Annotated in this window: 104 protein-coding genes, 2 tRNA genes, 2 pseudogenes and 1 riboswitch (1 of these 109 only partly in view); of the genes and pseudogenes, 62 read left to right on the top strand and 46 right to left on the bottom strand. The window is 72.8% G+C overall.

From position 1 onward, the window contains the following. Both galK and ACIP5O_RS19580 read left to right on the top strand, forming a co-directional pair. Positions 1-1,120, top strand: partial view of a galactokinase gene (gene galK, locus ACIP5O_RS19585; RefSeq protein ID WP_401294886.1) — the 3' portion only. Its footprint begins 20 nt before the window's first position; 1,120 of the gene's 1,140 nt are visible here — the last part of the coding sequence; the start codon falls outside the window, past its left edge; the stop codon is at positions 1,118-1,120. A gap of 258 nt (positions 1,121-1,378) precedes the next feature. Beyond that, positions 1,379-2,167: a LuxR C-terminal-related transcriptional regulator gene (locus tag ACIP5O_RS19580; protein ID WP_401294884.1), complete on the top strand. Its 789-nt coding sequence runs from the start codon at positions 1,379-1,381 to the stop codon at positions 2,165-2,167. Here the strand turns inward: ACIP5O_RS19580 and ACIP5O_RS19575 are convergent. Continuing rightward, positions 2,126-2,623 carry a MarR family transcriptional regulator gene (locus ACIP5O_RS19575; protein WP_356544035.1) on the bottom strand — a complete coding sequence of 166 codons (498 nt, stop codon included), beginning with the start codon at positions 2,621-2,623 and terminating at the stop codon, positions 2,126-2,128. The genes ACIP5O_RS19580 and ACIP5O_RS19575 overlap by 42 nt on opposite strands. Before the next feature lie 163 nt (positions 2,624-2,786). On the opposite strand from ACIP5O_RS19575, the gene ACIP5O_RS19570 reads away from it, so the two are divergent. After that, a complete protein-coding gene (locus ACIP5O_RS19570) occupies positions 2,787-3,638 on the top strand; it encodes a trans-aconitate 2-methyltransferase (RefSeq protein ID WP_401294882.1) in 852 nt (283 codons plus the stop codon). 57 nt (positions 3,639-3,695) lie between these two features. Here the strand turns inward: ACIP5O_RS19570 and ACIP5O_RS19565 are convergent, their stop codons facing one another. From ACIP5O_RS19565 to ACIP5O_RS19555, 3 genes are all read right to left on the bottom strand, one after another. Continuing rightward, positions 3,696-5,399: an FG-GAP repeat domain-containing protein gene (locus ACIP5O_RS19565; protein WP_401294880.1), complete on the bottom strand. Its 1,704-nt coding sequence runs from the start codon at positions 5,397-5,399 to the stop codon at positions 3,696-3,698. Positions 5,400-5,787: 388 nt separating this feature from the next. Then, a complete protein-coding gene (locus ACIP5O_RS19560) occupies positions 5,788-6,477 on the bottom strand; it encodes a TetR/AcrR family transcriptional regulator (RefSeq protein ID WP_366377239.1) in 690 nt (229 codons plus the stop codon). After that, positions 6,477-7,469: an acyl-CoA desaturase gene (locus ACIP5O_RS19555; RefSeq protein WP_401294878.1), complete on the bottom strand. Its 993-nt coding sequence runs from the start codon at positions 7,467-7,469 to the stop codon at positions 6,477-6,479. The genes ACIP5O_RS19560 and ACIP5O_RS19555 overlap by 1 nt, the downstream gene beginning before the upstream one ends. A 253-nt stretch (positions 7,470-7,722) precedes the next feature. On the opposite strand from ACIP5O_RS19555, the gene ppc reads away from it, so the two are divergent. Beyond that, the gene (gene ppc, locus ACIP5O_RS19550; RefSeq protein ID WP_401294876.1) at positions 7,723-10,452 is read left to right on the top strand and encodes a phosphoenolpyruvate carboxylase; all 2,730 of its coding nucleotides are present in this window, start codon (positions 7,723-7,725) and stop codon (positions 10,450-10,452) included. A 71-nt stretch (positions 10,453-10,523) separates the two neighbouring features. Here the strand turns inward: ppc and ACIP5O_RS19545 are convergent, their stop codons facing one another. The 7 genes from ACIP5O_RS19545 to ACIP5O_RS19515 form a co-directional block, all read right to left on the bottom strand. Beyond that, positions 10,524-10,967: a hypothetical protein gene (locus tag ACIP5O_RS19545; protein ID WP_401294874.1), complete on the bottom strand. Its 444-nt coding sequence runs from the start codon at positions 10,965-10,967 to the stop codon at positions 10,524-10,526. A 59-nt stretch (positions 10,968-11,026) separates the two neighbouring features. Continuing rightward, positions 11,027-11,623 carry an aminoacyl-tRNA hydrolase gene (gene pth / locus ACIP5O_RS19540; RefSeq protein ID WP_401294873.1) on the bottom strand — a complete coding sequence of 199 codons (597 nt, stop codon included), beginning with the start codon at positions 11,621-11,623 and terminating at the stop codon, positions 11,027-11,029. Positions 11,624-11,734: 111 nt separating this feature from the next. Further along, on the bottom strand, positions 11,735-12,355 hold the full coding sequence (locus ACIP5O_RS19535; RefSeq protein ID WP_401294871.1) for a 50S ribosomal protein L25/general stress protein Ctc: 621 nt from the start codon (positions 12,353-12,355) through the stop codon (positions 11,735-11,737). A gap of 244 nt (positions 12,356-12,599) precedes the next feature. Then, positions 12,600-13,574: a ribose-phosphate diphosphokinase gene (locus tag ACIP5O_RS19530; protein WP_365545013.1), complete on the bottom strand. Its 975-nt coding sequence runs from the start codon at positions 13,572-13,574 to the stop codon at positions 12,600-12,602. Positions 13,575-13,695: 121 nt separating this feature from the next. Continuing rightward, positions 13,696-15,144, bottom strand: a complete 1,449-nt coding sequence (gene glmU, locus ACIP5O_RS19525) for a bifunctional UDP-N-acetylglucosamine diphosphorylase/glucosamine-1-phosphate N-acetyltransferase GlmU (protein ID WP_401294869.1) — start codon at positions 15,142-15,144, stop codon at positions 13,696-13,698. A gap of 109 nt (positions 15,145-15,253) precedes the next feature. Then, positions 15,254-15,324, bottom strand: a tRNA-Gln gene (locus ACIP5O_RS19520). A 6-nt stretch (positions 15,325-15,330) separates the two neighbouring features. Beyond that, a complete protein-coding gene (locus ACIP5O_RS19515; RefSeq protein ID WP_401294867.1) occupies positions 15,331-16,203 on the bottom strand; it encodes a hypothetical protein in 873 nt (290 codons plus the stop codon). A 129-nt stretch (positions 16,204-16,332) separates the two neighbouring features. On the opposite strand from ACIP5O_RS19515, the gene ACIP5O_RS19510 reads away from it, so the two are divergent. Further along, entirely contained in the window at positions 16,333-17,652 is a 1,320-nt protein-coding gene (locus tag ACIP5O_RS19510; RefSeq protein WP_401294865.1) for a sensor histidine kinase, read from the top strand. 15 nt (positions 17,653-17,667) lie between these two features. On the opposite strand, the gene ACIP5O_RS19505 is transcribed toward ACIP5O_RS19510, so the two are convergent. Both ACIP5O_RS19505 and ACIP5O_RS19500 read right to left on the bottom strand, forming a co-directional pair. Beyond that, positions 17,668-18,156 (bottom strand): SUKH-3 domain-containing protein, encoded by a 489-nt coding sequence (locus tag ACIP5O_RS19505; protein WP_401294863.1) that lies wholly within the window; start codon positions 18,154-18,156, stop codon positions 17,668-17,670. Positions 18,157-18,165: 9 nt separating this feature from the next. After that, positions 18,166-18,678, bottom strand: coding sequence for a YwqJ-related putative deaminase (locus ACIP5O_RS19500; RefSeq protein ID WP_401294861.1), 513 nt, complete (start codon positions 18,676-18,678; stop codon positions 18,166-18,168). Between the two features lie 272 nt (positions 18,679-18,950). On the opposite strand from ACIP5O_RS19500, the gene ACIP5O_RS19495 reads away from it, so the two are divergent. From ACIP5O_RS19495 to ACIP5O_RS19475, 5 genes are all read left to right on the top strand, one after another. Beyond that, positions 18,951-19,949, top strand: coding sequence for an SMI1/KNR4 family protein (locus tag ACIP5O_RS19495; RefSeq protein WP_401294859.1), 999 nt, complete (start codon positions 18,951-18,953; stop codon positions 19,947-19,949). Between the two features lie 7 nt (positions 19,950-19,956). After that, on the top strand, positions 19,957-22,521 hold the full coding sequence (locus ACIP5O_RS19490; protein ID WP_401294857.1) for an SUKH-4 family immunity protein: 2,565 nt from the start codon (positions 19,957-19,959) through the stop codon (positions 22,519-22,521). A 126-nt stretch (positions 22,522-22,647) separates the two neighbouring features. After that, a complete protein-coding gene (locus tag ACIP5O_RS19485; protein WP_401294855.1) occupies positions 22,648-23,670 on the top strand; it encodes a cellulose-binding protein in 1,023 nt (340 codons plus the stop codon). Positions 23,671-23,872: 202 nt separating this feature from the next. Then, positions 23,873-24,244 carry a VOC family protein gene (locus ACIP5O_RS19480; RefSeq protein ID WP_401295237.1) on the top strand — a complete coding sequence of 124 codons (372 nt, stop codon included), beginning with the start codon at positions 23,873-23,875 and terminating at the stop codon, positions 24,242-24,244. Between the two features lie 43 nt (positions 24,245-24,287). Further along, a complete protein-coding gene (locus tag ACIP5O_RS19475) occupies positions 24,288-24,839 on the top strand; it encodes a hypothetical protein (RefSeq protein ID WP_401294853.1) in 552 nt (183 codons plus the stop codon). Between the two features lie 14 nt (positions 24,840-24,853). Here the strand turns inward: ACIP5O_RS19475 and ACIP5O_RS19470 are convergent, their stop codons facing one another. Continuing rightward, positions 24,854-26,383 (bottom strand): MFS transporter, encoded by a 1,530-nt coding sequence (locus ACIP5O_RS19470; protein WP_401294851.1) that lies wholly within the window; start codon positions 26,381-26,383, stop codon positions 24,854-24,856. 193 nt (positions 26,384-26,576) lie between these two features. Between ACIP5O_RS19470 and ACIP5O_RS19465 the strand changes: the two genes are divergently transcribed. Together ACIP5O_RS19465 and ACIP5O_RS19460 are read left to right on the top strand one after the other, a co-directional pair. After that, positions 26,577-27,365, top strand: coding sequence for an ABC transporter ATP-binding protein (locus ACIP5O_RS19465; protein ID WP_401294849.1), 789 nt, complete (start codon positions 26,577-26,579; stop codon positions 27,363-27,365). Then, positions 27,362-29,935 (top strand): ABC transporter permease, encoded by a 2,574-nt coding sequence (locus ACIP5O_RS19460; RefSeq protein ID WP_401294847.1) that lies wholly within the window; start codon positions 27,362-27,364, stop codon positions 29,933-29,935. Before ACIP5O_RS19465 ends, ACIP5O_RS19460 begins: the two co-directional genes overlap by 4 nt. A gap of 61 nt (positions 29,936-29,996) precedes the next feature. Here the strand turns inward: ACIP5O_RS19460 and ACIP5O_RS19455 are convergent, their stop codons facing one another. Together ACIP5O_RS19455 and ACIP5O_RS19450 are read right to left on the bottom strand one after the other, a co-directional pair. Next, entirely contained in the window at positions 29,997-30,371 is a 375-nt protein-coding gene (locus tag ACIP5O_RS19455; protein WP_401294845.1) for a type II toxin-antitoxin system VapC family toxin, read from the bottom strand. Continuing rightward, positions 30,368-30,634 (bottom strand): type II toxin-antitoxin system Phd/YefM family antitoxin, encoded by a 267-nt coding sequence (locus ACIP5O_RS19450; RefSeq protein WP_401294844.1) that lies wholly within the window; start codon positions 30,632-30,634, stop codon positions 30,368-30,370. The genes ACIP5O_RS19455 and ACIP5O_RS19450 overlap by 4 nt, the downstream gene beginning before the upstream one ends. 243 nt (positions 30,635-30,877) lie before the next feature. Here ACIP5O_RS19450 and mfd point away from each other — a divergent pair, with 243 nt between their 5' ends. Continuing rightward, entirely contained in the window at positions 30,878-34,411 is a 3,534-nt protein-coding gene (gene mfd, locus ACIP5O_RS19445) for a transcription-repair coupling factor (RefSeq protein ID WP_401294842.1), read from the top strand. A 32-nt stretch (positions 34,412-34,443) separates the two neighbouring features. Here the strand turns inward: mfd and ACIP5O_RS19440 are convergent, their stop codons facing one another. Then, positions 34,444-35,034 carry a TetR/AcrR family transcriptional regulator gene (locus tag ACIP5O_RS19440; RefSeq protein WP_401294840.1) on the bottom strand — a complete coding sequence of 197 codons (591 nt, stop codon included), beginning with the start codon at positions 35,032-35,034 and terminating at the stop codon, positions 34,444-34,446. A 121-nt stretch (positions 35,035-35,155) separates the two neighbouring features. Between ACIP5O_RS19440 and ACIP5O_RS19435 the strand changes: the two genes are divergently transcribed. Both ACIP5O_RS19435 and ACIP5O_RS19430 read left to right on the top strand, forming a co-directional pair. Next, a complete protein-coding gene (locus ACIP5O_RS19435) occupies positions 35,156-36,031 on the top strand; it encodes a hypothetical protein (RefSeq protein WP_401295235.1) in 876 nt (291 codons plus the stop codon). A 38-nt stretch (positions 36,032-36,069) separates the two neighbouring features. Continuing rightward, positions 36,070-36,750: an HNH endonuclease family protein gene (locus tag ACIP5O_RS19430; protein WP_401294838.1), complete on the top strand. Its 681-nt coding sequence runs from the start codon at positions 36,070-36,072 to the stop codon at positions 36,748-36,750. A 226-nt stretch (positions 36,751-36,976) separates the two neighbouring features. Here the strand turns inward: ACIP5O_RS19430 and ACIP5O_RS19425 are convergent, their stop codons facing one another. Beyond that, positions 36,977-37,738, bottom strand: a complete 762-nt coding sequence (locus tag ACIP5O_RS19425; protein ID WP_401294836.1) for a hypothetical protein — start codon at positions 37,736-37,738, stop codon at positions 36,977-36,979. Between the two features lie 163 nt (positions 37,739-37,901). Continuing rightward, positions 37,902-38,651, bottom strand: a complete 750-nt coding sequence (locus ACIP5O_RS19420) for a DUF4352 domain-containing protein (protein ID WP_356543987.1) — start codon at positions 38,649-38,651, stop codon at positions 37,902-37,904. Positions 38,652-39,008: 357 nt separating this feature from the next. Here ACIP5O_RS19420 and ACIP5O_RS19415 point away from each other — a divergent pair, with 357 nt between their 5' ends. From ACIP5O_RS19415 to ACIP5O_RS19395, 5 genes are all read left to right on the top strand, one after another. Further along, complete coding sequence (locus tag ACIP5O_RS19415; protein WP_401295233.1) at positions 39,009-41,060, top strand: N-6 DNA methylase; 2,052 nt, start codon at positions 39,009-39,011, stop codon at positions 41,058-41,060. Positions 41,061-41,183: 123 nt separating this feature from the next. After that, positions 41,184-41,798, top strand: coding sequence for a hypothetical protein (locus ACIP5O_RS19410; RefSeq protein WP_401294834.1), 615 nt, complete (start codon positions 41,184-41,186; stop codon positions 41,796-41,798). Continuing rightward, positions 41,795-43,402, top strand: coding sequence for a protein kinase (locus ACIP5O_RS19405; RefSeq protein WP_401294832.1), 1,608 nt, complete (start codon positions 41,795-41,797; stop codon positions 43,400-43,402). The genes ACIP5O_RS19410 and ACIP5O_RS19405 overlap by 4 nt, the downstream gene beginning before the upstream one ends. Positions 43,403-43,523: 121 nt before the next feature. Further along, positions 43,524-43,922, top strand: a complete 399-nt coding sequence (locus ACIP5O_RS19400) for a hypothetical protein (protein ID WP_401294830.1) — start codon at positions 43,524-43,526, stop codon at positions 43,920-43,922. A 170-nt stretch (positions 43,923-44,092) separates the two neighbouring features. Further along, the gene (locus tag ACIP5O_RS19395) at positions 44,093-44,494 is read left to right on the top strand and encodes an FKBP-type peptidyl-prolyl cis-trans isomerase (RefSeq protein WP_401294828.1); all 402 of its coding nucleotides are present in this window, start codon (positions 44,093-44,095) and stop codon (positions 44,492-44,494) included. A 31-nt stretch (positions 44,495-44,525) separates the two neighbouring features. Here the strand turns inward: ACIP5O_RS19395 and ACIP5O_RS19390 are convergent, their stop codons facing one another. The 3 genes from ACIP5O_RS19390 to ACIP5O_RS19380 form a co-directional block, all read right to left on the bottom strand. Next, a complete protein-coding gene (locus ACIP5O_RS19390; RefSeq protein ID WP_401294826.1) occupies positions 44,526-45,467 on the bottom strand; it encodes a hypothetical protein in 942 nt (313 codons plus the stop codon). A gap of 93 nt (positions 45,468-45,560) precedes the next feature. Next, entirely contained in the window at positions 45,561-45,758 is a 198-nt protein-coding gene (locus tag ACIP5O_RS19385; protein WP_401294824.1) for a DUF397 domain-containing protein, read from the bottom strand. Continuing rightward, positions 45,740-46,582: a helix-turn-helix domain-containing protein gene (locus ACIP5O_RS19380; protein WP_401294822.1), complete on the bottom strand. Its 843-nt coding sequence runs from the start codon at positions 46,580-46,582 to the stop codon at positions 45,740-45,742. Before ACIP5O_RS19380 ends, ACIP5O_RS19385 begins: the two co-directional genes overlap by 19 nt. A gap of 175 nt (positions 46,583-46,757) precedes the next feature. On the opposite strand from ACIP5O_RS19380, the gene ACIP5O_RS19375 reads away from it, so the two are divergent. Together ACIP5O_RS19375 and ACIP5O_RS19370 are read left to right on the top strand one after the other, a co-directional pair. After that, positions 46,758-47,150, top strand: a complete 393-nt coding sequence (locus tag ACIP5O_RS19375; RefSeq protein WP_401294820.1) for a hypothetical protein — start codon at positions 46,758-46,760, stop codon at positions 47,148-47,150. 71 nt (positions 47,151-47,221) lie between these two features. Further along, complete coding sequence (locus ACIP5O_RS19370) at positions 47,222-47,839, top strand: hypothetical protein (protein WP_401294818.1); 618 nt, start codon at positions 47,222-47,224, stop codon at positions 47,837-47,839. Positions 47,840-47,851: 12 nt separating this feature from the next. On the opposite strand, the gene ACIP5O_RS19365 is transcribed toward ACIP5O_RS19370, so the two are convergent. The 3 genes from ACIP5O_RS19365 to ACIP5O_RS19355 are packed head-to-tail and all read right to left on the bottom strand — an operon-like array spanning position 47,852 to position 49,443. Then, positions 47,852-48,457 (bottom strand): GNAT family N-acetyltransferase, encoded by a 606-nt coding sequence (locus ACIP5O_RS19365; protein WP_401294817.1) that lies wholly within the window; start codon positions 48,455-48,457, stop codon positions 47,852-47,854. Positions 48,458-48,496: 39 nt separating this feature from the next. Continuing rightward, positions 48,497-49,075 carry an HAAS signaling domain-containing protein gene (locus ACIP5O_RS19360; protein WP_401294815.1) on the bottom strand — a complete coding sequence of 193 codons (579 nt, stop codon included), beginning with the start codon at positions 49,073-49,075 and terminating at the stop codon, positions 48,497-48,499. Beyond that, a complete protein-coding gene (locus ACIP5O_RS19355) occupies positions 49,072-49,443 on the bottom strand; it encodes a PadR family transcriptional regulator (RefSeq protein WP_401294814.1) in 372 nt (123 codons plus the stop codon). The genes ACIP5O_RS19360 and ACIP5O_RS19355 overlap by 4 nt, the downstream gene beginning before the upstream one ends. Positions 49,444-49,504: 61 nt before the next feature. Here ACIP5O_RS19355 and ACIP5O_RS19350 point away from each other — a divergent pair, with 61 nt between their 5' ends. Both ACIP5O_RS19350 and ACIP5O_RS19345 read left to right on the top strand, forming a co-directional pair. After that, positions 49,505-50,056 (top strand): GNAT family N-acetyltransferase, encoded by a 552-nt coding sequence (locus ACIP5O_RS19350; RefSeq protein WP_401294812.1) that lies wholly within the window; start codon positions 49,505-49,507, stop codon positions 50,054-50,056. A gap of 72 nt (positions 50,057-50,128) precedes the next feature. Then, positions 50,129-50,797, top strand: a complete 669-nt coding sequence (locus ACIP5O_RS19345) for a VanZ family protein (RefSeq protein WP_401294810.1) — start codon at positions 50,129-50,131, stop codon at positions 50,795-50,797. Here the strand turns inward: ACIP5O_RS19345 and ACIP5O_RS19340 are convergent. After that, entirely contained in the window at positions 50,715-53,261 is a 2,547-nt protein-coding gene (locus ACIP5O_RS19340; protein ID WP_401294808.1) for a YfhO family protein, read from the bottom strand. The genes ACIP5O_RS19345 and ACIP5O_RS19340 overlap by 83 nt on opposite strands. A gap of 126 nt (positions 53,262-53,387) precedes the next feature. Between ACIP5O_RS19340 and ACIP5O_RS19335 the strand changes: the two genes are divergently transcribed. From ACIP5O_RS19335 to ACIP5O_RS19280, 12 genes are all read left to right on the top strand, one after another. After that, entirely contained in the window at positions 53,388-54,383 is a 996-nt protein-coding gene (locus ACIP5O_RS19335; protein ID WP_401295231.1) for a glycosyltransferase family 2 protein, read from the top strand. Positions 54,384-54,463: 80 nt separating this feature from the next. Next, on the top strand, positions 54,464-55,147 hold the full coding sequence (locus ACIP5O_RS19330) for a SurA N-terminal domain-containing protein (RefSeq protein WP_401294806.1): 684 nt from the start codon (positions 54,464-54,466) through the stop codon (positions 55,145-55,147). A gap of 19 nt (positions 55,148-55,166) precedes the next feature. After that, positions 55,167-56,126, top strand: coding sequence for a nucleoside triphosphate pyrophosphohydrolase (locus ACIP5O_RS19325; protein WP_401294804.1), 960 nt, complete (start codon positions 55,167-55,169; stop codon positions 56,124-56,126). 62 nt (positions 56,127-56,188) lie between these two features. Further along, complete coding sequence (locus tag ACIP5O_RS19320) at positions 56,189-57,508, top strand: cytochrome P450 (RefSeq protein WP_401294803.1); 1,320 nt, start codon at positions 56,189-56,191, stop codon at positions 57,506-57,508. Positions 57,509-57,602: 94 nt separating this feature from the next. After that, on the top strand, positions 57,603-58,721 hold the full coding sequence (locus tag ACIP5O_RS19315; RefSeq protein ID WP_401294801.1) for a transglycosylase family protein: 1,119 nt from the start codon (positions 57,603-57,605) through the stop codon (positions 58,719-58,721). 258 nt (positions 58,722-58,979) lie between these two features. Beyond that, a riboswitch (cyclic di-AMP (ydaO/yuaA leader) is annotated at positions 58,980-59,155 on the top strand. A gap of 3 nt (positions 59,156-59,158) precedes the next feature. After that, positions 59,159-59,878, top strand: a complete 720-nt coding sequence (locus ACIP5O_RS19310; protein WP_401294799.1) for a transglycosylase family protein — start codon at positions 59,159-59,161, stop codon at positions 59,876-59,878. Between the two features lie 392 nt (positions 59,879-60,270). After that, positions 60,271-61,563 carry a phosphopyruvate hydratase gene (eno, locus tag ACIP5O_RS19305; protein ID WP_401294797.1) on the top strand — a complete coding sequence of 431 codons (1,293 nt, stop codon included), beginning with the start codon at positions 60,271-60,273 and terminating at the stop codon, positions 61,561-61,563. A gap of 120 nt (positions 61,564-61,683) precedes the next feature. Continuing rightward, positions 61,684-62,154, top strand: coding sequence for a septum formation initiator family protein (locus ACIP5O_RS19300; protein WP_401294795.1), 471 nt, complete (start codon positions 61,684-61,686; stop codon positions 62,152-62,154). A 46-nt stretch (positions 62,155-62,200) separates the two neighbouring features. Further along, positions 62,201-62,815 (top strand): DUF501 domain-containing protein, encoded by a 615-nt coding sequence (locus ACIP5O_RS19295; RefSeq protein ID WP_401294793.1) that lies wholly within the window; start codon positions 62,201-62,203, stop codon positions 62,813-62,815. After that, positions 62,812-63,726, top strand: coding sequence for a Ppx/GppA phosphatase family protein (locus ACIP5O_RS19290; protein WP_356543947.1), 915 nt, complete (start codon positions 62,812-62,814; stop codon positions 63,724-63,726). Before ACIP5O_RS19295 ends, ACIP5O_RS19290 begins: the two co-directional genes overlap by 4 nt. A gap of 369 nt (positions 63,727-64,095) precedes the next feature. Continuing rightward, positions 64,096-65,475: an NAD(P)/FAD-dependent oxidoreductase gene (locus tag ACIP5O_RS19285; protein ID WP_356543945.1), complete on the top strand. Its 1,380-nt coding sequence runs from the start codon at positions 64,096-64,098 to the stop codon at positions 65,473-65,475. A gap of 187 nt (positions 65,476-65,662) precedes the next feature. Beyond that, positions 65,663-66,964 (top strand): class I SAM-dependent methyltransferase, encoded by a 1,302-nt coding sequence (locus tag ACIP5O_RS19280; protein WP_401294790.1) that lies wholly within the window; start codon positions 65,663-65,665, stop codon positions 66,962-66,964. 108 nt (positions 66,965-67,072) lie between these two features. Here the strand turns inward: ACIP5O_RS19280 and ACIP5O_RS19275 are convergent, their stop codons facing one another. Together ACIP5O_RS19275 and ACIP5O_RS19270 are read right to left on the bottom strand one after the other, a co-directional pair. Further along, positions 67,073-69,604 carry an ABC transporter permease gene (locus ACIP5O_RS19275; RefSeq protein WP_401294788.1) on the bottom strand — a complete coding sequence of 844 codons (2,532 nt, stop codon included), beginning with the start codon at positions 69,602-69,604 and terminating at the stop codon, positions 67,073-67,075. 82 nt (positions 69,605-69,686) lie between these two features. Continuing rightward, positions 69,687-70,457: an ABC transporter ATP-binding protein gene (locus ACIP5O_RS19270; RefSeq protein WP_062754977.1), complete on the bottom strand. Its 771-nt coding sequence runs from the start codon at positions 70,455-70,457 to the stop codon at positions 69,687-69,689. A 387-nt stretch (positions 70,458-70,844) separates the two neighbouring features. Between ACIP5O_RS19270 and ACIP5O_RS19265 the strand changes: the two genes are divergently transcribed. The 4 genes from ACIP5O_RS19265 to ACIP5O_RS19250 all read left to right on the top strand — a co-directional run bounded on the left by ACIP5O_RS19265 (position 70,845) and on the right by ACIP5O_RS19250 (position 74,156). Continuing rightward, a tRNA-Leu gene (locus ACIP5O_RS19265) sits at positions 70,845-70,929 on the top strand. Positions 70,930-71,180: 251 nt separating this feature from the next. Next, a complete protein-coding gene (locus ACIP5O_RS19260) occupies positions 71,181-72,629 on the top strand; it encodes a DUF2079 domain-containing protein (protein ID WP_401294786.1) in 1,449 nt (482 codons plus the stop codon). 182 nt (positions 72,630-72,811) lie between these two features. After that, complete coding sequence (locus ACIP5O_RS19255; RefSeq protein WP_383441996.1) at positions 72,812-73,714, top strand: Bax inhibitor-1/YccA family protein; 903 nt, start codon at positions 72,812-72,814, stop codon at positions 73,712-73,714. Between the two features lie 112 nt (positions 73,715-73,826). Further along, complete coding sequence (locus tag ACIP5O_RS19250; protein ID WP_356543935.1) at positions 73,827-74,156, top strand: hypothetical protein; 330 nt, start codon at positions 73,827-73,829, stop codon at positions 74,154-74,156. Between the two features lie 14 nt (positions 74,157-74,170). Here ACIP5O_RS19250 and ACIP5O_RS19245 read toward each other — a convergent pair whose 3' ends face one another. The 3 genes from ACIP5O_RS19245 to ACIP5O_RS19235 all read right to left on the bottom strand — a co-directional run bounded on the left by ACIP5O_RS19245 (position 74,171) and on the right by ACIP5O_RS19235 (position 77,738). After that, entirely contained in the window at positions 74,171-74,989 is an 819-nt protein-coding gene (locus ACIP5O_RS19245) for a hypothetical protein (protein ID WP_356543933.1), read from the bottom strand. Between the two features lie 263 nt (positions 74,990-75,252). Continuing rightward, positions 75,253-76,473, bottom strand: coding sequence for an acetyl-CoA C-acetyltransferase (locus tag ACIP5O_RS19240; protein ID WP_401294783.1), 1,221 nt, complete (start codon positions 76,471-76,473; stop codon positions 75,253-75,255). 227 nt (positions 76,474-76,700) lie between these two features. Further along, a complete protein-coding gene (locus ACIP5O_RS19235; protein WP_401294781.1) occupies positions 76,701-77,738 on the bottom strand; it encodes an SGNH/GDSL hydrolase family protein in 1,038 nt (345 codons plus the stop codon). A 103-nt stretch (positions 77,739-77,841) separates the two neighbouring features. Here ACIP5O_RS19235 and ACIP5O_RS19230 point away from each other — a divergent pair, with 103 nt between their 5' ends. Both ACIP5O_RS19230 and ACIP5O_RS19225 read left to right on the top strand, forming a co-directional pair. Next, positions 77,842-79,230 carry a cystathionine beta-synthase gene (locus ACIP5O_RS19230; protein ID WP_401294779.1) on the top strand — a complete coding sequence of 463 codons (1,389 nt, stop codon included), beginning with the start codon at positions 77,842-77,844 and terminating at the stop codon, positions 79,228-79,230. A 430-nt stretch (positions 79,231-79,660) separates the two neighbouring features. Further along, positions 79,661-80,521, top strand: coding sequence for a MurR/RpiR family transcriptional regulator (locus tag ACIP5O_RS19225; protein WP_401294777.1), 861 nt, complete (start codon positions 79,661-79,663; stop codon positions 80,519-80,521). A gap of 67 nt (positions 80,522-80,588) precedes the next feature. Here ACIP5O_RS19225 and ACIP5O_RS19220 read toward each other — a convergent pair whose 3' ends face one another. The 6 genes from ACIP5O_RS19220 to ACIP5O_RS19195 form a co-directional block, all read right to left on the bottom strand. After that, entirely contained in the window at positions 80,589-80,960 is a 372-nt protein-coding gene (locus ACIP5O_RS19220; protein WP_125667118.1) for a hypothetical protein, read from the bottom strand. Between the two features lie 57 nt (positions 80,961-81,017). Beyond that, a complete protein-coding gene (locus ACIP5O_RS19215; protein ID WP_401294775.1) occupies positions 81,018-81,560 on the bottom strand; it encodes a roadblock/LC7 domain-containing protein in 543 nt (180 codons plus the stop codon). After that, the gene (locus tag ACIP5O_RS19210; RefSeq protein ID WP_401294773.1) at positions 81,560-82,354 is read right to left on the bottom strand and encodes a transcriptional regulator; all 795 of its coding nucleotides are present in this window, start codon (positions 82,352-82,354) and stop codon (positions 81,560-81,562) included. The genes ACIP5O_RS19215 and ACIP5O_RS19210 overlap by 1 nt, the downstream gene beginning before the upstream one ends. Continuing rightward, positions 82,351-82,776: a hypothetical protein gene (locus ACIP5O_RS19205; RefSeq protein WP_401294771.1), complete on the bottom strand. Its 426-nt coding sequence runs from the start codon at positions 82,774-82,776 to the stop codon at positions 82,351-82,353. Before ACIP5O_RS19205 ends, ACIP5O_RS19210 begins: the two co-directional genes overlap by 4 nt. 161 nt (positions 82,777-82,937) lie before the next feature. Beyond that, on the bottom strand, positions 82,938-83,480 hold the full coding sequence (locus ACIP5O_RS19200; protein WP_401294769.1) for an SRPBCC family protein: 543 nt from the start codon (positions 83,478-83,480) through the stop codon (positions 82,938-82,940). A gap of 47 nt (positions 83,481-83,527) precedes the next feature. Beyond that, a complete protein-coding gene (locus tag ACIP5O_RS19195) occupies positions 83,528-84,910 on the bottom strand; it encodes a diaminopimelate decarboxylase (protein ID WP_401294767.1) in 1,383 nt (460 codons plus the stop codon). A gap of 136 nt (positions 84,911-85,046) precedes the next feature. On the opposite strand from ACIP5O_RS19195, the gene hutU reads away from it, so the two are divergent. The 5 genes from hutU to ACIP5O_RS19170 all read left to right on the top strand — a co-directional run bounded on the left by hutU (position 85,047) and on the right by ACIP5O_RS19170 (position 91,415). Then, entirely contained in the window at positions 85,047-86,726 is a 1,680-nt protein-coding gene (gene hutU, locus ACIP5O_RS19190; protein ID WP_401294765.1) for a urocanate hydratase, read from the top strand. Between the two features lie 17 nt (positions 86,727-86,743). Continuing rightward, entirely contained in the window at positions 86,744-87,973 is a 1,230-nt protein-coding gene (locus ACIP5O_RS19185; protein WP_401295229.1) for an allantoate amidohydrolase, read from the top strand. Then, positions 87,964-89,304 (top strand): formimidoylglutamate deiminase, encoded by a 1,341-nt coding sequence (locus ACIP5O_RS19180; protein WP_401294763.1) that lies wholly within the window; start codon positions 87,964-87,966, stop codon positions 89,302-89,304. The genes ACIP5O_RS19185 and ACIP5O_RS19180 overlap by 10 nt, the downstream gene beginning before the upstream one ends. Before the next feature lie 17 nt (positions 89,305-89,321). Next, complete coding sequence (gene hutI, locus ACIP5O_RS19175) at positions 89,322-90,569, top strand: imidazolonepropionase (protein ID WP_401294761.1); 1,248 nt, start codon at positions 89,322-89,324, stop codon at positions 90,567-90,569. 108 nt (positions 90,570-90,677) lie between these two features. Further along, the gene (locus tag ACIP5O_RS19170; RefSeq protein ID WP_401294759.1) at positions 90,678-91,415 is read left to right on the top strand and encodes a hypothetical protein; all 738 of its coding nucleotides are present in this window, start codon (positions 90,678-90,680) and stop codon (positions 91,413-91,415) included. Between the two features lie 3 nt (positions 91,416-91,418). Here ACIP5O_RS19170 and ACIP5O_RS19165 read toward each other — a convergent pair. The 3 genes and pseudogenes from ACIP5O_RS19165 to ACIP5O_RS19155 all read right to left on the bottom strand — a co-directional run. Next, positions 91,419-91,687, bottom strand: a pseudogene (locus ACIP5O_RS19165) (NUDIX hydrolase); the annotation flags it as partial. Beyond that, the gene (locus ACIP5O_RS19160) at positions 91,684-92,034 is read right to left on the bottom strand and encodes a VOC family protein (protein ID WP_401294758.1); all 351 of its coding nucleotides are present in this window, start codon (positions 92,032-92,034) and stop codon (positions 91,684-91,686) included. The pseudogene ACIP5O_RS19165 and the gene ACIP5O_RS19160, both read right to left, overlap by 4 nt. Before the next feature lie 59 nt (positions 92,035-92,093). Continuing rightward, positions 92,094-92,447, bottom strand: coding sequence for a hypothetical protein (locus tag ACIP5O_RS19155; protein ID WP_401294756.1), 354 nt, complete (start codon positions 92,445-92,447; stop codon positions 92,094-92,096). A 98-nt stretch (positions 92,448-92,545) separates the two neighbouring features. Between ACIP5O_RS19155 and ACIP5O_RS19150 the strand changes: the two are divergent. Next, positions 92,546-93,645, top strand: a pseudogene (locus tag ACIP5O_RS19150) (GNAT family N-acetyltransferase). On the opposite strand, the gene ACIP5O_RS19145 reads toward ACIP5O_RS19150, so the two are convergent. Then, positions 93,629-94,558 (bottom strand): RNA polymerase sigma factor SigF, encoded by a 930-nt coding sequence (locus ACIP5O_RS19145; RefSeq protein WP_401294754.1) that lies wholly within the window; start codon positions 94,556-94,558, stop codon positions 93,629-93,631. The pseudogene ACIP5O_RS19150 and the gene ACIP5O_RS19145 sit on opposite strands and share 17 nt — an antisense overlap. Before the next feature lie 219 nt (positions 94,559-94,777). Between ACIP5O_RS19145 and ACIP5O_RS19140 the strand changes: the two genes are divergently transcribed. Beyond that, positions 94,778-95,146, top strand: a complete 369-nt coding sequence (locus tag ACIP5O_RS19140) for an STAS domain-containing protein (protein ID WP_125664189.1) — start codon at positions 94,778-94,780, stop codon at positions 95,144-95,146. Between the two features lie 109 nt (positions 95,147-95,255). Next, the gene (locus tag ACIP5O_RS19135) at positions 95,256-95,678 is read left to right on the top strand and encodes an ATP-binding protein (protein WP_125664191.1); all 423 of its coding nucleotides are present in this window, start codon (positions 95,256-95,258) and stop codon (positions 95,676-95,678) included. An 84-nt stretch (positions 95,679-95,762) separates the two neighbouring features. Here the strand turns inward: ACIP5O_RS19135 and ACIP5O_RS19130 are convergent, their stop codons facing one another. After that, the gene (locus ACIP5O_RS19130; protein WP_401294751.1) at positions 95,763-97,283 is read right to left on the bottom strand and encodes a peptide MFS transporter; all 1,521 of its coding nucleotides are present in this window, start codon (positions 97,281-97,283) and stop codon (positions 95,763-95,765) included. A 428-nt stretch (positions 97,284-97,711) separates the two neighbouring features. Between ACIP5O_RS19130 and ACIP5O_RS19125 the strand changes: the two genes are divergently transcribed. Together ACIP5O_RS19125 and ACIP5O_RS19120 are read left to right on the top strand one after the other, a co-directional pair. After that, positions 97,712-98,389: a response regulator transcription factor gene (locus ACIP5O_RS19125; RefSeq protein WP_401294749.1), complete on the top strand. Its 678-nt coding sequence runs from the start codon at positions 97,712-97,714 to the stop codon at positions 98,387-98,389. Positions 98,390-98,412: 23 nt separating this feature from the next. Further along, a complete protein-coding gene (locus ACIP5O_RS19120) occupies positions 98,413-99,684 on the top strand; it encodes an ATP-binding protein (protein WP_401294747.1) in 1,272 nt (423 codons plus the stop codon). A gap of 9 nt (positions 99,685-99,693) precedes the next feature. Here ACIP5O_RS19120 and ACIP5O_RS19115 read toward each other — a convergent pair whose 3' ends face one another. Then, positions 99,694-100,209: a GtrA family protein gene (locus ACIP5O_RS19115; protein ID WP_401294745.1), complete on the bottom strand. Its 516-nt coding sequence runs from the start codon at positions 100,207-100,209 to the stop codon at positions 99,694-99,696. Positions 100,210-100,420: 211 nt separating this feature from the next. Here ACIP5O_RS19115 and ACIP5O_RS19110 point away from each other — a divergent pair, with 211 nt between their 5' ends. Genes ACIP5O_RS19110 through ACIP5O_RS19100 form a run of 3 tightly spaced genes read left to right on the top strand, consistent with a single transcriptional unit; the run spans position 100,421 to position 103,283 of the window. Further along, positions 100,421-101,560 carry a 5-(carboxyamino)imidazole ribonucleotide synthase gene (locus tag ACIP5O_RS19110; RefSeq protein WP_401294743.1) on the top strand — a complete coding sequence of 380 codons (1,140 nt, stop codon included), beginning with the start codon at positions 100,421-100,423 and terminating at the stop codon, positions 101,558-101,560. Beyond that, positions 101,557-102,084, top strand: a complete 528-nt coding sequence (gene purE, locus ACIP5O_RS19105) for a 5-(carboxyamino)imidazole ribonucleotide mutase (protein ID WP_401294742.1) — start codon at positions 101,557-101,559, stop codon at positions 102,082-102,084. The genes ACIP5O_RS19110 and purE overlap by 4 nt, the downstream gene beginning before the upstream one ends. After that, positions 102,081-103,283 carry a dipeptidase gene (locus ACIP5O_RS19100; protein ID WP_401294740.1) on the top strand — a complete coding sequence of 401 codons (1,203 nt, stop codon included), beginning with the start codon at positions 102,081-102,083 and terminating at the stop codon, positions 103,281-103,283. The genes purE and ACIP5O_RS19100 overlap by 4 nt, the downstream gene beginning before the upstream one ends. A gap of 81 nt (positions 103,284-103,364) precedes the next feature. Here ACIP5O_RS19100 and ACIP5O_RS19095 read toward each other — a convergent pair whose 3' ends face one another. Then, positions 103,365-104,039, bottom strand: a complete 675-nt coding sequence (locus ACIP5O_RS19095; protein WP_401294739.1) for a tellurium resistance protein — start codon at positions 104,037-104,039, stop codon at positions 103,365-103,367. Positions 104,040-104,188: 149 nt separating this feature from the next. Between ACIP5O_RS19095 and ACIP5O_RS19090 the strand changes: the two genes are divergently transcribed. From ACIP5O_RS19090 to ACIP5O_RS19070, 5 genes are read left to right on the top strand one after another with little or no spacing between them, the layout of a single operon-like run. After that, a complete protein-coding gene (locus ACIP5O_RS19090) occupies positions 104,189-105,454 on the top strand; it encodes a hypothetical protein (RefSeq protein ID WP_401294737.1) in 1,266 nt (421 codons plus the stop codon). Further along, a complete protein-coding gene (locus ACIP5O_RS19085; RefSeq protein WP_401294735.1) occupies positions 105,451-105,936 on the top strand; it encodes a hypothetical protein in 486 nt (161 codons plus the stop codon). The genes ACIP5O_RS19090 and ACIP5O_RS19085 overlap by 4 nt, the downstream gene beginning before the upstream one ends. A 35-nt stretch (positions 105,937-105,971) precedes the next feature. Further along, a complete protein-coding gene (locus ACIP5O_RS19080) occupies positions 105,972-106,637 on the top strand; it encodes a VWA domain-containing protein (RefSeq protein ID WP_401294733.1) in 666 nt (221 codons plus the stop codon). 14 nt (positions 106,638-106,651) lie between these two features. Further along, on the top strand, positions 106,652-107,731 hold the full coding sequence (locus ACIP5O_RS19075; protein ID WP_401294731.1) for a protein phosphatase 2C domain-containing protein: 1,080 nt from the start codon (positions 106,652-106,654) through the stop codon (positions 107,729-107,731). After that, positions 107,728-108,687: a hypothetical protein gene (locus tag ACIP5O_RS19070; protein ID WP_401294729.1), complete on the top strand. Its 960-nt coding sequence runs from the start codon at positions 107,728-107,730 to the stop codon at positions 108,685-108,687. The genes ACIP5O_RS19075 and ACIP5O_RS19070 overlap by 4 nt, the downstream gene beginning before the upstream one ends. A gap of 100 nt (positions 108,688-108,787) precedes the next feature. On the opposite strand, the gene ACIP5O_RS19065 is transcribed toward ACIP5O_RS19070, so the two are convergent. Continuing rightward, complete coding sequence (locus ACIP5O_RS19065; protein WP_401294727.1) at positions 108,788-109,168, bottom strand: VOC family protein; 381 nt, start codon at positions 109,166-109,168, stop codon at positions 108,788-108,790. A 288-nt stretch (positions 109,169-109,456) separates the two neighbouring features. Here ACIP5O_RS19065 and ACIP5O_RS19060 point away from each other — a divergent pair, with 288 nt between their 5' ends. After that, positions 109,457-109,975 (top strand): cupin domain-containing protein, encoded by a 519-nt coding sequence (locus ACIP5O_RS19060; RefSeq protein ID WP_401294725.1) that lies wholly within the window; start codon positions 109,457-109,459, stop codon positions 109,973-109,975. Between the two features lie 22 nt (positions 109,976-109,997). Here ACIP5O_RS19060 and ACIP5O_RS19055 read toward each other — a convergent pair whose 3' ends face one another. Next, positions 109,998-111,323 carry a UDP-glucose dehydrogenase family protein gene (locus tag ACIP5O_RS19055; RefSeq protein WP_401295227.1) on the bottom strand — a complete coding sequence of 442 codons (1,326 nt, stop codon included), beginning with the start codon at positions 111,321-111,323 and terminating at the stop codon, positions 109,998-110,000. A gap of 125 nt (positions 111,324-111,448) precedes the next feature. Between ACIP5O_RS19055 and ACIP5O_RS19050 the strand changes: the two genes are divergently transcribed. Continuing rightward, the coding region (locus ACIP5O_RS19050) for an acyl-CoA dehydrogenase family protein (RefSeq protein ID WP_401294723.1) at positions 111,449-111,747 on the top strand (299 nt) is incomplete at its 3' end.

The raw sequence follows: 111,747 nt of genomic DNA, 5'->3' as shown, positions 1-111,747 counted from the left end.
CGAGAGCCTCTACGGGACGACCCCCGACGGGGTCTGGGCGGCCCCCGGGCGGGTCAACCTCATCGGGGAGTACACCGACTTCAACGGCGGCTTCGTGCTGCCGCTCGCCCTGCCGCACACCGCCGTCGCCGCCGTCGCCCGCCGCGACGACGGCGTCCTGCGGCTGCACTCGTCCGACGTCGACGGCGGGGTCGTCCAACTCGGCGCGGAGACCCTGGAGCCGCTCTCCGGCGGCGGCTGGGCGGCCTACCCCGCCGGGGTCGTCTGGGCGCTGCGGGAGGCCGGGCACCCGGTGACCGGGGCCGACGTGCACCTCGCCTCGACCGTGCCGACCGGCGCCGGGCTCTCCTCCTCGGCCGCCCTGGAGGTCGTCACCGCGCTCGCCCTGAACGACCTGTTCGGGCTCGGCCTCTCCCGGCCGGAGCTGGCCCGGATCGCCCAGCGCGCCGAGAACGCCTTCGTCGGCGTGCCCTGCGGGATCATGGACCAGATGGCCTCCGCCTGCGCCGAGGAGGGCCACGCCCTCCACCTGGACACCCGGGACCTGTCGTACCGCCAGGTCCCCTTCGACCCGGCCGCCGACGGACTGACGCTGCTCGTCGTCGACACCCGCGTGAAGCACGCGCTCGGGGACGGCGCGTACGCCGAGCGGCGCGCCGGGTGCGAGGCGGGCGCGCGGGCGCTCGGCGTGCGCGCCCTGCGCGAGGTCGACGCGGCGCACCTGCCCGAAGTCCTCGCCCGGCTGGACGACGAGAAGGTCCGGCGGTACGTGCGCCACGTCGTCTCGGACAACGCGCGCGTGGAGCGGACGATCGCGCTGCTCGACGCCGGGGACCCCCGGGCGATCGGCCCGGTCCTCACCGAGGGCCACGCCTCCCTCCGGGACGACCTGCGGGTCTCCTGCCCCGAACTGGACCTGGTGGTCGGGGCGGCGAACGCGGCCGGGGCGCTCGGCGCCCGGATGACCGGCGGCGGCTTCGGCGGCTCGGCCGTCGTCCTGGTGGAGGCCGACCGGGCGGAGAAGGTCACCGCCGCCGTCGAGGAGGCCTTCACCGCCGCCGGCCACACGGCGCCGGGCGTCTTCCCGGCCCTCCCCTCGGCGGGCGCCCGCCGCCTCTGAGGAACCCTTCCGGGCACGGAGGAACCCTTTCCGGCCGCCCGCTCGCGGCAGTTCCGCGATTCGGCCCCCGCCGGGGCGCCCCGCCCCTACCCTGAGGGGCAGCGCCGGTGGGGGCCGGCGCCGTTCAGGGGGCGAGGCCCGCCGGGTACGGCGCCGTGAGCGGGGTATCCATCCACGCACGGCGGCGGCCGTGCCCACGACGGACCCGCCTCCGGCGCCGTCCCGCGCCGGTCCGTTCCTCGACGCATGGGGGTGTCCGTGGCCCGTATCCGGGTCCTGGTGGTGGACGACCACCGGATCTTCGCCGAGTCGCTGGCCGCCGCCCTCGCGGCCGAGCCGGACGTCGACGTCGCCGCGGCGGGCAGCGGCCCGGCGGCCCTGCGCTGTCTGGAGCGCGGCGCGGCGGAGGGGCGCAGGTTCGACGTGCTGCTCGTCGACGCCGAGCTGGGCGCGGGCCCGCCCGGGGCGGCCCCGGCCCGCGCGGTGCCCGACGACGGCGCGGTCGACGGGATCTCCCTGGTGGCGGGGGTGCGCCGGGTCCAGCCCGCCGTCCGCACCGTCGTCCTCGCGGAGAAGGACGATCCGCACCGGGCCGCGCTCGCCCTCCAGGCCGGGGCGTCGGGCTGGGTCGCGAAGGACTGTTCGCTCCAGCGGCTGCTGGCGGTGGTGCGGGGGGTCCTGCGGGACGAGACGCACCTGCCGCCCGCCCTGCTCACGGGCGTCCTGCGGGAGCTGACGGCGGCCCGCAGGCACCGCACGGACAGCGAGCGGCTGGTGGAGTCGCTGACCCCGCGCGAGCGGGAGGTGCTGCGCTGCATGGTCGCGGGCCTGGGCCGCAAGGCGGTCGCCGAGCGCCTCTTCCTGTCCCCGCACACCGTCCGCACCCACATGCAGAACGTGCTGGGGAAGCTGGGCGTGCACTCGACCCTGGCGGCGGTGGCCCTGGCCCGCCGCGCGGGCGTGGGACCCGCGGAACCGCTGCCCGCGGCCGCCGCCTCGGTCGTGCTAGCCGGGGATGTTGTCGAACGGGGCGGTCAACCGGCGTAGCAGGGCGGCCAGTTCGGCGCGCTGGCCGCCGGAGAGCCGGGCCAGGATGGCGCGCTCCTGGGCGAGGAGCCCGGCGAGCGCCTCGTCGGCGCGGTCGCGGCCCTCGGGGGTGAGCCGGACGAGGACCCCGCGCCGGTCGCTGGGGTCGGGGAGCCGCTCGACGAGGCCCTTCTTGGTGAGCCGGTCGATGCGGTTGGTCATGGTCCCGGAGGTGACCAGGGTCTGGGTGAGGAGCTGGCCGGGGGAGAGCTGGTAGGGCGCTCCGGCGCGGCGCAGCGAGGTGAGGACGTCGAACTCCCAGGGCTCCAGCTGGTGCTCGGAGAAGGCGAGCCGACGGGCGCGGTCGAGGTGCCGGGCGAGCCGCGAGACGCGGCTGAGCACCTCGAGCGGTTCCACGTCGAGGTCGGGGCGCTCGCGGCGCCATGCTGCGACCAGTCGGTCGACCTCGTCCTCCATGACGATCAGTGTAGAGGGTCTGTTGACATAAAGTCTCTTCGGGTCAAGTTTCTTTACCTAAAGATTCTTGTCCTCAAGATATATTTCCCCGTGCGGTGGGGAAGGGACCCGGCCGGAACACCGTTCCGTTTCGGCCATTCGTTCCAGCAAGGGGGCTTCGAACATGCATTCCGTGGAATCCGCCGCGCCAACCTGGGATCCGCAGCAGTACCTCCGCCACTCCGGACACCGCGCCCGGCCCTTCCTCGACCTGCTCGCCCGAATACCGCACCTGCCGGCCCAGGACCGGCCCGCCCGCGTCGCCGACCTCGGCTGCGGCCCCGGCAATGTGACGGTCCTCCTCGCCGACCGGTGGACCGACGCGCACATCACCGGGTTCGACCTCTCGCCCGAAATGCTGGAACGGGCCGAAAAGGACTGGGCGGGGACCACCCGGGGAGGCGGCTGGATCGACTTCCGGCGCGCCGACGCGGCCCACTGGGTCCCGGACGAACCCTACGACCTGATCGTCTCCAACGCCGCCCTGCAATGGGTCCCCGATCACCCCGAGTCCTTCGCCTCCTGGATCGACGGGCTCCGCCCCGGCGGCACCCTCGCCTTCCAGGTCCCCGGCAACTTCGTCTCGCCCAGCCACGCCCTGCTCGGCGAACTCTGCGACACCCCCGAGTGGCGCGCCCGCCTCGGCGACCAGGGCCGCCGCTTCGTCCACGTCCTCGACACCGCCGACTACCTCACCCGCCTCACCGACCTCGGCTGCGAGGCGGACGTCTGGGAGACCACGTACTGCCAGCTCCTCCAGGGCGAGGACCCCGTCCTCGACTGGGTCAAGGGCACCGCCCTCCGCCCCGTCCTCACCACCCTCGGCGACGACCGGGAGGCGGTCGACGCCTTCCTCGGCCAGTACCGCGCCCTCCTGCGCGAGGCCTACCCGCCCGGCCCGCACGGGACCGTCTTCCCGTTCCGCCGCATTTTCGCCGTCGCCCGCAAGCCGGCCCGGACGCACGGGGAGGGCTGAACGCGCGGCGCCCCGCACCGGTGTTCCGGTGCGGGGCGCCCGTGGGCAGCGGGCCGCTTACGAGGCGGTGTTGTAGATGCCGAAGCCGTGGCCGATCCTGACCCGCGGCGAGAACGCGCCCGGCGCGGTGTTCAGGTAGCGGTAGAGGTCGCCGTTGGAGGCGATGCCGAGGAGGTCGCCCTTGCCGTCGGCGTTCAGGTCGCCCGGCGCGATCAGCTGGGTGTAGGTGTTCCAGCCGCTGCCGATCTTGACGCGGCCCTTGAAGGGGGAGCCGGCGTTGCCGGTGCCCGCGTACAGGTACAGGTCGCCGCCCGAGGTACGGGCCACGATGTCCGCGCGGCCGTCGCCCGTGTAGTCGCCCGTACCGACGATCTTGTTGTACGCGCCCCAGCCGGAGCCGACCTTGATCCGGGAGGCGAGCGCGGTGCCCGAGCCGTCGCCCCGGTACAGGTAGAGGACGCCGGACTTGTCCCGGCCCAGCAGGTCGGCCTTGCCGTCGCCGGACAGGTCGCCCGGGCCCACGAGCGCGTTGAACGAGCCCCAGCCGCCGCCGAGGTAGTTGCCCGCGACGTAGAGGCCGCCCTGGAAGATCTGCGCGATGTCGGACGTGCCGTCCGTGTCCAGCGTGTACAGGTGCGTGAAGTTGACCCCCGCCCACTCGCCGGGGTCGCTGGCCGGCGAACGCCCGGTGACGTTGCCGGTGGTCGTGCTGCCGTACCAGAACAGCGTTCCGGCCTTGTCCCGCGCCAGGAAGCCCTCCTTGTCGCCGGTCACCGGGATGTTGCCCGCGCCGCCGAACTGCGGGATCCCGTCCCACCCGCCCGTCTCGCCGATCTGGCGGCGGGCCGCGAAGGTGCCGTTGCCCTTGCCGGTGTAGTACCAGAGGGTGCCCTTCTGGTCGCGCGCGACCAGCTCGCCGTTGCCGTCGTTGTTGTCGTCGCCGACGGGGAAGAGCTGGTTGTACGTGCCCCAGCCGCTGCCGATCCGCACCCGCGTCGCGAACGGGCGGGCCTTGTCGCCCCGGCCGGCGTAGGACCACAGGGTGCCGGCGGTGTCGCGGGCGAGCAGGTCGGCCCAGCCGTCGCCGTTGTTGTCGCCGATGCCGAGGAGCTGGTCGTAGGTGTTCCAGCCGTCGCCGACCTTCACGCGCGCGGAGAACGGCGCGTTGCGGTCGCCGGTGGCGTAGTACAGGTACAGGGCGCCGTTGTGGTCGCGGGCCAGCAGGTCCGCGCGGCCGTCGTCGTTCACGTCGCCGGGCGCGAGGATCTTGTTGTAGATCTGCCAGCCGCGGCCCTGCCAGACGTACGACGCGTCGGTGGGCGAGGCGTCCGCGTACAGGGTGAGCGCACCGTGCGTCGAGAGCGTCAGGACCTCGGGACCGCTGGAGTCCCCGTCCTGGTTGCCGATCGGGACGACGTCCTTGACGGGCTCGTAGGTCTCCCCGAGGAAGGGTCCTTCGCTGTACGGGGTGTTGGTGTAGAGGTTGCCGTTCCAGCCGCGGAAGATCAGGTCGCTGTACCCGTCGCCGTCGAAGTCCGACAGCTGCGGAGAGGCGCCGACGCCGTTGGTGCGCCCGGCGTCCGCGCGGGCCGCGCCGGACGTCGGCCGCTCCAGGACCGGCGGCGGGACGAAGTCGCGCGCCGGCTTCTCGACGGACGGACGGGGCGAGGGCCGGTCGGCCGACGCCGGGGTCGCGAGCAGCATGCCCGCGGAGAGGACGAGAGCGGTGCAGGCCGCGAGGCGCGCACGCGTGGAGGACACAGAACGCAAGAGATCCCCCCCAGGGATCAGAATGACGGTGGACCGGGGCGGGGCTCTGCGACACGTCCGCACGCCGAAAGCGCGTGCGGGAGGCGAACACCCTCCCGGTTGTGGCAGGAGCATATCCCGTGGGAACGACAGGGCATCAACGAATACGCCCGGCAACCAGAGACCCCCTCCGACTGCCGGGCCCACCCCTTCTCCGGCCCTTCCCGGCCTCCGGCCCCCCGGCCCGTCGCTCCCCGGTCGCCGCGGCCTCCGGCCCCCCGGCCCGTCGCTCCCCGGTCGCCGCGGCCTCCGGCCCCCCGGCCTCTCGCTCCCCGGTCGCCGCGGCCTCCGGCCCCCGGCCCGCCGCGGCCTCCGGTCCCTTACAGCCCGCCGCGACCCGTCAGCTCTTCCGGTGCCCTATCAGCCGCGGCTTCTGCTCCAGCCCGTCCAGACCGTGCCACGCCAGGTTCACCAGGTGCGCCGCCACCTCCGCCTTCTTCGGACGGCGCACGTCCAGCCACCACTGGCCCGTCAGGGCCACGCTGCCCACCAGCGCCTGCGCGTACAGCGGCGCCAGCTTCGGATCGAACCCCCGCGCCTTGAACTCCAGGCCCAGGATGTCCTCCACCTGCGTGGCGATGTCACTGATCAACGACGCGAACGTGCCCGTCGACTGCGCCACCGGCGAATCCCGGACCAGGATCCGGAAACCGTCCGTGTAGTTCTCGATGTAGTCGAGCAGCGCGAACGCCGCCTGCTCCAGGAGCTCCCGCGGATGCCCCGCCGTCAGCGCCCCCGTCACCCCGTCCAGGAGCTGGCGCATCTCCCGGTCGACCACCACCGCGTACAGCCCCTCCTTGCCCCCGAAGTGCTCGTACACCACCGGCTTGGAGACCCCGGCCTTCGCCGCGATCTCCTCCACCGACGTGCCCTCGAAGCCCTTCGCGGCGAACAGCGTGCGGCCGATGTCGAGCAACTGCTCCCGGCGCTCCGCGCCCGTCATCCGCACCCGGCGCCCGCGCCGGGGCTTCTGCTCTCCGCCGCTGCCGCCACTGCCGCCCGTCCTGCCCTCGATCGCCACGTCTTCCATCATGCCGCGTCTGCGGACACGCCCCGGCGGCGGGCTTCGACGCGGGACTTCGCCGGCCAGCGCACGTCGTACGCCCAGCCCGCCTTCTCGAACCAGCGGATCAGCCGCGCACTGGAGTCGACCTGCCCGCGCAGCACCCCGTGCCGCGCCGACGTCGGGTCCGCGTGGTGCAGGTTGTGCCACGACTCCCCGCAGGACAGGACCGCCAGCCACCACACGTTCCCCGAACGGTCGCGCGACTTGAACGGACGCTTGCCCACCGCGTGACAGATCGAGTTGATCGACCACGTCACGTGGTGCAGCAGTGCCACCCGCACCAGCGAACCCCAGAAGAACGCCGTGAACGCGCCCCACCACGACCACGTCACCAGACCGCCCACCAGCGGCGGGATCGCGAGCGACACCACCGTCCACAGCACGAACTGGCGCGAGATCGCCCGCAGCGCCGGATCCTTGATCAGATCGGGCGCGTACTTGTGCTGCGGCGTCCGCTCCTCGTCGAACATCCAGCCGATGTGCGCCCACCACAGGCCCTTCATCAGCGCCGGAACCGTCTCCCCGAACCGCCACGGCGAATGCGGGTCGCCCTCCGCGTCCGAGAACCTGTGGTGCTTGCGGTGGTCCGCCACCCAGCGCACCAGCGGCCCCTCCACCGCCAGCGACCCCATGACCGCCAGCGCGATCCGCAGCGGCCGCTTCGCCTTGAACGAACCGTGCGTGAAGTACCGGTGGAAACCGATCGTGATCCCGTGGCAGCCGATGAAGTACATCGCCACCATCAGACCGAGGTCCAGCCAGCTCACCCCCCACCCCCACGCCAGCGGCACCGCCGCGAGCAGCGCCACGAACGGCACCACGATGAACAGCGTCAGGGCGATCTGCTCGGCCGACCCCTTCCGGTCACCGCCCAGCGTGGCGAAGGGCAGCGCCCCGGCGCCGTCCGGTCCGTCCGGCGCCTCGGGCGCCGAGGTCATCTCGGGGCTCATGGTCATGGGTCTCCCTGGGGGATGAGGGCAGAAGGGGTGAAGCGCGCGGAAACGCGCACGTGGACGGTCCCGTGGCTACGGCTCCGTAACCTACGCTTCCGTAAGTATGGCAGCGTCCTGGCGCGCGGCAAGTGGGCACAAGAGGGGCCCGGCCGCCACCGGAGGGACGGCCACCTATCCTTGGTGCGTCGGACAGCGCGGTCCGCAAGCCTCCAGAACACCTCCAGACGTGCTCAAACACTGCAAGGAGCCCGCACCTGTGAGCAGTGCCGACCAGACCCCCACCGCCAGCGCCGAGCTGCGCGCCGACATCCGCCGACTGGGCGATCTCCTGGGCGAGACCCTCGTCCGGCAGGAGGGCCACGAACTCCTCGACCTCGTCGAGCGCGTCCGCGGCCTCACCCGCGAGGACGGAGAGGCCGCCGCCGAGCTGCTCCGCGGCGTCGAACTCGAGACGGCCGCCAAGCTCGTACGCGCCTTCTCCACCTACTTCCACCTCGCGAACGTCACCGAACAGGTCCACCGCGGCCGCGAACTGCGCGAGAGGCGCGCCGCCGAGGGCGGCCTCCTCGCCCGCACCGTCGACATGCTCAAGGACGGCGACCCCGAGCACGTCCGCGAGACCGTCAAGAACCTCAACGTGCGACCCGTCTTCACCGCACACCCCACCGAGGCCGCCCGCCGCTCCGTCCTCAACAAGCTGCGCCGGATCGCCGCCCTCCTGGAGACCCCGGTCAGCCAGACCGACCGGCGCCGCACCGACCTGCGCCTCGCCGAGAACATCGACCTCATCTGGCAGACCGACGAACTCCGGGTGGTCCGCCCCGAGCCCGCCGACGAGGCCCGCAACGCCATCTACTACCTCGACGAGCTGCACGCGGGCGCCGTCGGCGACGTCCTGGAGGACCTCGCCGCCGAACTGGAGCGCGTCGGCGTCGAGCTGCCCCCCGGCACCCGCCCCCTCACCTTCGGCACCTGGATCGGCGGCGACCGCGACGGCAACCCCAACGTCACCCCCCAGGTCACCCGCGACATCCTGATCCTCCAGCACGAGCACGGCATCACCGACGCCCTCGAACTGGTCGACTTCCTCCGCGGACTCCTCTCCAACTCCATCCGCTACACCGGAGCCACCCCGGAACTCCTGGACTCCCTCCGGCGCGACCTCGACCTCCTCCCGGAGATCAGCCCCCGCTACAAGCGCCTCAACGCCGAGGAGCCCTACCGCCTCAAGGCCACCTGCGTCCGGCAGAAGCTCGTCAACACCCGCGAGCGCCTCGCCACCGGCACCGCCCACCAGGAGGGCCGCGACTACCTCGGCACCGCCGAGCTGATCGACGACCTCACCCTCATCCAGACCTCGCTGCGCGAACACCGCGGCGCGCTCTTCGCCGACGGGCGCATGGACCGGGTCATCCGCACCCTCTCCGCCTTCGGCCTCCAGCTCGCCACCATGGACGTCCGCGAGCACGCCGAGGCCCACCACCACGCCCTCGGCCAGCTCTTCGACCGCCTCGGCGAGGAGTCCTGGCGGTACGCCGACATGCCCCGCGACTACCGGCAGAAGCTCCTCGCCAAGGAGCTGCGCTCCCGCCGCCCCCTCGCCCCCACCCCGGCCCCCCTCGACGCCCCCGGACAGAAGACCCTCGGCGTCTTCCACACCGTCAAGGAAGCCTTCGAGCGCTTCGGCCCCGAGGTCATCGAGTCCTACATCATCTCGATGTGCCAGGGCGCCGACGACGTCTTCGCCGCCGCCGTCCTCGCCCGCGAGGCCGGCCTGATCGACCTGCACGCCGGCTGGGCCAAGATCGGCATCGTGCCGCTCCTGGAGACCACCGACGAGCTCAAGGCCGCCGACGTCATCCTCGACGCCATGCTCGCCGACCCCTCCTACCGGCGCCTCGTCTCCCTCCGCGGCGACGTCCAGGAGGTCATGCTCGGCTACTCCGACTCCTCCAAGTTCGGCGGCATCACCACCTCCCAGTGGGAGATCCACCGCGCCCAGCGGCGCCTGCGCGACGTCGCCCACCGCTACGGCGTCCGCCTCCGCCTCTTCCACGGCCGCGGCGGCACCGTCGGCCGCGGCGGCGGCCCCTCCCACGACGCGATCCTCGCCCAGCCCTGGGGCACCCTGGAGGGCGAGATCAAGGTCACCGAACAGGGCGAGGTCATCTCCGACAAGTACCTCATCCCGTCCCTCGCCCGCGAGAACCTCGAACTGACCGTCGCCGCCACCCTGCAGGCCTCCGCCCTGCACACCGCGCCGCGCCAGTCCGACGAGGCCCTCGCCCGCTGGGACGCGGCCATGGACACCGTCTCCGACGCCGCCCACACCGCCTACCGCAAGCTCGTCGAGGACCCCGGCCTGCCGGCGTACTTCCTCGCCTCCACCCCCGTCGACCAGCTCGCCGACCTGCACCTGGGCTCACGGCCCTCCCGCCGCCCCGGCTCCGGCGTCTCCCTCGACGGACTCCGCGCCATCCCCTGGGTCTTCGGCTGGACCCAGTCCCGCCAGATCGTCCCCGGCTGGTTCGGCGTCGGCTCCGGCCTCAAGGCCCTGCGCGAGGCCGGACTCGACCCCGTCCTCGGCGAGATGTACGAGCACTGGCACTTCTTCCGCAACTTCCTCTCCAACGTGGAGATGACGCTCGCGAAGACCGACCTGCGCATCGCCCGCCACTACGTCGACACCCTGGTCCCCGACGACCTCAAGCACGTCTTCGACGCCATCGAGGCCGAGCACGAGCTGACCGTCGCCGAGGTCCTCAAGGTCACCGGCGGCGAGAAGCTCCTGGACTCCAACCCGGTCCTCCAGCAGACCTTCGCCATCCGCGACGCCTACCTGGACCCGATCTCCTACCTCCAGGTCGCCCTCCTCGCCCGCCAGCGCGCCGCCGCCGAACGCGGCGAGGACCCGGACCCGCTCCTCGCCCGGGCCCTGCTCCTCACCGTCAACGGCGTGGCCGCCGGCCTCCGCAACACCGGCTGACCCCACCCGCACGGACACGGCGAAGCCCCCGCCGGGAGAGATCCCGACGGGGGCTTCCCCGTACGTACGGCTCAGAGCGCGAAGAACGTCGCCACCAGCAGCCCCGCGCCGAGCCCCGCGAGCGACCACGCCGTCCGCGGCAGCCGCAGCCCCCCGCCCACCAGCGGCGCCGCGAGCAGCAGCGCCCCGCCCAACGGCAGCCAGGCGTGCAACCCGCCGCCCCAGCCCGTCCGCACGCCCTCGTCCGTACCCGGCTTCACCACCACCGGAATCGTCATCCCCGGCCCCGCCGCCACCGAACGCCCTATCGACAGCGTCCGGCGCTCCGAGCCCGGCACCCCCGGGACGTAACGCCCGCTGCACGCGTCCTCGCCGCAGGCCGTCACCGTCAGCGTCCCGTGCTCGCGCCCCTTGCCCAGCAGCACGTGCTGGGCCGAGGCCCACGAGGCCCACACGCCCGCGACGACGAGGAGCAGGGCGACCAGGACCATGGCGGCGTTACGGACGTGCGTCATGACCCGCGATCGTACAGTCGTACGTCCGTATGGCAGGCCTCAGGAGTCGTACGCCGGCCTCAGGAGTTGTACGCCGACTGCGCCCGCTCCAGACCCTCCGCCACCAGACACTCCACCGCGTCCGCCGCCCGGTCCACGAACCAGTCCAGGTCCTTGCGCTCCGTCGACGAGAAGTCCTTCAGGACGAAGTCCGCCACCTGCATCCGGCCCGGCGGACGCCCGATCCCGCACCGCACCCGGTGGTAGTCGGCCCCCATCGCCTTCGTCATCGACTTCAGACCGTTGTGCCCGTTGTCCCCGCCGCCCAGCTTCAGCCGCAGCACCCCGTAATCGACGTCCAGCTCGTCGTGGACCGCCACCACGCGCGCCGTCGGCACCTTGTAGAAGTCGCGCAGCGCCGTCACCGGACCGCCCGACAGGTTCATGTACGACATCGGCTTCGCCAGGACCACCCGGCGGCTCGCAGGCCCGGGCGGACCCATCCGGCCCTCCACGACCTGCGCCTGCGCCTTCTGCGCCCGCTTGAACGAGCCGCGCATCCGCTCCGCGAGCAGGTCCACGACCATGAAGCCGATGTTGTGGCGGTTGGCCGCGTACTCCGGCCCCGGGTTGCCGAGGCCGACGATCAGCCAGGGGGCGTTGGCGTCGTCCGTCATGTGCGTCAGGTCTCCTCGTATCCGTAACCCGTACATCCGTACCCGTACAGGAGAAACGGGGTGACGGGCCGCACGGCCCGTCACCCCGTCACGTCAGGCAGAGCCTACGGCTCAGGCCTCGTCGCCCTCGGCGGCGGCCTCGACGGCCTCGCCCTCGGCGGCCTCGGTGCCCTCGGCGGCCGGCTCCTCGGCCTGCGCGGCCAGGACCTGCAGGACGACGGCGTCGGCGTCGGTCACCAGGGTGGTGCCCTTCGGCAGCTCGATGTCCTTGGCGAGGACGGAGGCACCGGCCTCCAGGCCCTCGACGGAGACCGAGAAGGACTCGGGCAGGTGGGTGGCCTCGGCCTCGACGGAGAGCGTGTTCAGCACGTGCTCCAGCAGGTTGCCACCGGCGGCCAGCTCGCCCTCGGCCTGGACCGGAACCTCGACGGTGACCTTCTCGCCGCGCTTCACCAGGATCAGGTCGACGTGCTCCAGGAAGCCCTTCAGCGGGTCGCGCTGCACGGCCTTCGGGATCGCCAGCTCCTGGCCCTTGCCGTCGATGTCGAGCGCGAGCAGGACGTTCGGCGTACGCAGGGCGAGCAGCAGCTCGTGGCCCGGGAGGGTCAGGTGGACCGGGTCCGTGCCGTGGCCGTAGAGGACGACGGGAACCTTGTTGTCACGGCGGATCTTGCGGGCGGCGCCCTTGCCGAACTCCGAACGGACGGAGGCGGCGATCTTGACCTCGGACATGTGGCACTCCTCGTAGAAGGTGACGGAAGACGAAGTCACCCGGCCACGACTGGCGATGGCCTGCTACGAAGAGCGCGTCGATAACGGACCGCCGTGACCCTCAACGGGCACGGCCTCCCTCGCCGAGCAACCCCGGCAGTCTACCCGCCGCCCCCGAACCGCCCAAATGGATCAGCGGGAGCACGGGAAAGGGCCGCCTCCCCAAGGGGAAACGGCCCTTCCACCACTTCTGCTTCTCCGAGGCTCAGTGCTCCTCGAAGAGGCTCGTCACCGAACCGTCCTCGAACACCTCGCGCACCGCGCGCGCGATCGTCGGCGCGATCGAAAGCACCGTGATCTTGTCCAGCTCCAGGGCACCCGGAACCGGCAGCGTGTCCGTGAACACGAACTCGCTCACCTTCGAGTTCTTCAGACGATCGGCCGCCGGACCCGACAGGATGCCGTGCGTCGCCGTCACGATCACGTCCTCGGCACCGTGCGCGAACAGGGCGTCCGCCGCCGCGCAGATCGTGCCGCCCGTGTCGACCATGTCGTCCACCAGGACGCACACACGGCCCTTCACGTCACCGACGACCTCGTGCACCGTCACCTGGTTCGCGACGTCCTTGTCGCGCCGCTTGTGCACGATCGCGAGCGGCGCGTCCAGACGGTCGCACCAGCGGTCGGCGACCCGCACGCGGCCCGCGTCCGGGGAGACGATCGTCAGCTTCGAACGGTCCACCTTCGCACCCACGTAGTCCGCGAGCACCGGCAGCGCCGACAGGTGGTCCACCGGACCGTCGAAGAAGCCCTGGATCTGGTCCGTGTGCAGGTCCACGGTCAGGATCCGGTGCGCACCCGCCGTCTTCAGCAGGTCCGCCACCAGACGCGCCGAGATCGGCTCGCGACCGCGGTGCTTCTTGTCCTGACGGGCGTAGCCGTACGACGGGATGATCACGGTGATGCTCCGGGCCGAGGCCCGCTTCAGAGCATCGATCATGATCAACTGCTCCATGATCCACTTGTTGATCGGAGCCGTGTGGCTCTGGATCAGGAAGCAGTCCGCACCACGGGCCGACTCCTGGAAGCGGACGTAGATCTCACCGTTGGCGAAGTCGAACGCCTTGGTGGGAACGAGGCCGACGCCCAACTGGTACGCCACCTCCTCGGCCAGCTCGGGGTGGGCGCGGCCGGAGAAGAGCATCAGCTTCTTCTCGCCGGTCGTCTTGATCCCGGTCACAGCACTGTCTCCTCAGACGTGTTCCCTGGCCGCGATCCCCGCGCTCCCGTGCGCGTGAGCGAACCAGCCGAATTTGTGTGCACGTATCACGGTACGCCGAGTTCGACGCACCTGTTTCCGGTCAGCTTTCGACCGCGGACCCCTCCGAGCCGACCTGAGCGGCCTGCGCGGCAGCGCTGCCGGGCCGCTTCCGGGCGACCCAACCCTCGATATTCCGCTGCTGGCCCCGGGCCACGGCCAGCGCACCGGCCGGCACGTCCTTCGTGATCACGGACCCGGCCGCCGTGTAGGCACCGTCCCCGATCGTGACCGGAGCCACAAACATGTTGTCCGAGCCCGTCTTGCAGTGGGACCCGATCGTGGTGTGGTGCTTCGCCTCGCCGTCGTAGTTCACGAAGACGCTCGCCGCGCCGATGTTCGTGTACTCGCCGATCGTCGCGTCACCCACGTACGACAGGTGGGGCACCTTGGTGCCCTCGCCGATCGTCGCGTTCTTCATCTCGACGTACGTACCCGCCTTGGCCTTCGCGCCCAGGTTCGTCCCCGGACGCAGGTACGCGTACGGGCCCACCGAGGCGCCCGCGCCCACCGTGGCCGAATCCGCCACCGTGTTGTCCACCCGGGCGCCCGCGCCGACGACGGTGTCCTTCAGGCGCGTGTTCGGGCCCACCACGGCGTCCTCGCCGACGTGCGTGGCACCGAGGAGCTGCGTACCCGGCAGGAGTACCGCGTCCGGCTCGAAGGTCACCGTCACGTCCACGAACACCGACGCCGGGTCGACGACCGTCACGCCGGCCAGCATCGCGCGCTCCAGGAGCCGCCGGTTCAGCAGGCCGCGGGCCTCCGCCAGCTGCACCCGGTTGTTGATCCCCAGGATCTCGCGGTGGTCGGCGGCCACGGAGGCGCCCACCCGGTGACCCGCCTCGCGCAGGATCGACAGCACGTCGGTGAGGTACTCCTCGCCCTGGCTGTTGTCCGTCCGCACCTGGCCCAGGGCCTCGGCGAGCAGCTTCCCGTCGAACGCGAAGACGCCGGAGTTGATCTCCCTGATCGCGCGCTGCTCGTCGGAGGCGTCCTTGTGCTCGACGATCTCCGTCACCGCGCCGGTCGCCGCGTCCCGCACGATCCGCCCGTACCCGGTGGAGTCGGGGACCTCGGCGCTCAGCACGGTGACGGCGTTGCCGTCGGCCGCGTGGGTGTCCGCCAGGGCGCGCAGGGTCCCGCCGGAGAGCAGCGGGGTGTCGCCGCAGACGACCACGACGGTCCCCTCGGGCGCCTCGCCCAGCTCCTCCAGGGCCATGCGCACCGCGTGCCCGGTGCCGTTCTGCTCCTCCTGGACGGCGGTGCGGGTGCCGGCGTAGTGCTCCTCCAGGTGCCCCCGCACCTGCTCCCGGGCGTGCCCGACGACCACGACGAGGTGCTCGGGCTCCAGCTCCCGGGCCGCGGACACGACGTGCCCGACGAGCGAACGCCCGGCGATCTCGTGCAGGACCTTGGGGGTCTTCGACTTCATGCGGGTGCCCTCACCCGCTGCGAGGACGACGACGGCTGCCGGGCTGTTGGCGCTCACGGGAATGCCCTTCGGCTTTGGGTGGTGGACGCACGAAGGATACCGGGGGGTCGTGGGGCGGACATGAGCGCGGGTCCTGACCGTGGAGGTCAGGACCCGAACCTGTGGGCTCCCGGGGGAGGACTCGAACCCCCATATGGAGAACCAAAATCTCCCGTCTTGCCCTTAGACGACCCGGGATTACCGCTATGTCCGATTCTTGTGATCGGGTGCGGTAGCCGCCCCTACTATGCCGTACCAGGCGCCTTCGATGCGACGGTACAGATCGACGCTCCCCAGGATTTGGATCACGAGGCAGCCGTGATAGCCGACGTCCACGTTCTTCCGGTTGGTCCGGGGGTTGTGGCGCTTGACGGTCGTCTTGTTGAAGGCGGAGGGGTCGGCGCCGACGAGGTCGCCCCAGTACCGCTCGGCCTCGGCCGCGTCGGCGGTCTCGTGGATCATCACGCAGTACCTCCGGCGCTCGGGCTCGACCCCGAGGAGGTCGAGCCAGGCGGTGAAGACCCGGATCATGCCGGGGTCGCTGTTCACGAACACCACGCGTTCCCGGCGGTCGTACGGCTTGTCCTTCGAGCCCTCCGCCCAGTAGAGCCCCACGCCCAGCAGGAAGAGCTCACGCTCCGACAGGGCTCCGGTCTCCTCGGCGGCCGTGCGCTTGGTGGCCTCCCGTTCCTCCTCGCGCCGCCGCAGGGTCGCCTCCCAGCCCCGCCGGGCGATCGCGGACGCCTCCTCCGGGGACCGTTTCCGTTCCGGCTTCGGCAGGTCCCGGACCCATAGCGAGATCGAGCTCTTCGAGCAGCCCAGTTCGACCTGGATCCGGTCGTACGTCCAGCCCTCCAGGCGCAGCTCGCGGGCGCGGGTGCGCAGGTCGTCCTTGGCGTTCGGGCGCCTGGTCCACTCCGGCGGGGGCTCGCCTTCGAGGAGGCGGTTGAGGAGGTCGTTGTTGTCGACGTGGAGGCGGTCCCGGATCTGGCGGCGGCTGAGGCCCTCGCGGCGGAGGGCGATCGCCTGCTCGCGCAGGTTCTCGAAGTCCGCGTACTTGCTCGTGGCGGATGTCATACGAACACCGTCGTCCGGAATCCGGACGTCCGGGTCGAAAACTCTGACGATTCAACAGTTCGAGGGACTGGTGTGCGCAGCGTTGACGGGAGGCGTGGCGGGGGCGGGGGCGCCCGTAGGGTGGTGGGCATGACCGTAACGGGGGCAGACCGGGACGCCGCGGGCGTCGGGGGCCGGTGGTGGGGGAGACGGCGGAGCGCCGTTCTCGACGTGGGGCTCGGGGTCGTGTCCGCACTGGAGTGCGGGCTCGAAGGGGTCGGGTTCGCGGAGAAGGCCGTGCTGCCCGTGCCGCTGGGCGTGGTGTTCGGACTGCTCGTCGGCTCCGTGCTCGTCGTGCGCCGCCGCTGGCCCATCGCCGTCGTCCTCGTGTCGATCGCCGTCGCGCCCGCCGAGATGGGCTTCCTGATGGGGATCGTCGGTCTCTACACGCTCGCCGCCTCCGACGTGCCGCGCCGGATCACGGTCGTCCTGGCCGGGATGTCGACGACGGCGGTGTTCATCGTGACGGTGGTCTCGTTGCGGCAGGACATCGCCCGGGCCGAGCTGGAGACGAGCACGTGGTACGTGCCGGGCATGGCGCTCCTGCTGACCCTCGGGCTCAACGCGCCGCCGCTGCTCCTCGGCCTCTACATAGGGGCCCGCCGCCGGCTCATGGAGAGCCTGCGGGAGCGGGCCGACAGCCTGGAGCAGGAGCTGTCGCTCCTCGCGGACCGGGCCGAACAGCAGGCCCAGTGGGCGCGGCAGGAGGAGCGGACCCGGATCGCGCGCGAGATGCACGACGTGGTGGCGCACCGGGTGTCGCTGATGGTGGTGCACGCGGCCGCGCTCCAGGCGGTGGCCCTGAAGGACCCGCAGAAGGCCGTGAAGAACGCGGCGCTCGTCGGTGACATGGGCCGGCAGGCGCTGACGGAGCTGCGGGAGATGCTGGGCGTGCTGCGGGAGGGGGCCGTGCCCGCCGCCCCCGCGCCGGTGCCGCTGGCCGCGGTCGGGCGGGCGGCCGCCGCCGCCGCGGAGGCCGCGGCCGAGGACGGGCCGTGTCTGGACGCCCTGGAGGCGCTGTGCGAGCAGTCGCGGCTCGCGGGGACGGTCGTGGAGCTGGTGGTGATGGGGGAGGTGCGCGCGTATCCGCCGGAGGTGGAGCGGACGGCGTACCGGGTGGTGCAGGAGGCCCTGACCAACGTCCACAAGCACGCGGTGGGCGCCGAGGTCGTGGTGCGTCTGGCGCACCGGGGGTCGGAGGTCGCGATGCAGGTGGAGAACGGTCCGTGTCCGTCGGACGCGGGGGCCGCCGACGCGGGTCTGCCGAGCGGGGGCAACGGGCTCGTGGGGATGCGGGAGCGGGTGTCGCGGCTGGGCGGCGCGTTCGTGTCCGGTCCGACGGACGCGGGCGGTTTCAAGGTGTCGGCGGTGCTGCCGGCCGCCTCCGGCCTTGAAGCCGCCGGGGCTTAGGGGCCCTCGTGCGCCCTACCCCGCCGTCAGGCGTGTCGGCTGTGCTCCGGTGATCAGGGTCGAGAGGGCCGCGTCGATGTCCTTGCCGAGGTACCAGTCGCCCGCGTGGTCGAGGCTGTAGACGCGGCCTTCGGCGTCCATGGCGAGGACCGCCTGGTGGTCGCCCTCCTCTCCGAGGGGGGCGAGTTCGGTCTCCAGGGCGCGGCCGAGGTCCGCGAGGGTGCGGGAGAGGTGGAGGCCGGCGAGGGGGTCGAAGCGGACGGCGGCGGGCGCTATCTGCCGGCCGTGGCCGGGCGCGGTGACGCGCAGGCCGCCGAACTCCGCCCAGGCCTCGACGACGGCGGGGAAGACGTTGTGCCGGTGGCCGGCGGGGGAGACGTGGGCGCGCAGGGCGTCGGCCCACTCCTCGGCGCGTTTGATGTCCCAGCGGCCGGGCTGCCAGCCGGCCTCGCGGAGGGCGGCGTCGACGTTGACCGGGAACCGGGTGGTGCTGTGGTCGGGCATGGGGTGCGGTCAGCCGTTCTCGACGGGTGTGGTGGGGTCGACGGCGCGGACGCCGAAGTGGGCGAGCATCGCCGTGCAGGAGCGGCAGGGCGGTGCGTAGCTTCCGTGCAGCGGGTCGCCGTCCTCGCGGATGTGCCGTGCGGTGAGCTTGGCGTGCTTGAGGGAGCGGCGGGCCTCGCCGTGGGTGAGCGGTTTGCGCTGGGCGCGTTTGGAGCGTCCGCCCTCGGTGGCGGCGAGGTGGCGGGAGAGCAGGATGGCCTCGGGACATCGTCCGGTGAACCGTTCCCGCTGGCCGCTGGTGAGGGTGTCCAGGAAGTCCTGGACGAGCGGGTGGAGGGCGGGCGGGCGGTCGCCGCGGCCCGCGGTGCCGGTGAGGGTCTCGCCGCGTACGGAGAGGGCGGCGCCCACGGTGGGGAGGATTCCGTCGCGGCGGTGACGCAGTAAGGGTGCGCGGCCGGCCTCGGCGCTGCTGCTCCAGTTGAGGCGTGGGTCACCCTGTGTGGGCGTCGGTGCTGCGTGCATGGTGCTGGTCTTCCCCTCCTGCAATTCCCCCGAGTTGCGGGGACAGCCTGCCAAATAGGGAGCCATATGGGGAAGCTGGGGCGGCGTAAGGCGTCGTCGGTGTGTCGGAATCATGGTGTGCCTGTCATGGGGTCGTGACGTTTGGTCACCGTCGGATCGGGCCGGTTCGGCCTCTTGTGGCAGCGCATAGGCTGTGCGGCATCAGTCGGCGGCGGTCAGCGGTCCGGCTGTCGGTAGCAGCAGTCAGCGACGCCATGCAGGGGGCAACCGCCATGACGACAGGTCGGCTCGGCCAGGACACCGCGCCACCGAACGCGGCCTACGCCGGGCAGGTCGTGCACTTCCCGGATCCGGTCCGTGCTTCCCGGCATCCCAGGGGGGTGCGGGTGGACGGGCGCGGTTATCCGGATTTCTCGCCGTACGCGCGCGCGGCGGCGGAGATCGCGGATCCGCCGGAGGGCTTCGGCGTCGACGAGCTGCGGCTCACGGACTACGTGTCGGCGAACGCGGCGATGGCCGCGACCGGTCACGAGCTGTGGGACACGATTCCGGCGGTGGCGACGCCGCACGGCTGGACCTGGCACCACGTGGCGCACAGTCGCCGGATGGAGCTGGTGCCGGTCGAGGTGAAGGCGTTGCTGCGGCACCACGGCGGGGTGGCGACGGCGGCCGTGGACCAGGCGAAGCGGGGGACGCGTCCGTTGCAGGAGACGCGGCCGGCGCACTTCGGGTTGCCGAAGGGCCGGGTGTCGGTGTCGGAGCAGCAGCTCCAGGGCGTCGAGGAGGACCTGGGGTACCGGCTTCCGGGGGCGTACCGCTCGTTCCTGAGGGCGGCGGGCGGGTGTGCTCCGGTGGGGGCGGCGCTGGACGCGGAGCTGGGGCTCCTGGTGGACCAGCCGTTCTTCACGGTGCGGGAGGAGGCCGGGATCAACGACCTCGTGTACGTGAACAAGTGCCTGCGGGACCACCTGACGAAGGACTATCTGGGCGTCGCGTTCGTGCAGGGCGGTCTGGTCGCGCTGAAGGTGCGGGGGAGTGCGGTCGGTTCGGTGTGGTTCTGCGCGTACGACGACGCGCGGGACGCCGGTGAGGTGGCGGCGGGCTGGTCGGTGAACGAGCGGGTGGAGCGGTTGCTGCTGCCGTGCGGTGCGGACTTCGACGCGTTCCTCCAGCGTCTGGCGGGCAATCCGCCGGAGCTGGAGACGGTGGCGAACCTGATGGTGGACGGCGGCTTCGCGCGCGCCGTGCCCGTGGTCCCGGTGGGGGAGTGAGCTGGCTGTGGTGACGTTCGCGCAGGCGCAGGAGCGCGCCGAGGAGTGGATCAACGGCGATCTGCCGGGCTATCAGCACCGCGAGGTGCGGGTGCGGGAGTTCGGGCTGGGGTTCGTGGTGTGGGCGGAGGACCGCGAGGGCGGTCCGACGTCGGACGGGGGGCGCCAGCGGCTCGTGATCGCGCGGGACAGCGGTGAGGCGACGCTGTGGCCGGGGCTGCCGGTGGGCGAGGTGATCCGGCGGTACGAGGAGGAGTACGGGTCCGCGGAGGAGGTGCCGGCGCAGGCGGCGGTGCCGGCGGCGCGGATCGATCTGAACCAGACGTCGTTCCTGCTGACTCCGCCGGAGTGGTTGCAGGACGCGGCGGACAAGATCGGGCTGCCGCGGGAGGAGGCGCACGCGTCGCAGGAGAGCGCGAGCGCGTCGGGTCCGGTGGACGACGTGTCGGACGTGGTGGAGGGGGCGGGCGGGACGGGGTCGGTGCCGTCGGTGTCGGAGGCGTCGTCGGAGTCTTCCGTGTCCTCGGCCTCCGGGCCGGTTTCGGGTTCGGCCTCGACAGCGTCCTCGTCCTCGTCTTCGTCCTCGTCTTCGGAGGACTCCTCGGCCGTGTCTTCGTCCTCGCCGGTGTCGGAGGCGTCCGGGGCGTCGGGCTCGTCCCCCGCCCCGGCGGCTCCGGTCCAGGGGACCCCCGCGTCCGGCACCGCCCCGGGCGACGCCTACGAGCCGACCGCGATGGACGGCGTCCCGGCGACTCCGCCCACCCCGTCCACCCCGGCGGCCCCGCCCGCCCCCACCCCCACGGGCAGTCCCTGGGTGGACGCGAACGCGAGTTCCGGTGGTGCGGGCGGGGCGGTGCCGCTGCCCGCCACCGTCTTCGCGCCGCCGCTGTCGGGGACGGACGACGAGGACGCCCCGCCGCCGGTGGTGGGCGCCGACGCGCCGACGGCCCTGATGAAGGGCGGCAGCGCGCTGCCGCCGACCGCCGTCGCACCTCGGCTCGACCCGGTCGCGCCGGCCCCGCCGGGCGTCGCTCCGGCGGGCCCTGCCGGGCCTCCGCCGCCGCCCGTGCCCTCGGGTGCCGCGGACCTCGCGGACGCGGCGACGAGCAAGGCCACGCCGCCGCCGAAGAGCGGGCGCGGTCCGGCCGGTCCGCCGCCCCCGCCGAGCGCCCCGGGGGTGCCGGGGGCGTCGTCGGGCGGCAACGCGTACATCCCGACGCAGTTGGTGTCGCAGCTCGGGCCCGACGGCCCTCAGCCGCCCCGGCCGCCGGCGCAGCCGGGTCCGCCCGGTCCTCCCGGGCCGCCGCCCGCCCCGCCGGGTCCGGTGACGCCGCCGCAGCCCGTGCACCACGCGGCGACGATGCTGGCGCAGCCCGGTCCGGCCGGTCCGGGCGTGCCCCCGCCGCCCCCGCCGCCGCCGGGCGTGCCCGGTACGCCTCCGGGCGGTGTGGCGCACGCGGCGACGATGCTGGCGCACCCGGGCCCCGGCGGTCCGCCGCCCCCGCCCGCTCCGGCGCCGCCGGTGCACGGCGGGCACACGCCGCCGCCCGCGGCCGGTCCCGTACCGCCCGCGTACGGGTATCCGCAGCAGCCGCCGGGGCAGCCGACGGTGGGTCCCGGCTACCAGGCGGTGCTGCGCTACCGGGCGCCGGACGGTTCCGAGGCGCAGATCATCCGGCGTTCGGCGCCCGGCACCCCGCATCCGGAGTGGCAGATCCTGCACGAGCTGCGCGCGATGAACGTGCCGCCGCAGCAGGTGCTCGAACTGCACACGGAGCTGGCGTCGTGTGAGCTGCCGGGCGGCTACTGCGCGCGGATGATCCGGGAGACGTGGCCGCAGGCGCGGATCACCAGCATCGCCCCGTACGGTCGTGATCACGCGGGCCGGCAGCAGGGCATGCGGCAACTGCTCACCCATCAGGGGGAGTTGCACCAGGTCGCGGACGGTCCGGCGCGGCCCGCGCCGGTGCGGGCGCCGCTGCCGCCGGTGCAGCCGGCGCCGCCGGTCCCGCCGGAGGCGATCGCGCAGGAGCTGGCCGGGGCGTTCGGTCCGGGCATCCTCCGCTTCGACCAGCGGGCGGTGTCGCGGCAGGGCGTGCCGGAGCTGGTGGCGCGCACGCTGGTGTGGGCGGGCCTGCCGGCGGACTTCGGTCCGTTCTTCTGGGCGCAGCCGGCGGTGCCGGTGGTGCCGACGCTGGCCGAGCTGGCGGCGCAGCGGCAGGTTCAGGCCGCGCCGGACGCGAGTTCGTACCTGGTGCTCGGCTCGGACTTCGGGCGGGCGATCTGCGTCCAGTACGGGACCGCGCACATCGTGGCGGTGCCGGTGGAGGCCGGTCCGGGCGGGCAGTCGGTGCCGCCGCAGTTCGTGAACGCCGGGCTTCCGGAGTTCACGCGGTCGATGGCGCTGCTCGGCCGGATGTGGCGGCTGCGGTTCGGGCTCAACCCGGAGCAGGCGGGCCGCTGGACGGTGGACTTCCAGGCGCAGCTGGCGATGCTGGACCCGGCGGCCCTCGCGTCGCCGGAGAACTGGTGGTCGGTGCTCCTGGAGCAGATGTGGGACGGCCTGCTCTGAGCCTCCCCGGCCTCCGTTCGGACAGGATGTGACGAAAGGCGCTCGGCGTGTGTACACGTTGGGCGTCTTTTGTCCGTTCTGATGGCGCATCCTGGAAGTTCTGGCCAGAGGGAAGGGACGTCAGGGATGGGTTTCGCTGTCGGGCGGGGACGGAGCTACCGCCCCGAGCAGGTCGACCGCTTCCTCGCCGCGCTCTCCGCCGAGCGCGACGGCGCCCGGGAGCGGGCGGTGCTGCTGACCGCCCTGGTGGCGGAGCGGGAGAAGGAGCTCACGGGGCTCCGCGCGCTCGTCGAGGAGCTGCCGCCGCAGCGGTACGAGTCGCTGGGCGAGCGGGCGCGGAAGATCCTGGAGTTCGCCGAGGCGGAGGACGAGGCGCTGGTGCGCGCCGCCGAGGCCGACGCGCAGGCCCTCGCCGAGGCGACCGACGCGGCGGCCCGGGAGGCGGCGGAGTCGGCGCGGGCGTACGCGGAGGGCGTCCGCGAGTCGGCGGAGGCGAAGGCCCGCGCGACCCTGGAGACGGCGCGGGGGCGGGCCGAGGAGCTGGCGACGGAGGCGGGCCGCGAGGCGGAGGAGCTGCGGACGGCGGCCCGGGAGGCCTTCGAGGAGGCCGAGCGGCGCGCGGCGGAGCTCCTGGCGGAGCAGGAGGCCGGGCGGAAGGCGGTGCGGGAGGAGGCCGAGCGCGAGGAGGAGGCGCGGGCGGCCGAGCTCGACGCGCGCCACGAGGAGCTGTTCGGCCGCGCGGAGGCCCGTCTCGCGGAGGCCGGACGGCTCCTGTCGGAGACCGAGGAGCAGGCCCGGCACGGCCAGGAGGACGCGGAGGCGAAGGCGTCGGAACTGCTCGCGCAGGCCCGCCTGAAGGCCGAACGGACCGAGCGCGCGACGGAACGGGTCCTGCGGGAGCACGAGGAGGCGCGGGACGAGATCCACTCCCACATGGAGCACATCCGCGACTCCCTGGCGGCGCTGACGGGGCGGGGCCCGGCGGAGGAGGCGGAGCGGTCGCCCGCCCGGGGGGCGGGGACGGGGACGGACCTGGGCTCGGCTTCGGGCGCGGACCCGGGCTCGGCTTCGGCACCTGCCCCGGCCCCGTCCCCGGACTCCGGCCAGGACGAGGACCCGGGCCCGGAGACGGCTCCGGGCAACCGGTGACGTACCCGGGCGACCGGTGACGTACCCGGGCGCCGGGCCTGTGACGTGACGGCGCGGGGAGGCCCGGCGACCGGCCCCTCGGAGCCGGAGCCGGAGCCGGAGCCGACAACGGCAACGGCAACGACAACGGCAACACGCCCAGGAAGCCCGGTAATTGGATCGCGTTTCCCCGGTCCGCCCGTCTAGCGTCCCACTCGTGATCATGAAGCTGACGGCCGTCACCCTCGACTGTGCCGACCCCCTCGCCCTGGCCGACTTCTACCACCGGGCCACCGGCCTCCCGCTCCACGAGCGCTCGACCGACGCGTTCGCGGGCCTCTCCCGGGGGCCCGCCGGGTCCGGCCTCTTCCTCGGCTTCCAGCGGGTCGAGGGCTACCGGCCCCCGTCCTGGCCCGGCCAGGAGGTCCCGCAGCAGCTGCACCTGGACTTCGACGTCGACGACTTCGACGAGGCGGAGGCCCGGCTCGTCGCCCTGGGCGCGACCGTCCCCGCCGTCCAGCCCCGCCCCGACCGCTGGCGGGTCCTCCTGGACCCGGCCGGGCACCCCTTCTGCCTGACGGTCCCGGGGGCGTGAGGGCCCTGCCCGGCGGCCCGGTCGTGGCCGCATGAGGGGGATCGTGGAATCTCTTGCCGCGGCGGGCCTGCGGATCGTGGACGGGTGGACCGAGCCCGACGGGCTCGTTCCGCCCGTCGTCACCGGGCAGGCCGCGAGCTGCCCGGCCTCCGACGGACGCGTCGAAGCCATGCTGGACGTTCTCGCACCACGGCTGCGGGAGAGGGCGAACGCCGACTGGTACCGGCTGGCGGTCGAAGGAGGGCTCTTCTCCGAGACCGACCGCAGGTTCCTGCTCGCGTGGGCGCCGGAGGAGAGCGAGTGGGCGCGGTGGATCTGCGTCGAGCTGCAGAGCGAATGGGACATCATGGGCGCGGGGGCCGCCGGGCCCCTCGGCAGCGCCGCTTGTCGCCCCGAGTTCCGCATGCTCTCGCTCGACGGGAACGTGCTGCTCTTCGCGACGACGTGGGAGCACGACATCAGCACCTCGGTGCTGAAACCGCATCGTTCGCGGGTGCTCCGGGAGTGGGCCGAGGTGGTGGCGGACGGATCCATGGACTACCCGGACGAGCCCCCGCTGAGCCCGGCGGCACGCCGCTGGCTCGACACCCACTAGGGGGTGTCCGGCCGTCACCCTTCTCCGGGGTCCTTCAGCACCGGGAAGCGGCGGGGCGCCAGGACGAGCAGGACCAGGAGGGCGAGGGCCGCCGCTCCCGCCGCGCCCAGGTAGACGTAGTCCACCGCCGCGTCGACCGCGCGGCGCAGGAGGTCCGTCGTCGCGGGTGGCAGGGAGCCGGGGGAGTCCAGGGCGCGGGCCAGGGCGTCCAGGTCGCCGTCGCCGCCGAGGCGGGCGGCCAGGACGCCGTTGGCGACGGCGCCGAAGACGGCCGCGCCGACGCTCTGGCCGACCTGGCGGCAGAAGAGGACGGACGCGGTGGTCGTGCCCCGCTCCCCGTAGGGGACGGTCGACTGGACGCCGACGATCAGCGGGAGTTGGAAGAGGCCCAGGGCCGCGCCGAGCAGCAGCATCAGCAGGGCCGGCTGCCAGGGCTCTCCCGGGAACGGCAGCAGCGGGAAGGCGAGCAGGACGAGGAGCGCGCCGGAGATGCCGAGGACGGCGGTGAGCCGGAAGCCGATGCGCGTGTAGACCCGGTTCGAGAGCGCCGCGCTGACGGGCCAGCTCAGGGTCATCACCGACAGGACGAATCCGGCCGCGATCGGGCCGAGGCCCAGGACGGACTGGGCGTACGTGGGGAGGAAGACGGTCGGGGCGACCATGAGCAGGCCGAGGGCCCCGAGCGCGAGGTTGACGGCGGCGATCGTGCGGCGGCGCCAGACCCAGCCGGGGATGATCGGCTCGGCGGCGCGCCGCTCGACCAGGACGGTCGCGGCGCCGAGGGCGGCGGCCCCGCCGAGGAGGCCGAGGGAGGGCGCGGAGAGCCAGGGCCAGGCGACGCCGCCCTGGACGAGGGCGGTGAGGAGCAGGACGCCGGTGGCGAAGACGCAGAGCGCGCCCGCCCAGTCGATCCGTACGCGCGCGCGTGGCGCGGTCCGTTCCGGTTCGACCAGGTGGCGGCAGATCAGCCACAGGGCGACCAGGCCGACCGGCAGGTTGATCAGGAAGATCCAGCGCCAGTCGGCGTAGCCCGCGAGGAGGCCGCCGGCGGCCGGGCCCGCGACGGCGGAGGCGGCCCAGACGGAGGAGAGCTTCGCCTGGATCTTCGGGCGTTCCTTCAGCGGGTACAGGTCGGCGGCGATCGTCTGGATCGTGCCCTGGAGCGCGCCGCCGCCGAGGCCCTGGACGACCCGGAAGGCGATGAGGGACGCCATGTTCCAGGCGGCGGCGCACAGCAGGGAGCCGATCAGGAAGAGGACGACCCCGGCGACGAGGACCGGCTTGCGGCCGAAGGTGTCGCTGAGCTTGCCGTACACGGGGAGGGTGACGGTGACGGCGAGCAGGTAGCCGGAGAACAGCCAGGAGAAGACGGCGAGTCCGCCGAGGTCGCCGACGATCTGCGGGACGGCCGTGGACACGATGGTGCCGTCGATCGCGGCGAGCCCCATCCCGAGCATGAGCGCGGCGACGACGGGTCCCCGGCGCGCCGGTGCGGATGCGGGGGCCGGGCCGGTCCCGGCCCGTGTCGTCGACGGCTCGGCCACCGTACGCCCTTCCTTTCTTCGTACACCTAAATTCCGGGTGACAGCGTGCCACCCCGACCCCGGGCGGAGAAGCCCCTAAGGGTTTCTCCCCCATACGGCCCAGGGGCCGTTCGTACCGGCGGAGGAGGAGAACTCCCGGTCCCGCTCCTTAACTTGAACTTACGAACCCGCCACTGCCTTCGAGGAGAGAAACGTGACTACGGCTGTGACCATCCCCACGCACGGGGGTACGGGAGGGGCTACGGCCGTCGCCGCGCGGGCGCGGCAGGTCGTGAAGGCGTACGGCTCCGGGGAGACCCGGGTCGTCGCCCTCGACTCCGTCGACGTGGACATCGCCCGCGGACGGTTCACCGCGATCATGGGGCCCTCGGGCTCCGGCAAGTCCACCCTGATGCACTGCCTCGCCGGGCTGGACACGGTGACCAGCGGGCAGATCTTCCTGGACGAGACCGAGATCACCGGGCTCAAGGACAAGAAGCTGACGCAGCTGCGCCGGGACCGGATCGGCTTCATCTTCCAGGCGTTCAACCTGCTGCCGACCCTGAGCGCGATCGAGAACATCACGCTCCCGATGGACATCGCGGGCCGCCGGCCGGACGCCGACTGGCTGCGCCGGGTCGTCGACACCGTCGGTCTGTCGGAGCGGCTCAGGCACCGGCCGAACGAGCTGTCCGGCGGTCAGCAGCAGCGCGTGGCCGTGGCCCGCGCGCTCGCCGCCCGCCCCGAGATCATCTTCGGGGACGAGCCGACCGGAAACCTCGACTCGCGGGCCGGCGCCGAGGTCCTCGGCTTCCTGCGCACCTCGGTCGACGAGCTGGGGCAGACGATCGTCATGGTCACCCACGACCCGGTCGCCGCCTCGTACGCCGACCGCGTCCTCTACCTGGCCGACGGGAAGATCGTCGACGAGATGGAGCGGCCCACCGCCGAGGCCGTCCTCGACAGGATGAAGGACTTCGACGCGCGCGGGCGGACCTCATGAGCGTGCTCAAGTCCTCCCTGCGCAACTTCCTCGCGCACAAGGGCCGCATGGCGCTCTCCGCCGTCGCCGTCCTGCTCTCCGTCGCGTTCGTCTCCGGGACCCTGGTCTTCACGGACACGATGAACACGACGTTCGACAAGCTCTTCGCCACCACCGCCTCCGACGTCACCGTCAGCCCGAAGGGCGCGGCGTCCGACGACGAGACCCCGCAGACCGGCCGCCCCGAGACCTTCCCCGCCGCGCTCCTGGAGAAGGTCGCGAAGGCGGAGGGCGCCCGGAACGTGCGGGGCGCGGTCACCTCCCTGAGCGTCACCGTCGTCGACGCGAGGAACGAGAACGTCGGCCCGACCGGCGGCGCCCCGACGATCGCCGTCAACTGGACGCCGAACGAGCTGCGTTCGGTGGAGATCGCCTCCGGCCACGAGCCGCGCGGCCCCACCGACGTCGTCGTGGACGGCGCCACCGCCGAGAAGCACGGCCTGAAGCTCGGCGACGAGCTGCGGACCATCTCCGTCACCGGCGACTTCACCGCGAGGATCTCCGGCATCGCCGACTTCAAGGTCACCAACCCCGGCGCCACCCTCGTCTACTTCGACACCGCCACCGCCCAGCGCGAACTGCTCGGCAAGGAAGGCCTGTTCACCCAGATCACGGCCGACGCCGCGCCCGGCGTGAGCGACGAGGCCCTCAAGGCGAACATCGCCGCCGCCCTCGGCGACGGCTACAAGCTCCAGACGGCCGCCGAGGCCGCCGACGCGGGCCGCGAGGAGCTCGCCAGCTTCCTCGACGTCATGAAGTACGCCATGCTCGGCTTCGCCGGGATCGCCTTCCTCGTCGGCATCTTCCTCATCGTCAACACCTTCTCCATGCTGGTCGCCCAGCGCACCCGCGAGATCGGCCTCATGCGGGCCATCGGATCGAGCCGCAGGCAGGTCAACCGCTCCGTCCTGATCGAGGCGCTGCTCCTCGGCCTGGTCGGCTCGGCCGCCGGCGTCGCGGCGGGCGTCGGCCTCGCCGTCGGCCTGATGAAGCTGATGTCCGCCGTGGGCATGGAGCTCTCCACCGGCGACCTCACCGTGAAGTGGACGACCCCGGTCGTCGGCGTCGTCCTCGGCGTCGTCGTCACCGTCCTCGCCGCCTACGTCCCGGCCCGCCGCGCCGGGAAGATCTCCCCGATGGCCGCCCTGCGCGACGCCGGCACCCCCGCCGACGGCAGGGCGGGCCGGGTCCGGGGCGGGATCGGCCTCGCCCTCACCGCCGCCGGGGCGGCCGCCCTCGTGGCCGCCGCCCGCGCCGAGGAGGCCGCCCCCGGCTCCGCCTGGCTCGGCCTCGGCGTCGTCCTCTCCCTGCTCGGCTTCGTCGTCGTCGGCCCGCTGCTCGCCGGCGGGGTCGTCCGCGTCCTCGGCGTCGTCGTCCTGCGGGTCTTCGGGCCCGTCGGCCGGATGGCCGAGCGCAACGCCCTGCGCAACCCGCGCCGCACCGGCGCCACCGGCGCCGCCCTCATGATCGGCCTGGCGCTCGTCGCCTGCCTGTCGGTGGTCGGCTCCTCCATGGTGGCCTCCGCCACCGAGGAGCTGGACCGCTCCGTCGGCGCCGACTTCATCGTGCAGTCCGGCACCGGCCAGCCGATCGTGCCGCAGGCGCAGGCCGCCCTGGAGAAGGCCCCCGGCATCGACCACGTCACCGAGTACAAGTGGCTCGACGTCACCGTCACCGACCCGCGCGGGAAGAAGGCCGAGCAGGGCCTGGCCGCCGCCGACCCGACGTACGCGCGGGACCTGCGCCGGGAGACCACCGCCGGGCGGCTCGCGGACGCCTACGGGCCGGACGCCATGTCCGTCGGCAGCGACTACGCCACCGCGCACGGCGTGAAGGCCGGCGACGTCCTGACCGTCGCCTTCAAGGGCGGGAAGCCGGCGAGGCTCAAGGTCGCGGCGATCACCTCCGACCAGGGGAACGTCGACAAGGGGGTGATGTACACCAACGTCACCACCGCCGCCCGGTACCTGCCCGCCGACCGGATGCCGCACAGCCTGCTCCTCCTCGCCAGCGCGAAGGACGGCCAGGAGACGCAGGCCTATCAGGCCCTCAAGGACGCGCTCGCGCCCTACCCCCAGTACAAGGTCAGCAACCAGGCGGACTACAAGGAGGAGCTCCGGGACCAGGTCGGGCAGCTGCTCAACATCGTGTACGGGCTCCTCGCCCTCGCGATCGTCGTCGCGGTCCTCGGCGTCGTGAACACCCTGGCCCTGTCGGTCGTCGAGCGGACCCGGGAGATCGGCCTCATGCGGGCCGTCGGCCTCTCCCGCCGCCAGCTGCGCCGCATGATCCGCCTGGAGTCCGTGGTCATCGCCCTCTTCGGCGCGCTCCTCGGCCTCGGCCTGGGCATGGGCTGGGGCACCGCCGCCCAGAAGCTCCTGGCCCTGGAGGGCCTCGGCGTCCTGGACGTCCCCTGGCCGACGATCCTCACCGTCTTCGTCGCCTCCGCCTTCGTGGGCCTCTTCGCGGCGCTGGTCCCGGCCTTCCGGGCGGGGCGGATGAACGTCCTGAACGCGATCGCGAGCGAGTAGCGGTCGTACGGAGGGACACGGGCGGCCCCGGTACGCGCGCGTACCGGGGCCGTACGGCTGCTCAGACCGTGAGCACGGGCACGTCGTAGCGGGGGATGTGCTTGTCCCGGGTGACGAGGGTGAGCCCCTCGGTCTGCGCCTGGGCGATCAGTATCCGGTCGAAGGGGTCGCGGTGGTGGGGCGGGAGCCGTCCCGCGCGGATGCCGTGCTCGGCGGTGACCGAAAGCGGTCTGAGCTGGCAGTCGCGTGCCAGTTCCGGCAGCTCGGCCGGTCCGTCGAGCTTGCCGAGGGCCTGCTTGACGGAGAGCTCCCACGGGGTGACGGCGCTGACGTACGCGTGCTCCTCCGTGTCGAGCAGGTCCTTGACGTCGTCGGAGAGCTGCGGGGAGTCCAGCAGCCACCAGAGGATGACGTGCGTGTCGACGAGCAGCTTCACTCCGCGGTGCCTTCCGCGTCGAGCCCGAAGGCCTCGGCGAAGCCGGGGTCGTCGGAGAGGTCGTCGAAGTCGTCGTGGAGGACGACGGGCGCGGTGAGGGAGCCCCGGGCGGTGCGCCGGACCTTCCCCCGGAGCGGGATCACCTTCGCGACCGGTTCCCCGGACTTGCTGATGATCACCTCCGCGCCGGTCGCGACCGCCTCCAGGATCTTGGAGAAGTGGGTCTTCGCCTCGTGGACGTTGTACTGCCGGGCTGCTTCCATCGCGGCCTCTCACAGCTAGGTGGGGCAAAGGTGGACTAAGTGCTGGACTAATCTTAGTCGTACAAGCCGCCCGCGAACCAGCCGCTTCACCCTCCCGAGTGGCGGGGTTCCTTCGGGCGGGTGACAGTGGCACGTCGTAGGCTGGGGAGACCCGGGCCGGACGCGTCCGGGACCACCCGGCCCGTGCGACGTGTCGGGCCGTTCGCGTTGTCCGCACCTCCAGTTCCGGGATGGAAAAGCCCCATGAGCCTGCACGGTCTGCTCGACGCCGTCGTCAAGGACGCCGCCCTCGCCGAGGCGGTGAAGGCCGCCGCCGACGGCAACCGGCCCCACGTGGACCTGGTCGGCCCCGCCGCCGCGCGCCCGTTCGCCGTGGCCGCGCTCGCCCGGGACTCGGGGCGCCCGGTCCTCGCGGTGACCGCGACCGGCCGGGAGGCCGAGGACCTCGCCGCCGCGCTGCGCTCGCTCCTCGACCCCGACACGGTCGCCGAGTACCCCTCCTGGGAGACCCTGCCGCACGAGCGCCTCTCGCCCCGCTCCGACACCGTCGGCCGTCGCCTCGCCGTGCTGCGCCGCCTCGCGCACCCGAGGGACGACGACCCGGCGGCCGGGCCCGTCAGCGTGGTCGTCGCACCCGTGCGCTCGGTGCTCCAGCCGCAGGTCAAGGGCCTGGGCGACCTGGAGCCGGTGGCGCTGCGATCGGGGCAGACGGCCGATCTGAACGAGGTCGTGGAGGGCCTGGCGGCCGCCGCGTACTCGCGGGTGGAGCTGGTCGAGAAGCGCGGCGAGTTCGCCGTGCGCGGCGGCATCCTGGACGTCTTCCCGCCCACCGAGGAGCACCCGCTCCGGATCGAGTTCTGGGGCGACGACGTCGAGGAGATCCGTTACTTCAAGGTGGCCGACCAGCGGTCCCTGGAGGTCGCCGGGCACGGCCTGTGGGCGCCGCCCTGCCGCGAGCTGCTCCTGACCGACTCCGTACGGCAGCGGGCGGCGGCCCTCGCCGAGGAGCACCCGGAGCTGGGCGAGCTGCTCAACAAGATCGCGGAGGGGATCGCGGTCGAGGGCATGGAGTCCCTCGCGCCGGTCCTCGTCGACGACATGGAGCTGCTGCTCGACGTGCTGCCCGAGGGGTCCATGGCCGTCGTCTGCGACCCCGAGCGGGTGCGGACCCGGGCGGCGGACCTCGTCGCCACCAGCCAGGAGTTCCTCCAGGCGTCCTGGGCGGCCACCGCCGGCGGCGGCGAGGCCCCGATCGACGTCGGCGCGGCCTCCCTGTGGGGGATCGCGGACGTCCGGGACCGGGCCCGCGAGCTGGGCATGCCCTGGTGGTCGGTGTCGCCGTTCGCGGCCGACGAGGCCGACACCGGCGGCGACGTCCTCGCCCTCGGCATGCACGCCCCCGAGTCGTACCGGGGCGACACCGCCCGCGCGCTCGCCGACACCAAGGGCTGGCTCGCCGACGGCTGGCGCACGGTCTACGTGACCGAGGCCCACGGCCCCGCCTCCCGCACGGTCGAGGTACTCGGCGGCGAGGGCATCGCCGCCCGCCTCGACTCCGACCTGACCGAGATCGCCCCCTCGGTCGTCCACGTGGCCTGCGGCTCCATCGACCACGGCTTCGTCGACCCCGGCCTGAAGCTGGCCGTCCTCACCGAGACCGACCTGTCCGGGCAGAAGGCGGCCGGCAAGGACGGGCAGCGGATGCCCGCCAAGCGGCGCAAGACGATCGACCCGCTGACCCTGGAGGTCGGCGACTACATCGTGCACGAGCAGCACGGCGTCGGCCGGTACGTCGAGATGGTCCAGCGGACCGTGCAGGGCGCCACCCGCGAGTACCTGCTCGTGGAGTACGCGCCCGCGAAGCGCGGCCAGCCCGGCGACCGGCTCTACATCCCGACCGACCAGCTCGAACAGGTCACCAAGTACGTGGGCGGCGAGGCGCCGACCCTGCACCGGCTCGGCGGCGCGGACTGGACGAAGACCAAGGCGCGCGCCAAGAAGGCCGTCAAGGAGATCGCCGCCGACCTGATCAAGCTGTACTCGGCGCGGATGGCGGCCCCCGGCCACGCCTTCGCCCCCGACACCCCCTGGCAGCGCGAGCTGGAGGACGCCTTCCCGTACGTGGAGACGCCCGACCAGCTCTCCACCATCGCCGAGGTCAAGGAGGACATGGAGAAGACCGTCCCCATGGACCGCCTGATCTGCGGCGACGTCGGCTACGGCAAGACGGAGATCGCGGTCCGGGCGGCCTTCAAGGCCGTCCAGGACGGCAAGCAGGTCGCGGTCCTCGTGCCGACGACGCTGCTCGTGCAGCAGCACTTCGGGACCTTCTCCGAGCGGTACTCGCAGTTCCCGGTGAAGGTGCGGGCCCTGTCCCGCTTCCAGTCGGAGAGCGAGTCGAAGGCGACCCTGGAGGGGCTGCGGGACGGCTCGGTCGACATCGTGATCGGCACCCACCGCCTCTTCTCCTCCGAGACGAAGTTCAAGGACCTCGGCCTGGTGATCGTGGACGAGGAGCAGCGCTTCGGCGTCGAGCACAAGGAGCAGCTAAAGAAGCTCCGGGCCAACGTCGACGTGCTCACCATGTCCGCCACCCCCATCCCCCGCACCCTGGAGATGGCGGTCACCGGCATCCGCGAGATGTCGACGATCACCACCCCGCCGGAGGAGCGCCACCCGGTCCTCACCTTCGTCGGCCCGTACGAGGAGAAGCAGATCGGCGCCGCGATCCGGCGCGAACTCCTGCGCGAGGGCCAGGCCTTCTACATCCACAACCGGGTCGACTCCATCGACCGGGCGGCGGCCCGGCTGCGCGAGATCGTGCCCGAGGCGCGGATCGCGACGGCCCACGGCCAGATGTCGGAACAGGCCCTGGAGCAGGTCGTGGTCGACTTCTGGGAGAAGAAGTTCGACGTGCTCGTCTCCACGACGATCGTGGAGTCCGGCATCGACATCTCCAACGCCAACACCCTCATCGTCGAGCGCGGCGACAACTTCGGGTTGTCGCAGCTCCACCAGCTGCGCGGCCGGGTCGGCCGTGGCCGCGAGCGGGGCTACGCGTACTTCCTGTACCCGCCGGAGAAGCCGCTGACGGAGACCGCGCACGAGCGGCTCGCGACGATCGCCCAGCACACCGAGATGGGCGCGGGCATGTACGTGGCCATGAAGGACCTGGAGATCCGGGGCGCGGGCAACCTGCTCGGCGGCGAGCAGTCCGGCCACATCGCGGGCGTGGGCTTCGACCTGTACGTGCGGATGGTCGGCGAGGCCGTGGCCGACTACCGGGCGTCGCTCGACGGCGGGGCGGAGGAGGAGCCGCCCCTGGAGGTCAAGATCGAGCTGCCGGTCGACGCGCACGTGCCGCACGACTACGCGCCGGGCGAGCGGCTGCGCCTCCAGGCCTACCGGGCCATCGCCTCGGCGAACTCGGAGGAGGACGTCAGGGCCGTACGGGAGGAGCTGACCGACCGCTACGGCAAGCTGCCCGAGCCGGTGGAGAACCTGCTCCTGGTGGCGGGCCTGCGGATGCTGGCCCGCGCCTGCGGGGTCGGCGAGATCGTCCTCCAGGGCCCGAACATCCGCTTCGCGCCGGTGGAGCTGCGCGAGTCCCAGGAGCTGCGCCTCAAGCGCCTGTACCCGCGCACGGTCATCAAGCCGGCCGTCCACCAGATCCTGGTCCCGCGCCCGACGACGGGCAAGATCGGCGGCAAGCCGGTGGTGGGCCGCGAACTGCTCGTGTGGACGGGGGAGTTCCTGACGACGATCCTCGGGTCGTGAGGCGTGGGGGCCGGTCCTCCGGGACCGGCCCCCTACCCCCGCTGCGTGAAGAGCAGGCCGGTGAGGGAGCGGAAGTACTCCTCCGGGTCCCGGCCGCCCAGCGCGTCCGTCACGTTGCGGGTGAGCAGCAGCGCCGCGAAGCCGTGGGCGAGCGACCAGGCCGCGATGCCGGCCTCGCGCGCGTCGGGGACGGCGTCCAGACCCGCGACGCCCGCGCGGAGTTCGGCAGAGGCGCGCTCCTTGGCGGCGCGCAGGTCCGGGTCGTCGGCGCGCAGCAGCTCCGGCTGGAACATGACCTGGAAGTGGGCGGGGTGCTCGACCGCGAACCGCACGTACCGCACGCCCCGTTCGCGCAGTTCGGGGACGCCGGCCAGGGCCCCGGCGAGGAGCTCGTACCCCTCGGCGGCGACGGCGGTCAGGAGGCCGGTGCGGTCCTTGAAGTGGTGGGCGGGCGCGGCGTGCGAGACGCCCGCGCGGCGGGCGAGGTCCCGCAGGCTCAGCGCCCCCGGACCCTCGGCGGCGATGACGTCGAGGGCGGCGGTGAGGACGGCCCGGCGCAGGTCGCCGTGGTGGTAGGTGCCGTGGCCCGTGGTCGCCCTCTTGTCCGTGTGCTTCGTCGTCATGGCAGCAGCCTAGCCCTCGTCTAGTCATTGACAAGTTCGGAGGGCGGGCGCAATCTTGTCAGTGACAAGACGTGGAGCGGCCGTGAGGGAGAAGACCGTGGAAGCCGGACGCGTACGCCGGATGTGGCACCTGCTCGAACCCCTGCACGCCCTGCTCTACTACGCCCCCGAGGCCTTCGACGAGGCCGCCGCCCTCGGCTACGACACCGACGTGCGCTGGCCCTCCTACTTCGCCTGGCGGGCCGCGCCCCTCGGCGCCGCCGGTCCGGTCCGGGTGGCCTCCGCCTTCTACAGCTTCAGCCCGGACACGGTCGCCCGGTACGTGCCCGTGGCCCGGACGACCGCCGATCCCGCCGATGCCCCCGCCGCTCCGGCGACCGCCGACCCCGCCGACGTGCTCGCCGCCCGGCTCCGGGCCGTCGACCGCACCTGCCGGGCCGTCCTCGGCGAGGACGCGGTCGCGGGGCCCGGCCTGGCGGAGGCCGCCGCGCTCGCCCGCCGGGCGGCGGAGGCGGCCGGGACCGCCGGCCGCCCGCTCGCCGCCGCCAACGCCGAACTCCCCTGGCCCGGGGCCCCGCACCTCGTCCTCTGGCAGGCCGCGACGATCCTGCGCGAGCACCGGGGCGACGGGCACGTCGCCGCCCTCCTGGCCGCCGGGCTCGACCCGGTCGAGGCGCTCGTCTCCTTCGCGGCGGTCGGCGCCGCGCCCGAACCCGTCTTCGCGAGCCGGGGCTGGTCCGCCGCCGCGTGGTCCGCCGCCCGGGAACGGCTCGCCGCCCGGGGGCTCGTGGACGCGGACGGCACGGCCACCGAGGCCGGGCGGGACCTGCGGGCCGGGGTCGAGCGGCGTACGGACGAACTGGCCGCCGCCCCCTGGGCCGCCCTCGGCACCGAGGCCGCCGACCGCCTCGCCGACCTGCTCGGCGGACCCTGGCTCGCCGCGATCGGCTCCGGCCTGCTGCCCGCCGAGAACACCCTCGGCATCGGCAAGGTGTGACACGGAAGTACGAAGCCCGCGCTGCCGTTCGCCCTAGGATGGGCAGGGTGTCGACGTACCGAAGGACCCTCGCCGCCCCGGCCCTTGTGGCCGCCGCCCTCGTCGTCGCCGCCTGCACCCCCCCGATCGACGGCGGTACGGGCGGGAGGAAGGCCGAGCCCGGGACGGCGCTCGCCGCCGTGGACACCCTCGCCGTCAAGGGCCGCGCCCCGAAGAAGGGTTACGACCGGGACGCGTTCGGGCGCGGCTGGGTGGACGTGGACCGCAACGGCTGCGGCACCCGCGAGGACATCCTCAAGCGGGACCTGACCGGCGTCCGGTACACGGACGGCCACTGCAAGGTCGCCTCCGGCACCCTCACCGACGACCCGTACACCGGCACCACCGTCCCGTACGTCCGGGGTCGCAGCAAGGTCGACATCGACCACGTCGTGGCGCTCTCCGACGCCTGGCAGAAGGGGGCGCAGCAGTGGAACGCCGAGACCCGGCGCCGCTTCGCCAACGACCCCCTCAACCTCCTCGCCGTCGACGCCGCCACCAACCGCCGCAAGTCCGACGGCGACGCCGCGACCTGGCTGCCGCCGAACGGCGCGTACCGCTGCACGTACGTGGCCCGGCAGGTCGCGGTGAAGAAGAAGTACGGGGTGTGGGTGACGGAGGGCGAGCGGGACGCGATGAAGCGGGTCCTGAACGACTGCCCCCGGCAGAAGCTCCCGTAGGACCTGCGGCGGGGGCCGGTCCGAGGGGCGACCCCGGTACCGCGTCCGGCGCACCCGCACCACCACGCGCCCGCACCGCCTATCACCCGCGCATCGCGCAGTCGTGCGCGCACGCGCGTGAGGGGGACCGCTCCCCTGCAGCGGTCCCCCTCACGTCTCCCCCCCCTCATCGGGGCCGCCCCCCCGGGCCCGGCCCCGATCGGCCCCTGGATCCGCCCCCCCGGGCTCAGTCCAGGTCCGCGATGTCCTTCGCCGCCGGGGCCTTCGCCGCGACCGGCTTCCCGTACCGGGTGAAGGCGATCGTCCCCGGCTCGTCGCCGCCCTTCGTGACGATCTTCAGGACGTACGGCGTGCCCTCGGTGGCCACGTACACGGTCCTCGTCACGCCGCCGTCGTCCGGCTCCGTCAGCGTGAGCGCCTTCCGGCCGTCGACGGTGGTCTCCCCGCCCCGGACGACGCCGCTCGCGCCCTGCTCGAAGCCGCCGAGGAGCTCCTTCGCGTCGCACATCGCCACGACGTCCTTCGCGTCGGGGTCGGAGGCCGGGAACTCGACCCAACGGCCCTTGAGCGCCTTGAACGTGGCCTCCCGCACCTCCGGGGACTCGCCCTCGACCTGCTCGTCCAGGGAGGCCTCGTCGAAGCGCAGGTACACCTTCTTCCGGTCGGCCCTGATCAGTTCGGTCGTGGCGGCCGTGCCCGTGGTCAGCGTGCCCACGCACTTCCCGGCGGTGTCGAAGGAGACGTAGGCCCTCGTCCGCTCGCCCTCGGACGTCGTGTCGACGTCCACGGTCAGGGACTTCGCCGCCGCCGTCGCCGCGAACGCCTCGTCGACGATCCGCGCCCCGGACAGCCCCGGGAAGGGCCCTGCCGGCTTCGCGTCCTCCGAGAACGGGCCGCAGGCGGCGGCGCCGGCCGCGACGGCGGCGCACAGGAGGGCGGCGACGGCGGTACGACGGGGGCGGGAGGAGGTGGGGGCGGGGGCGCGCATGGGGATTCGTCTCCGGGAGAAGGGTGTGAAGGGTACGAAGGGTGTGAAGGGTTACGGGGGCGGGGCCCCGAAGGGCCCCGGTTCTTCCGAGGGGCGGTGGCAGCCGTGGGGGACGGTGCGGCCGGGGTGACCGGGTCGGCCGGGGTGACCGGGTCCGGCCGGGTCAGCCGAGCTTCAGCTCCCACTGCGAGGCGTTGTAGTCGAAGCCCGGGTTCACCTCGACCGTCAGGTCCTTGGCGTCCTTGGGGACGTCGAAGGCGACGGTGACGGTGGCCTTCTTGCCGGGCAGGACGGTGCCCTGGAAGCCCGCGCCGACCTTCTCGTCGAAGACCTGCTCGGCCGCGACGCCGTTCGTCCCGGCACGGCCGGCCAGCGTGACGAGGGTGGCGTCGAACTTCTTCTTGCCGCCGTTCTCGATGACGACGGTGACCTGGTACGCCTTGTTGCCCTCGGTGTGGCCGGCCGCGAACTCGCTGGGCTTGTACGCCTTCGGGTCCGAGACCGTGACCTTGAGGTCGTCGTCGTAGACCGAGGTGTCGCCGTCCGCCAGGTTCTTGGCCGCCGGGTCCTTGGGCGCGGTGTCCTTGATGGCCTTGTCGATCTCGTCGACCGCGTCGCTGACGGCCGTGAACGTGATGACCGCGCCGACGACCGAGAGGATCAGGGCCGCGAGGCCGAGGAGCGCGCCGGTGAGCGCCACCCCCTTGTTGTTCGCCTCGCCGCGCTTCACACGGCCCTTGCCGACGAGCCCGAGGATCAGGGCGATCAGGCCCAGGATGCCCGCCAGCCAGAAGAGGAGCGGCACGATGCCGGAGAGCGTGCCGATGATGCCGAGGATCAGGGCCGCGGTGCCGAGGCCGTTGCGCATGGCCCGGTGCGGAGCGGCGGGCGGGACCTGGGTGTCGTACGACATGGGTGTGTCCTCCCGGACATCGAAGCTGTCTGGTGCGATGGATCAATCACAGCAGAGCTTGTGAACCGAGTCAACACCGCTCACGGGGAAGGAGTCGACTCACGCTGTGAAGGGTGGGAGTCGTTCCCCGTCGGTAGGATGGGTGTCACACGAGAGTCGTCAGCGGGTCAGCCAGGGGAGACGGGTCAGATGCCGGAGAACGCAGCGGACGCGGGGGCGGCGGAGAAGGACGCGGACGCCCCCACCAGCGGAACCGCCCCCGCCACAGGAACCGCTCCCACCAGCGGAACCGCCCCCACCAGCGGAACCGCCCCCACCAGCGGAACCGCCCCCGCCACAGGAGCCGCCCCCGCCGAGGTGACCGCCGCCGGGATCGCCCGGCTCGCCGGGGTCGGCCGGGCCGCCGTCAGCAACTGGCGCCGCCGGCACGCCGACTTCCCCAAGCCCGTCGGCGGCACGGAGACCAGCCCGTCCTTCGCCCTCGCCGAGGTCGAGGAGTGGCTCCGCGCCCAGGGCAAGCTGGCCGAGGTCCCGCTCCGGGAGCGCGTCTGGCAGCAGGTCGCGGGCCACCCGGCCGGCGCGGTCACCGCCCTCGTCCACGCGGGCTGCGCCCTCCTCCTCGTACGGGACCGGTCGGCGGCCTGGCCCGCCCTCGCCGCGCTCCCCGACGAGCGGCTCACGAAGGTGCTGCCGGTCGCCCTGGAGGAGACGCTGACCGAGCGCCTCGGCCCCGGACGGGCCGTCCTCACCCCCACCTCGGGCGCGCTCGCCGTCTCCCTGCCCCTGCTGCGCGGGGCCGCCGAACTCGCGGCCGACACCGGCGCGCGCCAGGCCTTCGAGTTCCTGCTCGGCCGCCACCTCGACGCCAACCCGCGCCAGTACACGCTCACCCCGCCCGGCCCCGCCGCCCTCATGGCGGCGCTCGCGGCCCCCGCGCCCGCCGGCGAGGGCGCCGCCCCGCTCACCGTCCTCGACCCGGCCTGCGGCACCGGCGGACTGCTCGGCGCGGTCGAGCGCCCCGGCGCCGTCTGCGGCCAGGACGCCGACCCCGACCTCGCCGCGCTCACCGCCCTGCGCCTGGCCCTCGCGGCCGACGCCGACATCCGGGTCAGGTCCGGCGACAGCCTGCGCGCCGACGCCTTCCCGGCGCTCGCCGCCGACGCCGTCCTCTGCCACCCGCCGTTCAACGAGCGCAACTGGGGCCACGACGAACTGGCCTACGACCCGCGCTGGGAGTACGGCTTCCCGGCCCGCACGGAGTCCGAACTGGCCTGGGTGCAGCACGCCCTGGCCCGCCTCCGCCCCGGCGGCACCGCCGTCCTCCTCATGCCGCCCGCCGCCGCCTCCCGCCGCTCGGGCCGCCGCATCCGCGCCGACCTGCTCCGCCGGGGCGCCCTGCGCGCGGTCGTCGCCCTCCCGGCCGGCGCCGCGCCCCCGTACGGCGTCCCGCTCCACCTCTGGGTGCTGCGCAAGCCCGTCCCGGGCGGCCGCCCCGCCGCCGAACTCCTCCTCGTGGACACCGCGTCCGAGCACACCGGACCGGCCAGGGAGGGCCGCGACCGGCTCGACTGGCCGGCCGTCCACGCCGCCGTCCTGGACGCCTGGGCGCCGTTCGACCGGGACGGGACCCTCGCCGGGACCCCGGGCGCGAGCCGCTCCGTCCCCGTGATCGAGCTCCTCGACGACGACGTCGACCTCGCGCCCGCCCGCCACCTGCCGCCCCCGGCCGCCGCCGGGGGCGCGGCCCAGCTCGCCGGGGTGCGCGAGCGCCTGACGGAGACCCTCCGCCGCACCCGCGAGCTGACCCCGCCCCCCGTCGCCGACCCGCCCGCCGCCGGGACCGGCCGGCCCACCACGACCGTCGGCGAACTGGCCCGCGCCGGGGCCCTGGCGCTGCGCTCGGGCGGCGCGGGCACGGCCCCCGCCGCCGCCCCGGTCGCCGTCCTCACCGACCACGACGTCCTGGCCGCCCAGCCGCCCTCGGGCACGCTGCCCGACGGCCCGCCCGAGGAACCGGTCCTGCTGGCCGTCGGGGACGTCGTCGTCCCGGTCCTTGGCGGCGGGGCGGCCGTCCGGGTCGTCGACGCCACCGCCGAGGGCGCCGCCCTCGGGCGCAACCTCCAGCTCCTGCGCCCCGACCCGGCGGCCCTCGACCCCTGGTTCCTGGCCGGTTTCCTCCGCGCCACCGCCAACACCCGGCAGGCCAGCAGCTACGCCTCCACCGCGACCCGCCTCGACGTCCGCCGCCTCCAGCTGCCGCGCCTGCCCCTGGCCGAACAGCGCCGCCTCGGCGAGCGGTTCCGGGCACTCGCCGCCTTCGAGGAGTCCCTGCGCCAGGCCTCCCGCCTCGGCGACCAGCTGGTGCAGGGCCTGTACGACGGCCTGGCGGACGGCTCCGTCGCCCCCTGAGGCCCTCCCGCCCCTCCTCTTTCCTCATCTCTTCGACAACGGTTCCGGGTATCCCGGAACCGTTGTCCGCAGGGGTGTATACGCTCGTGTCCGCACCCCACCCGTCCGAGCAGGAGCAGCAGGATGTACGGCCACCCGCAGGTCCCGCAGGTTCCGCAGCCGCCGAAGAGCCCCCTCTCCGGCGGCCGGATCGCGCTGCTCGTCCTCTTCTGTGTGCTCGCGCTGATGAGCTGCGGCTTCCTGTCCTGGGCGCCGCTGATCCGGCTGGCGTGCGTCACCCGCAGGGCGCGGGACTGGGTGGTGTGCGGCGTGCTGTTCGCGGGGTCGGCCGGCCTGTTCTCGTACGCGGCGGCCACCGGCGACAAGGAGGCCGGCACCGCGGAGTCCTTCGCCGCGGTCGGCGTGATGGTGGCCCTGGTGGCGGGCTCGATCACGTACTACCTGTTCGGGGAGATCCGTCACGCGGAGCGCTCGCGCACCGCGCCCGCGTACGGCCCGGCGGGGTACGCGTACGGGAGCAACGGTGTCGCCGCGACCGTCCCGCGCGCGGACGTGCGGCCGAATCCGTACGTCGGCCCCGTCGCGCACCCGCCCGTGGTCCCGGCGCCCGTCGTCCCGGCGCCCGCCACCCCCGTGCCCCAGCCCTCCGGCCCCCGCATCGACCAGGTCCGCGCCGAGCTCGACGAGCTGAGCGACCTGCTGCGCAGGGAGCCGCGGGAAGGCGAAGGCGGCCGGTGAACGGACGGATCGTCGGCGGGCGTTACGAGCTCGCCACCGTCGTCGGCCAGGGCGGCATGGGCCAGGTCTGGACGGCGTACGACGGGCGCCTCGACCGCCGGGTCGCGGTGAAGCTGCTGCGGCCGGCCGGCATGAACGGGCAGGCCTCCTCCGCCGACGAGCTGCGCCGCCGCTTCGTGCGCGAGTGCCGGGTCACCGCGCGCGTGACCCACCCCGGCCTGGTGACCGTGCACGACGCGGGCAGCGAGGGCGAGGACCTGTACCTCGTCATGCAGTACGTGGAGGGCGCGGACCTCGCCGACCACCTCGCCGAGCACACCCCGTACCCGTGGGAGTGGGCCGTGTCCGTGGCCGCGCAGCTGTGCGCGGTGCTCGCCGCCGTGCACGCGGTGCCGATCGTGCACCGCGACCTCAAGCCGCGGAACGTGATGGTCCGTCCGGACGGGACGCTGACCGTCCTCGACCTCGGCGTGGCCTCCGTCCTGGACACCGACACCACCCGGCTCACGCACACCGGCTCGCCCATCGGCAGCCCGGCGTACATGGCGCCGGAGCAGGCCATGGGCGGCGCCGTCGGCCCGGCCACCGACCTGTACGCGCTCGGCGTCCTGCTCCACGAACTCCTCAGCGGGAACGTGCCGTTCTCCGGCTCGACCGCGCTCGGCGTGCTGCACCGCCACCTGTACGAGCCGCCCGTCCCGCTCCGGCAGCTGCGCCCGGAGGTCCCCGCGCCGCTGGAGGCGCTGGTGCTGCGGCTCCTCGCCAAGGACCCCCGGGACCGCCCGGCCGGCGCGCACGAGGTGTACGAGCACCTGCTGCCGCTGCTGCCCGCGCGCGGAGCCCCGGCGGGCCCGATGGACCCGACCCGGCCGTTCCTGCGCCCGCACGCGCCCTGGCCGGACCGCGCGCAGACGCCGGCGGGCCCGGTGCCCCCCGTCCCGACCCCGCCCGTCCCGATCCCGCCCCTGCCCACGCACGCGCCGACCCCGGTCCCGGGCCGGGCCCCGCAGGCCGATCCCCGGGTGTACGCGCAGCCGGGGCCGTTCGCGCGGCCGGACGTCGCCGCCGCCGTGGACGAGGTCAAGCGGCTGCTCGCGGAGGGCTCGTTGACCCAGGCCGTGGACGTCCTCGGCGGGATCCTGCCCGCGGCCGAGGCCGAGCACGGGGAGCGCTCGCCGGTCGTCCGCATCCTGCGCAAGCAGTACGCGTCGACGCTGATGGACGACGGGCAGTACCGGCGCGCGCTGCCGGAGCTGCGCCGGCTCGCGGCGGACCGCGGGGCGGAGGCGGGCTCGGCGGACCCCCAGACCCTCCAGTTCCGCTACGACGCGGCGCTGTGCCTGGAGCAGCTGGGGGAGACGGCGGCCGCGCTCGCGGAGTTCCGGGCGGTCCTGCCGTACTACGAGCGGGAGCCCGCCCGCGCCTTCGACATCCGGCAGCGGATCGGGCTGCTGCTCCTGGCGGCGGGCGAGCACACGGCCGGCCGGGACCAGCTCCAGCGGCTGCTGTTCGACGCGGAGCGCGCGTACGGCCCGTACCACCCGCTTCCGGGGGAATTGCGCAGGGCGTTGGACCACCAGCGGATGATGGGCCCGCGTCCCTGACGGGGCGACAGGATCACGACTCGACAAATGTTCGGCCAGTGGATCTTCGTGATCCTTTTTGCCGTTTTTGGCACATGTAACGTTCGCGTCTGATCATGTTCATACCTGCAAGGAACTCCTCATGACGACGCCGCCCGCGCCCTTCACCCCTGAGCAGCAGCCCGCCCCCGAGCAGCAGCCGGCCCCCGCGAAGAAGGGTTCCGCGATCTTCAAGAAGATCGGCGGCGTCGTCGTCGCGATCGTCGTCGCGGTCGCCGTGAAGCTGGGCCTCCCGCACCTCACCGGCGACGCCCCGGTGCACGCCGAGGCCGGCGAGTGCGTCACGGTCACCGGCCCGGACAACGACCCGAAGGTCGACACCGTCGACTGCTCCTCCGGCAAGGCCGACCTCTTCAAGGTCGTGAAGGTCATCGACGACACCTTCGACGTGAACAAGTGCGGCGAGGAGCTGTCGGCGCTCGCGCAGCAGCTCGACTCGGACAAGTTCGTCCTCTGCCTGGAGCAGGTCGCCGCGAAGTAAGCGCGCGTACTCCGCGAAAAGGGCCGGAACCCGTGAGGGGTTCCGGCCCTTCGCGCGTCCCGGGACGGGGTGTCAGAGCGCGGCGAGCCGGTCCACCAACAGCTCCGTCCTGCGCTCGGCGTCCTCCGACGGCAGCCGCCCGGCCCGGCCCCACCGGTAGCGTGACCCCGGTGGAGAACGAAGAGACCGCGACGAGCGGACCGACGAAGCCCGAGGTCGTCCTTCCGGAGGGCGAGGCCCCCGTCGAGCTGACGACCCGGGACCTCGTCACCGGCGACGGGGACGAGGCGAAGCCGGGCAGGGTCGTACGGATCCACTACGTCGGCGTCACCCTCGCCACCGGGAAGGAGTTCGACTCCTCCTGGGAGCGCGACGAGCCGTTCAAGTTCGCCGTGGGCGGCGGCCGGGCCATCAAGGGCCTGGACCGGGGGATCAGGGGGATGAGGGTCGGGGGCCGGCGCGAGATCGTCGTCCCCCCGCGCCTCGGCTACGGCAAGCAGTCGCCCTCGTCGCTGATCCCGGCCCACTCGACCCTCGTCTTCGTGGTGGACCTGCTCTCCGTCTCCGCCTGAGCCGGGCCGGGGGCCCGGCCGCTCCGGGCGGTCAGTTGGGGAGCTGGACGTTCCAGGTGCGGTTGCCCGCCGCGTGGTGGTTGACCGCCACCGCCTCCTCCGGGTTCTCCGCGTCGAAGGCGGACGTCACGCGGTGCACCATCTCGTCGCTCTCCCAGTACGGCTCGGCCTTGGTGAAGCGTCCGCCCTGCTTCTTGCGGACCTTCCAGCGGAACCGGACCGTGTAGTCGACCAGGAAGTAGCCCGCCGACATGCGCGTGCTGGTGGAGAAGCCGGGGTTGTCGACGAAGGTGATCCGGTCGGCCGCGTTGATCACGTTGCCGTCCTCGTCGTTGTACGGCGGGCGGAAGGGACCGTCCACGACCCAGGCCCGGCTGGACTTCTTGGGCCGGTAGTTCGTCGACGACGGAACGATCTGCCGGCTCTCGTCGGAGACCTCCTGCCAGAAGTCGTACGCCTCGGCCGCCGGCGTCTCCATCCCGTTCGCGCGGCGCAGCGTCGCGGTCTGGGCGAAGCCGATGTCGTTGCTGCCGTTCAGCGACTGCTGCTCGTCGCCCTCGTACGCGGAGGTGAAGACGAGGGTCGGGTTGCCGATCTCCTCCTCGACCTTCTTCTCCTTGCCCTTCACCGAGGGCGTCGCCCCGGCCTTCCCGCTGCGGGTGGTCCGGGTGACCGCTCCCGCCTCGGTCTTCTGCTGGTTCGTCGGCGGGCTCTCGCCGCGCTCGACGACCTCGTCCTGACCGCGCTTGGTGCGCGTGCTGGGCGCGGCGTGCGGCACCATCGGCCCGCCCCCGCCCCGCGAGATCATCCGCCCGAGCGTGCCGTTGCCCACCGAGCGCTGCATGACCGCGGCCGCCGCCGGGGCGACCGGCTCGAACCCCGCGGAGACCCGCCGGTCCCGGCCGGGGCCCTCCGCGCGCCGCGCCGACTTCCCTGCCGCCTCGGCTTCTTCCTGATGCTTACGTAATGGCAAGGTGCACACTCCCGCGCGTAGACGATCTGCCCCTGCCACACGGTAACCGGGAGCTCCGGGGCACGACAGGGGCCCCGTTTCCCGGCCCGCGCCTCAGCCCCCGGCCTTCACTCCGTCCACGAAGGACGCCCAGGCGCTGGTCGCGAAGACGAGGACGGGGCCGGTCGGGACCTTGCTGTCACGGACGGGGACGTGGGGGAGGTGGTCGGCGACCTCCAGGCACTGGCCGCCGTCCTGGTTGCTGTAGGAGCTCTTGCGCCATGTGACGTTGTTCAGATCGATGGCTCGCATGATGTTTCCTCCAACGTCCACATGATGAACTTCCGTGATTCAGCGGGGGAAAGAGCCAGATCACGGACCCGATCGTAGCGGAGCTGAAGTCCTTCGACGGCTGCCGCTCCCTCCACCAGATCGCCCGAATACCCGGTCTCGACCCAGGCCACGGGGCGCCCGTCCGTGAGGCGCAGGAACATCACGTCGGTGTTGGTCAGGGTGTGCAGACCGACCTCGTGCGGTACGACCTGGATGGTGACGTTCTGCCGCTCGCTCATCGTCAGCAAGTACTCCAGCTGCTCGCGCCACTCGTCGCCGTTGGGCAAACGTGTCCGGAGCACCGTCTCCGACAGAATGGTGCGGAACTGGGCCGCACCGTCGCCCAACAGCAACGTGCGTCGCCCTATACGGGCTTCGACCTGCTTGGTGAGTTCCGCACCCTCCATACCGCTGGTCGACAGCAGGGTTCGCGCGTATCCCGGTGTCTGAAGGAGGCCCGGCAGCGCGCCCACGGCGTAATGCCACATGCTCACCGACTCCGCCTCCAGGCGCATGTACCGCTGGTACCGCTCCTTGAACTGGGTCGGATCGCTCACCGCCAGTTCCCACAGCGTCAGCAGCAACCCCGGCGTCCCGTAGTACTGGTCCAACGCCTGCACCACCTCCGGGCCGCCCAGCGTCTCCCCGTTCTCCATCTTCGAGAACAAGGACCAGTCCCAGCCGACGACCTCGCCCAACTTCCTCAGAGGCAGTTCCCGTTCGGCCCGCAGGGACCGCAACTCCTCCGCGAACCGCTTCCTCGGTTCCTGACTCCGGCCCGTGACCGCCCGTCTCGCCGGCATGGCGCGCCCTCCCCTTGTGGAAGATGTGGAACTACCCGCGCCACCTGCAGAAGTACCGCTCGACCGCGCTCTTCGTCCCCTGGAACCGGGCCATTCTCACCTCGTACCCGGAACACGCACGGTAGTCCACCCATGGCGCTCCGCGCAGGCGGTGGAAGGGAAGAGGAGAGGGCGCATGGAGTCGCACGGACCGGAGCGCGGGGCGCTCGTGTACGACCAAGTGGCTCACGTGGTGGGGGAGTTCCGGGGGAGGGCCGGGCCGTACGCGATGCTGCGACCCGTGGGTGGTGGCCGGGAGTGGCAGGCGGACCCCGCCGACCTGCGCCCGGCCACCCCCGCCGAGCGGCTGAGCGCGGGCGTGCGCGCGGCCAACGACCGTACCCGCGCGGGTACGGAGGCGGCGGCCCCGGTGCCGGACCTGAGCCGCCCGCCCCGCCCCGTACCGCACTGCGTGGCCTGCGCGCTGCTCGTACGGGAACGGCGCGAGGCCCGGGAGCGGTGCGACCGCAGCGCGGAGACGGACGCGAACGTCCTGATGCGCCGCCACCTGGCCCGGGACCATCCCTGACCGCAACCTTTCGCATCCCGCACAGGTCTGGGTGGGAGGCGTCACGAGGACCAGTCAGGGAGCGACCGCGCATGACCGAGAAAACCACCGACCAGGGCCGGAAGGCCCGGTTCTCCCCGCGTGAGATGGTCCTGGCGGCCGGGTGCCTCGTCCTGGCCGGGGCGCTGGGACGGTGGGCCGGCCAGGACGGCGGACTGCTCTGGGTGGCCCGGCTGTTCGACCACCCGCTGCTCTTCGGCCTGCTGGTGGCGGGCCTGCTGGCGGCGGCGCTGATCGTCGCGGTGCGCAGCCTCGTCGTCCGCGTCCTGACCGGAGTGGCCCTCGGGCTCGCCCTCCTGGCGTCCTTCCCCTTCGTTCTCTTCGGGGCCTTCGGCGCCGCCTCCGAGACCTCGGACACGGCCGCCCCCGGCCGCGACGACCGCAGCCTCGTGGTCGAGGAGGGGGCGGACATGATCGACCCGCTGTGGTGGGTCTACGTGGACGAGGGCCGGGGCCCGTTGAAGCAGCGCTGGAAGGTGGGGTACTTCAACGGCGACGCCGCCGAGAACGCCCTCGTCGAGGCGGTGTGGGAGGGCCCCGACCGCGTCCGCCTGGTCACGGGGTACGCCGAGGACGGCACCGAGCAGGTCCACCTCGTCGACCTCGACCACGAGACGGGCCGGCCCCTCCGCACGGTCACGAGGGGCTGACCCGCCACCGGGTCAGGCCCGGGGCTCGCGCCGCATCGCCCACAGGACCGGGCCCCCGCCCGGCAGGCGGAACTCGTCGCGCACGACGAAGCCGAAGTGCTCGTACACCGGCAGGTTGTCCGGCTTGGAGGACTCCAAGTGGACGGGGAGGCCCGCAGCGTCGGCCTTGGCGAGGCCCGAGCGGAGGAGGGCGGAGCCGTGGCCCTGCCCCCGGGCGGCGGGGTCGGCGCCGATGACGGCGAGGTACCAGTGGGGCTCGGTCGGACCGTGCTCGGCGGCGGCCGTGACCGCGTCGCGGAAGACCCCGGCCCGGTCGCCCAGGATCTCCTGGAGCTCCCGGATCGTCTCCGCGTCGGGGACGGCCTTCTCCGCGCCCTCGGGCGACACCCAGAAGGCCGCCGCCGCGTCGGTGCGCTCGCACACGCCGTGCAGGCCGTACTGCCGGGTGAACAGGGTGGTGAAGTACCGGCCGAGGCCCGCCACGCGGGTGGCGTCGTCGGGGAAGAACCAGCGCATCATCGGGTCGTCGCCGAAGGCGGAGGCCAGCGTGCGGCCGACCGCCGGAGCGTCGTCGATCACGGCCGTCTTCGGCGCGTTCGTCAGGGGCATACGGGTCATTCTGCACCCGTATGGATCTTGGTCCGCCGCAGGGGTGCCTCAGGCGCGGGCGGTCCGGCGGGCGGCGCGGACCAGGCGGATCGCCGCCGTGACGGGGAGGGCGATCCCGGCCACGAGGAGGACGAGCAGCTCGATCACGCCGAGGCGTCCCGCCCCGCCGAGCGCGAAGGCGAAGAGGAACGCGAAGGGGGTGAGGGAGACGAGGACGGTCGCGGAGACCTTGGCGCCCCGCTCCCAGGCGTCGGACGTCCACAACAGGACCAGGCCCGCGATCAGGACGATCGGGCCGAGGTAGGAGCCGAGGAGCACGGCGATCCCGCTGACGCCGAGCAGGACGGCCGTGCCGGTCGTCCGGCTCTTCGGCGCGTCCCCGGACCCCGGCCCGGCGGCCGCCTCGGGCTCCTCCGCGCGGGCGGCGGCGACGATCGCGGCGGGGCTGCCGAGGCGGTCGAGGGCGGTGCGGACGGCCTCCGGGTCCCGCTCGTCGCCGACGGCGACGTCGAGGTGTTCGCGCAGGTCCGCGAGGAGCTCCTCGCGGCGCCCGGCCGGCAGGAAGGACGCCTCCCGCTCGACCGTGGCCAGGTAGTCGGTCACGAGGGGGTGCGCGGTGCGGGTCATGCGGAACCTCCGGGAGGTGCGGTCAGGAAGTGGTCGACGCCGTCGCGGAAGCGCGGCCAGTCCTCGGTGAACTCGGCGAGCGCGGCCCGGCCGGACGCGGTGAGCGTGTAGTAGCGGCGGGCCGGGCCGGTGGCCGACTCGCGCAGTTCGGTGTCGACGAGACCGTCGCGGCGGAGCCGGGAGAGCAGGGGGTAGATCGTGCCCTGGCTGGTGGTCATGACGCTGACGGCGGCCAGTTCGTCGAGGATCTCGACGCCGTAGCGGGGGCCGCCCCGGAGGAGCGCCAGGACGCAGTACTCCAGGACGCCCTTGCGGAGCTGCGCGGCGACCTTGCCCGCCGCCTCGGATCTTGCTTCGCCAGGAACCATGCAATGCAAGATACCTCTCGGGAGGGGCGCCGATCAACGGTCCGCGTGCGACGATCCCCCGGTGAGCGAACAGACCGCCGAGCAGACCGCCGGGCAGACCGGCGAACGGGCCGCCGTGCCCGGCGCCGTACGGACCGGACGCCTCGACCTCGTCCCCCTCTCCGTCGCGCACGCCGGGGAGATGGCGGAGGTCCTGGCCGACCCCGCCCTGCACGCCTTCATCGGGGGCGCCCCGCTGTCCCCGCCCGAACTGCGCGCGCGGTACGAGCGGTTGGCCGCCGGCTCCCCGGACCCGGCCGTGACCTGGCTCAACTGGGTGGTGCGGCTCCGCTCCGAGGACCGGCTCACCGGCACCGTCCAGGCGACCGTCACCGACGGCGGCCGGGTCGCGGAGGTCGCGTGGGTCGTCGGAACGGCCTGGCAGGGGCGGGGCGTCGCGCGCGAGGCGGCCGGGAGCCTGGTCGGACTGCTCGCGGCCCGGGGCGTGCGGACCGCCGTCGCCCACGTCCACCCCGACCACACGGCCTCCGCCGCCGTCGCCCGCGCGGCCGGCCTCGCCCCCACCGACCGGATGGAGGACGGCGAGGTGCGCTGGGAGCTGCGGGTGACCTGAGGCCCGCCCGGCGCGGGCTTGGACCCCGGATGACCGGGTACCCGGCGGAGGAGATCGTCCGGGAGGGTTGTGTTGGCCATACATGGAGGAGGGCTCCTCCTCTCCGTCTGCGCGATGGCGTGCGCCGCCGTGATCGGCGTCCGTCAGGCGCGCAGGGAGACGCGGGAGGCGAGGGAGGCACGGGACTCGGCGTGGCGCGCGCCGTTCGCCGGAACCGGGACGGGACCCGGGTCGGCGGGCGGAAGAGCCGTCTTCGGCGCCGTGGCGCTGCTCGCCCTCGTCCCGTTCCTGCTCGTCACGCTCTCGCACGGGTACGGGACGGAGAGCCGGATCTCGGCCGTCCCGTTCCGGGAGATCCTGGACGCGTCGGCCCACGCCGACGTGGACCTCTCGGACGTGCGGGCCGTCAACCTCATCGGCAACGTCCTCCTGCTCGTCCCCTTCGGCGCGGCCGCCGCGTTCCTGTGGTCGGGCCGCCGTCGCGTGCTCAAGACCGCCCTGATCGGGGCGGTGTTCTCCCTCGTCGTCGAGGTGGCGCAGTACGCGCTCTCCCTGGGCCGCGTCTCGTCCGTCGACGACGTCCTCCTCAACACCACCGGCGCCGCCCTGGGCGCCTTCCTGGTCCGGCGCTGGACCCGGAGGACGCGGTCGCGGCGGCTCACCCTGCCGAGGCCCTCGGGCGTCGGAGGAGAGAGCGGGGGCCGGAGCCGGGGCCGGACCGGCGTCGGCGGAAGGACCTGAGCTTGGGGGAGGCCTTGAGCTCGGGGGAGGACCTGAGCCCGGGGGAGGCCTTGAACCCGCGGAAGGACCTGAACCCGCGGAAGGACCTGAGTCCGGGGAAAGACCTGAGCCCGGGGAAGGACCTGAGCCCGGCGCCGAGCAGCAGCGCGGCCGCCGCCACCGCCCCCGCCGCCAGGCCCGCCCGTAGCCCCGGCGGCCGGAAGGAGCAGGCGAGTTCCGTGCGGCCGGCCCCGAGGGGGACCGCCAGGAGACCGCCGTACCCGGTCGGTTCGACGCCCTCGCAGTGCCAGCCCGCTGTGCGCGGGGCCGCCACGACCGCCGTGCCGCCGCCCGGCGGGAGGACGGCCCGTATCCCGGACGGGGTGACCTCCACCGAGGTCGCCGCGCGGGCGCGCAGGGCCGCGACCGCCGTCCGCAGGCGGCCGTGGTCCAGGCACCCGAGCGCGCCGGGGCCCGGCAGCGACGGCCGCAGGCCGGGGGCCCGCTGGAACCCGAGGGACACCATCGCCGCCTGCCGCTTCGGCCGCCCGCCCAGAAGACGCACCTCGCGGTCGCCCAGGCGGGCCGGGCCCGTGGCGTCCGGGGCCCAGAGGAAGACCTCCGTACCGACCCGGCACGCGCCCGCGTGCGGAGCCTCGTACACCCGGGAGCCGAGCAGGAGTTCCTGGTTGCGGAAGGGCGACGGGCCGTAGGCCGGGGGCGGGCCCGGCGGCCGTACCGTCACCAGGGGCAGGCGCGTGTCCGTACGGACCACCCCGCCGTCCCGCCAGCGCGCGCCCACACCGAACAGCGCGTCCGTCACCGGGTTGTCCAGGCCCTGGAGGTTCCGGCCCCGCGAGGTCCAGCCGCCGCCGAGCGCGTCCAGGGTGGCGGTGAGGACCGCCGGGGTGTGGCTGCTGTAGTACGCGGCCCCCTGCCCGCCCAGGAGCAGCGGATCGTTGCCCGCCACCCGGGGCAGGCCCGGGTCCGTGCGGTAGGCGGGCCAGCCGTCCGCCGCCGCGAGCGCCGCCGCCCGCCGCTCCTGCTCCGGGCCGAGCGGCGGGTAGTCGTCGAGCCGTACGAGCCGCTCCCGGTCCGCGTACGCCGTCGTCGCCGACGCCTGGCCGAGCAGCGTGCCCGTGACGAGGAGCGCGGCGAGCACGCCGTACCGGCCCCGGCGGGGGAGGAGCAGGGCCCCCGCCACGGCCGCGAGGCCCGCGCCCGCGAGCACGAGCGCCCAGGGGGTGAGGACCGGACTCGGCAGCGCCGCGAGGGCCAGGACGAGGACGACCGCCGAACCGCCGGCGACGGCCCGGCGGTCCGGGCAGTCCCGGCGGTCCGGGCGGCCATGAGCCGGGGACGGTCCGGGCCCGCCGCTTTCCCAAGCCGCCCCGCCCCCGCGCGTCATCGTCGTCCACGCCGTCAGGACCAGGACCCCGGACAGGACGAACGTCTGCCGGTACGGGCTGCCGTTCGGCGTCGTGAAGGCGTGCCAGAGCAGGTGCGTCGGGCCCCACTGCATCGACGCCGCCACCGCCGCGCACAGGCCCGGCCACAGCCACCGCTCCCGGCCCGGCACGTCCCGGCGGAACGGCAGCGCCGCCGCGAGCAGCAGGACCGCCGTGCAGACGAAGGCCGCCGGGGTCGCGAAGCCGTACGTCACCGGGAGCAGCCGGGCGAGGAAGTCCGTCCCGGCCACCGGGGCGAACTCCCGCACCAGGCCCGGGTGGGCGTGCCGGGAGCCGAGGAGGACCGGCAGGAGGACGGGGGCCGCCAGGCCCACCCCGATCCCCGCCGTCACCGCCGCCCGCACCAGGATCCGTACGCGGAAGGAGTCCGTCACCGCCAGGCGCACCAGGAGGACCAGGGCCGCGCCCAGGGTCGCCATGTACGCCGTGTAGAAGTTCGCGACCCAGCAGACCGCCACCACCAGCGGGCCCAGGAGCGGCCGGCGCCCCTCCCGCACCCACTCGCCCACCAGGCAGAGCAGCGGGAGGGCGATCAGGCCGTCCAGCCACATCGGGTTGTACGTGCCCTCCGCCAGCGACCAGCCGCACAGCGCGTACGAGGCGCCGAGCACCGCCGCCCACCACCACGCGCCCGGTCCGAGCCGGCGCAGCAGGAACGTCATGGCCGCCGCCGCGACCGCCGTCTTCAGGACGGTGACCGCGTACACCGCGTACTCGACGTCCGCGCGCGGGAGGAGCGCCACCAGCGGGGCGAACGGGCTCGACAGGTACGTGCCGTAGTCGGGCAGGAAGGACGTGCCCCAGCCCGCCCGCCAGTCCAGGAGGAGGCCGCCGTCCGCCCGGCCCCGCAGCAGGTCCCACAGGTGCGCGTGGAACGGCACGAACTGGTTGGCGAGGTCGTTGACGGCCCGGTGGCGCGGCCCGAAGGGGAAGACCCGGGCGACGGCGTCCCCGCCGCAGACGGCGACGGCGGAGAGGAGGGCGGACAGCAGGCAGGAGCGCGTGGTGTTCGGCATGACGGATCGAATATGCCAGCGAAAAAGGGCGAAAACCGCTTCCGGGAAGGGCAGTTCACGCGATGGTCGCCCGGAGTCCATCCGTCCGGCCCGGCCGGGTCACCGCACTCCGTTGTCGTGGTCCGCGTGCTGCTCTCGATCGTCGTGCCCTGCTTCAACGAGGAGGACGTCCTCGCCCGCTTCCACGACCGCGTGACCGAAGAACTCGGCCGTCTCGACGGCGGGTTCGAGATCGTCTACGTGGACGACGGCAGCCGGGACGGGACCCTCCCGCTCCTGCGGGACCTCGCCGCGCGCGACCCGCGCCGGGTCCGCTACCTCTCCTTCAGCCGGAACTTCGGCAAGGAGGCCGCGATGCTCGCCGGCCTCCGGCACGCGTCCGGCGACGCCGTCGTGATCATGGACGCCGACCTCCAGCACCCTCCCGAGCTGGTCCACCGCATGGTCGCGCTGCACGCCGAGGGGTACGACCAGGTCGTGGCCCGCCGCACCCGCGAGGGCGACCGGGTCACCCGCACCCTCACCGCCCGCCTCTACTACCGGGCGATCAACCGGCTCGTCGACGTCGAGCTCGTCGACGGCGTCGGGGACTTCCGGCTCCTGTCCCGCCGGACCGCCGACGCGGTCCTCGACCTCGGCGAGTACAACCGCTTCTCCAAGGGCCTCTTCGCCTGGGTCGGCTTCCGCACCACGACCTTCTCCTACGAGAACGCCGTCCGCGAGCAGGGCCGCTCCAAGTGGTCCTTCGGCAAGCTCCTCAACTACGGCCTCGACGGGCTGCTCTCCTTCAACAACAAGCCGCTGCGCGCCGCCGTCCACCTCGGCCTCCTGCTGCTCGTCGTCGCCCTCGGCTACGCGGCCTGGATCGTCGGCGACGCCCTGGCCAACGGCGTCGACACCCCCGGCTACGTCACCCTCCTCGTCACCGTCACCGCCCTCGCCGGCGTCCAGATGGTCATGGTCGGGCTCATCGGGGAGTACGTCGGCCGCATCTACTACGAGGTGAAGCGCCGGCCCCACTACCTGCTGAAGGAGGCCGGGGGCGAAGGAGGGGAACGCGCGGGACGGGCCGACACCCGGGCGACGGGTGAGTCGTTGTGGGAAACAGTCGCTCCGAAGTAGTGGCTCCGGCCCCGGCGACTGCCTACCATCGATCACCGCAAGGTCGTCCAACTGACGCACGACCAGCCCGGGAGGCTCCTTTGCACCGCCGCACGCAGCCCCGCACGCCCCGCCCCACGCAGTCCCGCCGCACCGCGCTCGCCGTCTCCGCCGCGCTCCTCGCCGCGGCCCCGCTGCTCACCGCCTGCGGCGGCGACGCCCACCCGGGAGCCGCGGCCGTCGTCGGCGGCGAGCGCATCGACGTCGCCAGCCTCCAGGCGCAGGTGAAGGACGTCCGGGCCGCGCAGGCCGCCTCCCCGGAGTCCGCGCAGCTCGTCGCCTCCACCGGCGACCTCGGCCGCCGCAAGCTCAACAGCATGATCTTCGACCGGGTCGTCGAGGAGGTCGCCCGAGACAAGGGCGTCACCGCCAGCCGCGCCGAGCTCCAGGAGACCCGCACCGCCTTCGTCCGCCAGAGCGGCGGAGAGGACCGGCTCGCCGCCGCCCTCCTCCAGGAGCAGGGCGTCGCCCCCGGCCAGATCGACGGGGTCGTCCGCCGCAACGTCCTCCTCGGCAAGATCGCGGCGAAGGTGGGCGCCGACGACAGCCCCGAGGGCCAGAAGAAGCTGACGGACGTCTTCACCGCCGCCTCCAAGGACCTCGGCATCGACGTGAACCCGCGCTACGGCGCCTGGGACGACGCCCAGATCCGGCTGGCCTCCACCACCGCGCCCTGGCTGCGGCAGGTCAGCAAGGCCCCGGAGGCCGTCGGGGCCGGTGCCTGAGTCCGGGTAGGTTCGGGGGGTGACTTCCGAAAGCCCCGGCCGCGTCGTCCTGCTCACCGCCAGCCACCGCGTGGCCCCCGGACTCCTGTCCTGGCCCGCGTGGCAGGCGCTCCACGCCGCGGACCGGGTGCTCTGCCCCGACGAGCACCACCCCCAGCTGCCGTACCTGCGGGAGGCGGGCGTCGCCGTCGAGCACGCCCTGCCCACCGCCGAGGAACTGGTCGGGGAGTGCGCCGGGGGCCGCACGGTCCTCCTCGTCGCCTCCGGCGAGGGCGACCGGCGCCTCACCGACGGCCTCGCCCGGCTCGCCGGCTCCGGCCGGGTCGCGATGCCCGAGCTCGAACTGCTCCCCGGCTCGTACGACCTGCCCGGCGCCCGGCTCCTCGACCTCGTCCAGGTCATGGACCGCGTCCGCCGCGCATGCCCCTGGACCTCGGCGCAGACCCACGAGGGGCTCGTGAAGTACGCCATCGAGGAGGCGTACGAGCTCGTGGAGGCGATCGAGGACGGGGACCGGACCGCGCTCCGGGAGGAGCTGGGCGACGTCCTGCTCCAGGTCGTCTTCCACGCCCGCATCGCCGAGGAGGACCCGGAGGGACCGTTCTCCGTGGACGACGTGGCCGGAACCCTCGTCGAGAAGCTGATCCACCGCCACCCGCACGTCTTCGGGGACGCGACCGCCGCGACCCCCGAGGAGGTCCACGCGCACTGGCAGCGGACCAAGGCGGTCGAGAAGCGGCGGGAGTCCGTCACCGACGGCGTGCCGCTCGGACAGCCCGGCCTCGCGCTCGCCGCGAAGCTGGCGGGCCGGGCGCGCGCGGCCGGGCTCGACGTGGCCCTCCCGGCGGACGGGGGCGTCGGATACGAGCTGCTCGCCCTCGCCGCCCGCGCGGAGGCGGAGGGCGTCGACCCGGAGACGGCGCTGCGGGCGGCGGCCCGGACGTACCGGGACGCGATCCGGGCGGCGGAGGGGCTGTAGAAGGGGGAAGGGGAGGGGGAGGCCCGCCGGGGCGTGCGGGGGCGCGGCTGTACCGTCGGGGGGTGAGTGACAGCACCGCCCCGACCCCCGTACCGGACCCCGCGCCGGCCTCCGCCCAGGAGCCCGCGCCCGAGCTCTTCACCTGGGAGTTCGCCACCGATCCGTACCCCGCCTACGCCTGGCTGCGGGAGCACGCGCCCGTGCACCGGACGACGCTGCCCAGCGGGGTCGAGGCCTGGCTCGTGACGCGGTACGCGGACGCCCGGCAGGCCCTCGCGGACCAGCGGCTGTCCAAGAACCCGGCGCACCACGACGAGTCCCCGCACGCCAAGGGCAAGACGGGCATTCCGGGCGAGCGCAAGGCCGAGCTGATGACCCATCTGCTCAACATCGACCCGCCCGACCACACCCGGCTGCGGCGGCTCGTGTCGAAGGCCTTCACCCCGCGCCGGGTCGCCGAGTTCGCCCCGCGCGTCCAGGAGTTGACCGACCGGCTCATCGACGGCTTCGTGGAGAAGGGGAGCGCGGACCTCATCCACGAGTTCGCCTTCCCGCTCCCTATTTACGCCATCTGCGACCTGCTCGGCGTGCCCCGCGAGGACCAGGACGACTTCCGGGACTGGGCCGGGATGATGATCCGGCACGGCGGCGGGCCGCGCGGCGGGGTCGCCCGGTCGGTGAAGAAGATGCGCGGCTACCTCGCCGAGCTGATCCACCGCAAGCGCGAAGAGCCGGGCGACGACCTGATCTCGGGGCTCATCAAGGCTTCCGACCACGGCGAGCACCTCACCGAGAACGAGGCCGCCGCCATGGCCTTCATCCTCCTGTTCGCGGGGTTCGAAACCACCGTGAACCTCATCGGAAACGGGCTTTACGCGCTTCTCCGTAATAACGGACAAAGGGAACTCCTCCAGGCCTCCCTCGCCGCCGGCGGGACCGGGCTCCTGGAGACCGGGATCGAGGAGCTGCTGCGGTACGACGGGCCCGTGGAGATGGCGACCTGGCGGTACGCGACGCGGGCGCTGACCATCGGCGGGCAGGAGATCCCGGCGGGGGACCCGGTGCTCGTGGTCCTCGCCGCCGCCGACCGGGATCCGGAGCGGTTCGACGGGCCGGACGTGCTCGACCTCGCGCGGCGCGACAACCAGCACCTCGGGTACGGCCACGGCATCCACTACTGCCTCGGCGCGCCGCTCGCCCGCCTCGAAGGACAGGCCGCGCTCGCCACCCTGCTGACCCGTCTGCCGGACCTGCGGCTCGCCGCCGATCCGGCCGAACTGCGGTGGCGCGGCGGGCTCATCATGCGCGGTTTGCGCACGCTTCCGGTGGAGTTCTCCCCGTCCGTACCCCTCTCGTACGGTGACGGTCCGTCAGAAATGTGATCTTCATGTGATCGGGTGGCCATCGACTTGTGACGAGCGTTCGAATGCCGCTACGTTTCCCGGCAGTCTCAGCCGTCACGCGAAAGGCGTACCTATGCGTTCCGGGAACGGACGACACCGTCGCCCCCGTCAGGCCCCCGCCATCGTCGTCGCCGCGGGCGTGACCGGATCCGCCATGGCGCTGCCCCTGCTCGCCACCGGATCCGCGTCCGCCGCCGACGCCGCCACCTGGGACCGCGTCGCCGAGTGCGAGTCGGGCGGTCAGTGGAGCGCCAACTCCGGGAACGGGATGTACGGCGGCCTCCAGCTCACCCAGGCGGACTGGGAGCGCCACGGCGGCCTGGCGTACGCGCCCAGCCCCGACCTGGCCAGCCGCGCCCAGCAGATCGCGGTGGCCGAGAAGGTCCTCGTCAAGGGCAGCGACACCTGGGCCACCTGCGCGCCGATCGCCGGCCTGAAGAACGACGGGAAGCCCACCGGGGTGGACCCGGGTCCGGCCGCCGCTCCGGCGACCTCCGTGGCACCCGTCCCCGAGTCGAACTGGAACTCGGGCTCGTCGGGCGCCTCCACGGCCGCGCCGTCCACCAAGGCGCCGAAGCCCTCCGCCCCCGCGACCGCCCCCTCCACGGCACCGGCCGCGCCGACGGCCCCCGCCGGCTCGACGGGCCCGAGCGCGCCGACCGCCCCCTCGACGCCGTCCGCGCCGTCCGCGTCGACCGGGACCACGGACCCGGCGGACCCGACGCTCCCGGCCGATCCGTCCGACCCGACGGTCCCCGTCGCCCCCGGTGAGTCCGTTACGCCCGATACGTCTGTTACGCCCGGTATCCCGGAAGATGAGGGAGCGTCGGCCGCGCCCGGCACGGGCAAGCACCGGGGCGAGGCCGCTCCGGAGGAAACCGGCAAGCCGGACAGCTCCACCGAATCCGGTAGACATGCCTCGGACAAGGGCAATCTTTCCGAAGAGGCCGAATCGACCCCGATCGCTGACGAAGCGAAGGATTCGGGCGCAACGGACAGTCAGGGCTCTTCGGGTGAATACGTCGTGCGACCGGGTGACAGCCTTTCGGACATCGCCCAGGCGAACGAACTGCCCGGAGGGTGGACCGCCCTCTACGACGCCAACAAGCGGACCGTGGGCACCGATCCGGACCTCATCCTCCCTGGTCAGAACCTCGACCTGACGAAGGGTTCGGTCCCGACGGCCGGGTAGTTCGTGGGTGTATGTCCGGTTCCGGGCGAGTGAGACATGGGTCTCTTTGTCCCAACTGGCGTGTCGCGCCCGCAAGCTCCGCTTCCGTCATCCCTCACCTGCGCAAACAGTCCCCTCCGAAGGGCAAGAAGAGGCGAAATTCGTCGTATGAGCCTCTTTGAACTTCGGGGGGGTCTGTGTCTACGGTCGTCATCGCTCGCCACCGCGGGCCCCGTCGACCGAAACGCCGAATCCTGCCGTCGGCCGACGGGAACAGTCGTCGCGCAAGCGCCGAAGGCAGGAGCGGGGGACCCAAGGTAAGTGCCGGGCCCGGCCGTCCAGACACGGACGGCCGACGACCGGCTTGGGGTGAAGCCGCGTGCTAGGACACGCGGCCGGGCAACTCTTCGGCCCGAACCCGACAGCTCACCTCGCAGGCGTCGGTGAGGAGAATCCCCATGCTGTTTTCCGTCAAGGGCAAACACCGCCGTCCCTCCAAGGCCGCCCAGGTCGCCGCGCTCGTCGGCGTCACCGGCGTCGCCGTCGCCGCCCCGCTGATGACCGCGGGCACCGCCTCGGCCGCCACGGCCTCCGAGTGGGACCGCGTCGCCCAGTGCGAGTCCGGCGGCAACTGGTCCATCAACACCGGCAACGGCTTCTACGGCGGCCTGCAGTTCACGAACTCCACCTGGGCCGCCTTCGGTGGCACCGCCTACGCCCCGCGCGCCGACCAGGCGTCGAAGGCGCAGCAGATCGCCGTCGCCGAGAAGGTCCTCGCGGGCCAGGGCAAGGGCGCCTGGCCGAGCTGCGGCGTGGGCCTCTCCGGCGCCTCGTACGACGGCGGCGCCGCCGAGAGCGCGCCGCAGGAGCAGTCGCAGCAGGAGCAGCCGCAGCAGCAGGCGCAGCCGAAGCAGGAGCGGAAGGCCGAGCAGCCGACCACCCGCAGCCAGCCGCGCCAGGCTCCGAAGGCCGCCCCGCAGAAGACCGTCACCACCCCGACCGGCAAGACGGTCAAGAAGGGTGACGGCGAGTACAAGGTCGTGGCCGGCGACACCCTCAGCAAGATCGCCGACGCCCAGGGCGTCAAGGGCGGCTGGGCCCAGCTCTTCGAGCTCAACGACGACGTCGTCGAGAACGCCGACCTGATCTACCCGGGCCAGCAGCTCCACCTGAAGTGAGCCCGGCGGGTCGCGTGAGTCCGGCGGCTCACGCGCCCCCGATGACCCTCCCGCGGTGACCACCCCGGTCCGGCGCGCCACTCCCCCGTGCGCGCCGGGCCGGGGTTCCCCCTTGATGGGGGGACACCTCTCGTACGGGACGACCCCTCGTACGGGACGACCTCTCGTACGAGACGGCCCTCCGTACGGGACGGCCGTCGGTCCCGTCTGACGGTTACCGCCCGGTAGGTCCGGGGTCCTTCGTCCCGTTGTGCATGCCCTCGGGTCCTTTTTCGTCCCAGGGGGCGGGCGCCCGGCCGGTCGGAGCCTCCGGGGCGGTTAGGCTCTTGTCGCAAGGCCAAGCGACCCTGCACCGACCTTGCGTCACATCCCGCGTCACATCCCAGAAGGAGATGCTCGTGCCGTCCATCGACGTCGTCGTAGCCCGGGAAATCCTGGACTCCCGAGGCAACCCCACGGTCGAGGTCGAGGTCGGCCTCGACGACGGCAGCACCGGCCGTGCTGCCGTTCCGTCCGGCGCCTCCACCGGTGCGTTCGAGGCCCTCGAGCTCCGCGACGGTGACCCGAACCGCTACCAGGGCAAGGGCGTCGAGAAGGCCGTCCTCGCCGTCATCGAGCAGATCGGCCCGGAGCTCGTCGGCTACGACGCCACCGAGCAGCGCCTGATCGACCAGGCCATGTTCGACCTGGACGCCACCCCGGACAAGTCCTCGCTCGGCGCCAACGCCATCCTCGGCGTCTCCCTCGCCGTCGCGCACGCCGCCTCCGAGGCCAGCGACCTCCCGCTCTTCCGCTACCTGGGCGGCCCGAACGCGCACCTGCTGCCCGTTCCGATGATGAACATCCTGAACGGCGGGTCGCACGCCGACTCCAACGTGGACATCCAGGAGTTCATGATCGCCCCGATCGGCGCGGAGTCCTTCTCCGAGGCCCTCCGCTGGGGCACCGAGGTCTACCACACCCTCAAGTCCGTCCTGAAGTCCAAGGGCCTCTCCACCGGCCTCGGCGACGAGGGCGGCTTCGCCCCGAACCTCGGCTCCAACCGCGAGGCGCTCGACCTCATCCTGGAGGCGATCAAGCAGGCCGGCTACGTGCCCGGCAAGGACATCGCGCTCGCCCTCGACGTCGCCGCCTCCGAGTTCTACAAGGACGGCAAGTACGAGTTCGAGGGCGAGTCCCGCTCGGCCGCCGAGATGACCGAGTACTACGAGGAGCTCGTCGCCGCCTACCCGCTGGTCTCCATCGAGGACCCGCTGTTCGAGGACGACTGGGCCGGCTGGAACGTCATCACCGAGAAGCTCGGCGAGAAGGTCCAGCTCGTCGGCGACGACCTGTTCGTCACCAACCCGGAGCGCCTGGCCCGGGGCATCGAGGAGAAGTCCGCGAACGCCCTGCTCGTCAAGGTCAACCAGATCGGCTCGCTGACCGAGACCCTCGACGCCGTCGAGCTCGCCCAGCGCAGCGGCTTCAAGTGCATGATGTCCCACCGCTCCGGCGAGACCGAGGACGTCACCATCGCCGACCTGGCCGTCGCCACCAACTGCGGCCAGATCAAGACCGGCGCCCCGGCCCGCTCCGAGCGCGTCGCCAAGTACAACCAGCTGCTGCGCATCGAGGAGATCCTCGACGACGCCGCGGTGTACGCCGGCCGCAGCGCCTTCCCGCGGTTTCGCACCGCGAACTGATTAGGCACGGCAAGGGCTGACACCCGCTGCGCCCTTCCGCAGGGCGGCTTCCGTACGTCCCCGTACTCGGTCCCGTACCGTGTGCGGGGACGTCCGCGTGAACAGGGGAGGCGACACGACATGGCCGTGAAGGACCGGGACCGGTTCTCGACCGCGACCCGGATCAGGCTGCTCGGCGAGCAGACCGCCGCCCGTGTCTACCGCTCCCAGACCCGCCGTCAGGCCCGCCGCTCCCGGCTCACCGGCCGCGCGGCCTTCCTCGCCCTCGTCGTCTGCTCCCTGGTGGTGGCCCTCGCCTATCCCATGCGGAGCTACGTCTCCCAGCAGGGCGAGATCGCCGAGCAGGAGCGCCGGGCCGCCGATGCCGCCCGGCGGGTGCAGGAGCTGAGGGACGAGAAGGCCCGCCTCCAGGACCCGGCCTACGTCCGCCGCCTCGCCCGCGAGCACCTGCACTACGTGCTCCCCGGCGAGACCGGCTTCACCGTGAACGACCCCGGCGCGGAGCAGCGGCCCCGCGCCGAGCAGGGGGCGGCCGACCGCCCCTGGTACGACAACCTCTGGGACGGCGTGGACAAGGCCGACCGCCCCTGACACCCCGTACGACCGACGACCGACGACCTAGGCAACCAAGGCAGACATGCAAACGCCCCCTCCGCAGACCGAACGCACCGAGCCCACCGAGGCGGACGTCGCCGCCTTCGAGCTCCAGCTCGGCCGGCCGCCCCGCGGCCTGCGCGCCATCGCGCACCGCTGCCCCTGCGGGCAGCCGGACGTCGTCGAGACCGCGCCCCGGCTCCCCGACGGCACGCCGTTCCCCACCACGTACTACCTGACCTGCCCCCGGGCGGCCTCGGCCATCGGCACCCTGGAGGCCAACGGGGTCATGAAGGAGATGCAGGCCCGGCTCGCCACCGACCCGGAGCTGGCCGACGCCTACCGGGCCGCGCACGAGGACTACCTCGCCCGCCGGGACGCCATCGAGGTCCTGGAGGGCTTCCCGAGCGCCGGCGGCATGCCGGACCGGGTCAAGTGCCTGCACGTCCTCGTCGGCCACTCGCTGGTCGCGGGCCCGGGCGTGAACCCGTTCGGCGACGAGGCGCTCGCGATGCTGCCGGAGTGGTGGGCCAAGGGCCCGTGCGTCACCCCGTGCGGGGCGCCGGAGGAGGAGGACGGCTGGACGGTCGAGGGCGACCGGGACGGCCACTTCGCCTTCAAGCCGGTCGACGACGCCGACGGGGAGGGACAGAAGTGACCCGGGTCGCCGGAATCGACTGCGGTACGAACTCCATCCGCCTGCTCGTCGCCGACGTGCACCCGGAGACGGGCGAGCTGATCGAGCTGGACCGGCGGATGACGATCGTCCGCCTCGGCCAGGGCGTCGACCGGACCGGCCGGCTCGCCCCCGAGGCCCTGGAGCGGACCTTCGCCGCCTGCCGCGAGTACGCCGCCGTCATCGAGGAGCTGGGCGCCGAGCGGATCCGCTTCGTCGCCACCTCCGCCTCCCGCGACGCCGAGAACCGCGACGACTTCGTGAACGGGGTCGTGGAGATCCTCGGCGTCGAGCCCGAGGTCATCACCGGCGACCAGGAGGCCGCGTTCTCCTTCGCCGGGGCCACCGGCGAGCTGCCCGGCACCGAGACGTACCTCGTCGTGGACATCGGCGGCGGCTCCACCGAGTTCGTCACCGGCACCGACCACGTCCGGGCCGCCCGCTCGGTCGACGTCGGCTGCGTCCGGCTCACGGAGCGGCACGTCCGCCACGACCCGCCGACCGCCGAGGAGGCCGAGGCGATCCGCGCCGACGTCCGGGCCGCGCTCGACCTGGCCGCCGAGGCCGTGCCGATCGACACGGCGGACGTCCTCGTCGGCCTGGCCGGTTCCGTCACCACCGTCGCCGCCATCGCCCTCGGCCTCCCGGAGTACGACTCCGAGAAGGTCCACCACTCCCGGATCTCCGCCGGGCAGGTCGCCGAGGTCACCGACCGGCTCCTCGCCTCCACCCACGACGAGCGGGCCGCGATCCCCGTGATCCACCCCGGCCGGGTGGACGTCATCGTCGCCGGGGCGCTCGTCCTGAGGGAGATCGTCGAGCGCGTCGGAGCCCGCGAGGTGGTCGTCAGCGAGCACGACATCCTCGATGGGATCGCCCTATCCGTCGCATAGGGGGTCGCTATCGAGCCTTCCCGCGCACCTCCGCCGGGAAAGTTCGTGAAGTTCTTCACAAGGAAAAGGGCCCTGAGGGGGTCCGAAGAGGGTCATGAGGCCCTCCGAGGCACCTCTCAGGGCCCTTTCGCAGGTGCGGGGCCCGATCCGCCCGGTGTTTCCATCGCGTGAACGGGGCCTCCGGTTCAGGGTTAAGGAAGGCTCTCCGGGCCAGTTCACGGGGGGTGAACAACGTTCGCCACTGCACCCCGGTTCCTTTGCAGGAACATGACCTGGATCACGCGGGCGGCGGAGTGTAGCAGAGGTGCCTCGGAACCTTGTGAAGGGGCGCACGAACACACCCCCCGAACGGGGTGGATACTCGATGGCATGAGCACCACGGAGCGTCCCAGGATCCTCGTAGTAGGCGGCGGGTACGTAGGCCTGTACGCAGCTCGGCGCATCCTCAAGAAGATGCGCTACGCGGAGGCGACCGTCACGGTCGTCGACCCGCGGTCGTACATGACCTACCAGCCCTTCCTCCCCGAAGCCGCCGCCGGCAGCATCTCGCCGCGCCACGTCGTCGTCCCGCTGCGACGCGTCGTCCGCGGAGCCGAGGTGCTCACCGGCCGGGTCACCACCATCGACCAGGACCGCAAGGTCGCCACGATCGCCCCGCTCGTCGGCGAGGCGTACGAGCTGCCCTTCGACTACCTCGTCATCGCGATGGGCGCGGTCTCCCGCACCTTCCCGATCCCCGGCCTCGCCGAGCAGGGCATCGGCATGAAGGGCATCGAGGAGGCCATCGGCCTGCGCAACCACGTCCTCGAGCAGCTCGACAAGGCCGACTCGACCACCGACGAGGAGGTCCGCCGCAAGGCGCTGACCTTCGTCTTCGTGGGCGGCGGCTTCGCCGGCGCGGAGACCATCGGCGAGGTCGAGGACCTGGCCCGCGACGCCGCGAAGTACTACCAGAACGTGTCGCGCGAGGACATGCGCTTCGTCCTGGTCGACGCGGCCGACAAGATCCTTCCCGAGGTCGGCCCCAAGCTCGGCCAGTACGGCAAGGAGCACCTGGAGAGCCGCGGGATCGAGATCTACCTCGAGACCTCCATGGACTCCTGCGTCGACGGCCACGTCGTGCTGAAGAACGGCCTGGAGGTCGACTCCAACACGATCGTGTGGACCGCCGGCGTGAAGCCGAACCCGGCGCTCTCCCGCTTCGGTCTGCCGCTCGGCCCCCGCGGCCACGTGGACTGCAACGAGAAGCTCCAGATCAACGGTCTCGACTACGCGTGGGCCGCGGGCGACAACGCCCAGGTCCCGGACATGGTCGGCCGTCGCGCGGGCAACCCGAACGCCTGGTGCCCGCCGAACGCCCAGCACGCCCTGCGCCAGGCCAAGGTCCTCGGCGACAACGTGGTGGCCGGCATGCGCGGCTTCCCGCAGAAGGAGTACAGCCACGCCAACAAGGGCGCGGTGGCCGGACTCGGTCTGCACAAGGGCGTCGCCATGATCGTCATGGGCAAGGTGAAGATCAAGCTCAAGGGCCGTCTCGCCTGGTACATGCACCGCGGCTACCACGGCATGGCCATGCCGACCTGGAACCGCAAGATCCGCGTCTTCGCCGACTGGACCCTGGCGATGTTCCTCAAGCGCGAGGTCGTCTCGCTCGGCGCCATCGAGTCGCCGCGCGAGGAGTTCTACGAGGCCGCCAAGCCCGCTCCCGCCCCGGCCGCCCCGGCGCAGGAGAAGGCCAAGGCCTCCTGACGCTCCGGCAGTAGGAGCGGGAGAGCAGTACCGCAGCAACCCGAAAGGGCCGTCCGCCATCCGTGGTGCGGGCGGCCCTTCGCGTGTTTTGCCGACTCGTTGCACCACGGCGGGAGTGCCGGTGCCCACCGACGGTGTTCCCTCGGTGACGGACGTTTCCGGAGCACCGATCACGGAGGTGGGCACCATGGCCGACGCCGCGTCGCGGCTGGCGAGTCTCGCGGAAGAGCTCCTCGGAGGACCGCTCCCGGTCCGGCTGCGGGCCTGGGACGGCAGCGAGGCCGGACCCGCCGGCGCCCCCGTCCTGATCGTCCGCGACCGCCGCGCCCTGCGCCGGATGATCTGGAAGCCCGGCGAACTGGGTGCGGTCCGCGCCTGGGTGGCCGGGGAGCTCGACGTCGAGGGGGACCTGTACGAGGTCCTGGACCGGGTCTCCGGACTCCTCTGGGAGCGCGACGGCGACTCCCCGGGCCTGTTCGCCGCCGCCCGCGACCCCCGGCTGCGCGCCGCCGCCCGCTCCCTGCTGCGGCTCGCCGGACCCGTGCCGCCCCCGGCGCCGCCGGCCGAGGAGGTCCGCGGCCGCAGCGGCGGCCGGCACACCAGACGCCGCGACCGGCAGGCGATCAGCCACCACTACGACGTGGGCAACGACTTCTACGAGCTGGTCCTCGGCCCCTCGATGGTCTACTCGTGCGCCTACTGGACCCCCGGCGGCACCCTGGAGGAGGCCCAGCGCGCCAAGCTCGACCTCGTCGCCCGCAAGCTGGACCTGAAGGAGGGCGACCGGCTCCTCGACGTGGGCTGCGGCTGGGGCTCCATGGCCCTGCACGCCGCCCGCGCGTACGGCGCCCGGGTCGTCGGCGTCACCCTCTCCCGCGAGCAGGCCGCCCACGCCCGCAAGCGGATCGCCGAGGAGGGCCTGACGGACCGGATCGAGATCCGCGTCCAGGACTACCGGGACGTCGCCGACGGCCCGTACGACGCGATCTCCTCGATCGGGATGGCCGAGCACGTCGGCGCCGTGAAGTACCGGGAGTACGCCGACGTCCTGTACGGGCTCCTCAGGCCCGGCGGGCGGCTGCTCAACCACCAGATCTCCCGGCGCCCCGAGCCCGACGAGGCCGCCTACGCGATCGACCCCTTCATCGACGCGTACGTCTTCCCCGACGGCGAACTCGCCCCCATGGGCCGCACCCTGACGACCCTGGAGGACGCCGGCTTCGAGGTCCGGGACGTGGAGGCGCTCCGCGAGCACTACGCCCTGACCCTGCGCCGCTGGGTGGCGAACCTGGAGGCGGACTGGGACCGGGCCGTCCGGCTCGTCTCCCCGGGCCGGGCCCGCGTCTGGCGGCTCTACATGGCCGCCTCCGCCGTCTCCTTCGAGCGCAACCGGATCGGCGTGAACCAGTTCCTCGCCGTGAAGACCCCGGCATCGGGGACGAGCGGGCTGCCGCTGCGGACGCGGGCGTGGACCGAGGGGGCGGACTGACCCGCGTACATACGGGGAAGGGCCGGCCTCCCGGATGGGAGACCGGCCCTTCGCCGGTGGTGCGCGTGCCGTGCCCATTGGGCCCGGACGGCTGCTCGGCCCGGACGGCTACTCGGCCTTGATGGCGGCGAGCATGTTCAGGCGGGCCGCGCTGCGGGCCGGCCACAGCGAGGCGAGGACGCCGACCAGACCGGCCAGGAGCAGGAAGATCCCGATCCGCTCCCAGGGGAGCACCAGCGTGTAGCCCGGCAGGCTCTTCTTGAACGTCTCGCCGATCGCCCAGCCGAGGAACGCGCCGAGACCGATGCCGACGACCGCGCCGAACACCGAGATGACCACGGCCTCCAGACGGACCATCCGCTTCACCCGGCGCCGGTCGAGACCGATCGCGCGGAGCATGCCGATCTCCTGCTGGCGCTCGAAGACGGACATCGCGAGGGTGTTGACCACACCGAGGACGGCGATGATCAGGGCCATGCCGAGCAGCCCGTACACGATGTTCAGGAGCATGTTGATCGGGCCGCCGAAGGCATCGCGGATGTCCTTGTGGTTCATCACGGTGATGCCGGGGTTGTCGCCCATGGCCTTCGACAGCGCCTCGGCGTTGGCGTCGGAGGCGCCGCCGTCCATCGCGACGAAGATCTGCGGGGTGTAGGCCTGCGGGTCGTGGGCCCCGATCACCTTGTGGTCGATCAGGACGGGGGAGACGAACTCGCTCTCCTCGTAGATCGCGCCGACGGTCAGCTTCCCCTTGGCCTTGTCCGCGTACTCGACCGGGACCGTGTCGCCGACCTTCAGGCCGCGCTTCTCGGCGGTCTCGTCGGCCACCGCGATCCGACCCTGCTTCAGGGAGGCCAGCGAGCCGTTCACGACGTGGAGGTTGAGGACCTTCTCGATGTCGCCGGGCGTGACGCCGGAGGCGGAGACGAACTTGCCCTTGATGTCCAGGGCGCCGGCCTGCTGCGGGGAGACGGCCGTGACGCCGGGGGCCTTCGCGAGGGCGGCGAGCGCCTCCTCGCCCAGGCTGTCGCCGCTGGCCATGGTGACCATGTAGTCGGCCTTGATCTGGTCGACCGTCATCCTGTCGATGGCCGAGCCGACGGTCGCGCCGATCACCGAGAGGCCGGTGACCAGGGTCAGGCCGATGGCGAGCGCGGAGGCGGTGGCGCCGGTGCGGCGCGGGTTGCGGACCGCGTTCAGGCCGGCGAGCTTGCCGGAGATCCCGAAGAGGCCGACGAAGAGCGGGCGGATCAGGGCGATCACGGGCCGCGACAGCATCGGGATCAGGACGATCACGCCGATGAGGGTGAGGAACGCGCCGCCGGCGATGAGCATGCGGCCGTCGTCGCCGCCCTTGCCCGCGCCGAGCACGATCAGGACGACGCCGAGCGCGGTGAACGCGGCGCCGACGGAGTTCCGCAGGACGAGCGACTTGGTGCTCGCGGTGGCGTGCACGCTGTTCATGGCGGCGACCGGCGGGATCTTCGCGGCGCGGCGGCCGGGCAGCCAGGCGGCGAGCATGGTGATCAGGACGCCGACGGCGAACGCGGAGACGACGGGGGCGGGGCCGACGACCAGGCCGCCGGCCGGGATCTTCAGGTCGAAGGCGTTCATGGCGGACCGCAGCCCGAGCGCGAGGCCGATGCCCAGGACGAGGCCGACGGCCGAGGCGACCAGGCCGACCAGTCCGGCCTCGGCGAGGACGGAGCGGGTGATCTGCTTGCGCGAGGCGCCGACCGCGCGCATCAGGGCCAGTTCCTTGGTGCGCTGGGCGACCAGCATCGTGAAGGTGTTGGCGATCAGGAAGACGCCGACGAAGAGCGCGATGCCCGCGAAGCCCAGGAGGACCTGGTTGAGCGCGCCGAGCCCGGCCTCGATGTCCTCGGCCTGCCGGTCGGCGAGGGCCTGCCCGGTCTGGGCGGTGGCGGCCTTCGGGACCACCTTCAGGACCTCGTCGAGGAGCTTGTCCGCGTCCGCGCCGGGGGCGGCGGTGACGGTCAGCTCCTGGAAGTACCCGGGCTTCAGGTAGAGCTTCTGGGCGACGGAGGTGTCGAAGAGGACCAGGCTGCCGCCCGCGTTGACGGCGCCGTCCTCGGTGGTGAAGACGCCGGAGAGGACGTACTCCTTCACGGGGCCGTTGGTGGCCACGCGGACGGTGTCGCCGACCTTGTAGCCGCCCTTGCCGGCGGAGGCCTCGTCGAGCGCGATCTGCCCGTCGCGGACCGGCCCGCCGCCCGTCGTGAAGGCGTACGCGCGGTCCTTGCCGTCCTTGCCGGGGGCGAAGTTGGTGCCCTTGTTGGACCAGCCGACGCCGATCAGCTTGCCGTTCTTGTCGGGCACGCCGGCGAAGCCGCCGACGCGGGGGGCGACGGAGGCGACCCCGTCGAGCCCGGCGACCTCGTCGACGTCCTTCTGGGAGAGGCCGGGGGCCTTCCGGGCCTGCTCGGCGTCGGGGTGCATCTCGACGGCGACGGCGACGTCGTCGTAGCTCTTCGCGGACTGGTTGCGGAAGGCCTGGGAGAGGGTGTCGGTGAAGACGAGGGTGCCGGAGACGAAGGCCACGCCGAGCATCACGGCGAGGACGGTCATCAGCAGTCTCGCCTTGTGCGCGAGGACGTTGCGCAGGGCGGTACGGAACATGGGGTGTGTGTCCTGAACGGAGGGTGGGGCGGACGGAGGTCGGGGGCGCGGAGGCCGCGCTACGGAGCCGGCTCTCGCGGCGTCAGCTCGTACGGCCCTTGGCGTCGAAGGCCTTCATGCGGTCGAGCACGCCGTCCGCCGTCGGGCTCAGCATCTCGTCGACGATCCGGCCGTCCGCGAGGAAGATCACGCGGTCCGCGTAGGAGGCGGCGACGGGGTCGTGGGTGACCATGACGACGGTCTGGCCCAGCTCGCGCACCGAGTTGCGCAGGAAGCCGAGGACCTCGGCGCCGGAGCGCGAGTCCAGGTTTCCGGTCGGCTCGTCGCCGAAGATGATCTCGGGGCGCGAGGCGAGCGCGCGGGCCACGGCCACGCGCTGCTGCTGGCCGCCGGAGAGCTCGGTGGGGCGATGGGTGAGCCGGCCGGAGAGGCCGAGCATGTCGATGACCTGCTGGACCCACTGCTTGTCGGCCTTGCGGCCCGCGATGTCCATCGGCAGCGTGATGTTCTCCATGGCCGTCAGCGTCGGCAGCAGGTTGAAGGCCTGGAAGATGAAGCCGATCTTGTCCCGGCGCAGCTGGGTGAGGTGCTTGTCCTTGAGGGTGGACAGCTCGGTCTCGCCGATCCGCACCGAGCCGGAGGAGAAGGAGTCCAGGCCGGCGACGCAGTGCATGAGCGTCGACTTGCCGGAGCCGGAGGGGCCCATGATGGCGGTGAACTCGCCCTGCCGGAAGTCCACGGTGACGTGGTCGAGCGCGACCACCTGGGTCTCGCCCTGTCCGTAGACCTTCGTGAGATCCGTGGCGCGGGCGGCCACCGCGGTGGCGCGGGACACGGTGGGGGAGGTGGTCACGAGGAGGACTCCTGTCACTGCGGGGCTGTTGCGGGAACCCCTCCATCGTCTCGGGCGTTCCGCACCGGCACGTCCGTCCACGTGCCCGTTCCCGGGGCAGTCTGGAGTCGGACCGGGGTCCCGGGGCCTCCTCCTGAGGTATGACCGGATCCCTGAGAGCCGCCGGGCGGGGGACGCCGGGCCAAGGTGACACAAATGCGACGACTTTTCGTCATCCCTGGGGTGCCGGTTTGCGCCTGCGACCCCGGTCACAGTTCGGCGAAAAGGCCTCCACCTGCACTGACGCACCCTCAGGCCTCAATAAAATAAGACAACATCGGGAGCGACGTTCCGCTGAACGAGGGAAGCGCCCCGATAGGCTCATGTGCCAACGCGGAGCATCGCGACGCCCGGATGGTGGAATGCAGACACGGCGAGCTTAAACCTCGCTGGCCTTCGGGCCGTACCGGTTCGAGTCCGGTTCCGGGCACCATCGACGACAGTGCCGCCGACCGGCGGGGACGCCCGTCCGCCGCCGGCCCTCCCGGGGGCTCGGAGGGCGTCCTCCTCGTCCCGACCTGCCGCGCTTACGGAGCGGATCGTTCCGTTCCGCCGTCCCGGCCGGCCCGCCCGCCGGGGCGCCGCCGTGGCCAGGAGGCCGCCGATCGGCCCCTGTTACCCTAAGGGCCCCTCCGCCTCCTGTTAGGTTCTCATGCCGACATGAATATCCTGAACCTTTCGGTAGTGCCCACTCAGCGGCGCGCACCGGAAGGGGGTGGTACGGCGCGTCGGGAGAAAGCGCCGGAGGCCGCGGAGCGGCGGTTCCCGAAGCCCGCTCTCCTCCTTTCCGGGCTTTTCTTCCTGGTGTATCTCACGCTGTCCGCACGGCGGCACGCGATACACCTCACGACCGGGTACGACTTGGGGATCTTCACCCAGATAGTGAAGTCCTATGCGCGCTTCACGGCCCCGTACGCGCCGCTCAAGGGAACCGATTACAACGCGCTCGGGGACCATTTCCACCCGATCCTCGCGATTCTTGGGCCCGTGTACAAGGCATTCCCGTCGAGCTATACGCTCCTGGTCTGCCAGGCGGCCCTGGTCGCGCTCTCCGTCCTTCCGATCACGCGCTGGGCCCACGAGGTCAGGGGCCGGGCATTCGCCTACTGGATCGGCATTTCCTACGGGGCCTCCTGGGGCATCGCGGAACTCGTCCAGTTCGACTTCCACGAAGTGGCCTTCGCCGTCCCGCTCCTGGCGTTCTCCGTGTGCGCCGCCGGACGGGAGAAGTGGCGCGCGGCCGTCCTCTGGGCGATCCCCCTGGTCCTGGTCAAGGAGGACCTCGGGCTCACGGTGGCGGCGGTCGGCGCGTACGTCGCGTGGAAGGGGCCCCGGCGCACGGGAATCCTGCTCGCCCTCTTCGGGATCGTGGCGACGGCCCTCGCGATGTTCGTCGTCCTGCCCTCCGTCAATCCGCTCGGCGAGTTCGCCTACTGGCCGCCCGCGGAACCCGAGGAGAAGAGCCTCCTGGTAAAGGCCGTGGCGACCTTCTGGCCGCCGGTCAAATGGCTCACGCTGCTCATGCTCGTCGCCCCCACGGGATTCCTGGCGGTCCGCTCCCCGCTCCTGGTCGTCATGCTCCCGACGCTCGGCTGGCGCTTCACCTCGGATTTCCCCAACTACTGGGGAATGGACTTCCACTACAGCGCGATCCTCATGCCGGTCGCCTTCGCCGCGGCGGTCCACGCGGTCGCCTCGGGGCGGACGGTCACCCGCCGGCTCCTGCACGCCGGCGTGATCGGGGCGGTGGCCACCGCCGTCACCTTCTTCACCTCCCCGTTCCACGAACTCGTGCTGCCGCGGACATGGGTCGCGTCCGAGCACGTGAGGGTGACCGACGAAATCCTCGGCAGGATCCCCGACGGCGCCACGGTGGCCGCGTCCAATCGCCTCGCGGCCCAGCTCGCGTACCGGACCACCGTCAGCGAGGTCTGCCTCTTCCCGCGTTCCTTCGCGCCGGAGGAAGCGCCCCGGTGGATGGTCTACGACGACACCGATCCGTCCGACCCGGAATGCGCGACCGGGACGTCCCTGGAATCGTCCGCCCCGCAGGTCCCCGGCTACCGGATCGTCGAGCGCCGAAACGGGATAACCCTGCTGGAGAGGGCCGACGCCCCTGCTGGACGACCCTGAGGTCCGGACCCGGACCGGCCCCCGGCGGCCCCTTCCGGAGAGGGCGCGTACACCTCGCGACTCCGGAGAGGAAGAGCGGGAAGATGAGGGAAAGATCCTCCCCGAGCACTAGGGAGTTTCTTTTGCCTACGCATTACCCTTGACGCAAGGCCGCGCCGTGCGGTCCGCCATGGAGGAGTGAGATGAGGAGCAGCAACCCGGTCTTCTCGCGACGGGGGTTCAGCCGCGACAACGGCTACGCGGGCTTCAACGCGCAGCAGCCGCAGGCCGGGGGCCCCGCCGTCGGAACCAACCCGTACGCCACCGGCAACCCGTACGCCGGGGACGCGACGAACCCGTACGCGACCAACCCGTACGCCCCGCAGGACACGCAGCTCGGCGCCCCGCAGCAGGCCCGCGGCAACGTGATGACGATCGACGACGTCGTGAGCCGCACGGCCATGACGCTCGGCACGGTCGTGCTCACCGCCGTCCTGTCCTGGCTCCTGCTGCCGGTCGACCCGGCGAACCTGGGCAAGTCCTACGGCATCGCCATCGGCGCCGCCCTGGTCGCCCTCGTCCTGTCGCTGGTGCAGTCCTTCAAGCGCAAGCCGTCGCCCGCGCTGATCCTGTCCTACGCCGCCTTCGAGGGCGTCTTCCTCGGCGTGATCTCGGCCGCCGTCTCGACGTACATCGCCGACGGCGTCGTCATCCAGGCGGTCCTGGGCACCATGGCGGTCTTCGCCGGCGTGCTCATCGCCTACAAGCTGGGCTGGATCCGGGTCAACCGGCGCTTCTACGGCTTCGTGATGGCCGCCGCGATGGGCTTCATGCTCCTCATGGTGACCAACCTGCTGTTCGCCGTCTTCGCGGGCGGCGACGGCCTCGGCTTCCGCAGCGGCGGCCTCGGCATCCTGTTCGGCGTCATCGGGATCATCCTGGGCGCCTGCTTCCTCGCCCTCGACTTCAAGCAGGTCGAGGACGGCGTGACCTACGGCGCGCCGCGCGAGGAGGCCTGGCTGGCCGCCTTCGGCCTCACCATGACCCTGGTGTGGATCTACCTGGAGATGCTGCGTCTGCTGTCGATCCTCCAGGGCGACGACTGACGCACCACCCCCGACTCGGGGGGAGGGGCCCGTCCGGCGGTGTGCCGGGCGGGCCCTTCCGCGTTCCCCGGTCCGTTGGCGGGCGGCCCGGGGCGACGCGTAGGGTCGCGGGGTGCTTGATACGAGTGACCTGACCACCGCCGTGGAGCGGTTCGCCGACCGGCTGCGGGCCGCCCCGCAGAGCCGCCTCCAGCGGGGCGCGGCGGCCGAGGGGCTCGCCCTCGCCCGGGAGCTCGCGGCGCGCGCGCAGCGCGTCGAGGACCCGGACCGGGAGCCGAGGACCATGCCGGACGCCGGGATCTTCACGGTGGCCGACCAGCTCGTGGTGGCCGGGAGCGACCTGGCCGAGGCACTGCGAACGGCCCCGGCCGGCTCCCGCGAGGGAGAGCTGGACGAGGCCGTGGGGCTCGTACGGGGGGCGGCGGAGCGCTCGGGGCTGTAGAGCCGCGCCGGGGGCTACAGGGACGCGATCACGCGGTCCGCGAGGATGTAGACGTTCTCCTCGTCCGTGTCGCCGTACGAGAAGGTCAGGGCGAAGGCGCCGGAGACGCCCGAGCCGCCGAGCAGGACCGGAGTGCGGCCCGCGCGCAGGGCCTCCGCGAGGCGCTCCGCGGTCTCGCGGTGCCCCGGGGTCATGCAGAGCGTGGTGCCGTCCGCGAAGACGTACACGTCCAGGGTGCCGAGCGGGCCCGGGCGGACGTCGGTCAGGGCCGTGCGCGTGTCGGCCAGCTCCTCCAGGCGCGCCACCGTCCGCTCGTGGTCGGTGACGACCGGGGTCTGCACCGGCACGAAGTCCGGGTGCGAGGGGTGCCGGCGCCGGGCCGCGGCCAGCTCCGGGGAGTCCTCGGGGAACTCGTCCACCGGCTCCGCCGCGCCGTCGAGCGCCGCCGCCTCGGACTCCATGGCCTCCAGGGCCATCGCCTCCAGGCCCACGAAGTCGCTCTGGCGCGGCACGAAGAAGGAGCCGTCCTCGGCCGGTCCGCCGAGACCGCCGAGCAGGGACGGGGCGTCGGCGGCGTCCCGGGCCTCCTGCGCGGCCCAGAAGGCCCGCGCCTCGGCCAGCTCGCGCTCGCGCTCCTCGGCCAGGGCCTCCGCGACCGCGGCCCGTATCTCTGCGGCGGGTGTGGCGCGGGCCGCGGGGACCGTGACGCCGTGCCCGGCGGCCAGCTCGCGCCGCAGGGCGGTGACCTGCTTGCGGAGACCGTGGACGGCGTGCAGGGCGGCAGCGCCCACGGCCGTGGCGGCGGCCGTGGTCAGCAGCAGGGCAAGAGGCATGGCGCTCACTGACGTACTCCCGATTCCGAGTCGATCCCCCGACTTCCTACCTCAGCTTGTCGTGAGGTGGGGGCCGCTGTCAGTGCATTACGTCACGAATTGGACAGGTATTTCAGCCAGGCGTTTCGTCCCGAAACCGCTCTGACCTGGGAAAACGAACTCCCCCGGGACGTAGGTCACATCCTGGGGGAGATTCGGTCACGGCTGGGACGCGACGTGGTTGACCCCACAGGGGCCGGGGGACGCGCGCCGGGTGCCGGGCGTCAGCTCAGGCGCTCGATGACCATGGCCATGCCCTGGCCGCCGCCGACGCACATGGTCTCCAGGCCGAACTGCTTGTCGTGGAACTGGAGGCCGTTGATCAGGGTGCCGGTGATGCGGGCGCCGGTCATGCCGAAGGGGTGGCCGACGGCGATGGCGCCGCCGTTGACGTTCACCTTGTCCAGGTCGAGGCCCAGCTCCTGGTAGGACGGGATGACCTGGGCGGCGAAGGCCTCGTTGATCTCGGCCAGGTCGATGTCGTCGATCGTCAGGCCGGCGCGCTTGAGGGCCTGCTTCGACGCCTCGACCGGGCCGAGGCCCATGATCTCGGGGGAGAGGCCGGAGACGCCGGTGGAGACGATCCGGGCCAGCGGGGTCAGGCCGAGCTCGCGGGCCTTGGTGTCGGACATGATCACCAGGGCGGCGGCGCCGTCGTTGAGCGGGCAGCAGTTGCCGGCGGTGACCAGGCCGTCGGGGCGGAAGACCGGCTTGAGGCCCTGCACGCCCTCCAGGGTGACGCCCGCGCGGGGGCCGTCGTCCGCCGAGACGACCGTGCCGTCCGGCAGCGTCACCGGGGTGATCTCGCGCTCCCAGAAGCCGTTCTTGATGGCCTGCTCGGCGAGGTTCTGCGACCGCACGCCGAACTCGTCCATCTCCTGGCGGCCGATGCCCTTCCAGCGGGCCAGGTTCTCGGCGGTCTGGCCCATGGCGATGTACGCGTCGGGGACGAGGCCGTCCTCGCGCGGGTCGTGCCAGGTGGAGCCCTCGGAGGCGGCGACCTCGGCGGTGCGGGCCTCGGCCTCGGCGAAGAGCGGGTTGTGCGTGTCGGGCAGGGAGTCCGAGTTGCCCTTGGTGAAGCGGGAGACCATCTCGACGCCGGCCGAGATGAACACGTCGCCCTCGCCCGCCTTGATCGCGTGGAGCGCCATCCGGGAGGTCTGGAGCGAGGAGGAACAGTAACGGGTGACCGTGCAGCCCGGCAGGTGGTCCATGCCCATCTGCACGGCCACGATCCGGCCCAGGTTGTTGCCCTGCTCGCCACCGGGCAGACCGCAGCCCAGCATCAGGTCGTCGATGTCGCGCGGGTCCAGCTCGGGCACCTTCGCCAGGGCGGCCTGGACGATGGTCGCGGTGAGGTCGTCCGGGCGCAGGTCCTTCAGGGAGCCCTTGAAGGCCCGGCCGATGGGGGAACGGGCGGTCGAGACGATCACGGCTTCGGGCATCACGGCTCCATGAGGGTGCGGAGTGAGCGGACTGAAAGGGAAGTTACCCGTACGTACCGCACGGGGTCACCGGGCCGGGCGTGTGATGCGGACCTCTTTTCTAAGCGGGCGCTCAGGAAGGGGGCCCTCCTCGGGAACGGCGCCCGCCGGGGCTTTGTTCCCGGGGCTCCGGGGTCGCAGGGCTGCCGGGCCCTGGGGTCGCAGGGCCCCCGGCTCCCGGCGGGCGATCAGTTGGCGGGAGCCTCCGACGCGGGAGCCTCCGGCGAAGGGGAGGGCTCCGCCGGGGCCTCCGCCGCCTCCGTCGGGACCGGCAGGCGCCGCCTGCGGCGGTGCTTGAGCAGGGCCCAGGGCGCGCGGGCGCCCGTGACCTCGGTGCCCGCCTCCCGTACCGCCTCGGCCGCGGCCTTCGCCACCGGCAGCATGTTCTCCCGCCGCGCCGGCTCCAGGCGGTCCGCCTCCGGCCACACGCCGAGCACCGCGCAGACCGTCGGCAGGACGGCCATCGCCGCCGTCGCGTACCCCTCGGCCGACGGGTGGAAGCTGTCCACCCCGAACATCTCGCGCGGGTTCGCCGCGAACTCCGGACCCAGCAGGTCGCCGAGCGACACCGTCCGTCCGCCCTGCTCCACCACCACGATCGTCTGCGCCGCCGCGAGCTGCCGCGACGCCCGCCGGGCCAGCCAGCGCAGGGGCTGGTAGACCGGCTCGATCGTGCCCAGATCCGGGCAGGTGCCGACGACCACCTCCGAGCCCGCCGTCCGCAGCCGCCGCACCGCCGCCGCCAGGAGCCGCACCGACTCCGTCGCCGGCAGCCGGTGCGTCACGTCGTTCGCCCCGATCATGACCACGCACACGTCCGGCGGCCCCAGGGGCTGCGAGAGCAGCAGCGACACCTGCCGCTCCAGGTCGTCCGAGCGCGCCCCCGACAGGGCCACGTTCCGCAGCAGCACCGGCCGCTCCGCCACCGCCGCGAGCCCCGAGGCGAGCAGCGCGCCCGGGGTCTGACCGGTGCGGCGCACCCCCTGGCCCGCCGCCGTGGAATCACCCAGAAGGGCCAGCCGCAGCGGGTCCTCCGTCCCGAACGCCCGCCCGTAGAGCCCGTCCGCCGCGGGCGGCAGCGGGGCCGCCCCGCCCCCCACGGTCCGCTTCGCGATGTGCGCCTCGGCCAGGAGGACCCCCACCGCCGCGACCCCGAGGAGCCCGATGCCCCCACCGCCGTACGCCGCACCCGCCGCGATCCGCCGCGCCACCCTCGCCCTGGACATGGGGCCGTCACCTCCTTCAAGCCGTTCAGGGTGTAACTGCCCCGTAACCCGCTCCGACTACGCATACGCTGGCCACACCATTACGGAGACCCCGGAGATTACGGTGCAATTCCACGACTCGATGATCAGCCTCGTCGGCAACACCCCGCTGGTGAAGCTCAACCACGTCACAGAGGGCATCCAGGCGACCGTCCTGGCCAAGGTCGAGTACTTCAACCCCGGCGGGTCGGTCAAGGACCGGATCGCCCTGCGGATGATCGAGGCGGCCGAGCGCAGCGGCGAGCTGAAGCCCGGCGGCACCATCGTCGAGCCCACGTCGGGCAACACCGGCGTCGGCCTGGCGATCGTGGCCCAGCAGAAGGGCTACAAGTGCATCTTCGTCTGCCCCGACAAGGTGTCGCTCGACAAGATCAACGTGCTGCGCGCGTACGGCGCCGAGGTCGTCGTCTGCCCCACGGCCGTCGACCCGGAGCACCCGGACTCGTACTACAACGTCTCGGACCGGCTCGTGCGCGAGACGCCGAACGCCTGGAAGCCCGACCAGTACTCCAACCCGAACAACCCGCGCTCGCACTACGAGACCACCGGTCCCGAGCTGTGGGAGCAGACGGACGGGAAGATCACCCACTTCGTCGCGGGCGTCGGCACCGGCGGCACCATCTCCGGCACGGGCAACTACCTCAAGGAGGCCAGCGGCGGCGCCGTCAAGGTCATCGGCGCCGACCCCGAGGGCTCCGTCTACTCGGGCGGCTCGGGCCGTCCGTACCTGGTCGAGGGCGTCGGCGAGGACTTCTGGCCCAGCGCGTACGACCGGAAGGTCGCCGACGGGATCGTGGCCGTGTCCGACAAGGACTCCTTCCAGATGACCCGCCGCCTCGCCAAGGAGGAGGGCCTCCTCGTCGGCGGCTCCTGCGGCATGGCCGTGGTCGCGGCCCTGGAGGTCGCCCGCGGCCTCGGCCCCGACGACGTCGTGGTCGTGCTGCTCCCGGACTCCGGCCGCGGCTACATGTCCAAGATCTTCAGCGACGAGTGGATGGCCGACTACGGCTTCCTGGAGAACACCTCCTCCGCCACCGTCGCCGACGTCCTGCGCCACAAGGAGGGCGGCCTGCCCTCCCTCGTCCACATGCACCCGGACGAGACCGTCGGCCAGGCCATCGAGGTGCTGCGCGAGTACGGCGTCTCCCAGATGCCCATCGTGAAGCCGGGCGCCGGCCACCCCGACGTCATGGCCGCCGAGGTCGTCGGCTCGGTCGTCGAGCGCGAGCTGCTCGACGCCCTCTTCACCGAGCGGGCCTCCCTGGAGGACGCCCTGGAGCGGCACATGAGCGCGCCGCTGCCGCAGGTCGGCTCCGGCGAGCCGGTCGAGGACCTCGTGGCCGTCCTGGGCGAGTCCGCCGACGCGGCGATCGTCCTGGTCGAGGGCAAGCCGACCGGCGTCGTCAGCCGCCAGGACCTGCTCGCCTTCCTGGCGGGCGGCGCCGCGAAGTAGTCCCGGGGGCGGGCGTACGGCGCCGCGGGGCGGGTCCGGGGGCGGGCCGCGCGGACGAGTTCGCGCAACTGGTACGAGCGCGACACGTCCGCGCAGCACCCGCTTAACACGGGTCCGGCAGATTGTTCCTCGTCGGCGTCACGGACTTCCGGAGCGGCTCCCGGGCCTCCAGAGACGCCGCGGACGCGGACCGGCCCTGACCCGGGCCCGTGTCCCTCGCGGGGACCGCCGTCGTCCCGCCCCCCGGCAACGGGGGTGCGGCGGTCCCCGCGCCAAGCTCCGCGGAAGGGCCCCTCGCAGCGGCGGGGGGCCCTTCCCGTGTCTTTTCCGTGTCCTCTTCTCCTCCTCTTTTCCGCCCTCGCCCGCCCGCGATCGTGCATATCCTTATGCAGAGTCTTGGGTGAGTGAATAAGTGGAAGGGGAGGGCGACGTGAGCGACAGCCCGGCCGGCCGGCTCCAGGCCCTCTTCGAGGGGCACCGGCTGACGCCGACCCAGCGGCGGATCGCGCACTGCATGGTGCGGCGCGCCGGGGACGTGCCGTTCCTGTCCAGCGTGGAGCTGGCCGAGCTCGCCGGGGTCAGCCAGCCCTCCGTCACCCGCTTCGCCGTCGCCCTCGGCTTCGACGGGTACCCGGCGCTCCGGCGCCACCTGCGCGAGGTCGCGCCCCCCGAGGCCGGCTCCGGGGCCGGGGACGGAGCGGGCCTCGGGGGCGAGGCGTTCAACGAGTACCAGCAGGCCGTGCTCGCCGAGATCGAGAACCTCCGGCACCTCGCCGGACTGCTCGCCGACCCCGGGCCCGTCGAGCGGGCCGGACGGCTGCTCGCCCGCTCCCGCCCGCTGCCCGTGCTCGGACTGCGGGCCGCCTCCTCGCAGGCGCGCGGCTTCGCCTACTTCGCCGCCAAGGTGCACCCGGACGTACGGCTCCTCGACGAGGGCGGCTCGATGCTCACGGACCGCGTCGACGCGGCCGTACGGGCCGGGGCCACGGCCCTGCTCTGCTTCGCGCTGCCCCGGCACCCGCGCGAGGTCGTCGAGGCGCTCGCGTACGCGCGGGCGGCCGGGCTCGCGGTCGTGACCGTCGCCGACTCGGCGTTCGCGCCCGTCGCCGCCCACAGCGACCTGCTGATCCCGGCCGCCGTCGGCACCGGGCTCGCCTTCGACACCGCCTGCGCCCCCATGATGCTCGGCCGGGTCCTCCTGGAGGCCATGGCCGACGAACTCCCCGACGCGCAGGCGCGCCTGGAGGAGTTCGACGCGAAGGCGGCGGCGCGGGGCCTGTTCGTCGAGTAGGCGAGTGCTGGGCGGGTGCCGAGCAGGTGCTCGGCGTAGTGAGAGGGCGGGGGCGGCCCCCCGGCCGTCAGACGTCCAGCTCGGCCTCGATCTTCTTGAGCTGGTGGCGGGCCATCGCCAGGTTCGCCCGGTCCTTGTGCAGGGCCAGGTAGAGGAAGAGGCCGTTGGTGTTGCGCCCCTTGAGCAGCCGGATCAGGTGGTAGTGGGTGCCGAGGGTGATGAGGATGTCCTCGATCTCGTCGTTGAGCCCCAGCATCTCCATTGCCCGGACCTTGGCCCGCACGACGTCGGTGTTGCCGGCCGCGGCCACGTTCAGGTCGAGCTCCTTGCCGCCGCCGATCGTGCCGAGCGCCATGCCGCTGGTGTAGTCGACGAGGGCAGCGCCGATCGCGCCGTCGATGGAGGCCGCTTCCTTGAGGGAGGTCTCGGTGTTCGCCATGGTGTCGTACTTCTTCCTTCTGGGGTTACGGGTTTACGGGGTCACGAGGCCCTGGGGTCACGGGGTCCCGGGGCTCCGGACCTCACGGACCGGGGGCCCGGCGGGGTGCGGGGGCCGCCCGGGGTGCGGGGGCTTCCCCGGGTACGGGGGCGGGAGCTGGCCGAGCCGGTTCGGCTCCCTGCGCTCCAGGGCCCCGTCGACCAGCTCGCCTATCCGGGCGCTGGAGCGGCGCGCCTCCAGGTGGAGCCGCCCCACGTTGATCCGGGGCTCCGCGAGCAGCGTCAGGACGGCCGAGCCGCCCGCCGCGTACGTCGCCACGTAGCCGCTCTCGCCGCGTACGAGCAGTTCGCGGAAGCGGCCCTGACCGGTGGAGTCGGTCAGGCGCTGGCCGACGCCGAGCGCCGCCGCGGTCAGCGCGGCCACGCTCTCGGCCTCGCCGTCCACGGTGTCGTGGGCCAGGACCAGGCCGTCGGCGCTGGCCGCGAGGGCCCCGGTGAGCTGGGGCAGCCGCGCCCGCAGCCGTCTCAGCTCGCCGAGGACCTCGGCTTCTGCCGTCATGAGCTGTCTCCTCTCGGCGCGCATGCGCAGGGCACGCCTCATCACAGGTGTGCCTCCAGGGCGTCACGGAGCCGGCGCAGCAGGGCGATGTCGGGATCGGGCACCGGCAGGACCGGCAGGAGGGCCGGTACCGGTACCGGTGACACGGGGTCGGGGTCGGGGTCGGGGTCGGGGCTGAGCGGGGTCTCGACGAGTCCGGCGGCGGCGAGCCGCCGGACGTCGAGGAGCGTGTGGAAGGCGGGGCGGCCGAGCAGCCGGGCCAGCTCCGCCGGGGTCCGCTCGCCGTCGGCCGCCGCGAGCAGGGCGCGCTGCCGCGCCCCCACGGTCTGGCCGGGGGCGGCGGGGCGGGGGACGACCGGGGCGGTGTCCACCGTGGGGTACGGCCAGACGGCGTCGAGGAGTTCGCGGCGGCGGACGGTCTCGCGCTCGACGGCCTCGGCCGAGACCGGCCGCACCGTGCCGAACCAGTGCCCCACCCCGTACCGGAAGCGGGTCGGGCCGCTGGTGGGGGAGAGGGCGAAGAAGGCCGCGTCGAAGACGGCGCCGAGGTGGCAGATCTCCAGCTCCCCGTCCTGGAGCCGGCCGCTGTCGACGAGGAAGCGGCCGACCGCGCGGTGGGCGCCGGCCCGGTCGACGGCCTCGTCCCAGTTCTCCCGGGGCAGCCGGCCGCCGGTGGTGAGGAGGATGTCGACGCCGGGGGAGGCGGGGCTCTCGGCGTGCACCACCCGGCCGTCCACCAGGTAGAGCGTGCCGTGGTCGCGCAGCAGGGCCCCGGTGGCCTTCTCGGCGGCGAGCCGGACCAGCATCGGGGAGACGGGGGTGGCGACCGCGCTCATCCGAGGACCAGCTTCTCGGCTATGTCGCGGAGTCTCATGCGGGCGAGGGCGAGGTTGCCGGTGTCGCGGTCGAGCCAGAGGTGGAGGAAGACGCTGCTGTCGAAGGAGGTCTCGACGAAGCGGAGGACGTGGTACCCGGCCCGGGTGGTGACGATCAGGTCCTCGACGGGAGGCCCTCCGTCCTTCTCCGCCCCTCCGGCCCCGCCCGTTCCTCCCGCGTCGTCGTCCGTCGCCAGGAAGGTGTCGAATTCGGCCGCCGAGCGGGCCAGTTCGGCGGTCTCGGCGGCCGTGGTCTCGTGGTCCCCGACGGGCGACTCGCCCGCCGTTCCCAGTGCGAGGCCGCTGGTCCAGTCGACCAGGGAGGCGCCCCGAGCACCCGGTAGGGTCATGGCCTCCGTCAGGCACTCGTCGATTCCGGGCACGCGGATTCCCCTCCCGATGCGGCGTGCGAACGTGCGGCAGTAACGGTGACGCTACTGAACGTTCCGCTCCGGGGGAGGGGTTCTGGCATTTTCCATCGGAACATGCCCGGGTCTGACGGAAATTGATCCCTTGCCCGGGGCGGCCGGATGTGGTGGGCCCGTCAGGCCCGTGTCTCCACGGCGTTCGCGACGTCCGACAGGTCCTTCGCGAGCGCCTTGGCGACGGCCTTCGCCCCGAAGCGGGCGAGCAGCCGGCCGAGGGCGCCGGGGGCGCGCCCGTGCGCGGGCCTGGCGGAGAAGGTCATGCGGAGGACGGTGGACCCGGTCCCGGCGGGGGTGGGACGGGTCCCGTCAGGAGCGGGTCCGGGTCCGTCGGGTCCGGGCCCGGTCACGTCCGGCGTGAGGGTGAGCTCGGAGACGTAGTGCATGCCGTGGGAGTCGGCGACCGTGACGTACCGGTCGGGCGGCTCGCACGCGGTCACGGTCATCTCCTCGGTGGCCTCCCGGCCCAGCATCCGCCGGGTCTCGCGCCAGCGCGTGCCCACGCCGAAGCCGCCCGGGGTGAGCACCTCCACCTTCCGGACGCCGGTCAGGACGCGGGGCAGCTCCGGCAGGTCGGTGATCGCCTCCCAGACCCGGCCGGGGGAGGCGGCGACCCGGCGCTCGACGACGACGGAGGTGCCGTCCGCACCCGTTCCGGTCATGCCTTCACCACTCATGTCCCCATGGAACCCGGGGCGCGGGGGCGGCGCTACCGGACTGTCGGCCCTCTTTCTGTTCGACCCTTGCGCCCGGCCGGCCCGGCCGGGCCGACCGGTGGGCCCACCAGCGCGTCCGCCAGGTCCCCGCCCGCCTCGGCGACGATCTCGTCGAGCGTCTGGGGCCTGCGCACGGGCGTGAACGCCACCGTCCCGTCACCGGCCACGGCGAAGCCGTGGATCCCCGGCCGGGGCAGGCTGTTGTACGCGTAGTGGTGGACGAAGCAGTACGCGCCGGTGTCCGGCACCGCCACCACGTCCCCCGGGCGCAGCAGCGGCAGCTCGCGGCCCGTGGCGATCAGGTCCCCGGCGAAGCAGGCGGGGCCCGCCACGTCCTGGACGGCGGTCTCCCCGGTGCGGGGCCGGCCCTCGGAGTCGTACGCGAGGACGCGCAGCGGCCAGGAGTCGGGGGCGTAGACCGTACGGGTGGCGAGCTGCACGCCCGCATGGGTGACGGCGATCGGGCGGCCCCCGGAGGTCTTGGTGTACTCCACCCGGGAGAGGACCGTCCCGTGTTTGGCCAGAAGTGAGCGCCCGAACTCGGTGACCAGACGGTAGCGGCCGTCGAAGAGCCCGGGGACGGTGGCGGCGAGCAGCCGCGCGTACTCCGCGTACGTCGGCGTCTCCTCGTCGGAGGCGAAGTTCACCGGCAGTCCGCCGCCGATGTCGAGGGCGTCGACCTGCTGCCGCCCGGCGGTCCGGTTGATCTCCTCGGCGAGCGCGTACGCCTCCCCGACCCCCTGTGCCATCAGGGCGAGCGGCACGCCCTGGGAGCCGGTGTGGGTGTGCAGCCGGGTCAGCCAGGGGCGCTCCAGATAGGCCTGGACGACGGCCTTGCGGGCGCCCTCGTCGCGCAGCGCCACGCCGAACTTGGAGGTGGCGGTCGCGGTGGAGAGCGCGCCGATGGAACCGGCTCCGACCTGGGGGTTCACCCGGAGGCCGAGGGGTGAGGTGGTGGGCGCGGCGGCCGTGAGCGCGTCGATCCTGGCCAGCTCCTGGAGGTTGTCGGCGTTGACCGCGACTCCGAGCGCGAGGGCCTGGCGCAGCTCGGCCGGGGTCTTGGCGGGGGAGTCGAGCACGGTGCGCTCCGGCGGGATCCCGGCGGCGCGGGCGAGGGCCAGCTCGCCGGGGCTCGCCACCTCGGCCCCGAGCCCGGCCTCGTGGAGCAGGCGCAGGACGGGGACGAGCGGGGCGGCCTTCACGGCGAAGGCGTGCAGCACGGGCGCGTCGGTGACGGCGGCGAAGGCGCTGGTCAGAGCGGCGGCGGAGGTGCGGATGCCGGCGGTGTCGAGGAGGGCGACGACCGGTTCGGCGGGGGAGAGGAGCCCTTGGTCGACGGAGGCGCGGACGGCGAGATCGCGACGGGAGGAGGCCATGGGGTCATGGTCGTCGATCCGGCGCGGGAGCGGGAGGGCGCCGTGTGGGCGCCACCCTCTCGCCGGGCCCTGTTGACTACAACTATTCATCACGCCAGGATGTGAATATCTGAACGACATTCGAGGAGGCACCGCCATGTCAGGACCCCGCCCCGTACGGGCCCCGCGCGGTACGGAACTGAGCGCCCTGGGGTGGCAGCAGGAGGCCGCCCTCCGGATGCTCCAGAACAACCTGGACCCCGAGGTCGCCGAGCACCCCGACAAGCTCGTCGTCTACGGCGGCACCGGCAAGGCCGCCCGCGACTGGCGCTCCTTCGACGCGATGGTCCGCACCCTGCGCACCCTCAAGCAGGACGAGACGATGCTCGTCCAGTCCGGCCGCCCGGTCGGCGTCATGCAGACCCACGAGTGGGCCCCGCGCGTCCTCATCGCCAACTCCAACCTGGTCGGCGACTGGGCGAACTGGGAGGAGTTCCGGCGCCTGGAGCAGCTCGGCCTCACCATGTACGGCCAGATGACGGCCGGCTCCTGGATCTACATCGGCACCCAGGGCATCCTCCAGGGCACGTACGAGACCTTCGCCGCCGTCGCCGCGAAGCAGTTCGGCGGCACCCTGGCCGGGACCATCACCCTGACCGCCGGACTCGGCGGCATGGGCGGCGCCCAGCCGCTCGCCGTGACGATGAACGACGGCGTCGCGATCTGCATCGACGTCGACCCGCGCGCCATCGAGCGCCGCATCGAGCACCGCTACCTGGACGTCAAGGCCGACTCCCTGGAGCACGCCCTCGCGCTCGCCACCGAGGCCCGCGACGCCCGCCGCCCGCTCTCCGTCGGCCTCCTCGGCAACGCCGCCGAGCTGCTGCCCCGCATGCTGGCCGAGGGCGCCCCGATCGACATCGTGACGGACCAGACCTCCGCCCACGACCCGCTCTCCTACCTTCCCGTCGGCGTCGCCTTCGAGGACATGGCCGACGCGGCGGCGAAGGACCCGGCCGGATTCACCATCCGGGCCCGCGAGTCGATGGCCCGGCACGTCGAGGCCATGGTCGGCTTCATGGACGCGGGCGCCGAGGTCTTCGACTACGGCAACTCCATCCGGGGCGAGGCCCGGCTCGCCGGCTACGACCGCGCCTTCGCCTTCCCGGGCTTCGTCCCGGCGTACATCCGCCCGCTGTTCTGCGAGGGCAAGGGCCCGTTCCGCTGGGCCGCCCTCTCCGGCGAGGCGAGCGACATCCACAAGACGGACAAGGCGATCCTCGACCTCTTCCCCGAGAACGAGTCGCTGCACCGCTGGATCAAGATGGCCGGCGAGCGCGTCCACTTCCAGGGCCTGCCCGCCCGCATCTGCTGGCTCGGCCAGGGCGAGCGCGACAAGGCCGGCGCCCTGTTCAACGACATGGTCGCCGACGGCACCCTCGCCGCCCCCCTCGCCATCGGCCGCGACCACCTGGACTGCGGCTCGGTCGCCTCCCCGTACCGCGAGACCGAGGCCATGCTCGACGGCTCCGACGCCATCGCGGACTGGCCGCTGCTCAACGCCATGGTCAACGTCGCCTCCGGCGCCTCCTGGGTCTCCCTCCACCACGGCGGCGGCGTCGGCATGGGCCGCTCCATCCACGCGGGCCAGGTCTCCGTGGCCGACGGCACCGCGCTCGCGGGCGAGAAGATCCGCCGCGTGCTGACGAACGACCCGGGCATGGGCGTCATCCGCCACGTCGACGCCGGTTACGACATCGCGGAGCGGGTCGCCGACGAGAAGGGCGTCCGCGTCCCGATGCGCGAGGGCGACGACGCTTCCGGGGCCTCCGCGTGAGCGAGACCTTCCACGCCATGTGGCGGTCGCTGCGGCCACTCGGCCGCAGCGCCGCCTCCGGCGGCTACCGCCGCTACGCCTGGACGGAAGCCGACGCCGACTGCCGCCTCTGGTTCCGGATGCAGGCCGAGGCCCGCCGTCTGGACGTCGAGACCGACCGCAACGGCAACCAGTGGGCCTGGCTCGGCGACCCGACGGCCGGCGACGCCGTCGTCACCGGCTCCCACCTGGACTCCGTCCCCGACGGCGGCGCCTTCGACGGCCCCCTCGGCGTCGTCTCCTCCTTCGCCGCGCTCGACGAACTGCGCTCCCGGGGCGTCTCGTTCCGGCGTCCCCTCGCCATCGTCAACTTCGGCGACGAGGAGGGCGCCCGCTTCGGCCTCGCCTGCGTCGGCTCCCGCCTCACCGCCGGACGGCTGACGAAGGAGCAGGCGCACGAGCTGCGCGACGGCGACGGGACCAGCCTCCCGCAGGCCATGGAGGCCGCCGGGTACGACCCCGACGCCATCGGCCCCGACCCGGAACGGCTCGCCCGCATCGGCGCCTTCGTCGAACTGCACGTCGAGCAGGGCCGGGCCCTGGACCTGTCCGGCGACGCCGTCGGCATCGCCTCCGCCATCTGGCCGCACGGCCGCTGGCGGTACGACTTCGCGGGCGAGGCCAACCACGCCGGCACCACCCGGCTCGTCGACCGCCGCGACCCGATGCTCACCTACGCCGAGACCGTCCTCGCCGCCCGCCGCGAGGCCGAACTCGCGGGCGCCGTCGCCACCTTCGGCAAGATCGCGGTCGAGCCGAACGGCGTCAACGCCATCCCCTCCCTCGTGCGCGGCTGGCTCGACGCGCGCGCCGCCGACCAGGACGCCCTGGACGCGGTCGTCGCGGGCGTCGAGACGGCGGCCCGCGACTACGCCGACCGCCACGGCATCGACCTCACCGTCGTCCGGGAGTCCTTCACCCCGGTCGTGGACTTCTCGCACGCCCTGCGCGACGAGCTGTCCCGGATCCTGGGCGACGCGGCCGCGCGCACCACGGGCACCACGGGGCCCTCGGGCAAGGTCCCGGTCCTCGGCACCGGCGCGGGCCACGACGCGGGCATTTTGTCCGAATCGATCCCGACCGCCATGCTGTTCGTACGCAACCCCACGGGCGTCTCGCACTCCCCGGCCGAGTTCGCGGCCGAGGACGACTGCCTGGCCGGGGTCCGCGCACTCGCCGACGTACTGGAGGAGCTGGCGTGCCGCTGACGACCACGTACTGGCTGGAGCACGCCTGGATCGACCCCGCCGTCGAACCGGGCGTCGCCTTGGAGGTGGCGGACGGCCGGATCACCTCGGTCCGCACGGGGGTGGAGGCCCCGCCCCCGGGCGCCGAGGTCCTGCGGGGCCTGACGGTCCCGGGCCTGGCCAACGCCCACTCGCACGCCTTCCACCGCGCCCTGCGCGGCACCGTCCAGGTCGGCTCCGGCACCTTCTGGACCTGGCGCGACACCATGTACAAGATCGCCCAGCGCCTCACCCCCGACAGCTACTTCACCCTGGCCCGCGCGGTGTACGCGGAGATGGCGCTCGCCGGCATCACCTCCGTCGGCGAGTTCCACTACCTCCACCACGCCCCCGGCGGCGCCCCCTACGCCGACCCCAACGCCATGGGCGAGGCCCTGATCGCGGCCGCCGCCGAGGCCGGCGTCCGCATCACCCTCCTCGACACCGCCTACCTCTCCTCCGGCTTCGGCGCCGCGCCCGAGCACCACCAGCTCCGCTTCACCGACGGCACGGCGGACGCCTGGGCCGAGCGGGCCTCGGCGCTCAAGGAGCGGGACGGCGTACGGATCGGGGCGGCGATCCACTCCGTACGGGCCGTCCCGGCGGACCAGCTGGCCACGGTGGCCGACTGGGCCCGGCGGCGGGAGGCCCCCCTCCACGTCCACCTCTCGGAGCAGACGGCCGAGAACGACGCCTGCCTGGCGGCCCACGGCCTCACCCCCACGCAACTCCTCTCCGAACACGGCGTGCTCGGCCCCCGCATGACGGGCGTCCACAACACCCACCTGACCTCCGACGACATCGCCCTCATCGGCTCGTCCTCCACCGGCACCTGCATGTGCCCGACGACCGAACGCGACCTCGCGGACGGCATCGGCCCGGCGGTGGACCTCCAGCGCGCCGGCTCCCCCCTCTCCCTGGGCAGCGACAGCCACGCGGTCGTCGACCTCCTCGAAGAGGCGCGGGCCATGGAGCTGAACGAGCGCCTGCGCACCCACATCCGGGGCCACTGGACGGCGGCGGCACTGCTTCGCGCGGCGAGCGCGGACGGCCACGCGGCCCTGGGCTGGCAGGAGGCCGGCGAGCTGACGCCGGGCGCCCTCGCCGACTTCACGACGATCGCCCTGGACTCCGTCAGGACAGCGGGACCGGCACCGCGTCTGGCAGCCGAGACGGCGGTATTCGCAGCGTCGGCAGCGGATGTGCGTCACACGGTCGTGGGCGGCCGCCACGTCGTACGGGACGGGGTCCACTCGTCCGTACCGGACGTGCCGCGGGCCCTCGCCGACTCGATCGCCGCCCTGCGCGGCTGAAGGAGACACCCCTCACCATGAACACCGGACCCGAGGCGAGGAACAGCACGGCGGCGAACTCCGCCCCCACGAGCGCGAACAGCGCCGTGGCGACGCCCGCCACCGCCATCGTCAACATCGCGAGCCTGGTCACCAACGATCCCTCCCTCGGTGATGGAAGTCCTCTGGGTCTGATCCGGGACGCGGCCGTCGTCGTCGAAGGCGACCGCGTCGTCTGGGTCGGTGAATCCAGCAAAGCACCCGCCACTGACAACCGGGTCGACGCCGACGGCCGGGCGGTGATCCCCGGCTTCGTCGACTCCCACTCGCACCTGGTCTTCGCGGGCGACCGCACGGCCGAGTTCAACGCCCGCATGTCCGGGCAGCCGTACAAGGCGGGCGGCATCCGCACGACCGTGGCGGCGACGCGCGCGGCGAGCGACGAGGCCCTGTCGGCGAACGTCGCCCACTACCTGCGCGAGGCCCTCGCCCAGGGCACGACCACCTTCGAGACGAAGTCCGGCTACGGCCTGACGGTCGAGGACGAGGCCCGCGCCCTGCGCATCGCCGCCGAGCACACCGACGAGGTCACCTACCTCGGCGCGCACATCGTCCCCCCGGACCACGCCGACGACCCGGCGGCGTACGTGGACCTGGTGACGGGCGAGATGCTCGACGCCTGCGCCCCGTACGCCCGCTGGGTGGACGTCTTCTGCGAGAAGGGCGCCTTCGACGGCGACCAGGCCCGCGCGATCCTGACGGCGGGCAGGGCGAAGGGCCTCCACCCCCGCATCCACGCCAACCAGCTCACGTACGGCCCCGGCGTCCAGCTGGCGGTGGAGCTGGACGCGGCGAGCGCGGACCACTGCACGCACCTGACGGACGAGGACGTGGACGCGCTGGCGTCGGGGAACACGGTCGCCACCCTTCTCCCGGGGGCGGAGTTCTCCACCCGCGCCGCGTGGCCGGACGCCCGCCGCCTCCTCGACGCGGGCGTCACGGTGGCCCTCTCCACCGACTGCAACCCGGGCTCCTCCTTCACCTCCTCCGTCCCCTTCTGCATCGCCCTGGCGGTCCGGGACATGGGCATGACCCCCGACGAGGCCCTCTGGTCCGCCACGGCGGGCGGCGCGACGGCCCTCCGCCGCACGGACGTCGGCCGCCTCATCCCCGGCACCCGAGCCGACCTCACCCTCCTGAACGCCCCGTCCCACGTCCACCTGGCCTACCGGCCGGGGGTGCCGCTGGTGTCGGGGGTGTGGCGGAGGGGCGTACGGGTGGTCTGAGGGCGTGCCGCGGGATCGGAAACGGCAGGTCACCGTCCGGTTGGCCACGGTCCGCGTTGAGTACGGGTACTCATGTGGGCGGCGATCGTCCGCTCACATGATTCCCGCATGAGAACCCCGAACCGCCTCACGAGGACCGTCCTGGCCGTCGCGCTCGGCGGCATGGCCCTGACCGCCTGCGGCACGGCGGGCCCCACCGGTGAGACCCCGGCCAAGGCGTCCGCCGTGGGAGCCGGCGCCCCGAAGACACCGGCACCGAAGCGGTCGCTCCCGTCGGACGGCCTGGCGACGGACCCCGACCCGGAGATGCGCTACCTGGCCGTGTCCACCCGCATCCTGGACGACTGCGAGCCGGTCGACCCGACGCCGGTCGACCAAACTCCGGTCGAGCCGGTCCCGGAGGGCACGATCCCGCCGCGGCACCTGTCGGAGGGCGACCCGCTCCCCCTGGAGGCCCCCGGGCCGCCGTCCGACCCGGAGCCGGCCCCCACCAGGACCGGGCCCGTCGAGGAGGTGCCGCTGGACCTCCTCGACAAGTGCGCCGGTGACGCACACGCCGGGCGCGTCCTCAGGGCGTTCGACGGCACGGGCCCGGCCGACTACCCGGCCCTGCGGAAGAAGCTGACGAGCCTGGACTACCCGCCGTCCCGCATCCACCGCATGCCGGACCGCGACGGCTCCCCCCGCGCCCGCCTCGACCTCCGCTTCATGGGCAACAACCTGGTCCTGGAGATCACCGGCACCCGCCACCGGGTACTCGTCGAGCCCTTCGGAGCCCCGGAGACGGACGACGTACGCGTCACGTCCGTCGAGCGCAGGCAGAACCCCGCGGCCCCGTCCTCCTGACGAAATGCGGTGGCGGGAGTCGGTGATGCCGTTGGCGGGTTCCGAGGAGATCAGCGGGGTCGGGGGCCCGGGCGCCGGTTCGTCTCCTCCAGGACCTCGCGGCGGTCGTTGACGACGGCCGCGACGGCGAGGTCGCGGAGCTTGACCACGTAGTACTCGTCCCGCTGCCCGTCGGGCCGCTCGACGTCGGCGATCCACAGGTTCGCCCAGGGGTACTCGTGGAGCGGGCGCTCCCCGTGGACCTTCCAGCGCGTGGCGGAGGCTCCCCTCAGGCCCGGTGACCGAGCACGTTGACGACCCGGCCGTCCGGATCCCGCACGAAGAAGCGCCGCACGCCCCACTCCTCGTCCGTCAGCGGGTGCACGACCTCCGCACCCGCCGCCCGCACCGCCGCGTACACCGCGTCCACGTCCTCCACCTCCACGCTCAGGTCGGGGGAGACGGGAGCGGTCAGGTCCGCGCCCATCAGACTGACCTGCGCGGCGGGTACGTCCGGCGAGGCGAGGGTCGCGATCCAGCCGTGGTCCATGACCTGCTCGAAGCCGAGGAGCCCGTAGAAGCTCCTGTTCTCCTCCGGGGCGGCCGTCCGGAGGTTGGGGACTACGCGGCGCACGCTCATCGGGTACTCCTCGGCACGGGAAACGGCCCTCAACGGCCCTCAACGGCGTTCAACGGCGTTCAGCGGAACTCGTGGACCACCTGGATCTCCCCCACGATATGCGCGTTGAACTCCTCCAGCTCCTCCGCCGGCACCCACAGTTCGAGGATCGTCCGCCCGCCCGCCTGCCGGACCGGGTACCTGCGCAGGAACTCCGTGTCGACCTCGAAGCGGGTGACGAAGCCGGCGCCGTCGTGCTTCACGTTCCAGTCGCGGGCGATGCGGATCGCATAGTCCTCGTTCATCACCGGGTAGAAGATCGGCTGCTCCGGAAGCCGCGGCGGCCAGGCGCGCCACCCCGACTCCCGGACGAGGTCCAGCTCCACGGGGCCCGTGGGGCGCCAGAGGGTGGTCGTCGGGTGGTGGGTGGTCATGGCGTCGCTCTTTCGAAGGGGAGGGGAGGGCCTCGACGGTATCCGGCCCGCTCCTGTCGTGACCACGGGGTTTCGGCGGCGGAGGCGGAGAAGTCCGTATGCGGGCCGTGAGGCCGGGGGAGCTGAGTGCGCGAGGTCGAGGCGTGGCGGGAGCTGCGGGCCGGGCCCGGGGCGCCCGCCCATCCCTTCATGGAACCGGAGTTCACGCGCGCGGTGGCCGAGGTGCGGCCCCGGGCGCGGGTCGTCGTCTGGTGGGAGGGGGCGAGCCCGTCGAGTTGTTCCCGTACAGGAAGGGGCCGTTGAGGAGGGGGGCGGGCCATCGGGTCGGGCGCCTCCGGCAGTCAGGGGGCCGTCCTGCGGGACGGGCTGCGGCCCGGTGCGCGCGCCCTGCTGCACCATTGCGGGCTCGTCGGCCGGGAGTTCGACAACCCGGGGGACGGCCGGGGCCTCTTCCAGGGCGCCGCCGCCGAGTCCTTCGCCTCCCCCCGTGATCGACGTCGGAGAGGGGTGCGCGGCCTACGAGGCCTTCCTGCGCGTCCAGTCGCCCAAGTTCCCGGAGACCACCCTCGCCGAGGAGCGGCGGCTCGCCCGCCGGACCGACGGCGGGGTCCGCTTCGTCTTCGACGAGCGCGCCCCGGCGGCCCTGCGCACCCTCATGGCCCGGAAGTCCGCCCAGTACCGCAGGACCGGCCGCCGCGACCGCTTCGCCGAGGAGTGGATCAACGCGCTCGTCCGCCGCCTGCACGCGCTGCGCACTCCCGGTTGCTCCGGTGTCCTCTCCGTGCCGTAAGCGGGCGAGCGGCCCGTCGCCGCCCACTTCGGGCTCCGGTCCGCGACCGTCCTGTCCTGCTGGTTCCCCGCCTACGACCCCGCGTTCGCCCCGCACTCGCCCGGCCTCGTCCTCCACCTGCGGATGGCCGAGGCCGCGGCCGCCGCCGGGATCGGCGTGCTCGACCTCGGGCGCGGCTGCGCGGAGTACAAGAACGCCCTCCTCCGCGTACGCAGAAACCATCCGATTCTCCTGAATCTCCTGGCTCGATGTGGCCCCGTCCGGACGGCGCGTCAACAACGCCCCCCGGTCGTACGGGTGGGGGCGCGCGAAAGGGCCCGTCCAGGGTCGGCAGACCGTGAACGGGCCCTCTTCGCCGGTCGTTCCGGCCGGTCGGGCTCCTCCGGGGAGGTCATTCCTCCAGAGTGAGGCCCTGGCGCAGCCGGGTGAGGGTGCGGGCCAGGAGCCGGGAGACGTGCATCTGGGAGATGCCGAGCTCCTCGCCGATCTCCGACTGGGTCATGCCGGAGACGAAGCGCAGGGAGAGGATCTGGCGCTCGCGGGCGGTCAGCGAGGCGATCATCGGCTTGAGGGAGGCGATGTACTCGATGCCGGCGATGCCGTTGTCCTCGTAGCCGAGCCGGTCGGCGAGCGCGGCCTCGCCGCCGCCGCCGTCCTCCTCGGTGGGCTGGGCGTCGAGCGAGCTGGCGGTGTACGCGTTGCTCGCCGTCATGCCCTCGACGACCTCCTCCGGCGCGATGCCGAGTTCCTCGGCGAGTTCGGCGACGGTGGGGGAGCGGTCCAGGCGCTGGGACAGGGTGTCCGTGGCCCGGGCGAGGTCGAGGCGGAGCTCCTGGAGGCGGCGGGGTACGTGCACGGACCAGGAGGTGTCGCGGAAGAAGCGCTTGATCTCGCCGATGATGGTCGGCATCGCGAAGGTGGGGAACTCGACGCCGCGGGAGAGCTCGAAGCGGTCGATCGCCTTGATGAGGCCGATGGTGCCGACCTGGACGATGTCCTCCATCGGTTCGCTGCGGGTGCCGAACCGGGCGGCGGCGAAGCGGACCAGGGCGAGGTTGAGCTCGACGAGGGTGTTGCGGACGTACGCGTGGTCGTGGGTGCCCTCCTCCAGCTCCGCGAGGCGGGCGAAGAGGTCCTTCGACAGGGCGCGCGCGTCGACCGGGCCGATCCGGTCGAGGGGCCGGTCGAGCAGCCGGTCGGCGAGCTCGTCGGGGAGGGGGGTGGTGGGGGTGCTGGGGACGGGGGTGTGGGGGGTGGGGATGCTGGACAGGGTTGTCGACGGCGCGTCGGGGGTACGCGTGGCGTCGAGCCGGGGTGACATGGGTCTCCTTCGGGTTCTTCTCGCAGCGGTTTGCGGCGCCTCCGAGCCGGCCGTTTCGGGTGTTTCCTCTAGCCCTACCTGCTCGACCCTGAAGGTTGCAAGTGCCATTAATCCCGTTTGTCCGGTTATGAGATGGACCTCGTGTGCATCGAGGGCCACCCCGCTTGTAGTGTTCGAGGACGTCAGTCGGCATCCGCGAGAGCGAGAAGAGGCACGGCCATGGACCGCGAACACATCGGCAGCGCACTGCCCGCGCGGCTGCGGGTCGAGACGCGGACCGTGGGGGAGAGCGAAGTCCTCACCCCGGTGGGCGAACTCGACCACCACACCGCCGAACTCCTGCGCGAACCCCTGGACGGGGCACTGGACGCGGGCCGTTCCCGGCTCGTCGTCGACTGCTCCGGTCTGGAGTTCTGCGACTCGACCGGGCTCAACGTGCTGCTCGGCGCCCGGCTGCGGGCGGACGCCGCCGGTGGCGCGGTGCACCTGGTGGCGATGCGGCCCGCGGTGGCCCGGGTGTTCCACATCACGGGCGCGGACACCGTCTTCACCGTCCACGACACGCTCGCGACGGCGCTCCCCGAATGAGCCCGGCCGGACCGGCCCGGACCGCCGGGCCCGGTCCCGGCCCGGCTCCGGCCCCGCACGTCCCCGTACCCCCTGCCCCAGTCCCGTCGATCGGTGAGGTGAAGCGCTGATGGACCAAGCTTCCGACGTCCGTACGCTCGCCCTCGGCGAGACCAGCGGCACGGTGCCGCTCGCCCGCGACTTCACGCGGACGGCGCTCCACGAGTGGGGCTGGCTGCCCGCCGCCACCGCCGACCGCAGGGCCGCCGCCGAGGACGTCCTCCTGGTCGTCTCCGAGCTGGTCACCAACGCCTGCCTGCACGCCGACGGGCCCGAGAGCCTGCGCGTCCTGCGGCTGCCCAAGGTGCTGCGCCTGGAGGTCACCGACCGCGGCGCCGGCCAGCCCGCCCCGCGCACCCCGCACCGCGCCGGGCGCCCCGGCGGCCACGGCATGTTCATCGTCCAGCGCCTCTGCCGCGACTGGGGCATCGACCGCACGCCCGGAGCCCCCGGCAAGACGGTCTGGGCCGAGATCTCGGCCCCCGGCGACTGACGGGCCCGGCAGGGCCCCCGAACACGGCGGAGGCCGCCGCACCGGATCGGTGCGGCGGCCTCCTGCGCAGAGCGGCGGACGGCGTCAGTGGACGTTGCCCATGAGGCTCTGGACCTTCTTGCGGTACATGAAGACCGCGACGCCGGCCAGGACGGCGAGGGACGCCTGCATGGCGATGATGCCCGTGCCGTTGAGGTCGACGCCCGCGATGGAGAGCAGACCCGTGGTGCAGTCGCCGGCGGTGACCGCGAGGAACCACACGCCCATCATCTGGGAGGCGTACTTCTGCGGCGCCATCTTCGTGGTGACGGAGAGGCCGACCGGGGAGAGGCACAGCTCGCCGATGGTCTGGATCATGTAGATCGAGACGAGCCACATCGGGGAGACCTTGGTGCCGTCGCCCGCCATGCCCATCGGGACGACGAAGACGAAGAAGGACGCGCCGACCAGGACGAGGCCCATCGCGAACTTCACGACGGTGTTCGGCTCCTGGTTCTTGCGGGCCAGCCACAGCCACAGCCAGGCGAAGACCGGGGCGAGCGCCATGACGAACAGCGGGTTCAGGGACTGGTACCAGGTGGCCGAGAAGCCCAGGCCGAAGATCTTGTCGGCGGTCTTGTCGTCCGCGAACAGCGACAGGGTCGAACCGCCCTGGTCGTAGATCATCCAGAAGATGGCGGCGGCGACGAAGAACCAGATGTAGCCGTTCATCTTCGACTGCTCGGCCGCGCTGAGGTCCTTGTCGCGCTTGATGCGGGCGAGGACGGTGACCGGTATGGCCAGACCGGCGACGGTGAGCGGGATCAGGGCCCAGTTCAGCGTGAACAGGTCGAGACCCACGACGACGCCGTAGAAGACGGCGACGAGGACGGTCACCAGGGCGACCTTGGTGAGGATCGCCTTGCGCTCCTCGGCGGAGAGCGGGTTCGGGACCTCGCTGCTCTTCGGGTTCAGGCTCTTGCCGAAGCCCAGGAAGACGGCGAGACCGAGCGCCATGCCGATCGCGGCGAGCGCGAAGCCGACGTGCCAGTTGACCTCCTTGCCGATCGTGCCGATGACGAACGGGGCGACGAAGGCGCCGAGGTTGATGCCGATGTAGAACAGCGTGAAGCCGCCGTCACGGCGCGGGTCCTCGGGACCGTCGTAGAGGTGGCCCACCATCGTCGAGATGTTGGCCTTCAGCAGACCGGAACCGACCGCGACGAACGCGAGGCCGAGGAAGAACATCGCCTGACCGGGGACGGCCAGCAGGACGTGACCGGCGATGATCACGAAGCCGGCGATGGCGACGGTCTTGCGGGCGCCCCAGACGCGGTCGCCGAACCAGCCGCCCGGCATGGCCATCAGGTAGACCATCGACACGTAGACCGAGTAGATCGCCGTGGCCGTGGCCGCCTTCATCGCCAGGCCGCCGCCCTGGGTGCCCACGGCGGCTTCGGTGCCGCCGGAGACCAGGTAGTAGACCAGCAGGGCCCTCATGCCGTAGTAGGAGAAGCGCTCCCACATCTCGGTGAAGAAGAGGGTGGTCAAGCCTCGGGGGTGGCCGAGGAACGTCTTCTTGTACCGGGGGATCCCGGTCGAAGACGCCGTCAGGCTGGACGCCATGTCGATCCTTGCTCTGTCGGGACGCTCGCCTTGTGAGCGGGGTGCGCCCGGTGGGGGAGGCCGGCACCGGGGGAATCGTGGAACTCCACCGGGATCCACGCCCCGGGAGAACGCGTCTTCGCGTCCCGGGACCCGGCCCACAGGTCATTCGCCGTCGTCGAGGGTGGCTGGACCCCCCTCACGCAGAAAAGAGGACCCCGACCCACCAAGCCGGTCAAAGGTCCCCGAATACCGCTACAGACGTCTCGCCACCATACGACACGACAGTGCCGGATATGGAAGGACTTGAGACATGGATCACAGGCAGAAGTGCAACCGTACAAGGTCATTCGAAGGTCCCACACAGGATGACCGCAAGATCCCCAGGCTCTCCCCGGGCCCCGCGCATCGCGCCCCGGGGCGGGCGCCGTGCGGACTACCATCACCCCATGACCCGTGTACTGCTCGCCGAGGACGACGCGTCCATCTCGGAACCGCTGGCCCGCGCCCTGCGGAGGGAGGGGTACGAGGTCGAGGTCCGCGAGGACGGCCCCACCGCGCTCGACGCCGGCCTCCAGGGCGGCGTCGACCTGGTCGTGCTCGACCTGGGCCTCCCCGGCATGGACGGCCTGGAGGTCGCCCGGCGACTGCGCGCCGAGGGGCACACGATCCCCATCCTGGTGCTCACCGCGCGCGCCGACGAGGTCGACACCGTCGTCGGGCTCGACGCGGGCGCCGACGACTACGTCACCAAGCCCTTCCGGCTCGCCGAGCTCCTCGCCCGGGTCCGGGCCCTGCTGCGGCGCGGCGCCACCGAGCCCGTCGCCGCCCCCTCCACCCACGGCGTGCGGATCGACGTCGAGTCGCACCGCGCCTGGATGGGCGACGAGGAGCTCCAGCTCACCGCCAAGGAGTTCGACCTGCTCCGGGTCCTCGTCCGGGACGCCGGCCGGGTCGTCACCCGCGACCAGCTGATGCGCGAGGTCTGGGACACCACCTGGTGGTCCTCCACCAAGACCCTCGACATGCACATCTCGTGGCTGCGCAAGAAGCTCGGCGACGACGCGGCGAACCCGCGCTACATCGCCACCGTCCGCGGCGTGGGCTTCCGCTTCGAGAAGAGCTAGACCCTCCGAGGGAGAAGCACGTCGTGCGCCGCCGTCTGATCAACTCCACGCTCGCCGTGGTGCTCGTCGTCATCGCCGTCTTCGGCGTCTCCCTCGTCATCGTCGAGACCCGCACGATCGCCGGCAGCGCCCAGGAGAGCGTGGACTCGGAGGCGCTGCGGATCGTCTCCATCGTCGACAGCCGGCTCATCGGCGGCGAGCCGGTCAACCCGGACATCCTCGCCGAGCAGAGCGGCGCCAAGCGGTACGCGCAGATCCGCATCCCCGGCCGCGACCCGATCGCGATCGGGTCGCGGCCCGGGGGCGAGGTCATCCGGGGCTCCGCCAGGGGCGAGCGCGGCGAGACCGTGGTCGTCGAGGAGTCCCGCTCGGCCGTCACCGCCGAGGTCGGCCGCACCCTCCTGATCATCGGCGCGGTGGCCCTGCTCGCCGTCGTCGCCGCCGTCCTCCTCGCCGTACGGCAGGCGAACAGGCTCGCCTCCCCGCTCACCGACCTCGCGGAGACCGCCGAACGCCTCGGCTCCGGCGACCCGCGCCCCCGGCACAAGCGGTACGGGGTGCCCGAGCTGGACCGGGTCGCGGACGTCCTGGACGCCTCCGCCGAGCGGATCGCCCGGATGCTCACCGCCGAGCGCCGGCTCGCCGCCGACGCCTCCCACCAGCTCCGCACGCCCCTCACCGCGCTCTCCATGCGCCTGGAGGAGGTCGCCCTCGCCGACGACCTGGAGACGGTCAAGGAGGAGGCCACGATCGCGCTCACCCAGGTCGAGCGGCTCACCGACGTCGTGCAGCGGCTCCTCACCAACTCCCGGGACCCCCGCACCGGCTCCGCCGTCGCCTTCGACCTGGACGAGGTCGTCAAGCAGCAGATCGAGGAGTGGCGGCCGGCCTACCGCAGCGCGGGACGGGCCATCGTGCACTCGGGGAAGCAGGGGATGCGGGCCGTGGGCACCCCGGGCGCGGTCGCCCAGGTCCTCGCCGCCCTGATCGAGAACTCGCTCATGCACGGCGGCGGCACGGTCGCCCTGCGGACCCGGGTCACCGGCAACCAGTCCGTGATCGAGGTCACCGACGAGGGGCCGGGCGTCCCGGCCGACCTCGGCGCGCGGATCTTCGAGCGGGCCGTCAGCGGCCGCAGCTCCACCGGCATCGGCCTAGCGGTCGCCCGCGACCTCGCGGAGGCGGACGGCGGACGCCTGGAGCTCCTCCAGCAGCAGCCGCCGGTCTTCGCGCTCTTCCTGAGCCGCGAGGTCAGGGGCCCCTCGGAGGAACCCGAGGACCGCCCCGTACGGTGAACGGCCCGGTCAGACCCGGTCGGGCTGGCGGCGGGCCGCCTGCCGCGGGGCCTGCTCCAGGAACGATTCGGCGGTCTGCACGGTCTCCTTCGCCGGCAGCGCGCGGAAGACCCAGGTGCGGTACGACCAGAAGCGGAACAGGGTCGCGATCCCGATCCCGAAGAACTTGAAGAAGTTGCTCGCCAGCGGACCGTCCCAGCCGAAGCCGTACGTCGCCGCGTAGAGCACGCCGTTCTCGATGACCAGGCCGACCAGGCTGAACAGCAGGAACAGCGTCAGTTCCTTGGTCCGCCCCGACTTGTCCCGGTCGCGGTACGTGAAGTAGCGGAACCCCACGTAGTTGAAGGCGATCGCGACCACGGTGGCGATCAGGCTGGCCCGTACGACCGGGAGCTCCGTCACGTGCCGGACCAGGTTGAAGACGGCGAGGTTCACGAGGACGCCGAGGCCGCCCACCACCCCGAACTTCGCGACCTCGCGGAAGAGCCGGTCGAGTCGCGTGCGCAGCGCGCCGGGTTCACTCATGGTGATGGCTCTGTCCCGTCCGTCCGGGTGACGCCCGGGTGACGTCATCACGTCCATGCTAACCAGGGCCCCTGGCACATGCCGGGGTACCGCGCAAACGATGGCCGAACCTCGCCCCGTCCCGTGCTCCTCCCCCGGGCCGTTTTCCTTGATCCTTGTGTCAACGCACAGCCGGACGAGTGTTCCCTGATGGTGCGGATACCCTAAGAGGGTGACGTTTCCGGTAGTCGGCATGGTCGGTGGCGGTCAGCTCGCCCGAATGACCCACGAGGCGGGCATCCCCCTCGGCATCAAGTTCAAGCTCCTCAGTGACACCCCGCAGGACTCCGCGGCCCAGGTGGTGAGCGAGGTCGTCGTCGGCGACTATCGCGACCTGGACACGCTGCGTGACTTCGCGCGCGGATGCGACGTGATCACCTTCGATCACGAGCACGTCCCCACCGAGCACCTGCGGGCCCTGGAGGCGGACGGCATCCCCGTCCGCCCGGGGCCCGACGCGCTGGTGCACGCGCAGGACAAGGGGGTGATGCGCGCCCGGCTCGACGCGATCGGCGCGCCGAGCCCGCGCCACCGCATCGTCGCGGACCCGGCGGACGCGGAGGCCTTCGCGGCCGAGGTCGGGGGCTTCCCGATCATCCTCAAGACCGTGCGCGGCGGCTACGACGGCAAGGGCGTCTGGTTCGTGCGTTCGCCCGAGGACGCCCGCGACCCCTTCCTGGCCGGCGTGCCCGTCCTCGCGGAGGAGAAGGTCGACTTCGCGCGCGAGCTGGCGGCGAACATCGTCCGCTCCCCGCACGGCCAGGCCGTCGCCTACCCGGTCGTCGAGTCCCGCCAGGTCGACGGCGTCTGCGACACCGTGATCGCGCCCGCCCCCGACCTGTCCGAGGAGCTGTCCGGGCAGGCCCAGGAGCTGGCGCTGCGGATCGCCCGGGAGCTGGGCGTCGTCGGCCACCTCGCCGTGGAGCTGTTCGAGACCACGGACGGCCGCATCCTCGTCAACGAGCTGGCGATGCGCCCGCACAACTCCGGCCACTGGACCCAGGACGGCGCGATCACCTCGCAGTTCGCCAACCACGTCCGCGCGGTCCTCGACCTGCCGCTCGGCGATCCGCGCCCGCGCGCGCGGTGGACCGTGATGTGCAATGTCCTGGGCGGCGACTACCCGGACATGTACTCCGCGTATCTGCACTGCATGGCCAGGGACCCGCAGCTCAAGATCCACATGTACGGCAAGGACGTGAAGCCCGGACGCAAGGTGGGCCACGTCAACACCTACGGCGACGACCTGGACGACGTGCTGGAGCGCGCCCGCCACGCCGCCGGCTACCTGCGAGGGACGATCACCGAATGAGCACCAGCCCCGTCGTCGGCATCGTCATGGGTTCGGACTCCGACTGGCCCGTCATGGAGGCCGCCGCCCAGGCCCTGGACGAGTTCGAGATCCCGTACGAGGTCGACGTCGTCTCCGCGCACCGCATGCCGCGCGAGATGATCGCGTACGGCGAGGAGGCCGCCGGGCGCGGGCTCAAGGCGATCATCGCGGGCGCGGGCGGCGCCGCCCACCTGCCCGGCATGCTCGCCTCCGTCACCCCGCTGCCCGTCATCGGCGTCCCCGTGCCGCTGAAGTACCTCGACGGCATGGACTCGCTGCTCTCCATCGTGCAGATGCCGGCCGGCGTGCCGGTCGCCACGGTCTCCGTCGGCGGCGCCCGCAACGCGGGCCTGCTCGCGGCCCGGATCCTCGCCGCGCACGACCCGGTGCTGCTCGACCGGATGCGCGCCTTCCAGCGGGAGCTGAACGACCAGGCGACGGACAAGGGCAAGCGGCTGCGGGCCAAGGTCGAGGGCGCCGAGTCCTTCGGCTTCGCCCGGTGACCGCCGCCGACCGCCTCGCCGAGGCGCGGGAGCTGCTCGCCGACCACCCCGTGGTGGACGGCCACAACGACCTGCCGTGGGCCCTGCGGGAGCACGTGCGGTACGACCTGGACCGCATGGACATCGCGGCCGACCAGAGCGCCTCGCTCCACACCGACCTGGCCCGGCTGCGGTCCGGCGGGGTCGGCGCCCAGTTCTGGTCGGTGTACGTGCCCTGCCGGCTCGCCGGGGACGACGCGGTCAGCGCCACCCTGGAGCAGATCGACGTCGTCGACCAGCTCCTGGAGCGGTACGCGGCGGACCTGGCGCCCGCCCTGACGGCGGACGACATGGAGGCGGCCCGCAAGCAGGGCCGCATCGCCTCCCTCAAGGGGGCCGAGGGCGGCCACTCGATCAACAACTCCCTCGCCACCCTGCGCGCGCTGCACGCCCTGGGCGTGCGCTACATGACGCTCACCCACAACGACAACAACGACTGGGCGGACTCGGCGACCGACGAGCCGGGCGTCGGCGGGCTCTCCGCCTTCGGCCGGCAGGTCGTCCGCGAGATGAACCGCTCCGGCATGCTCGTCGACCTCTCGCACGTGGCCGCGACGACCATGCGCGACGCCCTGGACGCCACCGCCGCGCCGGTGATCTTCTCGCACTCCTCGTCCCGCGCGGTCTGCGACCACCCGCGCAACGTCCCGGACGACGTCCTGGAGCGGCTGTCCGCCAACGGCGGCGTGGCGATGGCCACCTTCGTGCCCAAGTTCATCCTCCCGGCGGCCGTCGAGTGGACCGCCCGGGCGGACGAGAACCTGCGGGAGCACGGCTTCGACCACCTCGACACCACGGCCGGGGCGATGGCGCTGCACCGCGCCTTCGAGGAGGCGAACCCGCGCCCGGTGGCCACCGCCGCCACGGTCGCCGACCACCTCGACCACATGCGCGAGGCGGCCGGGATCGACCACGTCGGCATCGGCGGCGACTACGACGGGACGGCCTTCACCCCGGCCGGCCTCGACGACGTCGCCGGCTACCCGAACCTGATCGCGGAGCTCCTCCACCGCGGCTGGTCGCGCCCGGACCTGGCCAAGCTGACCTGGTCCAACGCGGTCCGCGTCCTGCGCGACGCGGAGGACGTCTCCCGCGACCTGAAGGACCGCACGGCCCCGTCGAACGCGACGATCGAGTCCCTGGACGGCCGGGGGGCCTGACGCATGGACGCCCGGGCCCACTCCGGTGGGGCCCGGGTGCGTCGAGCGACCTTCGGGGCGGGAGGGGGACGGAGCGGCTCTTCAGTCCTTGGTGCCCCACACCCAATCGATCCCGAAGCCGTAAGCCCGGTCGATCAGTTGCTGGTTGCTCTGCCACTGTGTCGCGGTGAACCAGCGCACCTCGCGACGCACCACCGTTCCTTCCGGCCCCGACGAGATCGAAGCGATCGCACACGCCGTCGCTCCTGCCGGCGCGTCGTCCAGGAGGATGCGCAGGCCACCGGAAGGGGCCGTGACCGTCACGACGCCACCCAAGCTCCGGAAGTCCACGGCTCCTTCGTAGACGAAGGTGTAGACGAGCGTCCGGCGCATCCGGGCCCGGTACTCCAGATTCATCCGCACGGTCTCTCCGTCCGAGGAGGCACCGGTCCGGTCGTCCTGGTCGAGCTGGACGTAGGGAGGGGCGTCGAGCGCACCGAAGGTGTTTCCGAGTGCCTGGACGACGTGCACCGACCCGTCGGTGAGCTCGATCAGACAACCGAGATCCAGGTCCGCACCCGTCGACGCCGACCAGTTCAGGTTGGCCTGGAGCATTCCTCGGCCGGCCACGAGCGCACGGGGCGTCGTCTTGGTCAGCAGGGTCTCCGCACCTCGGTGGCCCGTCTCCCGGTGTACGGCCGCGGTCTCCGGCGCCGCTTCGTGTTCCACCGATTTCGGCTTGAGCCGAACGACACCACGCGGACGATCCGATCCCATTCCTGCCCCCTGACGGATATCAATCTCCGGACAGCACAGTACCGACGGGTGGGCTAGGATCTGCCCAAATCCGGGGGATGGCAGGTGCTTCGAGGCGTGCTGGGGAGCGCGCGGCACCGTGGTGAAACCCCTGGTCTCTCATGTATGGGGTGGACATGGCCGTCGATTCTTCGGCGAATCATCAAAAAATAGCAAAAGAGATCGAAAACCTTTCCCTCGAAGCCGAATTGGCCTCTCGTGCCGAGGAACTGCGGGATCTCTCCGGAGCGCTGCGCTCTGCGAGTACCGACCCCCGTCCGCTCGAACCGTGGACGGAAATCGATCTCCTCGATGCGTACGCCCGTCCGGAAAGCCTGGCCATCGGTTCCCCCGCGAGGGAGCATCCGGCCTGGGGCTGGCTCGAAACGCTTCTCGGCGGTCTCGTCTTCGTTCCGCTCGCACTGACCTGGCTGGGGCTCACCCGTGCTTCCAGTGCCTACGAGGCCCTGACGGGCACGGACCCGAAGGCAGCCACCCGGCCCTTCCTGCAACTGTGGCAGTCCGGCTTCGAGGGCCGTTTGACCGGTTTCTTCACCTTCGGCCACGTGGCCGGCTTCGCGACCGGCGCGATCCTCGTCCTCCTCGTCCTGGCCCTGGTGCACGGGTGGCGGCGCACCGAGACCGCCCGCAGGGAGAAGGACGGCGAACGGCGCGCCGAGGACCTGCTGCGCAGGATGGTGCCCGTCCTGACGCGGGCTCAGCTCTGCCTCAACGCTCACCGGCTCTCCTCTCCCGTGCGGTTCGCCGAGGAGCTCACGAAGTCCGCAGCCACCCTCAACCGGCTGGGCACGAGAGCGGCGAAGACCCAGCAGGAGCTTGCCCTGGCGGCCACGCTCGTCGGCGAGTCCCTCGACAAGGCGCAGCAGCGGCTTGCCGGCGTGGACACCGCCGTACGGCCGCTGGAAACCGCCGCAGGCCGCATCGAGGACGCGGTGAGGGGGAGCGGCAAGGAGATCGAGGCCGCGGTCAGCGGCAACGGAGTCATGGTGCGCAAGGCTCTGGAAGACGTAAGAGGAATGAGCGGCGAGGTGCGGGACGTCCTTGAGAAGGCCGGAACCCGGGTGGAGGACTCGGTGCTGATGCTGACGACGGCACAGCGCGCCTTCACCACGGGGATCGAGGTCTCCGGGGACCTGTCGGGCCAGGTGCTCGACCGGCTCACCGAGATCGTGAGCACTTCGGCTCGCAACAGCGCGGACGCCCACGCCCTGCTCGGCAGGTTCGCCGATCAGGCGGACGTCCTGACCGAGGTCGCCGAGAGGCTCGGAAAGGCCTCGGACACCTTGGTGGAGGCACTCGCACTCCTCATCCCCGAGAACGCCCCGCCCGGACCACAGCGGGAGGACGTTCCGCCGGGCCGGGCCGAGGTCCGGTGAGGGCGCCCCGGTTCAATCCGCTGCACTTGGCGGGCTGGCTCTTCGCCGACATGCTGCTCGTCCTCGCCCTCGTCGCCATGGGCGACCAGGGAGACCCGCTGGCGGCCGAGGCGTCCACCGGCCCCAAGGCGACCGCGAGTCCGAAGTCCGGCCCGTCCAAGGCCCCCGCGCCCAAGGGGCCGCGTGCGGTGACCCGCACTCCGGTGAAGGTGTCCTTCGACGCGCCGCCCGGAGACCGGGCAGCCATGCGGGAACAGCTTCGGAAGGTCACCCTGCGGTACGAAGGGCGCCAGGCGGCCTTCGTCCTCACCTTCGGCCACCATCCCGAACCGGGCCCCGGAGGGGACTACGCCGCGGACGTCAACTCGCAACTGGTCAAGGCCCGTCCCGACATGTTCAAGGGCGCCACCACGCGCGACTTCTGGAAGGGTGCCTCCTCGGGCGGGCACGCCGACCTCGAAATCTACTTCTACACGTACTGAGCGGCCACCGACCGCCTCACCGGAGGGAAGCACCCATGCAGATACTTCCGTTCTACCTGCTGTGCGACGAGTCGGGCTCGATGGCGGGTTCCAACGTCGACGCCCTCAACGAAGCACTGCCCAAGCTTCACGACGAGATCAGCACCAATCCGACCATCGCCGACAAGACCCGGTTCTGCCTCATCGGCTTCTCCACGGAGGCCAATGTGCTCCAGCCCCTGGTCGACCTGAGCGACATCGACGAGGTTCCCGCCCTGGCGGCCGGGGGCCTCACCTCGTTCGGAAACGCCTTCCGTACCTTGCTGCGCTGCATCGAGACGGATGTCGCCGCCTTGAAGGCCGAGGGGCACGAGGTGTACCGACCGGTCGCCTTCTTCATGTCGGACGGCGTCCCGACCGACGACGACTGGCAGCAGGCGTACGACGAGCTGACGAAGTCCCGCTACTGCCCGAAGATCATCGCCTTCGGAGTCGGTGATGCCGAGAAGTCCACCATCGCCCACGTGGCGAACTTCCGTGCCTTCATCCAGCAGGACCAGAACGTGTCCCCCGCCGCTGCCCTGCGGGAGTTCGCCTCCAGCTTGACCAAGTCCATTGTGCGGTCGGCCACCAGCATCGCCTCCGACGGCAACTCCGACTTCACCCTCTCCGTGGAGGAGACCGTGCCCGGCTTCGCGACCGTGTCGCTCGACAAGCTCTGAGGGCGGACGACGTGATGGAACAGGAGAACCGGGCGGAGCCCGTGCCGTTCCACGGGCCGGTGCCCGAGGACGCGCCGACGGCGCCCGTCGCCCCCGCGGACCCGACGCCCCGGGACGTCCCGTCCGGCGACGCCCCGGACACCTCGCCCGAACCCGGGAGGCGGGTCGGACCGGCCGTCCCGACCCCTCCGCTCCTCGGGCCCCCCGCACACAGCGGCCGCAGGCCGCCGAGCTATCCGTCAGTGCCCCAGGGCCGTAAGCGGGTGTCGGACGGAAAGGCCGCCGCGGTATTTCCGGACACCGTGCTGGACGGCGCCGCCTTCGGTGCGCTGACCGTGCGAGCGGCCTCGGTGCGCGGCGACTCCCACCGCTATACGGGCGAGCCCCGACAGGACTCGGTCAGCATGGCCCTGCTCGGAGAGGAGGCCGAGGGGGAACTGCTGATGCTGGCCGTGGCCGACGGGGTCGGCTCGCAGCGCCTCTCCCACGTCGGGGCGTACAAGGCGTGCCAGCTCGCGGTCTGGGCCTTCGACCCACGGGCCCGCGAGATGCACGAGGCCCTGGCTGCCGACCGGGCGGACCGCTTCGCCGACGTGGCGGAAGAGGCGACGACCCGGATCGCGGCACGCTTGCAGCAGATCGCCGTGGGAAGCGAGACCGACCCCGCCGCCTACTCCACCACCCTCCGGGTGCTCCTGGTCCCGCTCGATCCGGAGATCCGCACCCGCGGCCTCATCACGATCGGGGACGGCGGAACCGCCCTGCTTCGGGACGGGAAGTGGGATTTGGCACCCGGCGAGAGCGCCAGGGAGACGGACGACGGGATCATCGACACCCGGACCGCCGCACTCCCCCTGACCCGTACCCCCGCGACACGACTGCTGGCCACCCGGCCCGGCGACGTCCTCGTCCTGTCCACCGACGGCCTCTCCTCGCCGCTGGCGGGCGAGCCCGAGATGCAGGAGTTCCTCGGTGCCGCCTGGGGCGGTGACGCCGTGCCCGGGCCCGTGGACTTCCTCTGGCAGTTCCAGTACCGGGTGAAGTCGTACGACGACGACCGCACCGCGGTCGTGCTCTGGGAGACGCTGCCATGACGGCGGACGACGGCCTGGACGTCGAGCAGACACGGCTCGCGCTCGGGAAGGAACTCGCCACCGGCGGTCAGGGCCGGGTGCACGAGATCGGTGGGCCGGGACGGCTTCTCTTCAAGAAGTACCTGGAGCCGCACAAGGCCGACGGAACCGCTCTCGCCGCCCTCGTCGCCCTGCGCCTGGGACTCGCCCCGGCCGACCGGCAACAGCTCGACCGCAACACAGCATGGCCGCTGTGCCGGGTGATGGACGGAGGCCGGGCGGTGGGCTTCCTCATGCGCCGGGCACCCGACTCGATGACCTGGCGTTCGGCCAAGGGCGACACCAAGTTGACCGAACTGCAGTTTCTGCTGCGGGCGCCGAAGGCCGGCACCCGAACTCTCCGGCAGCCTACGCCTGCCGAGCGATACGCCCTGGTGGTGGGCCTGGTGGAGCTGGTCGATCGCCTGCACACGATGGGGCTCGTGATCGGGGACCTCTCGCAGGCGAACGTACTGTGGTCGCTCGACCCGGAGCCGGCCGTACACCTGCTGGACTGCGACGGTGTGCGCATCACGGGCCGGTCCCCCGTCCTTGCCCAGGCGGACACTCCGGACTGGCTCGACCCGAAGGCGCCGGCCAAGACGGTGAGCATCGACAGCGATCGCTACAAGGCCGCCCTGATGATCGGCCGGGTCCTCGCTCAGGAGCCGTATCTGACCCCGGAGCACGAGCTGACACCGGTCGGCGGGGTACTCGACGAACGGCGTGAGACAGCCGTACGCCGGCTGTGGGGTCTCGCAGGCGGCGCGTACGGCACCCGGCCCGACCTGGGGCAGTGGCGCACCGCGCTGGCCGGGCGGGACACGATCAGGCTGCTCGCTGCACGGCCCGCTCCCAGGCCCGTAGTGGACCGCTCACTGTTCGACGAGGGTCCGGACCGCAAGCGAGGCACCATCAGCCTCCGGGACGGTTCCTAGTCGCCGGAAGCGACGACCGGGGCACCGGACGACGTGGGGACCCGACGTGCGGACGCCCGGGCCCCGCCGAAGTGGGACCCGGGCGTGTCCGTGTCACGGCCTACCGGTCCACGCAGAGGCAGAACGGGTGCCCGACCGGGTCCGCGTACACGCGGAAGTCACGGTCGGGCCCGCCCGCGTCGAGCAGCTTGGCGCCGAGTGCGAGGACCTGCTCCTCGCCCCGGTCGAGGTCGTCCACGGTCAGGTCCAGGTGGAACTGCTGCCCGCCCTCCTCCTCGGGCCAGCGCGGCGCGGCGTACCCGGAGACCTCCTGGAAGGCGAGCTGGGTGCCGTCGTGCCCGGAGAGCATCACCCAGGAGTCCCCCTCCTCGGGGTCCGAGGAGGTGCGGGGCGAACCGCCGAGGATCCCGGCGTAGAAGGTGGCGAGGGACATGGGGTCGGGGCAGTCCAGGACGACGGACCGCAGGGTGGCGACGGGCATGGCTCTCCTCGTGCTCGTACGGGTGGGTCGTTCTTACCGTCCGCCCCTACCCGCATCCGCGCACGGCAAGGCCACCCGCGCGCGCGTACCTCCACCGGGTTCCCGGGAGGGCCCGAAGCCCCGGTCCCCCCGGCTCCGCGCCCGTCGGTCGACCGTCCCTCGGACGGGCCGTAGGTCTCCGGCCCTCGGTCCGGCGGCCCCGAGATCGTCCGCGAGCCCGATGCCGGCCCCCGGGGGCGGGGGCCACCATACGGAGGAAGATCAGCGGACCCACCGAAGGAGCAGAACGTGTCGCACCCCGAGGACTTCGCGTATCCGGAGCCCCGCTACCACGGTGACGAGGGCGAGGTGAACGCGACCTTCCGCCCCGCCGACACCCCGCCGGACATCTCCTCGCCCGGCGGCGCCACCCACTACCTCGCCACACACGCCTCGACCGGCGGCGAGTTCGGCTTCTACAAGGTGGACCTCGGCCCCCGGGCCGCCGGGGCCAAGCCCCACTTCCACAAGGCCATGTCCGAGTCCTTCTACGTCCTCTCCGGCGAACTGGAGCTCTACGACGGCGACAAGTGGGTCACCGGCCGCGCGGGCGACTTCCTGTACGTGCCGGTCGGAGGACTGCACGCCTTCAAGAACGCGACCGACGACCCCACGTCCATGCTCATGCTCTTCTCCCCGGGCGCCCCGCGCGAGGAGTACTTCGAGCGGGTCGCGGAGGTGGCGCAGCGCGGCGGCGAGGAGCTCAAGCGGTTCCGCGTCCGGCACGACAGCTACTTCGTGGAGGACTTCGGGCCGGGGGCGGAATAGGCCGGGGCGGACCCCGTGGGGCCTACGCGCGCGGGCGCCCCATCGCCCGGTACGTCCAGCCCGCCCCGCGCCACCGCACCGCGTCCAGCGCGTTGCGGCCGTCCAGGACGATCCGGGCGGAGACGGCCTCGCCCAGCTCCGCCGGGTCCAGCTCGCGGAACTCGCGCCACTCCGTCAGGTGCAGCACCACGTCCGCCCCGCGCACGGCCTCCAGGGCCGAGTCCGCGTACCCCAGGGTCGGGAAGAGGCGGCGGGCGTTCTCCATGCCCTTCGGGTCGTAGACGGTGACCTGGCCGCCCTGGAGGTGTATCTGACCGGCCACGTTGAGCGCGGGGGAGTCGCGGACGTCGTCCGAGTCCGGCTTGAAGGTGGCGCCGAGGACGGCGACCCGGCGGCCCAGGAAGGAGTTCCCGCCCAGGGCCTCGCGGGCCATCTCGACCATCTGGCCGCGCCGCCGCATGTTGATGGAGTCGATCTCGCGGAGGAAGGTCAGCGCCTGGTCGGCGCCCAGCTCGCCCGCCCGGGCCATGAACGCCCGGATGTCCTTCGGCAGGCAGCCGCCGCCGAAGCCGATGCCGGCCCGCAGGAACTTGGCGCCGATCCGGTCGTCGTGGCCGATGGCCTCCGCCAGCTTGGCGACGTCGCCGTCCGCGGCCTCGCAGACCTCCGCCATCGCGTTGATGAAGGAGATCTTGGTGGCGAGGAAGGAGTTCGCGGCGGTCTTCACCAGCTCGGCCGTCGGGAAGTCGGTCACGACGAACGGCGAGCCCTCGCCGACCGGCACCGCGTACACCTCGCGCAGCAGCTTCTCGGCCCGCTCGCCGCGCACGCCGACCACGATCCGGTCCGGGTGCAGGGTGTCGTCGACGGCGAAGCCCTCCCGCAGGAACTCGGGGTTCCAGGCCAGCTCGACGCCCGCCGGGAGCAGGGCCGCGAGCCGCTCGGCCGAGCCGACCGGCACGGTCGACTTGCCGACGACCAGGGCCCCTTCCCGTACGACCCCGGCGAGGGAGGTGAAGGCGGCGTCCACGTAGCTCATGTCACAGGCGTACTCGCCGTGCTTCTGCGGGGTGTTCACGCAGACGAAGTGCACGTCGCCGAAGGCGCCCACCTCCTCCCAGGAGGTGGTGAACCGCAGCCGGCCGCTCGACCCCTCGATGCCGGTCACGTGCTTCGCGAGCAGCTCTTCGAGCCCCGGCTCGTACATCGGGACCCGGCCGGAGGACAGCAGCTCGATCTTCTCGGGGACGACGTCGAGGCCGAGCACCTCGAAGCCCAGTTCCGCCATGGCCGCGGCGTGGGTGGCGCCGAGGTAGCCGGTGCCGATCACGGTGATCTTGAGGGCCATGCGGTACTCCAGGAGGGTCGGGCGGAATGCCTGCCCGAGCATAGCCGTGCCCTGGCCGGGGGCCCCGTCACGCCCTACCCTTTGGGTTACTTAACGGTAGTTAGCAAGCGTGGGAGTGAGTGGACGTGGCGGGTTCTGGCGATTTCGACCTGTATCGGCCTTCCGAGGAGCACGACATGCTCCGGGAGTCGGTGCGGGCGCTGGCGGAGGCGAAGATCGCGCCGTTCGCGGCGGCGGTGGACGAGGAGGGGCGTTTCCCGCAGGAGGCCCTGGACGCCCTGGTCGCCAACGACCTGCACGCGGTGCACGTGCCCGAGGCCTACGGGGGCGCGGGCGCGGACGCGCTGGCGACGGTGATCGTGATCGAGGAGGTCGCCCGGGTGTGCGGCTCCTCCTCGCTGATCCCGGCGGTCAACAAGCTGGG

Origin of the sequence: Streptomyces sp. NPDC088915, from assembly GCF_044749825.1 — a bacterium.
GTDB lineage: Bacteria > Actinomycetota > Actinomycetes > Streptomycetales > Streptomycetaceae > Streptomyces.
The sequence above is the reverse complement of the archived record's forward strand: the minus strand, read 5'-3'. Positions and strand labels throughout refer to the sequence as shown.

Bases quoted from the DNA above. Each gene is read 5' to 3' on its own strand.
- ACIP5O_RS19160 (WP_401294758.1), bottom strand. From the start codon at position 92,034: ATGAGCGTGCGCCGCGTAGTCCCCAACCTCCGGACGGCCGCCCCGGAG.
- ACIP5O_RS19300 (WP_401294795.1), top strand. From the start codon at position 61,684: ATGGCCGTGAAGGACCGGGACCGGTTCTCGACCGCGACCCGGATCAGG.
- ACIP5O_RS19385 (WP_401294824.1), bottom strand. From the start codon at position 45,758: ATGCGAGCCATCGATCTGAACAACGTCACATGGCGCAAGAGCTCCTAC.
- ACIP5O_RS19510 (WP_401294865.1), top strand. From the start codon at position 16,333: ATGACCGTAACGGGGGCAGACCGGGACGCCGCGGGCGTCGGGGGCCGG.
- ACIP5O_RS19155 (WP_401294756.1), bottom strand. From the start codon at position 92,447: ATGACCACCCACCACCCGACGACCACCCTCTGGCGCCCCACGGGCCCC.
- ACIP5O_RS19370 (WP_401294818.1), top strand. From the start codon at position 47,222: ATGACCGAGAAAACCACCGACCAGGGCCGGAAGGCCCGGTTCTCCCCG.
- ACIP5O_RS19215 (WP_401294775.1), bottom strand. From the start codon at position 81,560: ATGAGGCGTGCCCTGCGCATGCGCGCCGAGAGGAGACAGCTCATGACG.
- ACIP5O_RS19295 (WP_401294793.1), top strand. From the start codon at position 62,201: ATGCAAACGCCCCCTCCGCAGACCGAACGCACCGAGCCCACCGAGGCG.
- ACIP5O_RS19275 (WP_401294788.1), bottom strand. From the start codon at position 69,604: ATGTTCCGTACCGCCCTGCGCAACGTCCTCGCGCACAAGGCGAGACTG.
- ACIP5O_RS19115 (WP_401294745.1), bottom strand. From the start codon at position 100,209: ATGAGTGAACCCGGCGCGCTGCGCACGCGACTCGACCGGCTCTTCCGC.
- hutI (WP_401294761.1), top strand. From the start codon at position 89,322: ATGAACACCGGACCCGAGGCGAGGAACAGCACGGCGGCGAACTCCGCC.
- ACIP5O_RS19185 (WP_401295229.1), top strand. From the start codon at position 86,744: ATGTGGCGGTCGCTGCGGCCACTCGGCCGCAGCGCCGCCTCCGGCGGC.
- mfd (WP_401294842.1), top strand. From the start codon at position 30,878: ATGAGCCTGCACGGTCTGCTCGACGCCGTCGTCAAGGACGCCGCCCTC.
- ACIP5O_RS19070 (WP_401294729.1), top strand. From the start codon at position 107,728: ATGACGGCGGACGACGGCCTGGACGTCGAGCAGACACGGCTCGCGCTC.
- ACIP5O_RS19255 (WP_383441996.1), top strand. From the start codon at position 72,812: ATGAGGAGCAGCAACCCGGTCTTCTCGCGACGGGGGTTCAGCCGCGAC.
- ACIP5O_RS19575 (WP_356544035.1), bottom strand. From the start codon at position 2,623: ATGGAGGACGAGGTCGACCGACTGGTCGCAGCATGGCGCCGCGAGCGC.
- ACIP5O_RS19480 (WP_401295237.1), top strand. From the start codon at position 23,873: ATGAAGCTGACGGCCGTCACCCTCGACTGTGCCGACCCCCTCGCCCTG.
- ACIP5O_RS19555 (WP_401294878.1), bottom strand. From the start codon at position 7,469: ATGACCATGAGCCCCGAGATGACCTCGGCGCCCGAGGCGCCGGACGGA.
- ACIP5O_RS19195 (WP_401294767.1), bottom strand. From the start codon at position 84,910: ATGGCCTCCTCCCGTCGCGATCTCGCCGTCCGCGCCTCCGTCGACCAA.
- ACIP5O_RS19570 (WP_401294882.1), top strand. From the start codon at position 2,787: ATGCATTCCGTGGAATCCGCCGCGCCAACCTGGGATCCGCAGCAGTAC.
- ACIP5O_RS19140 (WP_125664189.1), top strand. From the start codon at position 94,778: ATGGACCGCGAACACATCGGCAGCGCACTGCCCGCGCGGCTGCGGGTC.
- ACIP5O_RS19560 (WP_366377239.1), bottom strand. From the start codon at position 6,477: ATGGAAGACGTGGCGATCGAGGGCAGGACGGGCGGCAGTGGCGGCAGC.
- ACIP5O_RS19495 (WP_401294859.1), top strand. From the start codon at position 18,951: ATGACGACAGGTCGGCTCGGCCAGGACACCGCGCCACCGAACGCGGCC.
- ACIP5O_RS19145 (WP_401294754.1), bottom strand. From the start codon at position 94,558: ATGTCACCCCGGCTCGACGCCACGCGTACCCCCGACGCGCCGTCGACA.
- ACIP5O_RS19080 (WP_401294733.1), top strand. From the start codon at position 105,972: ATGCAGATACTTCCGTTCTACCTGCTGTGCGACGAGTCGGGCTCGATG.
- ACIP5O_RS19170 (WP_401294759.1), top strand. From the start codon at position 90,678: ATGAGAACCCCGAACCGCCTCACGAGGACCGTCCTGGCCGTCGCGCTC.
- ACIP5O_RS19280 (WP_401294790.1), top strand. From the start codon at position 65,663: ATGGCCGACGCCGCGTCGCGGCTGGCGAGTCTCGCGGAAGAGCTCCTC.
- eno (WP_401294797.1), top strand. From the start codon at position 60,271: ATGCTCGTGCCGTCCATCGACGTCGTCGTAGCCCGGGAAATCCTGGAC.
- ACIP5O_RS19130 (WP_401294751.1), bottom strand. From the start codon at position 97,283: ATGGCGTCCAGCCTGACGGCGTCTTCGACCGGGATCCCCCGGTACAAG.
- ACIP5O_RS19095 (WP_401294739.1), bottom strand. From the start codon at position 104,039: ATGGGATCGGATCGTCCGCGTGGTGTCGTTCGGCTCAAGCCGAAATCG.
- ACIP5O_RS19420 (WP_356543987.1), bottom strand. From the start codon at position 38,651: ATGTCGTACGACACCCAGGTCCCGCCCGCCGCTCCGCACCGGGCCATG.
- ACIP5O_RS19505 (WP_401294863.1), bottom strand. From the start codon at position 18,156: ATGCCCGACCACAGCACCACCCGGTTCCCGGTCAACGTCGACGCCGCC.
- ACIP5O_RS19360 (WP_401294815.1), bottom strand. From the start codon at position 49,075: ATGACCCGCACCGCGCACCCCCTCGTGACCGACTACCTGGCCACGGTC.
- purE (WP_401294742.1), top strand. From the start codon at position 101,557: ATGAGCACCAGCCCCGTCGTCGGCATCGTCATGGGTTCGGACTCCGAC.
- ACIP5O_RS19485 (WP_401294855.1), top strand. From the start codon at position 22,648: ATGGGTTTCGCTGTCGGGCGGGGACGGAGCTACCGCCCCGAGCAGGTC.
- ACIP5O_RS19075 (WP_401294731.1), top strand. From the start codon at position 106,652: ATGGAACAGGAGAACCGGGCGGAGCCCGTGCCGTTCCACGGGCCGGTG.
- pth (WP_401294873.1), bottom strand. From the start codon at position 11,623: ATGACGGACGACGCCAACGCCCCCTGGCTGATCGTCGGCCTCGGCAAC.
- ACIP5O_RS19065 (WP_401294727.1), bottom strand. From the start codon at position 109,168: ATGCCCGTCGCCACCCTGCGGTCCGTCGTCCTGGACTGCCCCGACCCC.
- ACIP5O_RS19285 (WP_356543945.1), top strand. From the start codon at position 64,096: ATGAGCACCACGGAGCGTCCCAGGATCCTCGTAGTAGGCGGCGGGTAC.
- ACIP5O_RS19410 (WP_401294834.1), top strand. From the start codon at position 41,184: ATGTACGGCCACCCGCAGGTCCCGCAGGTTCCGCAGCCGCCGAAGAGC.
- ACIP5O_RS19310 (WP_401294799.1), top strand. From the start codon at position 59,159: ATGCTGTTTTCCGTCAAGGGCAAACACCGCCGTCCCTCCAAGGCCGCC.
- ACIP5O_RS19435 (WP_401295235.1), top strand. From the start codon at position 35,156: ATGTGGCACCTGCTCGAACCCCTGCACGCCCTGCTCTACTACGCCCCC.
- ACIP5O_RS19220 (WP_125667118.1), bottom strand. From the start codon at position 80,960: ATGGCGAACACCGAGACCTCCCTCAAGGAAGCGGCCTCCATCGACGGC.
- ACIP5O_RS19430 (WP_401294838.1), top strand. From the start codon at position 36,070: ATGGGCAGGGTGTCGACGTACCGAAGGACCCTCGCCGCCCCGGCCCTT.
- ACIP5O_RS19375 (WP_401294820.1), top strand. From the start codon at position 46,758: ATGGAGTCGCACGGACCGGAGCGCGGGGCGCTCGTGTACGACCAAGTG.
- ACIP5O_RS19380 (WP_401294822.1), bottom strand. From the start codon at position 46,582: ATGCCGGCGAGACGGGCGGTCACGGGCCGGAGTCAGGAACCGAGGAAG.
- ACIP5O_RS19515 (WP_401294867.1), bottom strand. From the start codon at position 16,203: ATGACATCCGCCACGAGCAAGTACGCGGACTTCGAGAACCTGCGCGAG.
- ACIP5O_RS19440 (WP_401294840.1), bottom strand. From the start codon at position 35,034: ATGACGACGAAGCACACGGACAAGAGGGCGACCACGGGCCACGGCACC.
- ACIP5O_RS19545 (WP_401294874.1), bottom strand. From the start codon at position 10,967: ATGACGCACGTCCGTAACGCCGCCATGGTCCTGGTCGCCCTGCTCCTC.
- ACIP5O_RS19535 (WP_401294871.1), bottom strand. From the start codon at position 12,355: ATGTCCGAGGTCAAGATCGCCGCCTCCGTCCGTTCGGAGTTCGGCAAG.
- ACIP5O_RS19235 (WP_401294781.1), bottom strand. From the start codon at position 77,738: ATGTCCAGGGCGAGGGTGGCGCGGCGGATCGCGGCGGGTGCGGCGTAC.
- ACIP5O_RS19125 (WP_401294749.1), top strand. From the start codon at position 97,712: ATGACCCGTGTACTGCTCGCCGAGGACGACGCGTCCATCTCGGAACCG.
- ACIP5O_RS19460 (WP_401294847.1), top strand. From the start codon at position 27,362: ATGAGCGTGCTCAAGTCCTCCCTGCGCAACTTCCTCGCGCACAAGGGC.
- ACIP5O_RS19200 (WP_401294769.1), bottom strand. From the start codon at position 83,480: ATGACCGGAACGGGTGCGGACGGCACCTCCGTCGTCGTCGAGCGCCGG.
- ACIP5O_RS19500 (WP_401294861.1), bottom strand. From the start codon at position 18,678: ATGCACGCAGCACCGACGCCCACACAGGGTGACCCACGCCTCAACTGG.
- ACIP5O_RS19425 (WP_401294836.1), bottom strand. From the start codon at position 37,738: ATGCGCGCCCCCGCCCCCACCTCCTCCCGCCCCCGTCGTACCGCCGTC.
- ACIP5O_RS19450 (WP_401294844.1), bottom strand. From the start codon at position 30,634: ATGGAAGCAGCCCGGCAGTACAACGTCCACGAGGCGAAGACCCACTTC.
- ACIP5O_RS19355 (WP_401294814.1), bottom strand. From the start codon at position 49,443: ATGGTTCCTGGCGAAGCAAGATCCGAGGCGGCGGGCAAGGTCGCCGCG.
- ACIP5O_RS19340 (WP_401294808.1), bottom strand. From the start codon at position 53,261: ATGCCGAACACCACGCGCTCCTGCCTGCTGTCCGCCCTCCTCTCCGCC.
- ACIP5O_RS19245 (WP_356543933.1), bottom strand. From the start codon at position 74,989: ATGCCTCTTGCCCTGCTGCTGACCACGGCCGCCGCCACGGCCGTGGGC.
- ACIP5O_RS19365 (WP_401294817.1), bottom strand. From the start codon at position 48,457: ATGACCCGTATGCCCCTGACGAACGCGCCGAAGACGGCCGTGATCGAC.
- ACIP5O_RS19315 (WP_401294801.1), top strand. From the start codon at position 57,603: ATGCGTTCCGGGAACGGACGACACCGTCGCCCCCGTCAGGCCCCCGCC.
- ACIP5O_RS19400 (WP_401294830.1), top strand. From the start codon at position 43,524: ATGACGACGCCGCCCGCGCCCTTCACCCCTGAGCAGCAGCCCGCCCCC.
- ACIP5O_RS19135 (WP_125664191.1), top strand. From the start codon at position 95,256: ATGGACCAAGCTTCCGACGTCCGTACGCTCGCCCTCGGCGAGACCAGC.
- ACIP5O_RS19055 (WP_401295227.1), bottom strand. From the start codon at position 111,323: ATGGCCCTCAAGATCACCGTGATCGGCACCGGCTACCTCGGCGCCACC.
- ACIP5O_RS19210 (WP_401294773.1), bottom strand. From the start codon at position 82,354: ATGAGCGCGGTCGCCACCCCCGTCTCCCCGATGCTGGTCCGGCTCGCC.
- hutU (WP_401294765.1), top strand. From the start codon at position 85,047: ATGTCAGGACCCCGCCCCGTACGGGCCCCGCGCGGTACGGAACTGAGC.
- ACIP5O_RS19240 (WP_401294783.1), bottom strand. From the start codon at position 76,473: ATGCCCGAAGCCGTGATCGTCTCGACCGCCCGTTCCCCCATCGGCCGG.